This window comes from Kitasatospora sp. CB01950, from assembly GCF_001905465.1.
In the GTDB taxonomy this organism is placed as follows: domain Bacteria; phylum Actinomycetota; class Actinomycetes; order Streptomycetales; family Streptomycetaceae; genus Kitasatospora.
In genome coordinates this window covers 307,667-423,009 of the sequence record NZ_LISX01000004.1, presented here as the reverse complement: position 1 = coordinate 423,009, position 115,343 = coordinate 307,667, and the positions used below count along the sequence as shown (strand labels likewise).

The following is a 115,343-nucleotide window of genomic DNA, read 5'->3' as shown; positions in this document are numbered from 1 at the left end:
GCCGATGGTGTCGACGGCGAAGCCCCAGTCGGCGATGAAGGCGAGGACGTCGTCGATCCAGCCGTCGGCGCCGTAGCGGAAGGCCTGGCGGTAGGTGGACTGGAGCATCCGGCGGATGCCGACGTCGGCGACGACGGTGCGGTCGGGAGCGGTGAGTTCGGGGACGAGGTTGCGGATCAGTTGGGCGGGGTCGCGGCGGATCACCTGGGAGCGGACCTGGAACGGGCCGGCGATCCGGGGTTGGCCCAACTCGGCCTGGCGGTAGGCGCGTTCGTTGGAGGGGGTCATGCCGTCGAACCAGTCGAGGCCCTCCGCGTCGCGGGGGGCCAGGGAGACCTGGGTGGCGGCCCGGACCACCCGGTCCGGGAGGAGCGCGGCGCAGGCGAGCGCGTGCGGGCCGCCGCCGGAGCGGCCGACCACGGCGAAGCGGTCGAGGCCGAGGGCGTCGGCGATGGTGGTGACGTCGTCGGCGGCGTGGCGGACCCGGCGGGCGGGCAGCCGGGTGGAGTCGCCGTAGCCGGGGCGGTCGAACGAGATCAGCCGGACCCGCATCCGGGCCAGGACGGCGCTGCGCGGGGCGGGGCCGACCCGGCTGCCCGGGGTGCCGTGGAGCAGGAACACCGGCCTGCCGGAGGGGTCTCCGGATGTCTCCACCGCGAGGATGCCCCCGTCCGGTGTGTCGATCCTTCGGGTGGCCACGCAGTGCCTCCAGGTCAGCTGGGGATGTCCAGGCTGCGCACCTCGCGGCGCGCCTGCCAGGTGGTGTGTTCCCGGGAAATGGCGTCCTCGGCGTCCCGGGCGAGCCGGGCCCAGTTCTCCTCGGCGTCCGGGGCGGACAGGTCGACGGCCGCCAACTGGGCTTCCACTTTGGAGAGTTCGGCGGCGGCGAGGGTGTAGGCGGCGGCCTGCGGGCGGTACTGGCGGAGCTGGGCCCAGGCCGAGATGGAGGCGGCGACGGCGGAGATCGCGCCGAGCGCGTCGAAGGTGAACGAGCCGAGGGCGCGCAGCACGGCGAGCAGCAGTCCGGCGGCGGGCAGCACGATGGCGAGCCGGCCGACCCGGCGGGTGGCGTTGCGGCACTGGATGGCCTTGGCCTGGTACCACTCGCGCTGGCTGTGCACCCGTTCGCGCAGGTAGGTCTCGCGGCGGACGGGCAGCGGCTGGTCGCGCAGCCGTTCCATGGTCTCGGTGATCTGCGGGTGGCGGGCCGGGGCCCGCCAGGTGCGCAGTTCCTCGGAGACTCCCGGGGTGACCCGATCGGTGTCGAACTCGCCGAGGATGCCGGAGAGTTGGATGTCGTAAAGGCGTTCGGCGTCGGGAAGTTTGCGGGGCGGCGGCTGGTAGGAGTCGGCGCGCACCGCGTACTTCCACACCAGGGTCTTGACGGACTCGGCGACCGCCCGGCCGTCGTACCAGAGCCGCTGCGGGTTCTGCCAGGCGACGGTGACGGCGATGAACAGCGCGCCGAGGTAGGCGACGGCGGCGAGCCAGGCGTACAGCGCGCCGTCGGCGGAGCCGGCGAAGGCCGCGCCGACCAGCAGCAGCAGCTCCCACCGGGAGAGTGCCACCGCCCGGGCCTGACCCTGCAGGGACGCGCCGTCGGCGGCCCAGAACAGCTGCGGCAGCAGGTCCTGCTCCCGTACGAAGCCGATCGGTCGCCCCGCTCCAGTCGCCATGTCCGCCCCCGCAGCGCCGTCTCACCGGTCTCGGGAGTCCTTCCCAGTGTCGGTGGAACTTACGCGACCGGCACGGGAGTTGGCCGAATGGGCGGGGTTGCGCCGGGGGGCGCGGGGCGGTCGGCGGGCGGTTACCAGGCGTAGAAGATGCGCTCCGCGTTGTCGGCGATCACCTTGTTGTTCCACTCGGTGCCGCCGTCCACGTTCCCGGAGCGGAACAGCGGCGGGGTGATGCCGCGGTCGGCGAGCTTGGCGGTCGCGGAGGCCATCACCGACTGCATCAGCGCGCTGGTGACGATGGTGGAGACCGAGCCGAACGGGGCGCCCGCGCCGGGGTGGTCGAGTTCGCCGTCGCCGGGGGCGATCTTGCTGTCCAGCACCAGGTCGCAGTTGTCCTTGAGGTAGGTGCCGGACGGATGGTTGGAGCTCACCGCGGCGGGATACGCCAGCGAGGTCACGCCGATCACCTTCATGCCGCGGTCCCGGGCGTGCCGGGCGAGCTCGACCGGCATCACCTGGCGGCCGGACAGCGAGATCAGGAACAGCAGGTCGCCGCTGCGGGCGGGCGTCAGGTCGAGGGTGGTGGTGGCCAGCCCGGAGACCCGCTCCAGTGCGCTGCCCAGGTGTGCGGGCATCACGTTCACGCCGGTCATCCCGGGCACGTTGAGCAGGTTCATCACCACCAGGCCGCCCGCCCGGTAGACCACGTCCTGGGCGGCCAGCGAGGAGTGCCCGGCGCCGAAGGTGAAGATCCGCCGGCCGTGCTCGACCGCCTCGGCCAGCAGCTCGGCCGCGGCGTCGATGTTCTCGCCCTCCTCGGCGCGGATCCGTTCCAGGTGGGCCACGGCGGCGTCCAGGTACCGGCCGACCAGTTCGGTCATCTCGTGCTCCGTCCGAGCGCTGGCGGTCCGGAGGGCCCGGGCCGCGGTGGGGGGAGAAGGCTACGGCGTGCACGGTGGCCCCTGGCGCGCCCGGCTGTCAACCGTCGCGCGGGGCGTCCGAAGGCCTTCGCGGGCCGGGGCACAACGGCGGACCGCACCTGGTTGTCATCTCCGTACGTCAGAATTGGCGGTGAGGACACCGAAGAACGGAGCCAGGGGCGATGTCAGGGCTTATCGACACCACCGAGATGTACCTCCGCACCATCCTGGAGCTGGAGGAGGAAGGCATCACCCCGATGCGCGCCCGGATCGCCGAGCGGCTGGAGCAGTCCGGCCCGACGGTGAGCCAGACGGTGGGCCGGATGGAACGCGACGGCCTGCTCCAGGTCGCCGAGGACCGGCACCTCGAACTCACCGAGGACGGCCGCCGGCTCGCGGTGCGGGTGATGCGCAAGCACCGCATCGCCGAATGCCTGCTGGTGGACGTCATCGGCCTGGAGTGGGAGCAGGTCCACGAGGAGGCCTGCCGCTGGGAGCACGTGATGAGCGAGACGGTCGAGCGCAAGGTGCTCGCCATGCTCGGCCACCCCACGCAGTCCCCGTACGGCAACCCGATCCCGGGCCTGGACGAGCTCGGCGACACCAAGGCCGAGGGCGAGGGCTACGACGCCGGGCTGGTGACGCTGGAGTCGGTGGCCGGCAAGGACGGCGCGGACGTGGTGGTGCGCCGGATCGGCGAGCCGATCCAGACCGACGGGGAACTGATGCGCACCCTGCGCCGCGCGGGCGTGCGCCCCGGCGCGACGGTGCGGGTCGCGCAGGCGGCCGGCGGCGTGCTGGTCGGCTCCGGCGACGGCGCTGCCGAGCTCGGCAAGGACATCGCGGCGCACGTGTTCGTCGCCCAGCCGTAGCCGCTCGGCACTGCTCCCGGGATTCGCCCCGGGAGTCGTGGAACGCGCATCGGGGCCCGGTGTCCCCGCACCGGGCCCCGCATGCTCCCCCTTCGTTCCCTCCCTGATCCCCCGTGCCGCCGCACTCGGCTTCCCCGACCGAACGCCCTCCCGGCAGCCCCCCACGTCTCTCTCGACCCTTTCGGCCCGACCGCTCCTTCCGCTCCACCGACCCCGTGCCGACGCTGAGGATGATCCCCTCGGCAACCGCCGCCAATCCTTGAGCGCTGTCACCCGATAGGTTGGCTTGCCTTGCTGACCTGCGGGTATGACGACTCATTTCCGGAAGATCACGCTCCGTACGCGGGTGGCGGGCGCTCAGCGCACGGCGGCGGCCTCCCGCTGCACGGTGCGCGGGGCCGACGGGTCGCGCAGACAGGCGTACGCCAGCGGGCCGACCAGGTCCACCGCGTCCGGGAGCCAACGATTCAGCAGGGTGGGCGGCCGGGCCCACAGCGCCGTGGCGTGCCCGCCGAAGCGGGACGGCGGCGCCGCCACCCAGTCGCCCTCGCCGCGTGCCACCAGGTCCAGCGTGCCCGGGGGACAGCCGATCTGGCGCAGCAGGTCGGGCAGCTTGGCGGCCGCGCCGGGCAGCACCAGGAAGTGCAGCCGCCGCCCGCGGCGCCCGCCGGCGGCCGGCGCGGCCAGCACCGGGCCGAGCTGCAGCCCCATCCGCTCCATCCGGGCCAGCGCCAGGCAGCCCGCCACCTCCGGCACGTCCAGCACGTCGAACGCCCGCCCGGTGGGCAGCAGGATCGACGCGTCCGGGCGCTCCGTCCACCACCCGCGCACCACCGACGCCCCCACGGTGGCCAGCAGCCCCCAGTCCTCCCCGACGGGGTGAGCGCCGGGGAGCGCGCAGCCCGGATCGCCGCAGGAGCAGCAGACGGCCGCGCCGTCGCCGTCGAGCAGCCACGTCCCGGGGACCACCTCCCAGTGGCGCTCCTCGGCACAGCGGACGGCTTCGGCCAGCAGCGACAGCGGGTCGGGTTCGGGGTCTCGGGAGGCGTTGTCCACGTGGAGCACAACTACCGCCCGTGAGTGGGGGTTACGGGCCCGACCCGAACGATTCGAACGGGTCGCGCGTTGTCACCCGGGACGGTGATCCTGGTCGGAACCCCCCGTCGCACGAGGGGCGGTAACGGGCGCAGTGGGGGCGCACAGGGGCATTCATCAGGGCGCGTGGGGAGTGGGTACGTCACCGTGGGTATTCCGCATGGTGTTGCACAGTCGTCGCCCTCCGGTCGGGTCCGGACGGCGTTGGGGAGGCGGAAAAATCCCATGGCCGCGAGACCACTCGTCGCACGAGAGCCGAACGAGCGTCTGCAGCAGCTGATCCAGGAGGCGGGCTGCTCCAATGCGGGCCTGGCCCGCCGGGTCAACCTCTGCGGAGCCGAACACGGGCTCGACCTGCGATACGACAAGACGTCCGTCGCCCGCTGGCTGCGCGGGCAACAACCACGCGGGCAGGCGCCCGCCGTCATCGCCGAGGCCCTCGGCCGCAAGCTCGGCCGCGGTGTCACCGTGGACGAGATCGGCATGGCCGACGGCAAGAGCCTCAGCTCCGCCGTCGGGCTCCAGTTCGCGCCCAGCCTGGCCGCCGCGCTGGAGCAGATCTGCGAACTGTGGCGCAGCGACGTCGGCAAACGCGACTTCCTGGCCGGCGCCACCGTCGCCGCCTCCGCCCTGGTCGAACCCAGCCGGGACTGGCTGATCACCCCGCCCGACCCGATCGTCGCCCGCACCGGCGGCACCCGGGTCGGCCTCGCCGACGTGGCGGCGATCCGCGCCACCACCCAGATGCTGGTCGACCTCGACCACCGGTTCGGCAGCGGCCACGTCCGCCCCGTCGTGGTGCACTACCTGAACAGCGTGGTCTCCGGTTTCCTCGGCGGCTCCTACCGGGACGAGACGGGCCGTCAACTCTTCGGCGCCGTCGCCCGGCTGACCGAACTCGCCGGCTACATGGCGGTCGACACCGGCCAACCCGGCCTCGCCCAGCGGTACTACATCCAGGCCCTGCGCCTCGCCCAGGCCGCCGACGACCGCGGCTACGGCGGCTACGTGCTGGCCGCCTCGATGAGCCACCTCGCCGCGACCCTCGGCAACCCCCGGGAGATCGCCCAACTCGCCCGCGCCGCCCAGGAAGGCGCCCGCACGGTCGCCACCCCCACCGCGATGGCGATGTTCTACGCCGCCGAGGCCCGCGGCCACGCCCTGCTCGGCGACGCCTACTCCTGCGAGACGGTCGCCGCGAAGGCGCTCGCCGCGATGGAGCGCCGCAACCCCGCCGACGACCCCGACTGGATCGTGCACTTCGACGAGGCCTACCTGGCCGACGAGTTGGCGCACTGCCACCGGGACCTCCAGCAGGGCGAACGGGCCGAGCACTACGCCCGCACCGCGCTCGAACTGCACCCCGCCCACCGGGTCCGCCGGCGCGCCGTCGACCTGGTACTGCTCGCCACCGCCCAACTCCAGCAGCGCGACCTCGAACGCGCCTGCGAGACGGGCACCGAGGCGGTCCGCCTGCTCAGCGGGCTGCGCTCCAACCGCGGCGTGGAGTACCTGGACGACTTCCGCAGCCGCCTGGAGCCGTACCGGGGCCACCGGGCGGTACGCGAGTTCCACGCCCGGATGGACGGGGAGGCCGCGTAGCGGGTCGGCGCGGTCCGGGCCGTGAGGCGGTCCGGGCCGTGGGACGGCCGGGGTCGGGGGCGGGGTCGGGCGCGGCGGGGTTGCGGGGCGATCTGTGCTGGTGGAGCGCGTGAACGGCGTGAAGCAATAGCACAGAACAACGGCCCACGTAGTCACCTGTGCCGGTGAACCGGTAGCGTGGCCTCGCAGTTGTGGTCCGCCGTCAGCAACGTGGCGGGGCAACCGAAAGGCCCGGGATCCCGGTGCCGTGCACAGGTGAGGTAATCGCGTTGAGCCAGCGCCGCTCGTATCCGAACTCCGGCGACTTCAATCTGGACGACCTGTTCCGGCCGGAGCCCCCCGCCACAGACGGCCAGGGCATGCCGGCGCAGGCCGCCGCGCAGCCCCCGTACGCCCAGCCGCAACACCCCGTCCCGCAGCAGCAGTCCGCCCCGCCGCTCGGGCAGAGCGGCAGCCCCGAGTACTGGGGCACCGCGCCGCAGGCCGCTGCCGCGGTCCCGGCCGCGCAGGAGGACGCCGGGGCCACCCAGTACCTGCCGCCCTACCCGGCCGGCGACCCGGGCGCGCCGACCCAGGTCGGCTACCCGCAACCCGGCTACGCCGGCGGGACGTTCGGCGGGCAGCAGCAGTACGCCGCGCCGGCTGCGCCGCCCGCGTCCGGGCAGCAGCCGAGCTACGGGGGTGCGTACGGCGCGGTTCCGCCGCAGCAGGCGCAGCAGCAGCCGCAGGCGGGCTACCAGGAGACGGGTGGCGGCAACCGGCGGAAGAAGCCGAACACCAAGGTGCTGATCGGCGCCGGGGTGGCGGGCGTCGCGGTGATCGGCGTGCTGATCGGCGTGCTCGCCGGCGGCGGCGACGAGGGCGGCAAGGGCCAGGCCAAGGACAAGGCTTCGACCAGCCAGTCGGCGTCCGCGCCGGCCGGGGGCGGCGGCGCCGCCGCGGGCGGGAACGGGGCGGTGAGCCCCGAGGCGAAGGCGCAGGCGCAGGCGATGTCCGACCTGCTCGGCACCGCGAGTGCGAGCCGCACGTCGGTCGTCAACTCCGTCTCGGCCGTCGGCAAGTGCCAGAGCCTGCCGGACTCGCAGGCCGCGCTGACGGCTGCCGCCGCGCAGCGGCAGGACCTGCTGAAGAAGCTCGGCGACCTGAAGGTGGATCAGCTCACCGACGGCGCCAAGCTGGTGGAGCAGCTGCAGAAGGCGTGGCAGGCCTCCTCCACCGCCGACTCCGAGTACGCCCTGTGGGCCGGGGACATGGTCGCGGGCTGCGACGGGGGCAAGGCGAAGGACAACGACCACTACCGCAACGGCAACACCGCGAGTGGCTCCGCGACGACGGCGAAGGAGCAGGCGGCGGGGCTCTGGGGGGCGATCGCGTCGAAGTCGGGGCTTCCCAACAAGGGCGCGAGCGAGCTGTAGGCGCGGGGCGGGGGCGAGGAGGGGGAGCGTACGTCCGCTGGGGCGCGGTCACGTGCAGGTCATTGTCCTGCGTCGCGATCCAGCGGGTGGGTGCCTTCCGATTCGCGCAGTTCCCCGCGCCCCTGGTTGTGCTCTCCCTGCTTTCGCGCCCCTCAGCCCGCCAGGATGGTGCGGACGTCGGTGAAGCCCTGGTGCTGTTCGACGAGGCGGCCGTTGCGGACCTGTTGGAAGGTGACGGAGGTGTTCACCAGGCGGGGGGAGTCGGCGGTGGGGAGCATGTTGGTGACGCCCCAGCCGAGGGGCGGGGTGGTGCCGCCGGTGTCGATGGGGTCGCCGCTGTCGAGGACGGTCTGCAGGGCCTTCGCGGTGAGCGGCTTGGACGGGTCGATGCGGCCGGCGGCCTGGCGCAGCACGGTGTAGGCGACCCAAGTGGTCTGGACGCCGGGGTCGGTGACGTCGATGGTGGTGCCGTTGCCGTAGGCGCGGACGGTGGAGCGGAGGTTGTCCCAGACGGGAGAACTCTCGGCGGGGAACCACCCGGTGGCGTACGCCCCGCGCAGCGGGCCGTTGTCGCCGCCGGTGGAGTCGACCACGGACTGCTGGAAGGAGCCGATCACCGAGGCGAGTTGGGTGTTCTTCGGGTTGGCGCGGCGGTACGGGTCGAGCAGGTTGGCGGTGGGCTCGGCGCCGAGGGCGGAGAGCACGCAGTTGCCGGCGCGGTCGTCGCCGATGGCGCGCTTGGCGTACGAGGAGTAGTCGTTGGACTTCTCGGGGGCCTTGATGTCGACGATCCGGATGCCGGTCTGCTTGACGGCGGTGCCGAGGTAGCTGACCAGGGCGTCGCCGGAGCGGCTGTCGGGGCGGATCAGGGCGATCTGCTTGCAGCCGGCGTCGATCAGTTGGCGTCCGCTGCCGGCGACCAGGGCGGGGGTGCCGCCGTTGACGGGGTAGGACAGCGGGCTGCTGAACTCGGGGGTGGAGAGGCCGTAGCCGCCGATGAAGGGGATGCCGGCGGCTTCCAGGACGGGGATGAAGTTGCTGCCGTACTGGCTGGCGGAGCCGACCACGGCGACGGCGTGGGCGCCGACGGCCTGGTCGGCGCAGGCGGTGGCGCCGTCGGTGGTGTCGTGCTCGTTGCAGGTGAGCACGCGGACCTTGTGGCCGTTCAGGCCGCCGTGCGCGTTCAGGTCGCGGCCGATGGCCTCGGCGAGGGCGGTCATGCCGGGTCGGTCGGCGGCGCCGGTGCCGGACGGGGCGAAGGTCATCACGGTGACGTCCTTGCCGGTGGCGTCGGCGGCGGCCGGGCCGCCGCAGGCGGTGGCGGAGAGCAGGGCGGGCAGGGCGAGGCCGGCGGCGAGCGCGGCGCCGGTACGGTGGCGGCGGCCGCTGACGGCGGGTGACGGGTGGGGGGTTCCGGTCCGCGTCATGGTGCGCTGTTCCTCCCTGGACGTGGTGCGGGGCTGACCCGTGCTCCGTTGCGCAGGCTCGGCGGGTCAAGGGTGGTGCGGGCCGCACACGGTGAGAGGGACGTGATGTGAACGGACCGGCAACGGGGGAGGAACACCGGGAGCGGGGATGTGATGACGCGTGTGGAGAAGGGTCGGCCCGGGAACGTACGATCGACTCCCGTGTCCGACAGCGTGGATTCTCCGTACCGTTCTGCCCGAAACTCTTCTCGAACGGGCGGCCGCTCCAGCACGATTGGCGTCATGCCCCTGACTGACCTGCCCTGGTGGCGCTGGCGCGCCCGAATGCGTTCGGCGTTGCACATGCTTTCCGACCCCGGCTTCCAGCAGGAGGCGTGGCTGGTCGGCCGGGACGGCTACGGGGACGTCGTGGACGCGGTGTACCGGCTGGTCGAGGACAGCTGGCTGGACCGGTGGTCGGCGGAGAAGTACGTCGGCTCGGTGTTCCGGGACTCCGCGGAGGCGGTCGCGGTGGACGCCGCGGTGCTGCGGGTGCTGCGGATCGTGCACCAGGTCGGCGAGGAGGCCCCGGCGGCCGCGTACCTGGGGCACCCGGACTGGCCGGAGGCGGTGCTGGCGGCCCGCGAGGCGCACCACCGGCTGGCCGTCAACGACGGCACGGATCCGGACCTCCCGCCGTCCACGCTGGCCGAGTTGCGGCAACTGACCGCGCGCGGCTGAACCGCGGCCCGGGCCGGGCAGTCTCGGGTGGCGGGCGGTCGCCGCGCGGCGGGGTGATTTGTGCGAGGCTGGGCGGTCCGTCCGCATCCAGAGCCGAGAAACGGGACCCCGCGACATGGAAGAGACTGCCCACTCCCAGTACGTTCTGACGCTGTCCTGTCCGGACAAGCAGGGCATCGTGCACGCGGTTTCCAGCTATCTGTTCATGACGGGCTGCAACATCGTCGACAGCCAGCAGTTCGGCGACGCCGGCACCGGGCTGTTCTTCATGCGGGTGCACTTCACGGCCGAGCAGCCGGTGACGGCGGAGAAGCTGCGGGCGTCGTTCGCGGCGGTCGGCGCGTCGTTCCGGATGGACTGGCAGATCCACGAGTCCGTCGAGCGGATGCGGGTGCTGCTGATGGTCTCCAAGTTCGGGCACTGCCTGAACGACCTGCTGTTCCGCACCCGGATCGGGGCGCTGCCGGTGGAGATCGTCGGGGTGGTGTCCAACCACACCGACTTCCGTGAGCTGACCGAGTCCTACGGCGTCCCGTTCCACCACCTGCCGGTCACCAAGGACACCAGGGAGCAGGCGGAGCAGCAGCTGCTCGACCTGGTCGAGCGGGAGCGGGTGGAGCTGGTGGTGCTGGCCCGCTACATGCAGGTGCTCTCCGACACGCTGTGCAAGGAGCTGTCCGGCCGGGTGATCAACATCCACCACTCGTTCCTGCCGAGCTTCAAGGGCGCCCGCCCGTACCACCAGGCGCACGCCCGGGGCGTGAAGCTGATCGGTGCCACCGCGCACTACGTCACCGCCGACCTGGACGAGGGCCCGATCATCGAGCAGGAGGTCGCCCGGGTCACCCACGACGTGACGCCGGAGCAGCTGGTGGCGCTCGGTCGGGACGTCGAGTGCCAGGCGCTGGCCCGCGCGGTGAAGTGGCACAGCGAGCGGCGGGTGCTGCTGAACGGCACCCGGACCGTGGTGTTCGCCTGACCGGTGCTCCGGCGGCGGCGTTCGAGGGCCGCTGGACATTTGTAGGAAGGGTGGTTCGCTCGTGGCGGCCCGGTGCTGACGGGGCGTGGGGAGTACGGTCGGGGGTACCCGCGGCGGCGGTGCCGCCGACCGGTCGTGCGAACCCCGGCAGGGTGAGCGGGACAGTATGCACCGAGACATCCCCCGAACGCTGGAATATGCCCGAAGCTCTTGCTGCGACCCGGTCCCGGAATCATTCTGGGGCGTATTCGTGTCGATGCCATGGGCAGTGCGGATCGGCGCCCTCCACGAGGCGTGCCGACCGGACCGGCGGGATCAAGCGGGCCGAATACCGAGTGCGGGTGGTGGAACGGTGCAGGTACTTCAGGTACAGCTGGCGGTCCAGGCGGACCCGGCCGAGGTCTCACGGGCCCGGCGCTGGGTGCGGGCCCGGTTGCGGGCCGGCGGTCTCGACCCGGACTCGTCGGCCGCCGAGACGCTGGTGCTGGTGGTCTCCGAGCTGGTCACCAACGCGGTGGTGCACACCGGTTGTCCGGCGGTGCTGCGACTGCTGATGCCGGCCGGGCCGGACGCCCCGCCTGGGGTCCGGGTGGAGGTCGCGGACGCCAGCTGCGCCGCCCCCGCCCCGCGGCACGCCGGGGCCGACGCGGAGGCCACCAACGGGCGCGGCCTGGAGCTGGTGGAGCTGCTGTGCGAGCGCTGGGGCTGGTACCCGGACGGCTCCGGCAAGCGGGTGTGGTGCGAGATCGGCCCGGTCGCGCCGTTGTGCGAGCGGGCGGCGCAGCCGGTGGCCTCGGCGCGCTGAACCCCCGTCGGCGGGTCGTGGCATGTCACGTGTGCGCTGTCCGCGCTCCGGATGATCCATCTGAATTTCGGACAACCCATTGACGTGACGTATCCGACTGATCACTCTTGGGTGCGGTGTTCCGTTGCGAGGGGACGCCGAGGGAGCCCGGGCGGTGCCGACATTCAGGGGATCGTTGGCCGCATCCGCCCGGAACCTCGGCGAGATCGGAACGCCGGGCGTGACGGCTTCAGGGCCCGGACGCCGACCTGGACGGCGTCCCGCCGTGCCGTGCTCGGGGCGCGCGCGGCGGGACGCCGTCCGGTCAGTTGCCGGTCGGACGCCGCATCGTGACCCAAAATCACTGGAAACCAGTGGTGGTCTGGACCAAAACTGTGGGACGTGACCGCCCCAGAACTCCACACTGCCCCCATCTCGCGCGTCCGCACCCCCGCCGAACCCGCCATCTGGTCGGGCAACTTCCGGCTCTACTTCACCGCCCGCTCGGCCGGCCTGCTGAGCGACGCGATGCTCCCCGTGGCCGTCACCACCGGCCTGCTCACCTCCGGCCACTCCGCCTCCACCGTCGGCTACGCGATGGCCTTCCTGCTCGCCCCGTTCGCCGGCCTGGTGCTGGTCGGCGGCGTCCTCGCGGACCGGTTCACCGCCCGGCGGCTGATGATCTTCGCCGACCTGCTCAACCTCACCACCCGGGTGCTGCTCGCGGTGCTGTTCTTCCGCGGCTTCGACCAGCTCTGGCAGCTGTACGTGCTGCTCGCGCTGGCCGGCACCGCCGCCGCCATGTTCCAGCCCGGCGCCGCCTCCACCGTCCCGCTGGTGGCCCGCGACGTGCAGGGCGCCAACGGCATCCTGCGGATCTCCGAGGCGCTCACCACGCTCGCCGGGCCGCCGCTGGCCGGCCTGCTGGCCGCCGCCTCCACCGGCTGGGTGATGGTCATCGCCGGCGTGATGTACGCGATCAGCGCCAGCTCGCTGCTCGCCCTGCGGCTCGGCCCGGTCCCCGCCCCGCCGCCCGGCGACAGCCTGTGGCGCAACCTGGTCGTCGGCTGGCACGAGTTCCGCTCCCGCAGCTGGATGTGGGGCGTCATCCTGATCTGGATGCTCTTCACGGTGCTCTCCTGGGGCCCGCTCACCCCGCTGCTCGGCTCGCTGGTGGTGCCCGCGCACGGCGCCACCGTGTACGGCGTCCTGAACGGCATGTTCGGCGCGGGCACCGTGATCGGCGGCCTGATCGCGATCCGGATCAAGCCCGTCCGCCCGCTCGCCGCCGGGGCGTTCGCCCTGCTCGCCTTTCCCGTCCAGCAGTTCGCGCTCGCCTTCGACCTGCCCTGGCCGGTGATCGGCACCGCCCAGCTGATCTCCGGCATCGGCATCAGCTTCTGGGGCGTCATGTGGGCCACCAGCGTGCAGACCCAGGTGCCCGGCGAGGTGCTCAACCGCATCCACGCGTACGAAGTGGCCGGCTCCGTCTGCATGTTCCCGCTCGGCTCCGCCCTGGCCGGGCCGGCGATGGAGGCGTTCGGCGCGCAGCAGGTCCTGGTGGTCGGCGGCATCGTCACCGTCGGGACGGCCGCCGCCCTGCTGCTCAGCCCGCCCATCCGCGGGCTGCGGCGGGTGCCCGAGGCCGGGCCGGTCGCCGGGGGCCACTGACGTCCGGATCTCGATGGGAGATGGCAGCAAAACCCGTCGTGCGGACGGGGCGCGGAACCGCAGACTTCGGCGGGTGAAGGAACTCCTCGAAACGTCAGTCGCCGAGCCGGCCCCGGCCCGGCCCGCGCCCCGCCTGCACTACGCCTGGATCGTCGCCGCCGTCGCCCTGGTCGTCCTGGTCGGCTCCGCCGGATTCCGCTCCGCGCCCGGCCTGATGATGGACGCCCTGCACAACGAGTTCGGCTGGTCGTACGCCACCATCTCCAGCGCCGTCTCCGTCAACCTCACGCTGTACGGCCTCACCGCCCCGTTCGCCGCCGCCCTGATGGACCGGTTCGGGGTGCGCCTGGTGGTGGTCTGCGCGCTGCTCACCATCGCCACCGGCTCCGGCCTCACCATCCTGATGACCGAGGCCTGGCAGCTGATCCTCTGCTGGGGCGTGCTGGTCGGGCTCGGCAGCGGCTCGATGGCCGGCGCGTTCGCCACCACCATCTCCGGACGGTGGTTCCAGGCCCGGCAGGGGCTGGTGACCGGCGTGCTGACCGCGGCCGGCGCCGCGGGCAATCTGATCTTCATGCCGGTGCTGGCCGCGCTGGTCGAGGGCGCGGGCTGGCGGACCGCGGTGGTGGTCGTCTCGCTCGCCGCGACCGCCGTCGCCGTGCCCGTGCTGGTGCTGATGCGGGAGCGGCCCGCCGATCTCGGGCTGCTGCCCTACGGCGCGACGGAGGCGCCCGCGCGGCCAGTGGTGGAGGGCTCGGCGATCGCCCGCTCGCTGCGGGTGCTGCGCGACGCCGCCCGCAGCCGGGTGTTCTGGCTGCTCGCCGCGTCCTTCGCGATCTGCGGCGCGACCACGGCGGGCCTGGTCGGCACCCACTTCATCCCGGCCGCCCACGACCACGGCATGCCCGTCACCACCGCGGCCTCGCTGCTCGCGCTGGTCGGCGTCTTCGACGTGATCGGCACGATCGCCTCCGGCTGGTTCACCGACCGTTTCGACTCGACCCGGCTGCTGATCATCTACTACGCGCTGCGCGGGGTCTCGCTGCTGTTGCTGCCCTCGCTGTTCGGACACAGCCTGCGGCCGCCGATCCTGGCCTTCGTGGTCTTCTACGGGCTGGACTGGGTCGCCACCGTGCCGCCCACGGTGGCGCTCTGCCGACGGCACTTCGGGGCGGACGCGCCGATCGTCTTCGGGTGGGTGCTGGCCGCGCACCAGATCGGCGCGGCCGTGGTCGCCGGGCTGGCAGGCCTGGCCCGGGACCGCTTCGGCGACTACGACGCGACCTGGTACGCGGCGGGGGCGCTGTGCGCGGTGGCGGTGGGGTGCTGCCTGTTCCTTCAGGGGGGTCGTCGGGGCCGCGGCTAGGCTGGCGATCATGACACTTCGCTTCGTTCTCGACCCCGACCTCACCCCCGAACTGCGGGAGGAGATCGTCGTGCTGTGGACGGCCGTCTCGAACGCCGGGGGTGCGGTCGGGTTCGTGCCGCCGGTGCAGGTGGCCGAGGTGCGGGCGGTCGCGGAGCGGCACTTCGCCGACCTGGGGACGGACCGGCTGCTGGCGGGCTACCAGCCCGACGGGCGGCTCGCGGCGGTGCTGTTCGTCGAGGACATGCGGTTCGGGCTGATGGACCACTGGCGGATGCTGAAGCGCGTCATGGTGCACCCCGACTTCCAGGGCCGCGGCTACGGCGCGCAGCTGCTCGCCGAGGCCGAGCGGGTCGCCCGCGGCTGGGGGCTGGACGGTCTGCGGCTGACGCTGCGCGGCGGGCACGGGCTGGAGACGTTCTACGGCCGCAGCGGCTACGTCGAGGTCGGCCGGGTGCCCGGGGCGATCCGGGTGGCGCCCGGCGACGACCGGGACGACGTGACGATGTGGCTCGACCTGCGCGCCTGAACGATGTGAGGTCGTGCTTCACTGGGATGGCCATTACCCCCTCGCGTCCTGTGGCGCGACCCGGCAGTGAAGGACGTTCCCCGGTGAGCAGCAAGATCAGCGCCACGCTCCGCTACACCTCGCTGCGGGCGAGCATCTTTCTGGCCTGCCTGCTCGTCGCCCTGCTGCTGGCGCACTTCGGGGTGATCCCGGTGGTGGGCGACCTGGGCCTGATCCTGGTGTTCGTGCTGGCCATGGTGGCGTCCTCGGCGATCAGCTACGTGGTGCTGAACAAGCAGCGCGACGAGATGTCGGCGCAGATCGTGGAGAAGGTGGAGTCCCGCAAGGCCCGTGCGGCGGTTCGGGACGCCGCCGAGGACGAGGCGGACGACGCGGCCCGGGCCGCTGCCCGGCAGGCGCAGGCCGGCTGACGGCATGTCGGACGGCTCGTCCGGCGAGGGGGCGCGGCGGCGGCCGACCGGCCGGGACGTGGCCCGGCTGGCGGGAGTGTCGCAGGCGACGGTCTCGCTGGTGTTCTCCGGCAGCGCCGGGCACCGGGTCTCGGACGCGACCCGGCAGCGGATCCACGACGCGGCACGGGAGTTGGGCTACCGCCCGCAGGCGGCCGGCCGGCAGCTGCGGCTGGGCCGGAGCGGCATGGTGCTGCTGGCGGTGCCGAACCTGCTCAGCCCGTTCTTCGGCCGGCTGCTGACCGGCGTGCACGAGGAGGCGGCCCGGCACGGCCTGTCGGTGGTGGTCTCCAGCGGCTGGGACGCGGCGACGCTCGCCGAGGCGGCCGCCGCAGGCCGTTTCGACGGGCTGCTGATCTGCTCCCCGGACGACAAGCAGCTCGGCGGGCTGCCCGCCGACACCCCGGCGGTGTTCCTGGACGCCGACCCGGCGGCCAACCCCGGCCGTCCCACCGTCGAACTGGACCTGGCGGCGGGCATGAAGGCCGCCGTCGACCACCTGGCGGCGCTCGGGCACCGGCGGATCGGCTACCTGCGGTCGGTGCACTCGGCGTACACCTTCCGGGTCCGGCAGGCGGCGTTCGCGGCGGCGGCGGCCGAGTTGGCCGTGCAGGAGCGGGCGGTGAGCCTGAACGAGGGCAGCCGGGAGGCGGCGCGGGCGGCCCGGGAGATGCTGGCCGGACCGGACCGGCCGCGCGCCGTGGTCTGCGACGACGACGTAGTGGCGTCCGGGCTGTACCAGGCGGCCGACGAGCTGGGGCTGCGGATCCCCGGCGACCTGTCGGTGGTCGGCATGGACAACATCCCGGTCGCGGAGCTGCTCAGCCCGCCGCTGACCACCGTCAACCTGCCCGGAGAGCAGCTCGGCCGCGCCGGACTGGCCACCCTGGCGGCCCTGCTGGCCGGTGAACTGCCGCCGCCCGCCGAGCCGTTGGCGACCACGCTGGTGGTGCGGCGGTCCACCGCGCCGGCCTGAACGGGCGCTACTGCTCGCCGAGGATCATCCACTTCTCCGGCAGCGCGAGCGGGTTGAACCCGACCTTGGCGTACACCTCGTGGGCGTCCCGGGTGGCCAGCATCAGGCGGCGCAGGCCGAGCGCGGCGAGCCCGTCGCGGACGGCGGCGGTCAGCGCGGTGCCCAGGCCGCGGCCGCGGGCCGCCGGGGCGATGTACACGTCGCACAGCCAGGCGAAGGTGGCACGGTCGGTGACCACCCGGGCGTAGCCCACCTGGGTGCCGGAAGTCTCCTCGTACAGGCCGAAGTTGAGGGAGTGGTCGATCGCCAGGTCCTGCTTCTCGCGGGCCCGGCCGAGGGCCCAGTAGGCGTCCTCGGAGAGCCAGCGGTGCACCGACTCGCGGTCGAGCAGGGTCGGATCGGTGGAGACCGTGTAGCCCGTGGGCAGGTGGATGCTCGTCATGCGGCGCATCCAAGCAGGCCGCGGGCGGTGCGGGCGAGCGGTTTGCTCAGGCCGCCAGGGCGACCGGGACCGGGCGGAGCCGGGCGCGGGTGGCGAACAGCAGCAGGGCGCCGACGGCGATGCCGGCGACCGAGCAGAGCGCGACCGCCGGCAGCGAGGTCTCGACCAGCAGGCCGGAGGTCGCGGAACCGGCCGCGTTGCCGGTGGCGAACAGCGTGACCAGCCAGGCGAAGGCCTCGGTGACGGTGCCGACGGGGGCGAGCTCGGCGACCAGCACGAACGCGGCGGCCAGCAGCGGGGCCAGACCCAGGCCGGAGACGAACGCCAGCACGGCCATCGCCGGCGGGCCGGGCAGCAGCAGGAGCGGCAGGGTGCCGGCCGCCATGACGAGGGCCAGCACCCAGGTGCGGGTGGCGGTGTCGGCCTTCCAGGGCGCCGCGCCGTAGGCGAGCGCGCCCAGCAGGCCGGCCAGCGCGGCCAGCGCCAGCAGCAGACCGCCGCCGCCGGGCAGGCCGCCCGGGTGCCGCTCGGCGTACGCGATGAACAGCACGGCCTGCGCGCCGACCGACCAGCCCGCGCCGCTCAGGCCGACCAGCAGCACGACCAGCCCGGGGGAGCGCAGCGGGCCGAGCGGCCCGGCGGACTCCGCGCGCGGCGGGGCCTGCCACCGGCGGGCCGGGGCGGCGGTGGCGACCACCAGCGAGCCGATCAGGCCGAGCACGGCGGCTGTCCACAGGGCTGTGGACGGCGAGAACGCGGCGGCGATCCCGGCGACGGCGAGCGGCCCGGCGACGTACAGCACCTGCTGGGAGGCGGAGTCGAAGGCGTACGCGGTGTCGAGCTGCTCCTCCTCGACGACGTCGGGCCAGAGCGAGCGCAGGCAGGGTTCCAGCGGCGGCATGCACAGGCCGGCGATCGCCGCGCCGAGCGGGGCGGCGACGGGGGAGCCGGGGGCGAGCGCGAGCAGTGCGTAGCCGCCGCCGGCCAGGGTGGCGGAGGCGAGCAGGACGCGGGGCTGGCCGGTGAGGTCGACGATCCGGCCGAGGACGGGGCCGCCGACCGCGGCGGCGATCGCGTACGCGGCGGTGGCCAGGCCGATCCGGCTGTAGGGGGTGCCGGCCTCGCGCAGGGCGAGAGCGATGACCAGCGCGGTCATGCCGGCGGGCAGGCGCCCGACCAGGGTGCCGACCAGCAGCCGGGTGACGTGCGGGGCGCGGAGCAGTGCGGCGTAGCCCATGGGCGTCCTTCCGGCGAGGCCTCTGTCGAGCCTCAAGTTATACGTATAACCGGATGGGCGTCAAAGCTGCTGGATGTAGGCCGTTCGAGCTGATGATCCGTCAGTAGCGGGTCGTTCGGGGACGACCTCAAACAAGTACTTTGAACATCTCAAAGGTTTATTGCTAATCTACCGACCATGACCACCGCAGACGCCGCGCGCCGTACCGGGACGAGCACCCCGCTCATGTCCCGCTGCCCGCGTCTGCCCGGTGCTGTGGACGGCCCGTGTCGCTGTCGCTCCGGCGGCTGTATGCGGGCGGCACGCCGCTCCTGACGCGCCCGGCAGCTCCGCTGTCCGGCAGTCGCCGGGTCTCACCACCCGGCCCCGCGTCCGGCGTGTCGCCGCCTCCTCCCCCTCCCCACCACCCCCCGCACTCACCGGAGTCGCACACCCATGTCCACCGCGCCCGCGCCCACCCTGCTGGGACGTATCCGACGCACCCCGTTCTGGGTCCAGATCGTCGGCGGCCTGGTCCTCGGCCTGCTGCTCGGCTGGATCGCCCGGTCCGGCGACGTGTCCTGGCTGAAGACCACCCTCGACACTGTCGGCAAGACCTTCGTCCAGCTGCTCAAGCTGGCCGTCCCGCCGCTGGTCTTCACCGCGATCATCGTCTCGGTCGCCAACCTGCGGAACGTCACCAACGCCGCCCGGCTGGCCGCCCGCACGCTGTTCTGGTTCCTCGCCACCTCGCTGATCGCGGTCGCCGTCGGCCTCGGCCTCGGCCTGCTCACCGACCCCGGCAAGGGCGCCAATATCTCCACCGCCGGCGTCAAGGGCGTGGAGAAGGGCGGCAGCTGGATCGACTTCCTGACCGGCATCATCCCGACCAACATCGCCGACGCCTTCCTGAAGGTGAACGTCCTTCAGATCGTCTTCCTCGGCGTGGTCGTCGGCGCGGCCATCCTCAAGCTCGGCGACAAGGCCGCCCCGGTCCGCCGGCTCTCCGAGAGCGTGCTCGAACTCGTCCAGACCGCCCTGTGGTGGGTCATCCGGCTCGCCCCGCTCGGCACCATCGGCCTGATCGGCAAGGCCGTCGCGCTCTACGGCTGGGACCTGCTCAAGCCCTTCACCACCCTGACCATCGACGTCTACGTCGGCTGCGCGATCGTCATGTTCGGCGTCTACTCGCTGCTGCTGCGCTTCGTCGCCGGCCTCAACCCGCTGAACTTCTTCAAGGGCGCCTGGCCCGCGATCCAGCTGGCCTTCGTCTCCCGCTCCTCGGTCGGCACCCTGCCGGTCACCCGCCGGGTCACCGAGCGCCTGGGCGTTCCGTCCGAATATGCGAGCTTTGCGGCCCCGTTCGGCGCCACCACCAAGATGGACGGCTGCGCCGCGATCTACCCGTCGCTCGCCGCGATCTTCGTGGCCCAGGTGTACGGCATCGACCTCGGCATCAAGGACTACCTGCTGATCGCCTTCGTCTCGGTGATCGGCTCCGCGGCCACCGCCGGCCTCACCGGCGCGATCGTGATGCTCACCCTGACCCTCTCCACCCTGGGCCTCCCGCTTGAGGGCGTCGGCCTGCTGCTGGCCATCGACCCGATCCTCGACATGATGCGCACCGCCACCAACGTGGCCGGTCAGGTCGTCGTCCCGATCCTGGTCTCGGCCCGCGAGAAGACCCTCGACCTCGCCGCGTACAACCGCCCCACCGGCGACCTCCTCGCCGAGGACCGTCCGGCCGCCGTCCCGGCTGCCGCCTGACGCTCCCGCTCCACCCGACGGCCCGCACCCCTTCCCGGGGTGCGGGCCGTCGCTCGTTGGAGTGAGAGACCTATGGCGCGAGGGGGTCGATGGATAGCGTGGGGCCGACGAAGGAGGGCTCGATGAGTGCTCTGCCCGGCGAACTGCCGTACAGCTCCGTCGATCCGGAAGAGGCGCTGAAGTACGCGATCCAGCACCACGCCCGTGAGCGCGTCCAGATCATCGAAGGGGTCATCGAGCCGATGACGCTGGGGTGGGACCACGAGGCCACCGCCAGTCACCTGCGGTGCCGGCTGAACGACAAGGTCCGCGCGCTCGGCTGTGTGATGGGCTCGGGCGACCTCGATCTTCCGGGGTCCAGCAACTGGTTCGTCCCGGACGTGGCAGTGGTCCCGTGCGCACTGGCCAAGGGCGGCGGCGCGCTGCTCCCCGGCCAGACGCTGCTGGTGGTCGAAGTGACGTCCGAGGACAGCGGCGACACCGACCGTGTGGTGAAGCCGCGACGCTACGCCGAGTACGGGGCTCCGCTCTACCTGCTGATCGACCGCCGGGACTGCGCCTGCACGCTGTTCTCGGAGCCGGGCCGGCTCGGGTACACCCGGGCGGTGGGGCCGCTTCCGTTCGGGCAGCCGATCGACCTGCCGGAACCGTTCGGCTTGAGCTTGGACACCTCCGAGTTCTGACCGCGCAGCGGCCCGCACCCTTTCCGGGCCGACGTGCGAGGGCGGACGGCTGTCCTGCAGGGCCGGCGGTCGGTGGCGCGGAGAGGCGGACGTGCTTGTCGGGTGCGGGGGTTCAGCAGCCCGACGGGCCGGGGGCCGGGGTCGGCGGCAGGTAGCGCCGGTGCAGCACGGGGGAGGCGCGGTGGCTGCGGGCGAGCAGGTCGTGGGCGACCGCGAGGGGCGGCTGGTCGGCGGTGTCGGCGTCGGGCCGGGGGCCGAGCAGGTAGACCAGCAGGTCGACGCGGTCCGCCTCGCTGCGGGCGGTCAGGTGCTGGAGGCGCTCCTCGGGGCGGGCGTGCGCCCACAGGATGCCGACCACCTCGCTGGTCTCACCCGGCGGTGCCGGGTCGGCGGTGCTTCTGCGGCGCAGGCTGGTGTAGACGATCTCCACCAGGGATCAGCCGCCCCAGCCGAGGCTGCCGCCGGCGGGGGTGGCGGTGCCGGTCGGGGTGGCGGTGGCCGTGGGGGTGGGGGTGGGGTCGGCGGAGGGCGCGCCGCCCCAGCCGAGGCTGTCGCCGGCGAGGGTGGTGGTGGCGGCCGGGGTGTGGGCGGCGGCGGCCAGGGCGACGGGGGCGGCGATCAGGGCGCCCAGGGCGAGCAGGACCGCGGCGGCCTTGGGGGAGCGGGTGCGCTTCATGGCGTATCTTCCTCAACTGACGTATTCGGCAGGGGGATTGATCGACCCGGTGCGACGTCCCGCGGTTGACGTCTGCTCCGGTCCGCCGCCCGGTGGTGTTCCTCCCTGGCGGCACGCACTATTTTCGTCGCCCGGCGGAGCGGGTGGAAGGAGTTCCGAATGGCGCCAACCGGCCTGTCCGATGTCGGACACGGTGTCATGTCCACATCATTAAGCAGTTCGAAAAACTGGGCGTAGGTGTTCGAACGGTGATGCGGCGCACACGCAGGACCCTTCCGGCATCCGGTGCGATAGCTCAGCAAAGCCGCAAATTCGATCTTGTGGACGATTGGCCGCCCTGGGAGGATTCGTGACGCTCCGTGCGGGGGGATTCACGGGGTCTCCACAGCGATGCCCGAGGGGGGCGAGCCACCATGTTGGAAGCGCTCGGACTGTCGGCCCGGTCCGGCCGGGTCTATCAGGCCATGCTGGACCACCCGACCGACTCCGTCGACGACCTGGCGGGACGTTGCGACCTGACGCCCGGCCACATTCACGACTGCCTCGACGAACTGGGCGGACTGATGCTGGTCCGTGCCTCCGCCGAGCACCCGGGCCGGATGCGCGCGGTCGACCCGGAGGTGGGGTTGGCCGACATGCTGGCCCGGCAGGAGGCCGAACTCGCCTCCCGGCAGGCCGCGTTGGCCGCGTCGAGGGCCGCGGTGACCCGGATGGTCGCCGACCGCGCCGAGCAGCACGCCGCGCACGGCGAGCGGCTCACCGGCCTGGACGCCATCCACCGGAGGCTGGAGCAGATGGGCCGCACCGCCGCCGTCGAGGTGCTGAGCAGCCAGCCGGGCCGGCAGCATGCGGAGGACCTCGACGCGTCCCGGCCCGGCGACGCCGCGGTGCTCGGCCGGGGGGTGGCCGTCCGCACGCTGTACCAGGACTCCACCCGCAACCAGCCGCACGTGTCCGGGTACGCGCACTGGCTGCTCAGCCAGGGCGGCGAGGTCCGCACCGCGCCCACCGTCCCGCAGCGGATCGTGCTGGTGGACCGGCGGGAGGCGCTCGTCCCGATCGACCCGGAGGACAACCGCAAGGGCGCGCTGCACGTCACCGAGCCCGGCATCCTGCGCGCCCTGCTGGACCTCTACGAGCAGTCCTGGAACACCGCCGTCCCGCTCGGCGCCACCACCTCCGACGACCCGGCCACCGGACTCACGCCCACCGAGCGCGAACTGCTGCGGCTGCTCGGCACCGGCCTCACCGACGACGCGGCCGGGCAGCGGCTGGGCTTCTCCTCGCGCACCGTCGGCCGGCACATGGCGTCGATCATGGAGCGGCTGAACGCGGCCAGCCGCTTCGAGGCCGGCATCAAGGCCGCCCAGCGCGGCTGGCTCTGAGCGGGGCCGCCGGTCAGCGGCTGCGGGCGTGCCGGACGCGCAGGCGGCCGAAGCCGGGGGCGCCGGTGATGCGGATCAGCGGGCCGCCGGGGACGGCGTGGCGCGGAGGCCGGTAGCGGACGTCCTGCCAGCCGCCCTGCACGCCGTCCACGTCGACGGTCGCATTGTGCGGGACGGTGATGGTGGCACGGCCGAAGCCGAGACCGAGCTCGATGTCCACCACCTGGTGCTCGATGATCGCGTGCGACAGGTCGAGCCGGACCTTGCCGAACGCGGAGGCGACCTTCAGCGTCCGCGGCACCCGCCAGGCGCCGCGGCGGACGATCCGGCCGCCGGCGGTGGCGATGGTGGCGGTGTCGTCGTCCGACGGGCTCGCAGGCAGGTCGGCGGTGGCCAGGTCGAGTTCGGTGCGGGTGGTGGCGGTGAGCGCCTGCTGCAGGCGCTGCTCCATCTCCTCGTGGGTGATCCGCTCCTCGGCGTAGGCCTGTTGGAGGCGTTCGGCGGCGGCGTCGCGCTCGGCCGCGCCGACCCGGGTCTGCGGGGAGTCCGGCAGTGAAGTCACCTGGGCAGCGTAGCCGTTGACTGTTCGTCAGGTCGATGCCGGGCCCAGCGTTGGGCGAGCACCGTGCAGACCATCAGCTGGATCTGGTGGAACAGCATCAGCGGCAGCACCGCCAGCCCGACCGCGCCGGCCGGGAACAGGACGGTGGCCAGCGGCAGGCCGTTGGCCAGCGACTTCTTGGAGCCGCAGAACTGGATGGTGATCCGGTCCGCCCGGTCGAAGCCCAGCCGGCCGGAGACCACGTGGGTGAAGCCCAGGACGACGGCCAGCAGCACGGACGAGATCGCCGCCAGCGCCAGCAACTGGCCCGTGGTGACCCGGCTCCAGATGCCCTCGCGGACGCCCTCGCCGAACGCGCTGTAGACGATCAGCAGGATCGAGCCCCGGTCCACCAGCTGCGTCACCAGCCGGTGCCGGGCGATCCACGGTCCGATCCAGCGGCGCAACAGCTGGCCGGCGGCGAACGGGACCAGCAGTTGCAGCACCACGTCCAGCACCTGGCCGCCGTCCACCGAGACGCCCGACGCGCCGGAGAGCAGCCAGGCGGCGAGCAGCGGGGTCAGCGCGACGCCCAGCAGGCTGGAGAAGGTCGCGGCGCAGATCGCGGCGGCCACGTTGCCGCCGGCGATAGAGGTGAACGCGATCGAGGACTGCACGGTGGACGGCAGCAGGGTCAGGAACAGTACGCCGGTGAACAGCTCCGGCGGCAGCACCGCGTCGGGCAGCAGCCGGGTGGCCTCGCCGAGCAGCGGGAACAGCACGAAGGTGCAGCCCAGGATCAGCAGGTGCAGCCGCCAGTGCCGGGCGCCGGCCAGCGCCTCCTGCGGGGACAGCCGGGCCCCGTACAGGAAGAACAGCAGGCCGACGGCCAGGTGCACGCCGACGCCGACGGCGCTCGCGGCGACACCCCGGGCGGGCAGCACGGTGGCCAGCAGGACGGTGCCGAGCAGCAGCAGGAGGTAGGTGTCGATGCCGATCCGGCGCAGCGTCCGATCGAGGGTGCGGTGGGCGGACCGGAGGCGGTGCATGCCTCGATGATCCCCCCGCCGGGGTGCACCTCGGGAAGCGGGGTGGGGGCGGGGCCGGGAGCGATTCACCGGAATTGTGTCCGGAATACGGACGAGTAACTCGGGCGGTAATTGCGCGTGGGGAAAAGGCAGGGGGCCCGCCGTCCGGCGGGCCCCCTTGGGAACTGCTACTCATACGGACCCGAGGGGCCGTGAGCGATCAGAAGTGAGAGATGTCAGATAGCGACGACGTTTTCGGCCTGCGGGCCCTTCGGACCCTGGGTGACGTCGAAGCTGACCGCCTGGTTCTCCTCCAGCGAGCGGAAGCCGCTCGCGTTGATGGCGGAGTAGTGGACGAAGACGTCGGGGCCGCCGCCCTCCTGGGCGATGAAGCCGAAGCCCTTCTCGGCGTTGAACCACTTGACGGTTCCGGTCGCCATACCGTTCTCCTTGCAAGGGACGTAGTGGACACCACACCTTGTGGCGCCCGGGTCCGCTGCGCTGATCGCCCTGCCTCCGGACGAGCCCGGAGTTTTTCGCACCAGTCTCAATCAATGCTCAATTGATGCCTGATACTGCTGAAAAATTACAAAAAGCCTGCGGTTACATGCTCCGCAGGCTCCAAGTACTGCAAGGGGAATCAAACTGCAACTGACGTGAACGGTAGCACGCGGTGGCGGCCCCGACCAGGGGCCAACGACGGTGTCGGAGAGCGTGTCGGAGAGCGCGTCGGAGGGCATGTCGGAGGGCATGTCGGAGGGCCCCCGAACGGTGTGTCGGGCACCGGGTGCGGGCCCTCGGGAGCAGCGGGCATACCCTGCCGGGAGAGCACCAACGGCAAGGGAGTACACGGTGAGCAGTCGGGAAGCCGAACGGCCGGCGGCCGCGGTCAGGCCGCGGGTCGGACACATTCAGTTCCTCAACTGTCTCCCCCTCTACTGGGGGCTGGCGCGCACGGGGACCCTCCTCGACCTCGACCTCACCAAGGACACCCCGGAGAAGCTGAGCGACCGGCTGGTGGCCGGCGAGCTCGACCTCGGCCCGATCACCTGCGTGGAGTACCTGCGCAACGCGGACCGGCTGGTGGTCCTCCCCGACATCGCGGTCGGCAGCGACGGGCCGGTGATGTCCTGCGTGATCGTCAGCAAGCTCCCGCTCGACCGGCTGGACGGCCGCCGGGTCGCGCTCGGCTCGACCAGCCGCACCTCCGTCCGACTGGCCCGGCTGCTGCTGGAGGAGCGCGAGGGCGTCCGCCCCGAGTACTTCAGCTGCCCGCCCGACCTGGACGCGATGCTCGCCGAGGCCGACGCCGCCGTCCTGATCGGCGACCCCGCGCTGCGCGCCTCGCTGGAGCAGGCCCCCCGGCAGGGGCTGGCCGTGCACGACCTCGGCGCGATGTGGAAGGAGTGGACGGGGCTGCCGTTCGTCTTCGCGGTCTGGGCCGCCCGCCGCGAGTACGTCGAACAGCACCCGGAGCTGACCGCCGCCGTGCACCGGGCGTTCCTGGAGTCCCGCGACCTGTCGCTGACCGAGGTCGGCCAGGTGGCCGAACAGGCCGCCCGCTGGGAGGCGTTCGACGCGCCGCTGCTGGAGCGGTACTTCAGCGAGGCACTCGACTTCTCGCTGGGCGAGCGCCAGTTGGCGGGCCTGGCCGAGTTCGCCCGCCGGGTCGCCCACGACAGCGGCTTCGCGCCGGACGTGGCGATCCGGCTGCTGGAGCCGGCCGCCGGCGCCGAGAAGGCGGCGGAACAGGCCGTGGCCGTCTGAGAATCGCGGCACGCCGTCCGAGCATCTTGGGACGATCGGGCGGGTGCCGGCGGGGTCCGTCCGCAGCGCCGGGAGCCGCGGGCGGTGGCGGGAGCGGGGCGGGAGCGGGGCTGAGCAGGGGCGGAAATACGCTGGCGTAGGCTGGGCGGGACGCCCCTCCGACGATGAAAGCAGGCCCGCCAGGTGTCCGAGCAGAACCTTTCCGCCGCCCAGCTGCAGGCCGTTCTGGACCGTGCGGCCGAGGGGGGCCGGATCACCGCCGAAGAGGCGCTGGAGCTGTACCGTTCGGCCCCGCTGCACGCGCTCGGCTCGGCCGCCGACGCGGTGCGCCGGCGGCGGTACGCGGGCGTCGAGCACATCGCCACGTACATCATCGAACGGAACATCAACTACACCAACGTCTGCGTGACGGCGTGCAAGTTCTGCGCGTTCTACGTCCCGCCGAAGAGCGACAAGGGCTGGTCGCGGGAGCTCGACGAGGTGCTGCGCCGCTGCGCGGAGACCGTCGAACTGGGCGGCACCCAGATCATGTTCCAGGGCGGGCACCACCCCGAGTACGGCGTCGAGTACTACGAGAAGAACTTCTCCGCGATCAAGGAGCGCTTCCCCGAGCTGGTGATCCACTCGCTGGGCGCCTCCGAGGTCGAGCACATGGCGAAGATCTCCGGCGTCTCCATCGAGGAGGCCATCACCCGGATCCACGCCGCCGGCCTGGACTCGTTCGCGGGCGCCGGCGCCGAGCTGCTGCCGGAGCGGCCGCGCAAGGCGATCGCCCCGCTGAAGGAGTCCGGCGAACGCTGGCTGGAGATCATGGAGACCGCGCACCGGCTGGGTGTCGAGTCCACCTCCACCATGCTGATGGGCACCGGCGAGACCAACGCCGAGCGGATCGAGCACCTGCGGATGATCCGCGACGTGCAGGACCGCACCGGCGGCTTCCGCGCCTTCATCCCCTACACCTACCAGCCGCAGAACAACCACCTGAAGGGCTCGACCCAGGCCACGGTGTTCGAGTACCTGCGGATGATCGCCATCGCCCGCCTCTTCCTCGACAACGTCGCGCACATCCAGGGCTCCTGGCTGACCACCGGCAAGGAGGCCGGCCAGCTGTCGCTGCACTACGGCGCGGACGACCTCGGATCGGTCATGCTGGAGGAGAACGTGGTCTCCGCGGCCGGCGCGAAGCACCGCTCCAACCTGCACGAGCTGATCCACCTGATCCGCACCGCGGGCCGGGTGCCCGCGCAGCGCTCCACCACGTACGAGCACCTGCGGGTCCTCGACGACCCGGCCAACGACCCGGTGGACCCGCGGGTCGCCTCGCACATCGCCTCCACGGCGATCGAGGGCGGCACGGCGCACCCCGAACTGACCATTCTGGCGACGAACTGAGTGCCTGATCCGTGCTGACGCTCCATCGCGCCCGGCTCGTGCTGGCCGACCCCGCCGCCCCGTCGATCGTCGACGGGGCGGTGCTGGTCGACGGGGCCGTGGTGGCCGCGATCGGGTCCTTCGAGGAGTTGGCCGGGGGGCCGGCCCGGGTCCGTGAATGGGACGGCGTGCTGGTGCCCGGGCTGGTCAACCGCTGCGGGCGGTGGCTGCTGGAGACGGCCTACCACCCGGACCCGCGCGAGGAGTTGGGGGACCGGCCGCTGCTGCCGGCCGGCGACCTGGGCGAGGAGCGGTGGGGCGGCAGCGCGAGGCGCGGGCTGCAGCGGATGCTCGGCTTCGGCACGACGGCGGTGACGGGGCCGTTCGACCGCGCCCCGGTACGGACGGCGGTGGCCCGGTCGGGGCTGCACGTGCTGGCGGGGGACGGGACGCCGGGGGCGCTCTCGCCGCTGGAGAATCAGCCGTTCGGGGCGGCGGTGCATCGGCCGTTGACGGTCGGCGGGGCGGCGGACTTCGCGGTGTTCGACGAGTGGGGGGCGGACGCGAGCTGTCTGGCGACGGTCCTGGGCGGACGGCTGCTCTTCCGGAGGCGGTAGGGGCATTCGGGGCCCGCGGGGTGCCCACCGGTTCCCCTGTTCGCGTCAGGTGGCCTGACTGCCCGTGACCTGATGGCCCACCAGCGGCTACGATCCCGGTTCAGGACTTCGCCGAGCCAGGAACAGGACGCATGGGAACCGCCACCTCCGATCGTCTGCGGACCAGGCCCGGCCGGGGGTGGTACGTGGGGGCCGTGTTGAGCGCGGTGGTGGCCGTCACGATGTGTCTGCTGGGATGGCGGCAGGCCGACCAGGCGGACCGGATCAGTGCGCATCCGGTGCGGGTCGAGGGCTCGGTGACCCAACTGCCGGGCGGCAGTGGGACGTACAGCCAGGTGTCGTACGTCGCGGAGGGGCGGAGGCTGACCGCCGCGGATCTGTGGCTGCCGGCGGATGCGAAGCTCGGCGATCCGATCTGTCTGGAGCACGCGGCGGACGACGCGGGCGCGGTGCGGGTGTGCGGGAAGCGGTATCCGCAGCCGGTGGGCGTCGGGTTGGCGCAGACGAGCGTGCCGTTGGCGGCGTTGCTGTGCCTGGTGTGCGTGTACCGGATCCGGCGGCTGAAGCGGGCGTACCCGGCGGACGGGCAGGTCGGGGCGGGGATCACGGTGGCGTTCGCGGCCGAGGGGATGCCCGCGCTGACGCAGGGCAAGCGGTCGCGCCGGCGCCGCAAGGGGGGCCGCCGCGCGTTGCGGTGAGCCCTGGTGACGGCCACAGGTGGGGCTGGGTTAAGAATGGGGGCGTGACCCGAGCCCATCTGGACAAGCAGCCGCAGGACGTCGCCGCGATGTTCGACGACGTCGCGGCCAAGTACGACCGCACCAACGACGTGCTCTCGCTGGGCCAGGCCCGGCTGTGGCGCCGCGCGGTGGCCGACGCGGTGGACGCCGTCGCGGGCCAGCGCATCCTGGACCTCGGTGCGGGCACCGGCACGTCCTCGCTGCCGTTCCTGGAGGCCGGCGCGGAGGTGGTGCCGTGCGACTTCTCGATCGGGATGCTGAGCGAGGGCAAGAGCCGTCACCCCGAGCTGGCGCTGACCGCGGGCGACGCGACCCGGCTGCCGTTCGCGGACGAGTCGTTCGACGCGGTGACGATCTCCTTCGCACTGCGCAACGTGCAGGACCACCAGGTCGCGATGCGGGAGATGCTGCGGGTGACCAAGCCCGGCGGCAAGGTGGTGATCTGCGAGTTCTCGACGCCGACCTGGACGCCGTTCCGGACGGTGTACACCGAGTACCTGATGCGGGCGCTGCCGCCGGTGGCGACCAGGGTGTCCTCGAACCCGGAGGCGTACGTCTACCTCGCGGAGTCGATCCGGTCGTGGCCCGACCAGCCGTCGCTGGCCGCCGAGTTGCAGCAGGCCGGGTGGACGAAGGTGGCGTGGCGCAACCTGACCGGCGGGATCGTGGCCCTCCACCGCGGCTTCAAGGCCCCGTAGACTGCGAGGGTTCGGCGCTCCGCACCGCTTCGGTGACGGAGGGTCCGGACCCGACCACCCGTGACCCGACGCGCTCAGGAGAGAGCCGAATGACCGAGACCGCCGTGGAGTCCACCGCCGACGTCATCGTGGTCGGCGCCGGTCCGGCCGGCTCCACCACCGCGTACTGGCTGGCCCAGGCGGGCCTGGACGTGCTGCTGCTGGAGAAGACCGAGTTCCCGCGCGAGAAGGTGTGCGGCGACGGTCTGACCCCGCGTGCCGTCAAGCAGCTGGTGGACATGGGCATCGACGTGTCCGGCGAGAACGGCTGGCTGCCGAACAAGGGTCTGCGGATCATCGGCGGCGGCGTCCGGCTGGAGCTGGACTGGCCGGAGCTGGCGTCGTTCCCCGACTACGGCCTGGTCCGCAAGCGTGCCGACTTCGACGAACTGCTGGCCCGGCAGGCGCAGAAGGCCGGCGCCCGGCTGTACGAGAACTGCAACGTGAGCGGCCCGATCCAGGACCGCACCGGCCGGATCACCGGCGTCACCGCCAAGGTGGGCCCGGAGAAGCGCGAAGTCGCCTTCCACGCGCCGCTGGTGGTCGCCGCCGACGGCAACTCGACCCGGCTGTCGCTGGCCATGGGCCTGCACCGGATCGAGTCCCGGCCGATGGGCGTCGCGTACCGGACGTACTTCACCTCGCCCCGGCACGACGACGACTACCTGGAGTCGTGGCTGGAGCTGTGGGACACCCGAGGCGGGCAGAAGAAGCTGCTGCCCGGCTACGGCTGGATCTTCGGCATGGGCGACGGCACCTCCAACGTCGGCCTGGGCATCCTCAACTCCTCGCCGGCGTTCGGCGACCTGAACTGGCGCGAGGTGCTGAAGAGCTGGTGCGCCGGCATGCCCGAGGAGTGGGGCTACACGCCGGAGAACATGACCGAGCCGATCCGCGGCGCCGCGCTGCCGATGGCGTTCAACCGGCAGCCGCACTACACCCGGGGTCTGCTGCTGGTCGGCGACGCCGGCGGCATGGTCAACCCGTTCAACGGCGAGGGCATCGCCTATGCGATGGAATCCGGCCAGATCGCGGCCGGTGTCATCGTGCAGGCGATGGCCCGGATCACGCCCGAGGGCCGGGAGCGGGCGCTGGCGCGCTACCCGCAGATCCTGAAGGACACCTACGGCGGCTACTACACGCTCGGCCGGGCGTTCGTGAAGATGATCGGCAACGACCGGGTGATGCGGATCGCCGCCGAGCGCGGCCTGACCCACCCCGTGCTGATGAAGTTCGTCCTCAAGCTGCTGGCCAACCTCACCGACCCGACCGGCGGCGACGCCGCGGACCGGATCATCAACGGCCTCGCGAAGGTCGCGCCCCGGGCCTGACCCGGCGGTCGAAGGCGGCGGGCGGAGGCGGCGGGCGGGCGCGAAAAGCGCTTGCCCGCCGCCTTTCGCGTGCGGGACAGTGTGCGGCGATCTTCCTCGGCCTGTTCGACGGCGCACGGGCTTCCACGGCGTTCCCGGGAGTCCCGTCATGGCCGTCGCGTCCGTTGCTGCTCGTCCTCGACCGCTGCGTGATCTGCCGCTGCTGGCGGTGGCCGTGGTGTGGGGTTCGAGCTTCCTGGTGGTGAAGCGGGTCGCGGAGCCGGACACCGTGGTGGCGGTGCTGGCGCTGCGGTTCGGGCTGGTGCTGCCGGTGCTGGGCCTGGCGGCGTGGGGGCGGCTGCGCGGGCTGACGGCGCGTCAGTGGGGCGGCGGGGCGCTGCTCGGGCTGGTGCTCGGGGCGGTGTTCCTGCTGGAGACGTACGGGGCGGTGCACACCTCGGCGACCAACGCGGGGCTGGTGATCAGCCTGACCATGGTGTTCACGCCGCTCGCCGAGGCGGCGCTGCGGCGCAGCGCGCCGTCGGGGGCGTTCCTGGCGGCGGCGGGCCTGTCGGTGCTGGGGGTGCTGCTGCTGACCGGCGACGGCGGGCTGCGGGCGCCCTCGGCGGGCGACCTGCTGGTGCTGGGCGCGGCGGGCGCGCGGACGGTGAACGTGCTGGCGACGGCCCGGCTGCGGGCGGTGCGCGGGGTGGATCCGCTGGCCCTGACCTGGGTCCAACTGGCCTTCGCCACACTGGTGTTCGCGGTGGCGTCGCCGTGGGCCGGGCCGTCGCCGTGGGCGGTGGCGGCGTCCTTCGACGGGCCGAGCTGGGGGCTGCTGCTGTACCTGTCGCTGCTGTGCACGCTGTTCGCGTTCTTCGTGCAGCTGTGGGCAGTGCGGGCGACGTCGCCGTCGCGGGTGAGCCTGCTGCTGGGCACCGAGCCGCTGTGGGCGGCGGTGTTCGGGATCGCGCTGGCGGGCGACCGGCCCGGGGTGTTGGCGGTGTTCGGCGCGGTGGCGGTGCTGGCCGGCACCGAGTGGGGGCGGCGGCGCGCGTCCGTTCCTGAGCGCTTGTGAACGAAGGGTCAAGCGACTGCCCGGCGGGGTCCATCGCGCGGGTGAGGTTCTTTATCACGTAAACCGGATCACTCCGAAATTTGCTTGTTCCGCAGCAGAATTGATATGGGCCGTGGTCGAACAGCAGCCGTTTCGCGGTGTGTTGCGACTGTATGTGGCCATTCGCCCGCTCTGGGTCGAACAGTGGTGCCCGATCCCGCTCTGCGTGGTTCGTCGGGTGGCGAAGATCACAAAGATCGTCGGGAACTGCGTGTCGCAGATCACAAGCGGACAGGCATAGGATGCGCTCCAACCTGGCTTTGTGAACTGCCTCACATGGAGCCGGATCTCACGAAGTGGATCATCGGTTCACCCCTGGTGACCTGGTGGTTCCGATCTGCAGTCAAGGACGACTGGACGGAGGGAGCGGGGGCTATGAATGCCTACGCGCCGATCCTCGTACTCGGTGCCATTGCCGCGGCGTTCGCGGTCGGTTCCGTCGTGATGGCCTCGCTCACCGGCCCGAAGCGCTACAACCGGGCCAAGTTGGAGGCGTACGAGTGCGGCATCGAGCCGACCCCGCAGCCCGTGGGCGGCGGTCGGTTCCCGATCAAGTACTACCTGACGGCGATGCTGTTCATCGTCTTCGACATCGAGATCGTCTTCCTCTACCCGTGGGCGGTCAGCTTCGACGCCCTGGGGATCTTCGGGCTGGTCGAGATGCTCCTGTTCATCGCCACCGTGTTCGTCGCCTACGCCTACGTCTGGCGCCGCGGCGGCCTGGAGTGGGACTGACCCAGCCGCGCCGTTTGTGAACGCGCGGACGAAGCCACCGGACTCGAAGGCATTGAGAGGGAACTGATGGGTATCGAGGAGAAGCTGCCGAGCGGCTTTCTGCTCACCAGCGTGGAGGCCGCCGCGGGTTGGGTGCGGAAGGCGTCGCTCTTCCCGGCCACCTTCGGACTCGCCTGCTGTGCGATCGAGATGATGACCACCGGTGCGGGCCGCTACGACCTGGCCCGGTTCGGCATGGAGGTGTTCCGCGGCTCGCCGCGGCAGGCCGACCTGATGATCGTGGCCGGGCGGGTCAGCCAGAAGATGGCCCCGGTGCTGCGTCAGGTGTACGACCAGATGCCGAACCCCAAGTGGGTCATCTCGATGGGCGTGTGCGCCTCCTCCGGCGGCATGTTCAACAACTACGCGATCGTCCAGGGCGTCGACCACATCGTCCCGGTCGACATCTACCTGCCGGGCTGCCCGCCCCGCCCGGAGATGCTGCTGGACGCGATCCTCAAGCTGCACGACAAGATCCAGCACGAGAAGCTCGGCGTGAACCGCCGCCGGGCCGAGGAGGAGGCCGAGCAGCTCGCGCTGCACGCCACTCCGACCAGTGAGATGCGGGGGCTGCTGCGATGAGCGAGCAGGACAAGGAGACGCCCGAAGTCCCCGCCACCAGGCGGGAGATCCCGGTCGAGGTGGTCGGCACCCGGAAGGGCATGTTCGGCGCCCACGGCACCGGCGACACCTCCGGCTTCGGCGGGCTGAACGCCCCGATCGTGCTGCCCGGCCCGAGCGAACGCCCCTACGGCGGTTGGTTCGACGAGGTGGCCGACGAGTTCGAGGGCGCGCTGGAGGAGCAGGGCCTCGACGTGACCGAGGTGATCGGGAAGACCGTCGTCGACCGCGACGAGCTGACCTTCCACATCGAGCGCGAGCACCTGCTGAAGGCGGTTCGGATCCTGCGCGACGACCCGGCGCTGCGGTTCGAACTCTGCCTGGGCGTCAGCGGCGTGCACTACCCGGCCGAGACCGGACGGGAACTGCACGCGGTCTACCACCTGCGCTCGATCACCCACGGCCGGCTGATCCGGCTGGAGGTCACCGCGCCCGACGCGGACCCGCGGATCCCGTCCGTGGTGAGCGTCTACCCGACCAACGACTGGCACGAGCGGGAGACCTACGACTTCTTCGGCCTGGTCTTCGAGGGCCACCCGGCGCTCACCCGGATCATGATGCCGGACGACTGGCTGGGCCACCCGCAGCGCAAGGACTACCCGCTCGGAGGCATTCCCGTCGAGTACAAGGGCGCGCAGATCCCGGCGCCCGACCAGCGGAGGTCGTACACCTGATGAGCAGCACATATGACGAGGCGGGCTCCAGGGACACCACCGAAGGACGGGTGTTCACCGTCACCGGTGGCGACTGGGGCGAGGTCGCCGAGGCGGTGGCCGGCGCCGACGACGAGCGGATCATCGTCAACATGGGCCCGCAGCACCCGTCCACCCACGGCGTGCTGCGGCTGATCCTGGAGATCGACGGCGAGACGGTCACCGAGGCCCGGTGCGGCATCGGCTACCTGCACACCGGCATCGAGAAGAACATGGAGTTCCGCAACTGGGTGCAGGGCACCACGTTCGTGACGCGGATGGACTACCTCACTCCGCTGTACAACGAGACCGCCTACTGCCTGGCCGTGGAGAAGCTCCTCGGGATCACCGCCGACATCCCCGAACGGGCGTCCGTGATCCGGGTGTTGATGATGGAGCTGAATCGGATCTCCTCGCACCTGGTGGCCCTCGCCACCGGCGGCATGGAGATCGGCTCCACCACCCTGATGATCTACGGCTTCCGCGACCGCGAGGTCGTCCTGGACATCTTCGAGCTGGTCACCGGCCTGCGGATGAACCACGCGTACGTCCGCCCCGGCGGACTGGCCCAGGACCTGCCGCCCGGCGCCGTCGACAAGATCCGCGAGGGCGTCAAGCTGCTCCGCTCCCGGATGCACGAGTACGACAAACTCGCCACCGACAACCCGGTGTTCAAGGCCCGCCTGGTCGACGTCGGCTTCCTCGACCTGCCCGGCTGCCTGGCCCTCGGCGCCACCGGCCCGATCCTGCGCGCCACCGGGCTGCCGCACGACCTGCGCAAGTCCGACCCGTACTGCGGGTACGAGAACTACGACTTCGAGGTCGCGGTCGCCGACAGCTGCGACTCCTACGGGCGGTTCGTGATCCGCCTGAAGGAGATGAAGCAGTCGCTGCGGATCGTCGAACAGTGCCTGGAGCGGCTGCGGCCCGGCGCGGTGATGGTCGCCGACAAGAAGATCGCCTGGCCCGCCCAACTCGCAGTCGGCGCCGACGGCATGGGCAACTCGCTGGACCACATCCGGAAGATCATGGGCAGCTCGATGGAGGCCCTGATCCACCACTTCAAGCTGGTCACCGAGGGCTTCAAGGTGCCGGTCGGCCAGGCGTACACAGCCGTCGAGTCACCCAAGGGCGAACTCGGCGTGCACGTGGTCAGCGACGGCGGCACCCGGCCCTACCGGGTGCACTTCCGCGACCCGTCGTTCACCAACCTGCAGACGATGGCGGCGATGTGCGAGGGCGGCCAGGTCGCCGACGTGATCGTCGCGGTGGCCGGGATCGACCCGGTGATGGGAGGCGTGGACCGGTGAGCAGCACAGAACTCGGCCTGCCGGCGCTGCCGGCCAAGCCCTACCCGCCGGACGTCGAACGGCGACTCGCCGCCGACGCCGCCGAACTGATCGCCCGCTACCCGCACTCCCGCTCCGCGCTGCTGCCGCTGCTGCACCTGGTGCAGGCCGAGGAGGGCTTCGTCTCGGCGACCGGAATCCGGTTCTGCGCCGAGCAGTTGGACCTCACCACCGCCGAGGTCACCGCGGTCGCCACCTTCTACACCATGTACCGCCGGCGTCCGGCCGGCGAGTACCACGTCGGGGTGTGCACCAACACGCTGTGCGCGGTGCTCGGCGGCGACCAGATCTTCGACGAGCTCAAGCAGCACCTGGAGATCGAGAACAACCGCACCACCGAGGACGGCGCCGTCTCGATCGAGCGGATCGAGTGCAACGCGGCCTGCGACTACGCGCCCGTGGTGATGGTCAACTGGGAGTTCTTCGACAACCAGACCCCGGAGTCCGCACGGGAGTTGGTCGACCGGCTGCGCGCGGGCGAAGAGGTACGGCCGACCCGCGGCGCGAAGCTCTGCTCGTTCAAGGAGACCTCCCGGATCCTGGCCGGCTTCGCCGACGAACGCGAGGGCGCGGTCGACGAGTCCGGGGCCGGCGGCGCACCCTCGCTGGCCGGCCTGCGGCTGGCCAAGGGCGAGGCCCTGCCCGGCACCCCGGGCGCCAAGGTGGTCTCCCCCCGGCAAGAAGGGACGGAAGCGTGATGACCTCCGCCGAGCCGGCCGAGAAGCTCCTCTCCCCGGTCCTCTCCGCGTCCTGGGACGACCGCCGCCCCTGGACCCTCGACACCTACCGCCGGCACGGCGGCTACGACGGCCTGCGCACCGCCCTCACCATGGCCCCGGACGACGTGATCGCCCTGGTCAAGGAGTCCGGCCTGCGCGGCCGCGGCGGCGCCGGCTTCCCCACCGGCCTGAAGTGGCAGTTCATCCCGCAGAACGACGGCAAGCCGCACTACCTGGTGGTCAACGCCGACGAGTCCGAGCCGGGCACCTGCAAGGACATCCCGCTGCTGTTCGCCAACCCGCACTCGCTGATCGAGGGCATGGCGATCGCCTCCTGGGCGATCCGCTGCAACCACGCCTTCATCTACCTGCGCGGCGAGGTCGTCCCGGTGCTCCGCCGCCTCCAGGCCGCGGTCGCCGAGGCGTACGCGGCCGGATTCCTCGGCAAGGACGCCCTCGGCGAGGGCAACGACCTCGACATCACCGTCCACGCCGGCGCCGGCGCGTACATCTGCGGCGAGGAGACCGCGCTGCTGGACTCGCTGGAGGGCCGCCGCGGCCAGCCCCGGCTGCGCCCGCCGTTCCCGGCGGTGGCCGGCCTGTACGCCTGCCCGACGGTGGTCAACAACGTCGAGTCGATCGCCTCGGTGCCGCCGATCCTGGCCCGCGGCAAGGACTGGTTCAAGTCGCTGGGCACCGAGAAGTCGCCCGGCTTCACCCTGTACTCGCTGTCCGGGCACGTCACCAACCCCGGCCAGTACGAGGCCCCGCTCGGCATCACGCTCCGCCAGCTGCTCGACATCACCGGCGGCATCCGGGCCGGGCACCGCCTCAAGTTCTGGACGCCGGGCGGCTCGTCCACCCCGATGTTCACCGACGAGCACCTCGACGTCCCGCTCGACTACGAGGGCGTCGGCGCGGCCGGCTCGATGCTCGGCACCAAGGCGCTCCAGGTGTTCGACGAGACCACCTGCGTGGTGCGGGCCGTCACCCGGTGGACCGAGTTCTACGCCCACGAGTCCTGCGGCAAGTGCACCCCCTGCCGCGAAGGCACGTACTGGCTGGTGCAGTTGCTGAAGCGGATCGAGGCCGGCCAGGGCGTCCCCGGCGACCTGGAGAAGCTGCTGGACATCGCCGACAACATCAACGGCAAGTCCTTCTGCGCGCTCGGCGACGGCGCCGCCAGCCCGATCGTCTCCTCGCTCCAGCACTTCCGCGCCGAGTACGAGCAGCACATCAACGAGCACCGCTGCCCGTTCGACCCGGCGGCCTCCACCGTCTGGGCCGACCGGGCCTCCGTCCACGAGTCCGCCACCGAGAGGGAGGTGCACGCGTGACGGTCACCGAGCCTTCCACCCAGACCGAGCTGGTCACGCTCACCATCGACGGCGTCGAAGTCAGCGTCCCCAAGGGCACGTTGGTGATCCGCGCCGCCGAGCAGATCGGCACCCAGATCCCGCGCTTCTGCGACCACCCGCTGCTCGACCCCGCCGGGGCGTGCCGCCAGTGCATCGTGGAGATCGAGGGGCAGCGCAAGCCGGTCGCCTCCTGCACCGTCCCGGTCGCCGAGGGCATGGTGGTGCGCACCCAGCTGACCTCGCCGGTCGCCGAGAAGGCGCAGCACGGCGTGATGGAACTGCTGCTGATCAACCACCCGCTGGACTGCCCGGTCTGCGACAAGGGCGGCGAATGCCCGCTGCAGAACCAGGCGATGACCAACGGCGCGGCGGAGTCCCGGTTCGAGGGCGTCAAGCGGACGTACGAGAAGCCGATCCCGCTCTCCACCCAGGTGCTGCTGGACCGCGAACGCTGCGTGCTGTGCGCGCGCTGCACCCGGTTCTCGCAGCAGATCGCCGGCGACCCGTTCATCGACCTGGTCGAGCGCGGCGCGCTCCAGCAGGTCGGCACCGGCGTCGACCAGCCGCTGGACTCGTACTTCTCCGGCAACACCATCCAGATCTGCCCGGTCGGCGCGCTCACCTCCGCCGCCTACCGGTTCCGCTCCCGCCCGTTCGACCTGGTCTCCTCGCCGTCCGTGTGCGAGCACTGCTCGGCGGGCTGCGGGCAGCGCACCGACCACCGGCGCGGCAAGGTGATGCGCCGCCTGGCCGGCAACGAGCCGGAGGTCAACGAGGAGTGGAACTGCGACAAGGGCCGGTTCGCGTTCCGCTACGCCCAGCAGCGTGACCGCTTCGCCTCGCCGATGGTCCGGCGGGACGGCGAACTCGTCGCCGTGTCCTGGCCGGAGGCGCTCGCCGCGGTCGCCGAGGGGCTGCGCGGCAGGCGGGCCGCGGCGCTGGCCGGCGGCCGGGTCACCGTCGAGGACGCCTACGGCTGGGCCAAGTTCGCCCGGATCGCGCTCGGCACCAACGACGTCGACTTCCGGGCCCGCCCGCACAGCGGCGAGGAGGCCGAGTTCCTGGCCGCCGTCGTCGCCGGGCAGGGCGTCGACCTCGACGGCGGCGGGGTGAGCTACCGCCAACTCGAAGACGCACCGGCCGTGCTGCTCGCCGGACTGGAGGCCGAGGAGGAGGCGCCGATCGTCTTCCTGCGCCTGCGCAAGGCCAACCGGGCGCACGGACTGCGGGTGTTCTCGATCGCCTCGCACGCCACCCGGGGCCTGACCAAACTGCACGGCGCGCTGCTGCCCGCCGCCCCCGGCACCGAGGCCGAGTGGCTCGGCGCGCTCGCCGGCGAGGAGGTGCTCACCGACGACGCGGGCCGCTGCGCCGACGCGCTGCGCTCTCCCGGCGCGGTGATCCTGGTCGGCGAACGACTCGCCCAGACCGCCGGCGGCCCGACCGCCGCGCTGCGCCTGGCGCACGCCACCGGGGCGAAGCTCGCCTGGGTGCCGCGCCGGGCCGGTGAGCGCGGCGCCGTCGAGGCGGGCGCGCTGCCCGGGCTGCTGCCCGGCGGCCGCGCCGTCGGCGTGCCCGCCGCGCGCGCCGAGGCCGCCGCGCACTGGGGCGTCGCCGAACTCCCCGCCGCGGAGGGCCGCGACACCGACCGGATCCTGGCGGCCGCCGCCGCGGGCGACCTGGACGCGCTGGTGGTCGGCGGCGTCGGCCTGGACGACCTGCCGGACCCGGTGCTCGCCGAACAGGCCCTGGAACGCGCCTTCGTGGTCTCGCTGGAGCTGCGCCCGTCCGCCGCGACCGCGCTGGCCGACGTGGTGCTGCCGGTCGCGGCCGTCGCCGAGAAGGCCGGCACCTTCCTGGACTGGGAGGGTCGGGTCCGGATGTTCGAACCGGCCATCAAGCCCGACCAGTTGATGGGCCGCCACCTGCACTCGGACGTCCGGGTGCTGTCCATGGTCGCGGACGCGCTGGAGAAGCCGATCGGCCTGCCCGACGTCCGCGCGGCCCGGCTGGAGCTGGACCGTTTCGCCCCGTGGGAGGGCGACCGTCCGGCCGCGCCCGGCGCGCTCCCCGGCACGCTGCCCCGCCCGGTGACCGGGCAGGCCGTGCTGGCCGGGCACCGGATGCTGCTCGACAACGGCACGCTCCAGGACGGCGACGAGCACCTGGCCGGCACCCGGCACCCCGTCGTCGCCCGGCTGTCCGCCGCCACCGCCGCCGAGATCGGCGCCACCGGCCCGCTGCTGCGGATCACCGGCCCCGCCGGGTCGCTGACCCTGCCGCTGGAGGTCACCGAGGCGATGCCGGACCGCACGGTCTGGCTGCCGCTCAACTCGACGCCCGGCGGCGGTGCGCACCGCACGCTCGGCACCACCCTGGGCCACCTGGTCACCATCGCCCCGGCGGAGGAACAGTGATGCACCTCGCTGCTGCGTACGACACCCTGGCCTTCTTCGGGCGCGACCCGTGGTGGCTGGTGCTGCTGAAGGCGGTGTTCTGCTTCGCCTTCCTGGTGCTGACGGTGCTGATCGCGATCGTCTGGGAGCGCAAGGTCGTCGCCTGGATGCAGCTGCGGATCGGCCCCAACCGGCACGGACCGTGGGGCCTGCTGCAGTCACTGGCCGACGGTGTGAAGCTGGCGCTGAAGGAAGACCTGGTGGTGAAGGGCGCCGACAAGGCGGTCTACATCCTGGCGCCGATCGTCGCGGCGATCCCCGCGTTCATGTCGTTCGCGGTGATCCCGTTCGGCCCGGCCGGCAACGAGGTGTCGATCTTCGGCACCCGCACCCCGCTGCAGCTCACCGACCTGCCGATCGCGCTGCTGTACATCCTGGCCACCGCCTCGGTGGGCATCTACGGCATCGTGCTGGCCGGCTGGTCGTCCGGCTCGACGTACCCGCTGCTCGGCGGCATCCGCTCGTCCGCCCAGATGATCAGCTACGAGATCGCGATGGGCCTGTCGTTCGCGGCGGTGTTCATCTACTCGGGCTCGATGTCGACCTCGGAGATCGTCGCCTCGCAGCAGCCGACCTGGTTCGCGGTGCTGCTGCCGGTGTCGTTCATCGTCTACATCGTCGCGATGGTCGGCGAGACCAACCGCGCGCCGTTCGACCTCCCGGAGGCCGAGGGCGAGCTGGTCGGCGGCTTCAACACCGAGTACTCCTCGCTGAAGTTCGCGATGTTCATGCTGGCCGAGTACGTCAACATGGTCACCGTCTCGGCGGTCGCCTCGACGCTGTTCCTCGGCGGCTGGCGGGCCCCGTGGCCGATCTCCACCTTCTGGGAGGGGGCCAACCACGGCTGGTGGCCGATGCTGTGGATCGTGCTGAAGATCCAGCTGCTGCTGTTCTTCTTCATCTGGCTGCGCGGCACCCTGCCGCGACTGCGCTACGACCAGTTCATGAAGCTCGGCTGGAAGGTGCTCATCCCGGTCTCCCTGGTGTGGCTGGTGATGGTCTCCGCGGTGCGGGCGCTGCGCAACGAGGGCTACGACTTCACCAAGGTGCTGCTGTACGTGGGCGCGCCGCTCGCGGCGGTCCTGCTGGTCGCGCTGATCGCGGACGTGGTCCGCAAGAAGCCCGAGGAGCCGCCCGCCGCCGCCCCGCCCGCGGCCTTCGACCCGATGGCCGGCGGCTACCCGGTGCCGCCGCTGCCCGGTCAGGAACTGCCGCCCGTCCCGCGTCGCCGCCGCCGGACCCCGCAACTCCAGGACGCCCTCAACGGGGCCGACCATTCCGAAGGGAGCTGAGCCGCGATGTCCGACGAATCCTCGGAGAAGTCGATCCTCGGTCCGGCCGCCGGCTTCGGCGTGACCTTCAAGGCCATGTTCAAGAAGCGGCTCACCGAGCAGTACCCGGAGTACAAGAAGCCCACGGCTCCGCGCTTCCACGGCCGCCACCAGCTGAACCGGCACCCGGACGGGCTGGAGAAGTGCATCGGCTGCGAGCTGTGCGCCTGGGCCTGCCCGGCCGACGCGATCTACGTCGAGGGCGCCGACAACCGGGACGACGAGCGCTACTCGCCCGGTGAGCGCTACGGCGCGGTCTACCAGATCAACTACGCCCGCTGCATCCTGTGCGGGCTGTGCATCGAGGCCTGCCCGACCCGGGCGCTCACCATGACCAACGAGTACGAACTCGCCGACTCCAGCCGGCAGGACCTGATCTTCACCAAGGAACAGCTGCTGGTCGGGCTGACCGAGGGCATGGTCGACTCGCCGCACGCGATCTTCCCCGACGCCGACGAGGGCGCCTACTACCGGGGCGAGATCAAGGGCGCCGCGCCGGGCACCGTGCAGCAGGAGAAGCACGCGCACGACAAGGAGGCGCAGTCATGACCTCCACCGGCGAGGCCGTGCAGTTCTGGGTGCTGGCCGTGATCGCGGTCGGCGGCGCGCTCGGCATGCTGCTGATGAAGAAGGCGGTGCACTCGGCGCTCTGCCTGGCCGCCACCATGCTCTCGCTGGCGATCTGCTACCTGGCGCAGGGCGCGGTGTTCCTCGGCGTGGTGCAGATCGTCGTCTACACCGGCGCGATCATGATGCTGTTCCTGTTCGTGGTGATGCTGGTCGGCGTCACCTCGGAGGACTCGCTGAAGGAACAGCTGAAGGGCCAGCGGATCGGCGCCGTGCTCTGCGGCCTGGGCTTCGGCGTGCTGCTGATCGCCGGCCTGGCGAACGCCCGGCTGTCGCACTTCACCGGCCTGTCCGAGGCGAACGCCGAGGGCAACGTGCAGGGCCTGGCCCGGCTGATCTTCACCAAGTACGTCTGGGCGTTCGAAGTGACCGGCGCGCTGCTGATCACCGCGGCGATCGGCGCCATGGTGCTGACCCACCGCGAGAAGATCCGCGAGCCGCTGACGCAGCGTCAACTCGCCGACCGGCGCGTCAGGGACAACATCCAGTTGCCGCCGCTGCCCGCGCCCGGCGTGTACGCCCGGCACAACGCGGTGGACATCCCCGCGCTGCTGCCCGACGGCACCGTCGCCGAGGACTCCGTGATGGGCACCCTGCGCGAGCGCGGCCAGATCCGCGACGTCAGCCAGGAGATGCTGCAGCGGATGGCCGAACTGGAGGAGAGCACCGCCGACTGGCTCGGCCGCCCGTCCTCCGCCCGCCCGCAGGTGGCCGGGCCCCGCCAGGCGCTGGAGACCGTGCCGACCCCGACCAAGGAGGAGGCGGAGTGAACCCGGTCAACTACCTGTACCTCGCCGCGCTGCTGTTCACCATCGGCGCCTCGGGCGTGGTGATCCGCCGCAACGCGATCGTGCTGTTCATGTGCGTGGAGCTGATGCTGAACGCCTCGAACCTGGCGCTGGTCACGTTCTCCCGGCTGCACGGCAACCTGGACGGCCAGATCCTCGCGTTCTTCACCATGGTGGTCGCGGCGGCCGAGGTCGTGGTCGGCCTCGCCATCATCGTCTCCATCTTCCGGACCAGGCACTCCGCTTCGGTCGACGACAGCAACCTGATGAAGCTGTAGGCGGAGGGCCCTTCAGTGAACTCTCTCATTCCGCTGCTGATCGCGGCGCCGCTGGCCGGCGCTGCCCTGCTGCTGCTCGGCGGACGGGCCCTGGACCGGTTCGGGCACTGGATCGCGACCGCACTCGCGGCGCTGTCCTGCGCCTTCGGTCTCGTCCTGTTCTTCGACATGCTGGGCCGCGACACCGAGCACCGCGCCGTCACCACACGGCTGTTCAGCTGGATCCCGGTGAACGGCTTCCAGGCCGACGTCTCCTTCCAGCTCGACCAACTGTCCATCGTCTTCGTCCTGTTGATCACCGGCGTCGGCACCCTGATCCACCTCTACTCGGTGGGCTACATGGCGCACGACGAGCGCCGCCGCCGGTTCTTCGCCTACCTGAACCTGTTCCTGGCCGCCATGCTGATCCTGGTGCTGGCGGACAACTACCTGCTGCTGTACGTCGGTTGGGAAGGCGTGGGCCTCGCGTCCTACCTGCTGATCGGCTTCTGGCAGCACAAGCCGAGCGCTGCGACGGCCGCCAAGAAGGCGTTCATCGTCAACCGGGTCGGCGACCTGGGCCTGTCGATCGCGATCATGCTGATGTTCGCCGAGTTCGGTTCCTTCGCCTTCCACCCGGTGTTCTCCGCCGCGGGCGACGCCACCGAGGGCAAGCTCACCGCGATCGGCCTGATGCTGCTGCTCGCCGCCTGCGGCAAGTCCGCGCAGGTCCCGCTGCAGTCCTGGCTGGGCGACGCGATGGAGGGCCCGACCCCGGTCTCCGCGCTGATCCATGCCGCCACCATGGTCACCGCGGGCGTCTACCTGATCACCCGCTCCTCGGCGATCTTCGACCTGGCCCCCGACGCGCAGACCGCCGTCGTGGTGGTCGGCGCGGTGACGCTGCTGTTCGGCGCCATCGTCGGTTGCGCCAAGGACGACATCAAGAAGGCGCTGGCTGGCTCGACCATGTCGCAGATCGGCTACATGATCATGGCGGCGGGCCTCGGCCCGGTCGGCTACGCCTTCGCCATCATGCACCTGGTCACCCACGGCTTCTTCAAGGCCGGACTGTTCCTCGGCGCCGGGTCGGTCATGCACGGCATGAACGACGAGGTGAACATGCGCCACTACGGCGGCCTGCGGAAGTACATGCCGTGGACCTTCTGGACGTTCATGGCCGGCTACGCGGCGATCATCGGCTTCCCGTTCCTGTCCGGCTTCTTCTCCAAGGACAAGATCATCGAAGCGGCGCTCGCCAAGGGCGGCACCGAGGGCTGGATCCTCGGCGGCTGCGCGCTGCTCGGCGCCGCCGTCACCGCGTTCTACATGACCCGGGTGGTGCTGCTGACCTTCTTCGGCGAGAAGCGCTGGCAGCCCGACGCCGAGGGCAACGAGCCGCACCCGCACGAGTCGCCGAAGACCATGGTGATCCCGATGGTCGTGCTGACCTTCGGCTCGCTGTTCGCCGGCGGACTCTTCAGCCTCGGCGACTCCTTCCTGAACTTCCTGGAGCCGGTCACCGGCTTCGAGGAGGGCCACTCGCCGCTGAACGCCCTCACCGTCAGCGCCATCGCCACCGTCTGCATGGCGGCCGGCGTCGGCCTGGCCTGGCTGATGTACGGCCGCAGCCCCGTCCCGGTGAAGCCGCCGGTCGGCTCGCTGCTCACCCGGGCAGCCCGCCGCGACCTGCTGCAGGACGACTTCAACCACGCCGTCCTGGTCCGGCCCGGCTCGGCGCTCGCCGCCACCCTGGTCTGGTTCGACAGCAAGGGCCTGGACGGCTTCGTCAACGGCCTCGCCGCCGCCATCGGCGGCCTGTCCGGACGGCTGCGCCGGATCCAGACCGGCTACGTCCGGACGTACGCGCTCTCCATGTTCGGCGGCACGCTGGTGCTGGTCGCCTCCACTCTCCTGATGAGGTCGGTCTGATGAGCTACCTCCTCTCCGCCACCTGCGCCGTCCCGGCCGTCGGAGCGGTGGTCACCGCCGCTCTGCCGGCCGGCACCGGCGAGGCCCGGCGGCGCACCACCAAGGCCGTCGCGCTCGGCTTCTCGGTGGCCACCCTGGGCCTGGCCGCCGCGATCGCCGCGTCCTTCCAACCCGGCGGCGCCCGCTACCAGTTGACCGAGTCCTACAGCTGGATCCGCTCCTTCGGGATCGACTTCTCGCTCGGCGCGGACGGCATCGGCACCGTGCTGGCGCTGCTCACCGCCGTGCTGGTGCCGCTGGTGATGCTGGCCGGCTGGCACGACGCCGACCCTTCGGCCCCCGAGGGCACGTTCGAGTCCAAGCGCCGCACCCAGGGCTTCTTCGCCCTGATCCTCGCCGTCGAGGCGATGGTGCTGGTGTCCTTCCTGGCCACCGACGTGTTCGTGTTCTACGTGTTCTTCGAAGCCATGCTGATCCCGATGTACTTCCTGATCGGCGGCTTCGGCGACCGGGCCGGCGGACCGGACTCGGCCCGCCAACGCTCCTACGCCGCCGTCAAGTTCCTGCTGTACAACCTGCTCGGCGGACTGGTCATGCTGGCCGCCGTGATCGGCCTGTACGTGGTGGCGAGCGACCAGGGCCTGGCGACGTTCAGCCTGCCCGCGCTGACCGACGCGATCTCCTCCGGCAAGCTGGTGATCGACCCGACCGCGCAGCGCGCGCTGTTCCTCGGCTTCTTCTTCGCCTTCGCGGTGAAGGCCCCGCTGTGGCCGCTGCACACCTGGCTGCCCAAGGCGATGGGCGAGTCCACCGCCGGAACGGCCGTGCTGATCACCGCGGTCGTCGACAAGGTCGGCACCTTCGCGATGCTCCGGTTCTGCCTCGGCCTGTTCCCGGACGCCTCGAAGACCTTCGCCCCGGCAATCCTGGTGCTGTCGCTGATCGGCATCGTCTACGGCGCGCTGGTCGCCATCGGCCAGAAGGACATCAAGCGGCTGGTCGCCTACGCGTCCATCTCGCACTTCGGGTTCATCATCATGGGCATCTTCGCGATGACCAGCCAGGGCCAGTCCGGCGCCACCCTCTACATGGTCAACCACGGCATCTCCACCGCCGCGTGGATGCTGGTCGCCGGCTTCCTGATCTCCCGCCGCGGCTCCCGCCTGATCGCCGACTACGGCGGCGTCCAGAAGGTCGCGCCGGTACTGGCCGGCACCTTCCTGATCGGCGGCCTGGCCACCCTGTCGCTGCCCGGCCTGGCCCCGTTCGTCAGCGAATTCCTGGTCCTGGTCGGCACGTTCACCCGCTACCCGGTGATCGGCATCATCGCCACCTTCGGCATCGTGCTGGCCGCGCTGTACTCGCTGATGCTGTACCAGCGCACCATGACCGGGCCGGTGAAGGCCTCCGTCACGGGCATGCCCGACCTGAAGGCCCGTGAACTCGCCGTCGTCGCGCCGCTGGTGGCCCTCACCGTGCTGCTCGGCGTCTACCCGCAGCCGCTCACCCGGATGGTGGACCCGGCCGTGAACGACACCCTCAGTCAGATCCACCGGACCGACCCCGCGCCCGCCCACCCGGTGGCCGCCACCACCGGAGGTGAGCAGAAGTGATCGCCACCCACGCGCTGGCCGCCGCCGGCGGCAACAGCCCCAGCATCCCCGCCCCGCACATCGAGTACGGCCAACTCTCGCCGATGCTGGTGGTGTTCGGCGCCGCCCTGGTCGGCATCCTGGCCGAGGCGTTCCTGCCGCGCAGGCTGCGCGCCGCCACCCAGCTGGGCATCTCGCTGGCCGGCCTGGTCGGCGGCTTCGTCGCCGTCGTGGTGCTCGCCGCCCAGGGCCACGCCTCCACCCGGGCAGGCCTGTTGGCGATGGGCTCGGTCGCCATCGACGGGCCCGCGCTGTTCCTCCAGGGCGTCATCCTGTTGACCGCCGTCCTCGCCGTCCTCACCTACGCCGAGGGCCGCCTGGAGCCGCGCATCAACGGCCACCGGATCGACGCGTTCGCCGCCCAGGCCGCCGCCGTCCCCGGCGGCGAACAGGAACGCGAAGCCACCCGCGAGGGCCTGCGGACCACCGAGATCTACCCGCTCACCCTGTTCGCGGTCGGCGGCATGCTGCTCTTCCCCGCCTCCAACGACCTGCTCACCATGTTCGTGGCGCTCGAAGTGCTGTCCCTGCCGCTGTACTTGATGTGCGCGATCGCCCGGCGCCGCCGCCTGCTCTCGCAGGAGGCCGCCGTCAAGTACTTCCTGCTCGGCGCGTTCGCCTCCGCGTTCTTCCTGTTCGGCACCGCCCTGCTGTACGGCTACGCGGGCAGCCTCCGGCTCGGCGAGATCGCCGACGTCGTCTCCGGCGTCGCCCCCGTCACCCCCGCGCTCGCCGTCACCACCCAGAACGACGCGCTGCTGCTGATCGGCCTCGCCATGGTCAGCGTCGGCCTGCTCTTCAAGGTCGGCGCGGTGCCGTTCCACTCCTGGACGCCGGACGTCTACCAGGGCGCGCCGACCCCCGTCACCGGGTTCATGGCCGCCGCCACCAAGACCGCCGCGTTCGGCGCGCTGCTGCGGCTGTTCTACGTCGCCTTCCCCGGCATCCGCTGGGACTGGCGGCCCGTCATGTGGGGCGTCGCGATCCTCACCATGGTGGTCGGCTCGATCCTCGCCGTCACCCAGCAGGACGTGAAGCGACTGCTCGCCTACTCCTCGATCGCGCACGCCGGGTTCATCCTCACCGGCCTGATCGCCACCGACCGGCGCGGCGTCGCGGCCGTCCTCTTCTACCTGCTCGCCTACTCCTTCGTCACCCTCGGCGCGTTCGCCGTGGTCACCCTGGTGCGCGACTCCAAGGGCGAGGCCACCCACCTGTCCAGCTGGGCCGGACTCGGCCGGCGCTCACCGCTGCTCGCCGCGGTGTTCGCGCTGTTCCTGCTGGCCTTCGCCGGCATCCCGCTCACCTCCGGCTTCACCGGCAAGTTCGCCGTCTTCCAGGCCGCGGCCGGCGGCGGCGCCGCCCCGCTCGTCATCGTCGGTGTGCTGTCCTCCGCGATCGCCGCCTTCTTCTACATCCGCGTCATCGTCCTGATGTTCTTCTCCGACCCCCAGCCCTCCGGCCCCGCCGTCGCCGTCCCCAGCGCCCTCACCGCGACCACCATCGCCTTCGGCGTCCTGGTCACCCTCGGTCTCGGCCTGCTCCCGCAGTACTTCCTCGACCTGGCCACCAAGGCCTCGATCTTCATTCGCTGATCGTTCCCGGGGCGGGAGGACGGTCCGTACCGGGCCCACCTCCCGCCACCAGGGGAGGAAGGCCCATGCCCGTGCAGTGATCCACTCGGGACCGGATACGCTGCCTTGTATGTGCATCGGCGGCGCTGAGGGACCGGCCCGCTGGATCGACCAGGGACAGGAGTGGTCAGCGTGACCGTCGTGGGGCCCTTCGGGCTGAGCGTGCAGGACCGCGATCTGACCCGCGACGTCCAGGCCGGGATGGAGGCCGTGGAGGCCGCGCTGATCGAGGCCGTCAAGTGCGACGTGCCCTTCATCACGGTGACCGCCAGCCACCTCATCGAGGCCGGGGGGAAGCGGTTCAGGCCGCTGCTCGTGATGCTCGCCGCCCAGTTCGGCGACGCGGCCGCCGCCGGCGTCGTGACGTCCGCGGTGGTGGTCGAACTCACCCACCTCGCGACGCTGTACCACGACGACGTCATGGACGAGGCCCCCGTACGGCGCGGCGCGCCCAGCGCCAACAGCCGCTGGGACAACTCGGTCGCCATCCTCACCGGCGACTTCCTGTTCTCCCGCGCCTCCCAGGTGCTCGCCGACCTCGGCCCCGAAGCCGTCAAGGTCCAGGCCGACGCGTTCGAACGACTGGTCACCGGCCAGATCCTGGAGACCGTCGGGCCCCGCCCCGAGGACGACCCGCTCCAGCACTACCTGGACGTCCTCTCCGGCAAGACCGGCTCGCTGATCGCCGTCTCCTGCCGCTTCGGCGCGATGATGGCCGGCGCCGAACCGTGGATCGTCGACCTGCTCACCCAGTACGGCGAGCGCATCGGCACCGCGTTCCAGCTCGCCGACGACGTCCTCGACATCGCCAGCGACGGCCACGAATCCGGCAAGACCCCCGGCACCGACCTGCGCGAAGGCGTCCCCACGCTGCCCGTGCTGCTGCTGCGCCAGATGCCCGTCGACCCGGCGGACGCGGAGGACGTGCGGGTGCGGGAACTCCTCGACAGCGACCTGGCGTCCGACGACGCCGCCCACGCGGAAGCGCTGCGCCTGCTGCGTCGGCACCCCGCGCTGGAGCGGGCGCGCCGCGAGACGCTGCGCTACGCGGAGGAGGCGCGGGCGCTGCTGGACCCGCTGCCGGAGTGCTCGGCGAAGGCGGCGCTGCAGGAGCTCTGCGACACGGTGGCGATTCGCACCATGTGAGACGGGTGCGGGTGCGGGACGCAGGCGGGCGCGGTTTCGCGCTCTCGCGCCCGCTAGGGTTCGGTGCATGTTGCGTGTGGTGATCGCCGAGGATTCCGTGTTGCTCCGGGAGGGGTTGACGCGGTTGCTGACGGACCGGGGGATGGAGGTCGTGGCGGGGGTCGGGGACGGGGACGCTCTGCTGCGGGTGGTGGACGGGCTGCAGGAGGAGGGCTCGTTGCCGGACGTGGTGGTGGCGGACGTGCGGATGCCGCCGACGCACACCGACGAGGGGGTGCGGGCGTGCGTGGAGTTGCGCAAGCGGTATCCGCAGCTGGGTGTGCTGGTGCTGTCGCAGCACGTGGAGGAGCAGTACGCGGGCGAGCTGCTGGCGGGTTCGACCCGCGGGGTCGGGTACCTGTTGAAGGACCGGGTCGCCGACGTGCGGGAGTTCGTCGACGCGGTGACCCGGGTCGCGCAGGGCGGGACGGCGCTGGACCCGGAGGTGGTGCAGCAGCTGCTGAGCCGCAGCCGGCAGGTCGACACGCTGGCGAATCTGACGCCCCGTGAGCGCGAGGTGCTGGGGCTGATGGCGGAGGGCCGGACCAACGCCGCGATAGCCAAGCAACTGGTGGTGTCCGACGGTGCGGTCGAGAAGCATGTGTCGAACATCTTCCAGAAACTGGGTTTGGGCCAGAGCCAGCAGGATCACCGGCGGGTTCTCGCGGTGCTCGCGTATTTGGAGTCGTGACCGGCGGGGGGACCCGCCGTGGCGGTCTTCGCGAGTTCCCTTCCCGTCGTGCTTTACCTGTTTAGGATTCCTTTTGGTGCGCCAGGCGGACGGGGCACACGGCTCACGCCCGCTGCTGGCTCCCTTTCGAGGAGGTCCGCGGCAGTGACCAGTCAGGTCGATCAGTCAGAGGCAGTGGACGGCCCGGACGGCGAGCGCCGGACGGGCCCGGCCTCGCCCCGTTCGGGCCCGCAGGACGGGTGCGGGCGGGCGGCCAAGCCGATCCGACGGCTGGACCGGGTGATCATCCGGTTCGCCGGCGACTCGGGCGACGGGATGCAGCTCACCGGCGACCGTTTCACCTCGGAGACGGCGGCGTTCGGCAACGACCTGTCCACGCTGCCGAACTTCCCGGCGGAGATCCGCGCCCCCGCAGGCACCCTGCCGGGCGTGTCGAGCTTCCAGCTGCACTTCGCCGACCACGACATCCTGACGCCCGGCGACGCCCCCGACGTGCTGGTGGCGATGAACCCGGCGGCGCTGAAGGCGAACCTGCCGGACCTGCCGGCGGGCGCCGAGATCATCGTCAACACGGACGAGTTCACCAAGCGAGCGCTGGCGAAGGTCGGCTACGACAGGGACCCGCTGACGGACGGCTCGCTGGAGGCGTTCCGGCTGCACCCCGTCCCGCTGACCTCGCTGACGCTGGAGGCGCTGAAGGACAGCGGGCTGGCCCGCAAGGACGCCGAGCGGGCGAAGAACATGTTCGCGCTCGGCCTGCTGTCGTGGATGTACCACCGGCCCACCCACGGCACCGAGTTGTTCCTGCGGCAGAAGTTCGCGAAGAAGCCGCAGATCGCCGAGGCCAACGTGTCGGCGTTCCGGGCGGGTTGGAACTTCGGCGAGACCACCGAGGACTTCGCGGTCTCCTACGAGATCCTGCCGGCCAAGCTGCCCGCCGGCACGTACCGCAACATCTCCGGGAACCTGGCGCTGTCGTACGGCCTGGTCGCGGCGGGGGAGCGGTCCGGGCTGCCGGTGTTCCTCGGCTCGTACCCGATCACCCCCGCCTCGGACATCCTGCACGAACTGTCGAAGCACAAGAACTTCGGCGTCCGGACGTTCCAGGCCGAGGACGAGATCGCCGGCATCGGCGCGGCGCTCGGCGCGGCGTTCGGCGGCGCGCTGGGCGTGACCACCACCTCCGGCCCCGGCGTGGCGCTGAAGTCGGAGACCATCGGCCTCGCCGTGTCGCTGGAACTGCCGCTGCTGGTGGTCGACATCCAGCGCGGCGGCCCGTCCACCGGCCTGCCGACCAAGACCGAGCAGGCCGACCTGCTGCAGGCGATGTTCGGCCGCAACGGCGAGGCCCCGGTGCCGATCGTCGCCCCCGCGACGCCCGCCGAGTGCTTCGACGCCGTGCTCGACGCCGCCCGGATCGCGCTCACCTACCGCACCCCGGTGTTCCTGCTCTCCGACGGCTACCTGGCCAACGGCTCCGAGCCGTGGAAGATCCCGGACATCGACGAACTCCCGGACCTGCGCGTCGAGTTCGCCACCGAGCCGAACGGCCCCGACGGCACCTTCCGCCCCTACCAGCGGGACCCGCACACCCTCGCCCGCCCGTGGGCCGTCCCCGGCACCCCCGGCCTCGAACACCGGATCGGCGGCATCGAGAAGCAGGACGGCACCGGCAACATCTCCTACGACCCCGCCAACCACGACTTCATGGTCCGCACCCGGCAGGCCAAGATCGACGGCATCGAGGTCCCCGACGTCGAGGTCGACGACCCGAGCGGCGAGGCCCGCGTCCTGGTGCTCGGCTGGGGCTCCACCTACGGCCCGATCGCCGCCGCCGTGCGCCGGGTGCGGGCCGACGGCGGCCAGGTCGCCCAGGCCCACCTGCGGAACCTCAACCCCTTCCCGGCCAACCTCGGCACGGTGCTGCGCCGGTACGAGCGGGTGATCGTCCCCGAGATGAACCTCGGACAGCTCGCCCTGCTGCTGCGCGCCAAGTACCTCGTCGACGCGCAGTCCTACAACCAGGTGCGCGGCCTGCCGTTCAAGGCCGCCCAACTCGCCGACGTGCTGCACGCGGCGATCGGCACGCTCGACGCGGAGGCGACCCGATGACCGACTTCCCCGCTCTGCGGCTCGTCCCCAAGGCCGACGGACCGCAGACCGCGAAGGACTTCAAGACCGACCAGGAAGTGCGCTGGTGCCCCGGCTGCGGCGACTACGCGATCCTCGCGGCCGTGCAGTCCTTCATGCCGGAGCTCGGCATCCGCCGGGAGAACACCGTCTTCGTCTCCGGCATCGGCTGCTCCTCGCGGTTCCCGTACTACATGAATACGTACGGCATGCACTCGATCCACGGGCGTGCCCCGGCGATCGCCACCGGCCTGGCCGCGTCCCGTCCCGACCTGTCGGTGTGGGTGGTGACGGGTGACGGGGACGCACTGTCGATCGGCGGCAATCACCTGATCCATGCGCTGCGGCGGAACGTCAATCTGAAGATCCTGCTGTTCAACAACCGGATCTACGGGCTGACGAAGGGGCAGTACTCGCCGACCAGCGAGGTCGGGAAGATCACCAAGTCGACGCCGATGGGGTCGCTGGACGCGCCGTTCAATCCGCTGTCGCTGGCGATCGGGGCCGAGGCGAGCTTCGTGGCGCGGACGATCGACTCGGACCGGCAGCACCTTCAGTCGGTGCTGCGGGCGGCCGCGCAGCACGAGGGCACGGCGCTGGTGGAGATCTACCAGAACTGCAACATCTTCAACGACGGGGCGTTCGAGATCCTGAAGGAGCCGGGCACCCGGGACGAGGCGATCGTCCGGCTGGAGCACGGGCAGCCGGTCCTGGTCGGCGCGGACCGGCACGTGGTGCGCGGGCCGGACGGGGAGCTGCGGATCGCCCCGCTCGGGGAGGGGACGGCCCTGGTGCACGACGCGCACGCGAGCAGCCCGGCCACGGCGTTCGCGCTGACCCGGCTGGCGGATGCGGACACCCTGCACCACACGCCGATCGGTGTCCTTCGGGACGTCCGCCGGGACGTCTACGACGTGCAGATGGCAGACCAGTTGGCGTTGGCGGAGGAGCAGAAGGGGCGGGGCGAACTGGCCGGTCTGCTGACGGGGTCGAGCACCTGGACGGTGGCCGAGTAGCGGACCGGAGACGTCGGGACGGGCCCGCTCCCGGCGGGTCGCTATTACTTGTCAGTAGTCATTTTCCATTTTGGAGATGACACCTTCACCCGCGTGCCGCTACCTTTCGGAGGACGTTTCGTGCGCGGGTGAAGGGCAGGGCCATGGCGGAGGGTTCGCAGGAGGCCAGGGTCGGGTTGTGGAACGGCTTTGCGGCGTACGGGATGTGGGGGTTGTTCCCGCTGTTCTGGCCGCTGCTGGAGCCGGCCGGGGCGGCCGACATCCTGGCGAACCGGATGGTGTGGTCGCTGCTCGCGGTGGTGCTGATGCTGCTGGTGCGGCGGAAGTGGGGGTGGATACGCCCGCTGCTGCGCCAGCCGAGGAGGCTGGCGATGCTGGCGCTCGCGGCGGTCACCGTCTCGGTGAACTGGGGCGTGTACATCTGGGCCGTGAACGCCGGGCACGTGGTGGAGACGAGCCTCGGGTACTTCATCAATCCGCTGGTGACGATCGCGTTCGGCGTGCTGGTCCTGCGCGAGCGGCTGCGGACGGCGCAGTGGGCGGCGGTCGGGGTCGGAGTGGCCGCGGTCGCGGTGCTGACGGTGGCGTACGGCCGACTGCCGTGGATCGCGTTGACGCTGGCGTTCTCGTTCGCGACGTACGGGCTGCTGAAGAAGAAGGTGGCGCTGGGCGGGGCGGAGAGCCTGGCGGTGGAGAGCGCGGTGATGTTCCCGTTCGCGCTGGGGTTCCTGGTGTACCTGGGGGTGCGCGGCGAGGGCAGCCTCGGGCACTACGGGTGGGGGCACACCGCGCTGCTGGTGGCGAGCGGGGTGATCACGGCGGTGCCGCTGATGTGCTTCGGCGCGGCGGCGCTGCGGGTGCCGCTGACGACGCTGGGGCTGTTGCAGTACCTGGCGCCGATGTTCCAGTTCCTGATCGGCGTGACGGTCTTCCACGAGTCGATGTCGCCGGCCCGCTGGGCGGGTTTCGGGCTGGTGTGGGTGGCGCTGGTGGTGCTGAGCGTGGACGCGTTGCGGCGGGTGCGGTCAGGCGGCGGCCAGGTCGCGCGCCAGGCGGGTGCTGTCGCGGTGGGTGGTGAAGGCCGTGGCGGCGGCCAGCACGGCGGCGCGGCGGTGGCCGCCGAGCAGACCGCCGTGGGTGAGTGAGTCGAGGGAGCGGCGCTGCCGCCACTCGTCCAGCGACCAGCGGGCGTACGGGCCGAACATGGCCAGCGTCGGTTCGGGCAGGTCGGTGCGGGCCGGGACGGCGGTGCGGGCGCCGTTGAGCGCGACCTGGCCGTCGAGGCCGGCGCAGACGTCCAGCCAGGCGAGGGCGGCGGTGCGGTGGTGGGCGCCGCGGGGGAGGGTGAAGACGTCGGCGCGGGACTGGAACAGGCCGGCGGTGCCCGGTGCGGCGGCCCAGCGGTAGTCGGCGTCGGCGCGCAGGCCGAGGTCGGTGCGCAGCCAGGCGTCCGCCCAGTCGCCGGTGAGCAGGTAGCCGGCTTGGCCGGTGCCGAGGAGGCGGGCGGCGTCGGTCCAGTCGGCGTCCGGGGTGATCGGGGCGGCGTGCGCGAGCAGGGCGTCCAGGACGCGCTGGGCGGTGGTGGTGGCGGGGGAGTTCCACGGGCCGCCGGGCCGCCAGAGGGCGCCGAACGCGTCGGGGCCGTGGGCGGCCAGCAGCGCGGTCTCGGCGAGGTGGAGGACCTCGGCGGGGCCGCCGACGGCGAGGGCGGTGCGGCCGGTGGCGGTGACGCGTTGCAGCTGGGCGATCAGCAGGCCCGGGTCGGCGGGCGCGGGGTCGGCGGCGGCGTCGGCCAGCACCTGGCGGTTGGACCAGAGCAGGTTGGTGCGGCGGACGCCCGCCGGGACGCCGTACAGGGTGTGTCCGACGCGCAGTCGGGGTTGGAGCCCGGCGGGCAGGCCGGAGGTCCACCGGCGGCTCCGGGCGAGACTGTCGAGGGGCTCCAAGTGCGGTGCCAGCTCGGCGAGTTCGGTGCCGCCGGAACAGTGGAGGCTGTCCGGCGGGCGGCCGTCGGCGAGGCGGGCGACCGGGTCGGTCGCGGTGGAGCCGTCACCGGAGACGAAGGTGACGTCCGGGGCCCGGCCCTTCAGGACGGCGAGCAGGGCCTGCATCCCGGTGCGGTCGGGGTCGGTGGTCCAGCCGGAGGTCACCTCCAGCAGCCCGGCGGGGTGGTTCCCGGCGTCCGCGGCGGCGGGTCCGCAGCGGGCCAGGGCCGCGGCGCAGGCGATCGCGAGCCCGCCGAACAGGGCTGAGCGGCGGCGGATCGGCACGGTGCTCCCAGCGGCGGGTGAACGGGTGGGCGAACGGCGGACGAACGGTCCGCGGCGGCCTACCATCCCACCGGTTCGCCCGAGCCGCGTCAAGGGTCGCGCAAGGGTCGGAACGACGAGGCGGGGCCCCGGGGTCGGTCGACCCCGGGGCCCCGCACGGTGGTCACTTGCCGGAGGCGGCGACCTGCTCCAGGGTCTCCGGGGTGACGGCGCCCACGTACACCTTGCCGTCGTTGGTGATCAGGGCGTTGACGACCCGGCTGGACACCAGGGTGCCGCCCTTGACCGGACGGCCGGCGAACTTGGCGAGGCCCTTCGCGGCGTCCGCGCCCACCTCGGCGTGCGCGACGGCCGTCCAGCCCTCGCCGAGGACGCCGCCCTTGGCGCCGTCGCCGGTCGGCAGCGAGGGCAGGCCCGGGACGGACGGCATCGGGTTGTCGGACAGCTTGCCGTCCGAGCGCTCGATCACCTTCGCGCCCTTGGGGGCGCTGAACTGGAAGGTCTTGGCGTCCGGCTTGGCGTACGACAGGGTGCCGAAGCGCACGTCGAACGCGGTCGCGCCGTCCACCGTGCGCAGCTGCACGGCCAACGGCATGCCCTTCTCGGCGTCGATCGAGACGCGGATCTCGGCGACCGTGGAGCCGGCCTGCTTGGGCTTGATGCTGAGCTTGTACGCGGCGTGCCCGGCGACCCGCTCGGTGCCGTCGACCGTCACCGAGGTGGTGTCGGCGGAGTGTTCGAGCAGCTGCTTGGCGATCTCCTGCGGGGTGACCGAACCGATGCCCTCCTTGCCGTCCGGGTGGCGCCCGTCGGCGCCCGCGCCGGTCAGGTGCAGGGCCTGCTGGGAGTTGCGGTCGTACGCCCACACCTGGTCGCCGTTGTGGACCAGCTCGTAGCCGGACTTCTGGCTGGCCAGGGTGAGCTTCTGGCGGTCCGGTCCGTCCGCGGCGACCGTCAGGGTGTGCGAGCCGCCGAGCAGTTCGACGGCCTTCGTCTGCGGGTCGGCGGAGCCGGTCTTCGCACCGGCGCCGCGGGCGAGCTCGCCGATCGGGCCGGAGCCGGTGGCGACGTCGGTCAGCGCGGTGGGCAGGCCCAGGTCGGCGTTGATCCGGACGGTGCCGGTGAAGGTGTCGGTGTTCGCCGAGAGGGCCTTGGCGACCAGGTCCTGGGCGCTGATCGCGGGCAGGTTCGGCGATTCGTCGCTGGCCAGCGCGGGCACCAGGCCGATGCCGACGGCGACGACGGTGGCGATCGCCGCGGGCACGCCGATCCGCACGGCGGTGCGCCGACGACCGGGACGGGTCGGCGTCAAGTCCTGTACTGCGGTGGATTCCTGCTCCACTGCGGCCCCCTTCAGAGTCCGTCTGCTGTCACTGTCCATTGAAGCCCCGCACGCCCGTTCGGCGCGTCGCCCGGCGGCAGCAGATCGCGGTACGTCTCGCGTTGTATCCGGCGCATTGCGACCCTGAGACACCCTCAGGGTTCTGTCGTCCCGCAGGTGTACGCCTCGCGTAGGGTCCAATCCATGAGCCAGCAGCCTCCGCAGTCCGACTACCCCACCCCGAACGCGATGCGGCGCGCGCTGCGCCGGGCCCGGGACGGGGTGGCGCTGGACGTCGCGGAGGCCGCGGTGCTGCTCCGGGCGCGGGGCGAGGACCTGGAGCAGCTGTGCCGGGTGGCCGCGCGGCTGCGCGACGCCGGGCTGGAGCAGGCCGGCCGCCCCGGGGTCATCACGTACTCGCGCAAGGTGTTCATTCCGCTGACCCGGCTGTGCCGGGACCGCTGCCACTACTGCACCTTCGTCACCGTGCCGGGCAAGCTCCGCAAGGACGGCCACGGGCTGTACCTGTCCCCGGACGAGGTGCTGGACATCGCCCGCCGGGGCGCCGAACTCGGCTGCAAGGAGGCCCTGTTCACGCTCGGCGACCGCCCCGAGGACCGCTGGCCGGAGGCCCGCGAGTGGCTGGACGCGCACGGCTACGACGACACCCTGGCGTACGTGCGGGCGATGGCCGTGCGGGTGCTGGAGGAGACCGGGCTGCTGCCGCACCTGAACCCCGGCGTGCTGTCCTGGACGGACTTCCAGCGCCTCAAGCCGGTCGCCCCGTCGATGGGCATGATGCTGGAGACCACCGCCACCCGCCTCTGGTCGGAGCCCGGCGGCCCGCACCACGGCTCCCCCGACAAGGAGCCGGCCGTCCGGCTGCGGGTGCTGGAGGACGCCGGACGCAGCGCCGTCCCGTTCACCACCGGCGTGCTGATCGGCATCGGCGAGACCTACGAGGAACGCGCCGAATCGCTGCTGGCGATCCGCAAGGTGGCCCGCGCCTACCAGGGCGTGCAGGAAGTGATCGTGCAGAACTTCCGGGCCAAGCCGGACACCGCGATGCGGGCCATGCCGGACGCCGAACTGTCCGAGCTGGCCGCCGCGGTGGCGGTCGCCCGGCTGGTGCTCGGCCCCGCCGCCCGGATCCAGGCCCCGCCGAACCTGGTGGACGCCGAGTTCGCGCTGCTGATCGGCGCCGGACTCGACGACTGGGGCGGCATCTCCCCGCTGACACCCGACCACGTCAACCCGGAACGCCCCTGGCCGCACATCGAAGAGTTGGCCGAGCGGACCGCCGAATCCGGGTACACGCTGCGCGAGCGGTTGACGATCTACCCCGAGTACCTGAAGCGCGGCGAGCCCTGGCTCGACCCCCGCCTGCTGCCGCACGTCCGCGCCCTCGCCGACCCCGCCACCGGCCTCGCCGTCGAGGGCCGCCGCCCCGCCGGCCTGCCCTGGCAGGAACCCGACGAGCCGATGACCGGCGGCGGCCGCACCGACCTGTTCCGCACCGTCGACACCGAAGGCCGCACCGGCGACCGCCGCTCCGACTTCGACGACGTCTACGGCGACTGGGACACCCTGCGCGAACAGGCCGCCGCCCCCGTCCCGCGCCGACTCGACACCGACGTGCGCGCCGCGCTGTCCACCGCCGCCGACGACCCGACCAGGCTGACGGACGACCAGGCCCTGGCGCTGTTCCACGCGGACGGCGACGCGCTGGACGCGCTGACCCGGATCGCCGACCAGCTGCGCCGCGACACCGTCGGCGAGGAGGTGACGTACTGCGTCACCCGGAACATCAACTTCACCAACGTCTGCTACACCGGCTGCCGGTTCTGCGCGTTCGCCCAGCGCCGCACCGACGCCGACGCGTACACCCTCTCGCTGGACCAGGTCGCCGAACGGGCCGAGCAGGCCTGGGAGGTCGGCGCGACCGAGGTGTGCATGCAGGGCGGCATCCACCCCGACCTGCCCGGCACCGCGTACTTCGACATCGCCCGGGCCGTGAAGCAGCGCGTCCCCGGCATCCACGTGCACGCGTTCTCGCCGATGGAGGTCGTCAACGGCGCCACCCGCACCGGCCTGTCGATCCGCGACTGGCTGGCCGCCGCGAAGGAGGCCGGGCTTGACTCCATCCCCGGCACCGCCGCGGAGATCCTCGACGACGAGGTGCGCTGGATCCTCACCAAGGGCAAGCTGCCCGCCGCGACCTGGGTCGAAGTCGTCACCGCCGCCCACGAGTTGGGCCTGCGCTCGTCGTCCACCATGATGTACGGGCACGTCGACACCCCGAAGCACTGGCTCGGCCACCTGCGGCTGCTCGCCGAACTCCAGCAGCGCACCGGCGGGTTCACCGAGTTCGTCACCCTGCCGTTCGTGCACACCAACGCGCCCGTGTACCTGGCGGGCATCGCCCGGCCCGGCCCGACCGCGCGCGACAACCGGGCGGTCACCGCGATGGCCCGGCTGCTGCTGCACCCGCACATCCCCAACATCCAGACCAGCTGGGTGAAGCTCGGCGCGGAGGGCGCCGCCGAGATGCTCCGCAGCGGCGCCAACGACCTCGGCGGCACGCTGATGGAGGAGACCATCTCCCGGATGGCGGGCTCCTCCTGGGGCTCCTACAAGTCGGTCCGCGACCTGGAGGCGATCGCCGCCCTGGCCGGCCGTCCCGCCCGGCAGCGCACCACCGACTACGGGCAGGTGCCGGCCGAACGGCGGGCCGCCGCCCTCGCCTCCGACGGGCACCTGCCCCGGCTGCTGCCCGTGCTCGACTGAGGCCCTGGGGAGGCCTCCCGACCACGGGCGGATGGATGTTCGGTGGAGCCCGGCGGTTTCGACCGGACCTTCGAATACAGTGCGTCTGCTGTCCGACGCCGCCGACCGAAAGGCCCCCACCCGTGATGCCCCTGTGGTCACGCGCCCAGCAGCAGGACTTCCGCAGCCGGGTGCGGGGCTGTCTGCTCGGCGGTGCGATCGGCGACGCCCTCGGCGCCGGCATCGAGTTCGAACAGCTGGAGCAGATCCGCGCCACCCACGGCGAGGCGGGCGTCACCGGCTACGTCCCCGCCTACGGGCGGCGCGGCGCCGTCACCGACGACACCCAGATGAGCATGTTCACCGTCGACGGCCTGATCCGCTCCCACATCGGCCGCGACAGCGGCCTCTGGCACCCGCCGTCCGACCTGCACCGCGCCTACCTGCGCTGGTACGCCACCCAGCAGGACTGGGGGCCCGACGAGCGCCGCAAGGACCTCGGCTGGCTCGGCCGCGAGGAGTGGCTGTACGAACGCCGCGCCCCCGGCAATGCCTGCCTGTCCGGCCTGGCCGGCACCGAGGACGGGCCGCTGCCCACCGTCGAGGAGCCGCGCAACCCCGACTCGAAGGGCTGCGGCACCGTGATGCGCGCCGCCCCGTTCGGACTGCTCACCGCCTGGGACCCGGCCCTGGTCTTCCAACTCGCCGTCGAATGCTCGGTACTGACCCACGGCCACCCCACCGGCTACCTGTCCGCCGGGGCCTTCGCCGTGATCGTCCACGCCGTCGCCGGCGGCGGCACCCTGGAGGAGGGCGTCCACCTCGCCCTGGCGCTGCTGTCCGAACGCCCCGGCCACGACGAGACCACCGCCGCCCTGCGCGCCGCCCTGGACGCCGTCCGGGCCGGCGTGCCGTCCGCCGAACGCGTCGAGGAACTCGGCGAGGGCTGGACCGCCGAGGAGTCGCTCGCCATCGGCCTGTACTGCGCCCTGGTCGCCGAGGACGTCCGCAGCGGCCTGCTGCTGGCCGTCAACCACTCCGGCGACAGCGACTCCACCGGATCCATCTGCGGCAACCTGCTGGGCGCCCTGCACGGCGAGACCGCACTCCCGCCCGAGCTGCTCGCCGAACTCGAAGGCCGCGGCGCGATCCTGGAACTCGCCGACGACCTGGTGCTGGAACTCCTGCACGGCCCCGCCCTGCACGGCACCGAAGGCTGGAACACCCGCTACCCGGCCTGCAGTTGAGCCCTGCTGAGCGACGGTGCCCGCCGCGGAGAGGCGGCGGGCACCGAGGACGCACAGGGAGCCGCGGATCAGACCTCGCCGAACGCGCCCGTACCGGCCGCAGCCGCGAACGCCGCCCAGCTGGCGCTGGAGAAGCGCAGCTGCGGGCCCTGCGGGTCCTTGGAGTCCCGGACCGCGATCGAGGCAGCACCCGGCACAGCGATCTCCACACACGCGCCGTTGCCGCCGCTGTAGCTGCTCTTGCGCCAGGTCAGGGTCTCGATGGCCTTGCTCATTTCATGAACTCCTCTGCCAATTCGGTGATCATCGACCGGCTTTCCGTGACGCTCAGCGCCGCGGCTCGCAGGTGGTCGTAGAGATTGGTATAGCGGCGTACGTCGGCTTCCTTCTCGAGGTAGAGATCGCTCGTCACTCCTTCGAAGTAGACGACCGTGGAATCCGCTGATTCGGGGAACTCCATCAGGGAAAATGTGCCGGTCATACCGGGGTGCGCACCGTGCTTGAACGGTATGACCTGCAGGTTGATGTTGGGCCGCTCACCGAGCTCGACCAGCTGGAACAGCTGCTCGGCCATCACCTGCGGGCCGCCGACCTGGCGCCGCAGCACCGCCTCGTCGACCACCACCCACAGGCTGCCGAGCTGGTCCTCGCCGTGTATCCGGTGCTGGCGCTTGAGCCGCACCTCCACCCGGCGGCGGATCGCCGTGGGATCGGTGTCCGGCTGGGTGCCGGTGACCACCGCCTCCGCGTACTCCGGGGTCTGCAACAGGCCCGGCACGAACGAGGACTCGTAGGCCCGGATCGACGAGGCCTCCGCCTCCAGCCCGATGTACACGCTGTACGGGATGTCCCCGAACTCGTGCCACCAGCCGCGCTGGCGCGACTCCTTGGCCATCTCCATCAGGCCGTTGCGGACCCGCTCGTCCTCGACCTGGTAGACGTCGCACAGGTCCCGGACGTCACGCTGGCTGATCGAGCGGCGGCCGTTCTCCAGTCGGCTGATCTTCGACTGGGAGACCATCAGACGGCCGGCCACCTCCTCGGCCGTCATCCCGCGGAACTCGCGCAGCCGCCGGAGCTCGGCACCGAGCCTGCGACGGCGAACCGTCGGATTCACGCTGGCGGACACATCGACCTCCGGCCCTACTTCTGGCAACAGTGCGGTAATTGGTACCAACCCCCTGACGCTGAGCAGCATGCCACTTCAACTGCGGTCCACGCCCGGGATTCACGGCAGCGCGGTAGAACAGATCATCGGAAAATAGCTCAATCGAGGCAGTGCCTCTTGCGCACCATGCGCCCCGCGCGCTAATGGGCATCCCGTGCGCCCCTCCGCTTCCGGCGGTCCGTCAGAAAATAGTGGACGCAGCAGGGTTGACCGGCACCGGCCCGACGGGCCAACGGTGAAGGGCGGCCGCCCGGTGCATCGCACCGGGCCGACCGCCCTGTCACCACTGCTCGAACACCCAGGGTCCGCACAGGCCCTGTCCGCACAGGCCCTAGCGGCGCGCGTCGCTCACCGCGCGCCCACCCGGCTGGCCACACTCCGCCCCGAGGCGGCGGGCCGACCGGCCGGACCCCGTGAACCCGCGGGCGCCGGCCTGCTCTGCTGGGCCGGCAGGCCGTTCTGCACATCCATCACCGCATGGGCCACCATCCCGCCCAGCGGGTCGTACCTGATCAGATCCCGCAACCGGGAGCGCGAGGACCGTCCCTCGTTGCCCGGATACAGGTGCTTGCCCAGACCCACCGCGTGCGCCAGCGCCGCCAACGCCGCCGTCCGCGGGTCCGGCGGCACGCCGGTGCGGATCGCGGTGTCCAGCCGCTGCTTGATCGCCGCGTTGGTGCAGTCGTCCGACGCCTGATAGCGGGTCGTCGGCAGCACGCCGCACACCTGACCCGACACCGCCGTCACCATGCCGCACCGCTCCAGGTGCGCCAAGTACGTCTGCCTCAGGCCAAGACGCGGCCCGCCGATCCAGTGCGCGGCGCGCACCGGACTGCCACGCCTGCGCAACAGCTCCAGCGCGTGGTCCAGCGTCGGGTCACCGGTCGGCCGTGGCACCACCACGGCGATCCGGTCCCCGTCCGGGACTATCCTTCCGGCCAGGGACAGCTCGACGAGCTGCGCCCCGGCAAGTCCGAGGTCGAGGGTCTGCGGCTGCGCGGTGGTACCCGTGGCCGGGTCCAGTGCGAGCAGCAACAGCTCCTCGGGAATAGTTCTGCGGCTCCTGCCCATCCAAGCCTCCCCGCGTGGATGAATGACAGGGTGACGCCTCTCACACAGGCTTGTCGAGTACGCCTCCGAATCGTGACCTTGGCCCGGCAGGCTGGAACCGCCGTCCGACGCCCCCGCGTCTGACCCGGCAACGACCCCTGCAGCCACGAAAAACGGCCGGTGGGGCGGGGTGCGGCGGGCCATCACGGCCACGGTGCCGGAGACTGTACAGGTACTCGGGCGGGTCGAGAGCCCACCCGAAAAAAACCAGCTTGTGTGATCGGACTGATCGGACCGGCAACCGCCGGGGCGGACGAGGAGGAGTGGGTTACGTGGGCAAGTCCCCGCAGAGCGAGCCGCGCGACGGCAAGACACGGCCGACCGAGGCCGAGGCCGAGGAGCGAGCTCCTCGCGAGGGCGGCTCCACGGTGAACCTCCGCGTGCGCGACGAGGAGGAGCCCACGTCCGGGTCCACGTCCGGGTCCGGGTCCGCGTCCGACCTCGACCTGCCGGAGGCCGCCGCCGCGATCGCCGACGAGAAGCCGGCGCTGCGGCTGGGGCGGGTTTCGGCGGGGAAGCCGAAGGAAGAGGAGAAGGAAGAGGGGGACGCCGAGGAGGCCGAGGCTGCTCCCGTCGCGGCCGAGTCGGCGGCGACGCTGCGCGTCGGCAAGGTCGAGGAGGCTGGGGAGGCCGCCGAGGCGGAGGAAGCTCCGGTCGCGGCCGAGCCGGCTGCGGAGCCGGCGGGCGAGGAGGGGGCCGTTCCCGTCGCGGCGGAGCCGACGATGACGCTGCGCGTCGGCAAGGTCGAGGAGGCTGGGGCGGGCGCTGCTCCGGTCGCGGCCGAGGTGGCGGCGAAGGTCGAGGAGTCGGACGACGCGGAGGAGTCGGAGGCTGGGGAGGCCACCGAGGGGGAGAACGCTCCGGTCGCGGCCGAGCCGGTGCCGACGCTGCGTGCGGCGAAGGTCGAGGCACCGAAGGACAAGGCCGGTCCGGTCGCGCCCGATCCGACGATGACGCTGCGCGTCGGCAAGGTCGAGGAGGACGCCGAGGAGGGGGCTGCTCCAGCCGTGCCTGAGGTGGCGGCGAAGGCGGCGAAGGCGGCGAAGGCGGCGAAGGCTGCGGAGTCGGAGGCCGAGGAGTCGGAGGACGCGGAGGCTCCCAAGGGGAAGGCCGCTCCCGTCGTGGCCGAGCCGACGATGACGCTGCGCGTCGGCAAGGTCGAGGAGCCGGAGGCGACGCCGCGCGTCGAGACGGCGGAGAAGGCCGAAGAGGCGGAGGACGCGGAGGACGCGGAGGAGTCGGAGGCCGAGGAAGCCCCCGAGGGGAAGGCTGCTCCCGTCGTGGCCGAGCCGACGATGACGCTGCGCGTCGGCAAGGTCGAAGAGCCGGAGGCCGAGGAGGCCGCCGAGGGGAAGGCCGTTCCGGTCGCGGCCGAGCCGACGATGACGTTGCGCATCGGGAAGGCGGAGGAGGACGCGCCGGCCAAGCCCGAGCAGACCGTCATGCTGCGGCTGCCCAAGGACGAGGCCCCGGCCAAGCCGACCCCGCCGCCCGCTCCGGCACCGGTCGCGAAGCCCGGTTCCGCGCCGAAGGCCGCGCCTGCGCCTGCGCCCGCTCCCGTCGCTGCGCCGCAGGCCGTCGCGTCGCAGGCGGATGCCGGGCCGGAGAGCACCGTCGAGGCGCTGGAGGTGCTGAAGGCGCTGAGTGCCCGGCCGATGACCCCGTTCCGGCGGGCGATGAAGCGGGTGGTGATCTGGGGCGTCTTCCTGGCGGTGGTGCTCGGGGTGCTGGCGGCCGCGCAGTTGCTGCGTCCGCTGCCCACGCCGAAGGCGAAGCTGGGGCTGGCGGACTCGTTCACGTTCCAGGGCGAGCAGTTGAACATCCCGTGGCCGGCCAAGGGGCAGGCTGCGGCCGAGGTGATCGGGGTGGGTGATCTCGGCGCGTCCGGCCAGGAGACGCCGGTGCCGATCGCGTCCGTCACCAAGGTGATGAACGCGTACCTGATCCTGCAGGCGCACCCGTTGAAGAAGGGCCAGGCCGGCCCGATGCTCACGGTCGACAAGCAGGCCGCCGAGGAGTCGTCGAACGCCGACGAGTCGAAGGTGACCCTGATCGAGGGTCAGCAGCTCAGCCAGTACGAGGCGTTGGAGATGCTGATGCTGCCGTCCGCGAACAACGTGGCCCGGCTGCTTGCGCGTTGGGACTCCGGCAGCGAGGAGGCGTTCGTCAAGAAGATGAACGACACCGCCAAGCAGTTCGGCATGACCAACACCACCTACGCCGACCCGGCCGGCTACAACAACGACACCAAGTCGACCGCCAAGGACCAGCTGAAGCTGGCCCAGGTGGTGATCAAGGACGAGATCTTCCGGCAGGTCATCGCCGAGCCCGACACCAACTTCAAGGGCCAGCGGATCTACAACACCAACAAGGTGCTCGGCAAGAACGGCATGATCGGCGGCAAGACCGGTTCGTCGACGCCCGCGCAGTCCTGCTTCATGTGGGCGGCGGTCAAGGAGATCGGCGGCGTCAAGCGGACCCTGGTCGGTGTCACCCTCGGCCAGCCGGCCACCAAGGAGGAGCCGAGCCTGGTGAACGCGGCCCAGCCGTTCAGCCAGAAGATCAACGTGGCGGCGCAGTCCGTGCTGACCGGGCAGACCCTGGCCAAGCAGGGCGACGTGGTCGGCTACGTCGGCGACGGCGTCGGCGGCAAGGTGCCGGTGGTGGCGGCCAAGGACCTGACGGTGGCGGGCTGGTCCGGCATCACCGCGCACCTGACCCTCACCCCGGTCGGCAAGATCGCCCACACGCTGTCGGCCGGTACCCAGGTCGGCACGCTGTCGGCGGGCGACGGCGAGGACCGGATCGAGGTCCCGGTCACCCTCCAGTCGGACCTGGCGCCGCCGTCGATCGGCGCCCGCCTGTTCCGTCTCGGCTGAGCTCGTGGGGCCTGTCCGGGCCCCGCACCCGCCTCCGCGGGCCGGCGACACCCGCTGTCGCCGGCCCGCGGAGGCTTTTCCGTGCCGGGTCTGTCAGCGCTTGCCGGTGAGCCGGGCGACCCGGTCGGCGACGCCCCAGGCGGTGACCCGCCAGAGGGCCTCCGCGACGATGCTGCGGCTCATCTTCGATGCGCCGTGCTCGCGTTCCACGAAGGTGATCGGCACCTCGGCCACCTTGAACCCGGCCTTGACGGCCCGCCAGGCCAGGTCGACCTGGAAGCAGTAGCCCTGCGAGGCGACCTGGTCCATCCCCAGGCCGAGCAGCGTCTCCTTGCGGAACGCCCGGTAGCCGCCGGTGACATCGCGGATCGGCACGTTCAGCATCAGCCGCGAGTACGTCGAGCCGCCCTTCGACAGCAGCAGCCGCGACTTCGGCCAGTTCACCACCGCACCGCCCGGCACCCAGCGCGAACCCAGCACCAGGTCCGCGCTGTGCAGCGCGGTCAGCAGCCGCGGCAGCTCCTCCGGCTGGTGCGAGCCGTCGGCGTCCATCTCGACCAGGACGTCGTAGCCGTTCTCGATGCCCCACCGGAACCCGGCCAGGTACGCCGCGCCGAGACCCTCCTTGCCCTTCCGGTGCAGCACCTTCACCTGCTCGTCGGCGTCCGCCAGCCCGTCCGCCAACTTGCCCGTCCCGTCAGGGCTGTTGTCGTCCGCCACCAGCACGTGGGCCTCCGGGACGGCGGCCCGGACCCGGGAGACGATCCGTTCGACGTTCTCCGCCTCGTTGTAGGTCGGAATGATCACCAGAATCCTGCCGAGCCCACCGAACGGGGTCTGAGGAGAGGAAGTCACGGGCCGGGGCCTTTCGGAGAGGTCGGATCTGCCACAAGAACGAACAAATCCACCGTAAGGCCACGCACCGTCCCCATCCCTCCGTCGCAGAACGCGCCCGACCGGGCGCGGCCGTCCCGGGGCGGGGGAAACGGCGAACCACCGTGCGGGCCCGATCCGCTAGGCTGTGACCGGTCGGCGGGGTGTTTCGCCGGCCCCGCCTCAGTAGCTCAGGGGATAGAGCACGGCTCTCCTAAAGCCGGTGTCGCAGGTTCGAATCCTGCCTGGGGCACAACAGAACCGCAGGTCGCAGGCCCTCCGCCCATCCGGGTCGGAGGGCCTGTGGCGTTTCGGCGCACCTTCGGCGCACCTTCGGCGCACCTTCGGCGCACCTTCGGCGCGGGGCGGGCGGCTGATCGGGCCGGCCTGGGACGGGCGCAGGGCCCTCCTGCCGGTGCGGCGGGGAGGGCCCTGCGGGTTTGTGTTGCGTTACTGGGCGATGCGCTGGGCGAGGGCGGTGATCTCGTTGGCGATGTGGAACTGGAGGGAGCCGCCGTAGGTGACCCGGGAGGCGCCGAGGGTGTGGAGGTGGGCGGGGGTGGACTGGCCGAGGATGCAGACGGCGTTCACCGGGCGGGGGATGCCGGAGGTGAGCTCGGGGAGCGCGGACTCGGGGGCGAAGATCGGGTAGATGACGTCGGCGCCCGCGTCGATGTAGAGGGCGGCGCGCTTGACGGCGTCCTCGACCGAGCGGTCGCCGACCAGGAAGGTGTCGACCCGGGCGTTCAGGACCAGGCGGTCGCCCGCGGCGGCGCGCACCTGGGAGAGCCAGTCGGCGTGCTCGTCCGGGTCCTTGAGCTGCCGGTCGACGGAGTCCTCCAGGTTGCAGCCGACCAGGCCGGCGTCCAGCAGGCGTTCGACGATCTCGGCGGGGGCCAGGCCGTAGCCGGCCTCGATGTCGGCCGTGACGGGGACGTCGACCGCACGGGTGATCCGCTTGAGCGCGCCGAACATCTCGTCGGCGGGGGTGTCCCCGCCGTCCCGGTAGCCGAGGACGGCGGCGACGGCCACGCTGGAGGTCGAGAGTGCGGCGAAGCCCGCGTCGGCGAGGGCGCGGGCACTGACCGCGTCCCAGGCGTTCGGGAGGACCAGGGGGTCCGGGTGTTCGGTGCGATCGTGCAGGGCCAGGAACTCTCCGGCGCTCATGGTGGTGGCCATCAGGGCTCTCCTCTTCCTCGTCGATACGGGTGCCGATGCGGAATGCGGTGGGTCAGCTGAAGTCGAGCGATCCGGTGCGGGTGCGCTTCAGCTCGAAGAAGTCCGGGAAGTTGGCGAGCGCCCGGGCGCCGTCGAAGATGGCGGCGGCCTGCTCGCCCCGGGGGATCGAGTTCAGCACCGGGCCGAAGAACGCCACTCCGTCGATGTGGATGGTCGGGGTGCCGACGTCCTCGCCGACCGGGTCCATGCCCTCGTGGTGGCTCTTGCGCAGCGCCTCGTCCCACTTGTCGGTGTCCGCCGAGGCGAGCAGCTCTGCGGGCAGGCCGGCCTCGGCGAGGGCCTCGGCGGCGACGGCCGGGAAGTCCTTGTTGCCGCCGTTGTGGATGCGGGTGCCCATGGCGGTGTAGAGGGCGGGGAGCACCTCCTCGCCGTGCTGGGCCGCGGCGGCGGCGCAGATCCGGGTCAGGATCAGCGAGCTGTCCACCAACTCGCGGTACCAGTCGGGGAGTTCGCGCCCTTCGTTCAGCACGTACAGGCTCATCACCCGAAACCTGAGGTCGAGCTCCCGGAGCTGCTGCACTTCGAGGATCCACCGCGAGGTGATCCAGGCGAACGGGCAGGTCGGGTCGAAGTAGAAGTCGACCTTCGCGGTCGGGGCGGTGCTGGTCGGGGCAGTGCTGGTCGGGGTGGTGCTGGAGGTCACGCGGCGTCTCCGGTCTCGACAGCGGCGAAGGCGGGCCCTGCGCCGTTCGGAATTGATCGCACAACGAAGCCTATGCCGCGTGGAGTTGACGTTCCATTATGTCCAACCGGCAGCTTCGGGCCGGGAAATTCGTCGGGTTTCACCCGTCCGGCCTGTCCGGCGGCCGACCGGTGGGACGCCGACGGCCCGCCGCGCCCGGAAGTCCCGTGCGGGGGCAAGGACTTCGGGGAGGGGCGGGCCGGTCGGAGAGGGCGTCAGCCGCGGCGCGGCTCCCAGCGCAGCAGGCGGCGGGAGAGGACGAACGCGGCGGCCAGCCAGGCGGCCACCAGCAGCAGCGACGGGGCGGCGGACGTCCAGCCGTGCAGCAGGTCGAGTTCGCGCAGCGGGCCGCCGGCCCAGCTCTCCGCGCCGAACTCGCGGCCGAACCAGGCGGTGCGCAGCCCGCGGATCACCGGCGACAGCGGCAGCGCGCCCGCCGGGCCGTGCAGCCAGTCCGGCAGCGCGGAGACCGGGGTGAACACGCCCGCGCCGAACATGCACAGCACCAGCACGGGCGTGGCCACCAGCGGCGCGGTCTCGGTGGTCGGGGTCAGCCCCGACAGTGCCACCGCCAGCACCGAGAACAGCAGGTAGCCGCCGAGCAGGGTGAGTAGCAGCAGCACGGGATCGGCGGGCAGCGGCGCGCCGAACCAGCCCACCGCGACGCCGCCCAGCACCAGCGCCTGGAGCAGCACCACCACCCCGCCCGCGCCCAACTGTCCGGCGAAGACCGCGCTCGGCGGGCACTCGGTGCCGCGCAGCCGCTTCAGCACCAGCTCCTCGCGGCGCGCCACCACACTGCCCAGCAGGTTGACGAACGAGGTCACCAGCGCCAGCCCGAGCAGTCCGACCGCCACGTAGCCGGCGGCGTTCACCCCGCCGATCTGCTTGTCGCGCAGCGGCGCGGCGACCACCAGGTTGAGCAGCACCGGCAGCAGGAACCCGATGAAGGTGGACCGGCGGTTGCGCCAGAACACCTTCCAGGACAGGCCGAACTGGCCCTTGGCGTACATGAACCAGCTCATCGGGACGCTCCCTCGGGGACGGCGCGGCGGTGGACGGCGGCAGGTGCGGATGCGGTGGGCCCGGTGGCGGCGGGTGCGGCGGCGGTGGGTCCGGTGACGGCGGGCGCGGTGGCCTGGCGGTGGGCGGCGGGCCGGCGGTGGGCGGCGGCGAGGTCCAGGAAGACGTCCTCCAGGGAGCTGGAGCGGACCTCCAGGCCGTCGAGCTCGACGCCCTGCGCGGCCGACCAGGCGTGCAGCGCGGCCAGCGCGGGCGCCGAGCGCGGCACCCGGTACACCGCCCGGCCGTCCGCCAACGACGGTGCGGCGCCGAGCAGTTCCGGGAGGGCGTCGAGCGGGCGGCCGGCCGGCAGCGGCAGCGTGATCAGGTCGCCGCGGCCGGACAGCACCTCGTCGACGGTGCCCTCGGCGGCGATCACGCCGCCGTCCATGATGGCCACCCGATCGGCCAACTGCTGGGCCTCCTCCAGGTAGTGGGTGGTCAGCACCACCGTGGTGCCGCCCGCCCGCAGCTCCTCGACCAGCCGCCAGGTGGTGCGGCGGGCCTCCGGGTCCATGCCGGTGGTCGGCTCGTCCAGGAACAGCAGCTCCGGGTCGTTGAGCACCGCCAGCGCCAGGTCCAGTCGGCGGCGCTCGCCGCCGGACAGCTGGCCGACCCGGGTGCCGGCCTTCGGCTCCAGCGCCACCCGGGCCAGCACCTCGGCGGTGGGCCGGGCCCCGCTGGTGAAGGTCCGCCAGCAGTCGACCGTCTCCTTGACCGTCAACTCCTTGAAGAACCCGCCCTCCTGGAGCATCGTGCCGGTCCGCCGGCGTACCCGCGCGCCCGCCGTGAACGGGTCCAGGCCGAACACCCGGACGGAGCCGGAGGTCGGCGGGTGGTAGCCCTCCAGCACCTCCAGCGTGGTGGTCTTGCCCGCGCCGTTGGTGCCGAGCAGGGCGAAGAGTTCGCCTCGGGCGATGGAGAAGGAGATGCCGCGCACCGCCTCGTAGCCGCCGTAACTGCGCCGCAGATCCACTACCTCCACGGCCGGGGAATTCTCGGAAAGAGGTGTCATGAATGCAGCGTGACGGGTGCGTGCGAGTATGTGCAAGTAGCGCATCGTCGCAGGTCAGAGTACGTGCAAAATGTCATATCGGGCAGTGACATTTCCCCTCCCGCGAATCTGACATCTCCTACTGCACAGGCTTTCGGGAGTCGGTCATAGTTGAGACATCGCCGAGAGCGGAACCGGAGAAAAGCAAAACCGGGAAAGCGATCGGCGAGGCAGTGAAAGCGAGGCGACCGACCCGAGAAGCGGGCCGGCGTCGCGAAACAGAGGGAGATTCCCATGGCGCAGAACGAGATCAACAAGGACGAGCAGTTCGACATCGAGGTCGAGGAGCTGGACACCGTCAACGGCGGCGTCTCCGTCTCCTCGCTGCTCTCCGCCGCCTGCCCGGTGTCGAGCTTCAGCTCCATCTCGAACGCCGCCGCCGAGTAATTCGGGACTGTGCGGGGGTGGTCCGCTCCGGCGGCCCACCCCCGCACCCCCACCCGGCCCCAACGCCGTTGCCCCACTGTCGGATTGAAGGAGAGCCGGGCATGGACAGCCTCCGGCACGAGTTGACGCGGTTCATCCAGCAGCCCACCGCGCAGCAGGACCCACCCGCGCTCTACCGCAGGCTGCTGGCCGAGGCGCCCGTCCTGGACCTCGGCCCGCTGTACGTGGTCTCCGGACATCAGGAGATCCTCGCCGTCCTGATGAACCCCGGCACGCACGTCGACCCGACCACCGTCGGACTGCCCCGGGCCGGCAACACCGCCCTGCTCAAGGTCGTCAACCGGATGCTGCCGATGCGCGACGGCGCCGACCACACCCGGCTCAAGCGGCTCGCCACCGCCGCGTTCAGCCACCGCCGGCTGGAGCAGATGCGCGAGCGGATCGAGACCACCGCCGCCCGCCTGCTCGCCCCGCTGATCGCCTCCGGCTCCTTCGACCTGGTCGCCGACCTCGCCGTACCGCTGCCGGTCGCCGTCTCCTGCGCCGTCCTGGACGTCCCCGACTCCGAGCACGACCGGATCACCGGCTGGGCCTCGCTCGTCGCCCGCTCCCTCCTCGACCCCTTCGGGGACGGCCCCGAGGCCGCCGCGCTCGACGCCGAATTTGCCGAATTCCAGGCCTACGTCGAGGAGTTGTGCGCCGCCCGGGCCGCCGCGCCCGGCGACGACCTGATCTCCCGGCTGACCGCCGCCCGCGACGACGGCCGGCTCGACACCGAGGAACTGCTCGCCTTCGTGGTGATGCTCCTCGCCAACGGCCTGGAGACGCTCACCTCCGGACTCGCCGTCGCCGCCTGGGAGTTGATCCGCACCCCCGGCCTGGCCGCCCGCATCCGCACCGAACCCGCGCTCGCCGCCGACGTCTTCGACGAGGCCCAGCGCCTCGGCAGCCCCGTCCGGGCCAGCGCGCGGGCACTCACCCGCGAAATCACCCTCGGCGGGACCGTGATCCCCGCCGGCAGCGTCGCCATGCTGCTGTACGCCGCCGCCAACCGCGACCCGCGACGCTACGCCGACCCCGACCGCTTCGACCCCGACCGCCCCGAACGCCAGCACCTCGCCTTCGGCCACGGCCCGCACCACTGCCTCGGCGCCCCGCTCTCGCTGATCGCCGGCGCCGCCGTCCTGCGCGGCCTCGCCGAGGCGGACGCCGTACGGCAGTTGAGCACCACGCTGACCGACGCGACCGCCCGCCGCCACGAACAGTTCGCGTTCGGGGGCATCCGCGAGCTGCCTGTCGTCTGCCCGCTGCGGGACCACCTGGTGGGGGTGGCCGCATGACCACCGTGACCGAACGTCCGGACTCGGACACCGCCCCGCAGACCGCCGCCGTCGCCGCTGTCGCCGCCGCGCGGGCCGCCGCCGTGCTGGAGCCCGGCCTCGACCAGCCGGTGCGGCTGATCGGCGCACGCCTCTGGCTGGCCGGCGTCGCCCTGCTGCTGGCCGTCGGCGCGGGCACCGGCTGGGCGGTGTGGGGCACCCTGCCGAACACCCTGACGGTGCCCGCCGTCGCCGCGCACGGCACCGCGCCCGTCCGGGTCGCCGCCACGCACACCGGCAGCCTGCTCGCGTTCTCCGTCCGCCCCGGGCAGCCCGTCACCGCCGGCCAGCTGCTGGCGCAGGTGACCGGGCCCGACGGGACGACCACCGAACTGACCGCCCCCGCCACTGGCACCGTCAGCGCGCTGCTCGCCGCCCCCGGCGCTCAACTCGCCCCCGGCACGCCGGTGCTGGCCCTCGACCCGGTCGACGCGCCGGCCACCGTCCGGCTGCTGCTCACCGACCCGAAGGACGCCGCGAAGCTCGCCCCCGGCCAGCAGGTGCTGGTGCCCGTGCCCGGCGGGGGAGCCCTGCGCGCCGTCATCGACCGCATCGACCCGATGCCCGTCCGCGCCGACACCCTCGACGGCACCCTCCCCGTCGCCGTCCCCGGCCTGCCCACCGGCCCCGCCCCCGTCTGGCTCGCCTACGCCCACCTGCCCCAGGACACCCGCCTCACCGGCCCCCTGGCCCTCGACGTCCGCGTCGACCTCGGCAGCCGCCACCCGTACCAGGCCGTCCTCGGCAAGGAGCCCAAGCGATGAAGCCCACCCGCCTCAAAGCCGCAGAGCCACCACCGACCACGACCGACCGCGACACGACGCCACGCGGCGGCCGACAGAGCAAGCGCTCAACCGACGTGCGCGGCAAGGCCGCTGGACGCCGGGAACGGGTGTCGGGGGGCGTTGCCTCTCCCGGCTCCGCGAAGTCTGCGCCGCGTGCGGGACGCGGCGGTCGGCCGGAGGCTGCCGAGGCCTCCGAGCGCGCTGCGGTCCCCGGCCCCGCCGAGGCTGCGCCGCGCAGCGGCCGGGCTGGGCAGGCCGACACCTCCGCCCACGACGCCGGTGCGGCGCGCGGCAGGAAGGGTGCTGCGTCGTCCGGCTCCGCCGGACTTGCTTCGCGCGGCGGCCGGACCGAGGGCCCCGCCCCGCGGGCGGGTCGCGAAGGCCGGGCGGCTGAGCGCTCAAGTGCGCTGCCCAGCAAGTCCGTCGGTCGGGCGGAGGCGCCCGGACGCGCTGCGGTCTCTGGTGCTGTCGAGTCTGCCCCGCGCAGCGGTGAGGCTGGGCAGGCCGACGCCTCCGCCCACCACGCCGGTGCGGCGCGTGGCGGGGCGGCTGCTGCGTCGCCCGGCTCCGCCGAGGCTGCGCCGCGCAGCGGTCGGGCTGGGCAGGCCGACGCCTCCGCCCCGCGTGCTCGTGCGGCGTGCGGTGGGGAGGGTGCCGGGTCTTCCGGCTCCGCTTCGCGCGGCGGCCGGGCAGGAGGCAGCGCGTCCGGCGGCAGTGACTCAGGGCCGGCATCGGCCAAGTCCGCCAAGTCCGCCAAGGCGGCCGGGCGCAAGCGCCGTTCGTACCTCCGGACGCCTGTCGTTCCGCAGATGGAGGAGCAGGACTGCGGGGCCGCGTGCCTTGCCGTGGTGTTGGGGGCGTTCGGGCGGCGGGTGACGTTGCACGAGGCGTCGCGGGCGTGTGGGGTGTCGCGGGACGGGGTGAGTGCGGCGGCGGTCGCGCGGGCTGCCGGGCGGTACGGGCTGGTGGCCCGGGGGCGTCGGGTGGTGCGTGGCGAGGACCGGCTGCAGGGGCTCGGCGAGGTGCCGGTGCCGTCGATGGTGCTGGTGACCGGCCCGCACTTCGCGGTGTTCGAGGGCGTCAAGCGGGGCCGGGTGTATGTCAACGACCCGTCGCTGGGCTCGTACTCGGCGACGCCGGCGGAGTTCTGGGAGTCCTTCGCGGGCATCGCCGTCGGCTTCGAGCCGGGCCCGGACTTCGAGCGTGGCGGCGTCCGCTTTCCGCTGCTGCGGGCGCTGGCCGCCCGGATGAGGCCGTACGCGTGGCCGCTGCTGGTCGCGGTGCTGGTCGGCATGCTGATGACGGTGCCGGGCGTGGCGGGCGCGTTCCTGCTGCGTACGTACCTGGCGGCCGTGGTGAACGGCGGCCAGGCCGGCTGGGCGGTGCCGCTGACGGTGGCGGGCCTGTCCGTGGCCGGGCTGGTGCTGGCCGGGAACTGGCTGCGCTCCGCGATGGTCAACCGGGTGCTGGAGGCGATGGCCGCCCGTTCCTCGGCGGCGTTCCTGTGGCGGATGCTGCGGCTGCCGGGCGCGTTCTTCCACCGTCGGCAGCTGGGCGGACTGGTCACCCGGGTGCAGCTCAACGACGGCCTGGCGAACCTGCTGTCCTATCGGGTCGCCGGCGCCGCGTCCTCGCTGGCCGCCGCCGCCGTGCACCTGGTCGCGCTGCTCTGGCTGGCCCCGAAGCTCGCCGCGATCCCGATCGCGGTCGCGGTGCTCGACACCCTCGCGCTGCGCTCCGCCGACCGGCGGCGCGGCGGCCTGATGCACCGGCTGCACGCGGAGGGCCACAAGCGCGACGGGGTGGCGTTCGCCGGGGTGTCGGCGATCGAGACGGTGAAGGCGGAGGGGGCGGAGGACGCGCTGTTCCGTTCCTGGGCGGGCTGGCAGGCCCGTGCCGCGCACACCGGTCAGCGGGTCGCCGAAGCCGTCCTGGTGCCGCTCTCGCTGCCCGGCGCGCTCAACTCGGCCGCCGCCGCCGTCGCGGTGGTCGCCGGAACGGTGCTGCTGCTGGCCGGCTCGCTCTCCTTCGGCACCCTGCTGGCGTTCCTGCTGCTGCTCAACGGGTTCCTCCTGCCGATCTCCCAACTGGTCGGCACCGGCTCCGAGTTCACCGTCGCCCGGGCGCAGAACGCGCTGCTGGAGGACGTCGCGAGCAGCGAGGTCGACCCGTACCTCGCACCGGTGCTCGACAGCCCCGCCGAGCCCGTCCGGCTGCGCGGCGAACTGGAGCTGCGCGACCTGGAGTTCGGCTACGACCCGAACCGGCCGCCCGCGCTGTCCGGCATCTCGCTGCGGATCGCCCCCGGCGAGTGGGTCGCCGTGGTCGGCGGCTCCGGCAGCGGCAAGTCGACGCTGGCCCGGCTGGCGGCGGGCGTGCTGCGCCCCTGGAAGGGCGAGGTGCTGCTCGACGGGCGCCCCCGCGACGCCTGGCACCGGGGCGTCGTCACCGGCCAGGTCGCCTACGTGGAACAGCAGTTGAGGCTCTTCGAGGGCACCGTCCGGGACAACCTGACGCTCTGGGACCCGACCACCGCCGAGGACGCCCTGCAGCGTGCCCTCGCCGACGCCGAGGCCGCCGAACTGGTGCGCCGACGCGGCGGGTTGGACGCGCAGATCGACGAGGACGCCCGCAACTGGTCCGGCGGCGAACGCCAACGCCTGGAACTGGCCCGGGCGTTGGCCCTCGACCCGGCGCTGATCGTGCTCGACGAGGCGACCAGCGCACTGGACGCGCACACCGAGGCCGCCGTCAACGAGCACCTCCGGCGGCGCGGCGTCAGCTGCCTGGTGCTGGCCCACCGGCTGAGCACCATCCAGGCCGCGGACCGGGTCGTGGTGATCGCCGCGGGCCGCATCGTCCAGCAGGGCCCGCCCGCCGAACTCGCCGAACAGGACGGCCCGTACCGGGAGTTGCTGCGCGAAGCCGCACGCGGGACCGAGACCGCCGAGACCGCCGAGACCGCCGAGACCGCCGAGACCGCCGAGACCTCCCGGACCGACACGACCACCGAGAACCGACCCGCCCGAACGGAGGTGCAGGCATGAGCACGATGACCGCCGCCCGCCATGGCGGGACAGAGACTGCCGCGGCGGACGAGGAGCGCGACCCGGCGACCCGGGCCGACGCCACCGCGGCTGCCAACCGGACCGCACTCGCGGACGCGTTGGCCGAACTGGGAACCGCCGCCACCACCCGTCCGCACGCCTTCCCGCGCCGCGGCGAGACCTCGCCGTTCGCGCCGCGCCACCGCGCGGACCAGGCGCGGGAGGTGCTGCGGGCGCTGGGAGTGGCCGTTCCCGAGGAGATCCCCGCCGCAGTGCGGGACGCCGCCGATCCGGTCACGGCGCTGCTGCGCCGGGCCGGGGTCCGCTGGCGTCCCGTCACCCTCGCCGACGGGGACGAGACCGGCACGGCCGGCCCGATGGTGGCGTTCGCCGCCGAGGACGGCCGACCGATCGCCCTGATTCCCCGGGCCGGACGGCACCGCCGTCACGACCCGGCCTCCGAACGGGGGGCATCCCGTTCGGCTTTGAGCCGCCAGGCGCTGCTGCTGTACCCGCCGTTGCCACCGGGGCGCCCGACCCCGGCAGTCCTGCTGCGTTTCGCCCTCGCCGTTCCCGGTGCCCGCCGGGACCTCGCGGTGCTGAGCGTGGCGGGGCTGGTCTCGGCGCTGCTCGGTCTGCTCGTCCCGCTGTCCACCGGAGTGCTGCTGCCCGGCCTGCTGCTGGCCGACAAGCACCCGGTGCGCTGGCTGGCCGTGCTGCTGGGCTCCGCGGTGGTGGCGTCCTGGCTGCTCACGCTGGTCCGCAACGCCGCGGCCGTCCGGCTCACCAGCCGGGTGCAGCACGCGCTCGAACCCGCTGTCTGGGACCGGCTGCTGGCCCAGGACGCGCGGTTCTTCCGCGACTTCACCACGGGTGATCTGGTGCACCGGGCGAACGCGGTGGCGCAGGCCCGACAGGCCCTTTCGGAGGTGCTGGTGGGCGCCGTGCTGGGCGCGGTGTTCGCCGTCACCGGTCTGACGGTGCTGCTGCTGGTGGACTGGCGGCTCGGCGGGCTGCTGCTGCTCGCCGTGCTGGCGGTGACGGCCGTGCTGCTGCTGCTCGGCCGTCGCCGCCAGGAGTTCGAGTCACAGGTGTTCGAGGCGCACGGACAGCTCCAGGGGGTGCTGTACGGGCTGCTGCTGGGCATCGACAAGATCCAGACTGCCGGCCGGGAGATCCAGGCCTTCGCCCGCTGGGTGACCCCGTTCGCCGGGCAGAAGCGCGCCGACGCCGCCGCGATGCGCTCCGACGCGGTCGCCGGGGCGCTGACCACCGCGCTCCAGCCGCTGCTGCTGGCCGTGCTGCTGGCGGGGGCGACGTTCGGCCCGGCCGCCGCGGCCGGGCACCTGATGGCGGCGGGCGTCGCGGCCGGCCAGGTCGCGCTGGCGCTCGGCCAGGTCACCCACGCGGCGGCGAGCGCGTACGGCGTCGCCCCGGTGCTGGAGCGGCTGCGGCCGATCCTCGCCGAACCGACCCCGGGCGCCGGCGGCGGGGCCGACCGTTCCGGGCAGCTCGCCGACCCGGGCCGGCTGAAGGGCCGACTCGCCCTGGACGGCGTCACGTTCCGCTACCCGGGCAGCGCCCTGCCCGCGCTGGACGCGGTGTCGCTGCGCGCCGAACCCGGCGAGTTCGTCGCCGTGGTCGGCCCGTCCGGGGCGGGAAAGTCCACCCTGATCCGGCTGCTGCTCGGCTTCGAGCGGCCCGAGTCCGGGGCGGTCCGCTACGACGGCCGCGAACTCGCCACGCTGGACGCCAGGTTGGTGCGGCAACAGGTCGGCTCGGTGCTCCAGCACGGCCGGATGCTGCGCGGCTCGCTGCTGGAGAACCTGGCCGGCGCCGACCCCGACGTCGACCAGGACCGGATCTGGCACGCCGCCGAACTCGCCGGAATCGCCGACGAGTTGCGCGCCCTGCCGATGGGTCTGGGAACCCGTGTGGGTGAGGACGCGCAGGGCTTCTCCGGCGGCCAGGTGCAGCGCCTGCTGCTGGCCCGCGCCCTGGTCCGCGACCCCGCCGTGCTGCTGCTCGACGAAGCCACCTCCGCACTCGACAACGCCACCCAGCAGCGGGTCGCCGAGGCCGTCGCCGGCCTCGACCGCACCCGCCTGGTGATCGCCCACCGACTGAGCACCATCCGCACCGCCGACCGGATCTGCGTGCTGGACGGGGGCCGGGTGTCCGCCGAGGGCACCTACCGCGAACTGCTCGGCACCGACCCGCTGTTCACCCGCCTCGCCCGTTTCCAGGAGATGTGAGATGTCGCTCGAAATGCAGACCTGGCTCCGCACCGCCGGAAGTCCGGGCCCCGACGCCCCGCCCGCCACGCTGCTGCCCGAAGTCCCCGGCGCCGACGAGCGCCTGCGGGCGGTCGTCGCCGCCGCCGCGAGCTTCGAGGAACGCGCCGCCGCCCGCGACGACGGGCAGGCGCTGTTCACCCCCGACCCGGCCGAGGACCGGCGCAGCCGCGCCGCCGCCGTCGAGACCTGGCTGAGCCGCGCCGCCGGCGACCAGCGCTCCGCCGGCGTGCTGCTCGAACACCTCGCCGAGACCGGCCGCCCGCTCGGCGAGGGCCTGCGCCGGGTCCGCCTCGCCGACCCGGGCAAGCTGCCCTCCTGGGCGCACGCCCTGGCCGCCTTCCTCCGCGCCCAGCAGACCGAACCCGCCACCGCGCCGGGCGCGTTGACCGCAGGGTTCGCGGCCGCCGCCGACGCCCTGCTGCCCACCGGGCCCGGCGGGATCCTCGGCGTCCCGGTCGCCGACGCCGCCCGCGCCGACCTGGCGAAGACCCTGACCGGCCGGCTCACCGAGGCCTGCAACCTGACCTTCTGCCACGAGTTCCAGCTCGTCACCGGCCGCCCGCGCGCCACCGAGTGGAACGCCGAAGGCGGCCCGGACGCCTCCGTCGCCGGCTGGCTGGCCCGCCTGGAGCGGCTGCCCGCCCTCGCCTACCTGGTCGGCACCGTCTGCCGGCAGTGGCAGGAGATGTACACCGAGATGTTCGCCCGGCTCGCCGCCGACCGCACGGAACTCGTCCGGCGGATGTGGCACGGCGTCGACCCGGGCGCCCTCGCCGCCGTGCGCGGCGACGCAGGCGACCGGCACGCCCAGGGCCGCTCGGTGGCACTGCTGCACTTCGAACACGGCGCGGGCGTGGTCTACAAGCCCAAGGACATGCGGCACGCCACCGCCTTCCTCGGCCTGGTCGAACGCCTCAACTCCGAACTGACGCTGGACCTTCCGCTGCGCACCGTGGTGGTCCGCTCCGACCGCGGCGACGACGGCCACGCCGCCTCGCTGAGCGCCGACTGCTCCGGCGACTACGGCTGGGAGGAGCTCGTCCCGTCCCGCCCCTGCGCCGACCCGGCCGGCTTCGCCCGGTTCTACCGCCGCCTCGGCATGACGATCCGCCTGGTCCAGCTGCTGGAGGGCCGCGACCTGTGGGCGGACAACCTGCTCGCCGACGGCGAGCACCCGGTGCTGATCGACCTGGAGTGCCTGCTGTACCCGCGGGTGCAGGCCCCGCCGGTGCTGACCGCCGCCCAGCACGGGCTGCTGGACGAGCTGGAGACCACCGTGGTGCGCACCGCGATGGCCTTCCAGGCCTGGACGCCCGCCGGCCGCACCGACGCCCTCGACATCGGCTGCCTGTCCCGGGTCGGCAGCCTGGAGACCGCCCCGGGCGTGCCCGCCCTGCCGCTGCCCCCGTACCGCCCGGTGCACGACGGGCAGCCCGCCGACCCCTGGCAGTACACCGAGGAGGTGGTCGACGGCTACCGCGAGATGCACGCCGCCCTGCACCGCCTGCGCGGCGAACTCGCCGACCCCGAAGGGCCGTTGAGCGGCTTCCGGGGCGTCTGGGTGCGCTACATCTGGCGGCACACCTGGGACGGCTACAAGATCCTGCGGGCCTCCACCAGCCCGCTCGCGCTGGACGACGGCGCCACCCGCGAGACGGTCATCGCCGGCGCGCTGCGCGGTGCCGTCGTCGCCCGCGCCGGGGACGCCGCCCGCAGCGACCTGCTGGAGGTGGTGCTCGCCGAACTCGACTCGTTCCGCACCTTCGACATCCCGTTCTTCCGCTCGCTGACCACCTCCTCCTCGGTGTTCACCGCCGACGGTCGGGAGATCCCCGGACACTTCCAGTCCACCGGCTGGAAGCGCCTCCAGCAGCGGGTCGCCGAACTCGACGGCTTCGACCTGGACGCGCACGTCGCCGTGCTGTCCGGCTGCGTCGACGCCGCCCGGGCCGGCACCGAGCAGGCCCCCGGACAGCCTGTCCCGGACCCGGCCGTCCGCCCGCCGGTGCCGCGTCAGGCACACGCCGCCGAACCGCCCACCCCCGGCGAGCTGTTGACGGCCGCCACCGCGCTCGGCGACCGGATCCTCGCCGACCGGCGGCCCACCGGCTGGCTCGGCCAGAGCTGGTACCCCGGCACCGGACTGCGGCAGGTCGAGGCGCTCGGCCCCGACCTGGTGTCCGGCACCCTCGGCATCGCCGTGCTGCTCGCCGAACTCTGGTCCGCCACCGGCGAGCCCCGCTTCCACCGGGCCGCGCACGGCCTGCTGTCCGAGGCCGCCGCGCTGATCGACCCGAACGAGCCGCGGGCGTTCTCCTTCGCCGGCGACTCCCGGCTGGCCTCCGGCGCACCCGTCCCCGGCGGCTTCGCCGGCCCCGGCGCGATCATCCACGGCCTGGCCCGCGGCGGACTGCTGCTCGGCGAACCCGACTTCCTGGCCGCCGCCCGGGCCCTGGTCCCCGGCGCGCTCTCGGTCGCCGAATCCGCCTCCGACCGGCCCGGCCGCCGCGCGAAGGTCCCGCACGGCGACGTGCCGCTCGGCACCGCGGGCCTGCTGCTCAACCTGCTCCGGCTGCGCCGCGCCGCCGGCGCCGGCCACGCCGACACCGACCGGGCGATCCGCACCCTGGCCGCCGGCGCGCTCGCCCGGCTCGGCGAGGAACACGCCCCGTTCGACTTCCGGCAGCTCGTCCTCGGCGGCGCCGACTCGATCGCCGCCGCCCTCGCCCGCACCGTCGCCGAGGCCCCCGCGCTGCTCGCCGACCCCGAGGCCGTCCGGGACCGGCTGCGCGCCCACCGCTTCGCCACCGCCACCCGGGCGGGCCGCCTCGCCTGCCTGGACACCGCCGTCTCGCTCGGCGCGGACGCCGTCGACGGCGCCGACCTGGGCGCACTCGCCCCGCCCGTCACCGGCCCCGAACTGGCCGCGCTCACCGGCCGGGCCCTGCTGTCCGCCGCCACCGAGGCGCTCACCGCCGCCGAGGCCGGACTCGTCCACACCCTGCCGGAGGCCCCCGAGAACACCGAGGCCCTGCTGCCCGGCCCGTTCTACGACGGACGCGAGGCCGCCGCGCTGATGGTCCGCGAACTGCTCACCCGGCACCGCCTGCACGGCACCTGGTTCCCCGACCGGGCCGCGCACGACGCCGTCAACCTCGGCGCGCTGGACGGCACCGTCGCCGTCGGCCTGCTGCTGCTGCGCCTGCACGACACGTCCGCCGCCCCGCTCGCCACCCTGCGCTGACCCCGCGCCGCTTCGAGGAGTACCCCGCCATGTCCGAACTCATCGGCTTCAAACGCCACTTCACCCCGTACGTGGTCGACGGCGAGGCCGTCTACCTGGTCTCCGAGCGCGGCGTCTCGGTGGTCGACGGCCGGCTCGCCCAGGCCCTCGCCCCGCTGTTGGACGGCACCCGTACGGCTGAACAGATCGGCGCCGCCCTCGACGGCGTCGTCCCCGCCGACAAGGTCGACGCGGGCGTCGACAAGCTGCGGGCCGGCGGCTGGGTCACCGCCGCCGACCCGGCCACCGACCGGCCCGGTGCGGCCTTCTTCGAGATGGCCGGACAGGACGGCGACGCCGCGATGACCGCGCTGCGCGGCGCGCGAGTCCGCATCGAGGTCTACGGCGAACTGGACACCGCCCCGTTCCTGGCCGCGCTCACCGCCGCCGGCGTGACCGTCGACCAGGACGCCGCGTTCACCGTCGCCCTCACCGAGGACTACCTGCACCCCGGCCTCGCCGACCGCAACCGGCAGGCCCTCGCCGACGGCCGCCCCTGGCTGCTGGCCCGCCCGGTCGGCTCCATCGTCTGGGTCGGCCCGGTGTTCACCCCCGACGTCCCCGGCGTGGACGGCACCGGCTGCTGGGAGTGCCTGGCGCACCGGCTGTCCGCCAACCGGCAGTCGCTCAGCTACCTGCAGCACCGCCTCGGCCAGGACGAGCCGATTTCCACCGCCGGCGCCCACCTGCCCGCCACCCTCGCCCTCGGCACCCAGCTCGCCGCCCTGGAGACCGCCAAGTGGCTGGCCGGCGCCCGCCCGTCGCAGCCCGCCGTCACCACCTTGGACACCGTGCTGCTGGAGAGCGAGAAGCACGTCCTGGTCCGCCGCCCGCAGTGCGCCTCCTGCGGCGACGACGCGATGATGACCCGCCGCCAGCTGGAACCCGTCCGCTTCGAGCCCCGCCCCAAGGCGTTCACCGCCGACGGCGGCCACCGCTCCGCCTCGCCCGAGGACATGCTGGAGAAGTACCGCCCCCAGCTCAGCCCGGTCACCGGCGTCGTCACCACCCTCGTCCCCGCCGCCCGCACCCCCACCGGCCTGCGGGTCTACGTCTCCGGGCAGAACCTGTCCCGGCAGAGCGGCGACCTCAAGCAGCTGCGCACCGGCCTGCGCTCGGTCAGCTGCGGCAAGGGCCGCACCGACGTCCAGGCCCGGGCCTCCGCGCTCGGCGAGGCCATGGAACGCTTCTCCGGCGTCTTCCAGGGCGACGAGGCCCGCCGCCTCGCCACCTTCGCCGAACTCGGCGACGCCGCCGTCCACCCCGAACGCACCCTGCTGTACTCCGCCAAGCAGTATGCCGAACGCGACCGCTGGAACGTCAAGCAGTCGATGTTCAACGTCGTCCCCGTGCCGTTCCGCACCGACGACCCGATCGAGTGGTCCCCGGCCTGGTCGCTGACCGAACAGCGCCACCGCTGGCTGCCCACCCAGGCCATGTACTACGGCTACCGGCACCGCGGCCGGTTCTACGCCGCCGGCGACTCCAACGGCTGCGCCGCCGGCACCTCCTTCGAGGACGCCGTCCTGCAGGGCTTCCTCGAACTCGTCGAACGCGACGCCGTCGCGCTCTGGTGGTACAACCGCGTGCAGCGCCCCGGCATCGACCTCGACGCCTTCGGCGACCCGTACATCGACCAGCTGCGCGAGGTCTACCGCGGCCTGCGCCGGGAGATCTGGGCGCTCGACCTGACCGCCGACTTCGGCATCCCGGTGGTCGGCGCGTTCTCCCGCCGGCTCGACGCGAAGCCCGGCTCCGGCACCAACGAGGACGTGCTGATCGCGTTCGGCGCGCACCTCGACCCGCACATCGCGCTCACCCGGGCGCTCACCGAGATGAACCAGTTCCTCGGCCCCGTCGCCGGCGACGAGCACGGGCGGGTCACCTACGCGGGCGCCGACCCCGAGCAGAAGGCCTGGTGGACCACCGCCACCGTCGCCAACCAGCCCTACCTGCTGCCCGACCCGAACGCCCCGCGCTCCACCCCCGCCTCCTGGCTGCCGCTGGCCGGCGCCGACCTCGCCGACGACCTGGCACTCGTCCAGCGGATCGTCGAGGACCACGGCATGGAGTTCCTGGTGGCCGACCAGACCCGCCCCGACGTCGGCCTGCCCGTCGCCCGGGTGATCGTCCCCGGCATGCGGCACTTCTGGGCCCGCTTCGCGCCGGGCCGGCTCTACGACGTCCCCGTCCGGCTCGGCTGGCTGGACACCCCGACCCCGGAGAGCGCGCTCAACCCGATCCCGATCTTCATCTGACCGACGTGCGGGGCAGCCGGGCCCGGCTGCCCCGCCCACCCGGGGAGGTACCCATGACCGTCATCGACCACCTGCCACCCGTCGCCACCACCGGAGGCCACCGACCGCTCCGCCGGCTGCTCCGCCTGCGCCCCGAGGTCGACGTCACCGCCCAGGGCGCCGACGTCGAACTCGCCCACCCGTGGGGCCGCCAGCGCGTCCACGCCCTCGGCGAGCGCACCGTCGCCGCACTCGCCGAACTCACCCGCACCGACGCCGACCTGGACGAACTCGCCCTCGACCAGGTCCGGCTGCTCAAGCTCCTCGAACGCTTCCCGTACCTGGTCACCACCACCGTCACCGGCCCGCTCGGCGACCCGCTGGCCACCGCCGTGCCGATCGCCCGCGCCGCCGCCCTGCCCGGATTCGCCCGCCCCACCGGCCAGTTGGTGCTCTCCCGGTTCGCCTACCTGCGCCGGCTCCCGGACGGCCACGGCGAGTCCTGCGTCCTCGAATCCCCGATGGCGCCGTTCCGGCTGGTCCTCCACCGGGCCGCCGCCGGGGCCTTCGTCGCCGCCCTCAGCGCCTCCCGCACCGCCGAGGACGCCGCCCTGCTGGCCGGCATGTCCGCCGCCGAGGGCGAGGCGCTGGCCGGACTGCTCGCCGGCGGCGGCTTCCTGGACGCCGGCCAGGGCGCCGAAGCCCCGCTGTGGGACTTCCACGACCTGCTGTTCCACTCCCGCAGCCGCCCCGGCCGGCACGACTACCCGACCGGCGGCGTCTTCGCCCACCAGGACGTCCCGCAACTGCCCGCCGTCTCCGGCCCCGGCGCCCGCGAGGAGTCCGAAGGCATCGACCTGCCCGTCCCCGACTGGGACACCGTGGTCGCCCGCGACCCCGCCCTCAGCGAAGTCCTGGAAGGCCGCCGCTCGGTCCGCTCCTACGCCGAGACCCCCGTCACCCTCGACCAACTCGCCGAACTGCTCTACCGGGTGGCCCGGGTCCGCCGCGTCATCCCCGGCGACCCCGCCGACCCGCACGGCTACGACGGCGTCGAACGCCCCTACCCGGCCGGCGGCGCCACCGGCGAACTGGAGATCTACCTCTCGGTGGTCAAGTGCGTCGGCCTCGAACCCGGCGTCTACCGGTACGACGCCGCGGCCCACCGGCTGCGCCCCCGGCCGTTCCAACACCCCGGCGAGGAGACGGCGTTCAGCGAACTCGTCACCGCGGCCTGGCGGGCCACCGCCTGCACCGTCGACCCGCAGGTGCTGCTCACCGTCACCAGCCGGTTCGGCCGACTCTCCTGGAAGTACAGCCAGATCGCCTACGCGCTGACCCTCAAGCACGTCGGCGTGCTCTACCAGACCCTCTACCTGGTGGCCACCGCCATGGGCCTGGCCCCCTGCGGACTCGGCTCCGGCGACACCGACGCCGCCGCCCGCGCCCTCGGCCTCGACTGGACCGCCGAATCCTCCGTCGGCGAGTTCCTGATCGGCAGCCGCCCCGCCGACGTGCCCCGCACCGCGCACGGCTTCGCCGACGTGGTCGACGCCGCCCGCGCCGGGGAGGGACTCGGCGAGACCTTCTGAAGCGAGCCTTTCCGAGGCCCCGTCCGTCCGTAAGCGCGCATGCCTGCGACCCGTCAGCGGGAATCTGACGGGTCGTCGGCGGGTCTGCGTGTTCTCTTCTCGGCGGCGCCTACAGCCAGCCGCACTCGCGGGCGATCCGGATCGCGTCGCACCGGTTGCGCGCACCGGTCTTGGCGATCGCCGCCGACACGTAGTTGCGCACCGTCCCCGGCGACAGCGACAGCGCCGCCGCGGCCTCCTGCACCGTGCTGCCCTCGGCGATCTCGCCCAGCACCGCGAGCTCCCGGCGGCTGAGCGGTCCCGACTGGCCCCCGCGCACCACCTCCAGCACCAGCCGCGGGTCGTACACCCGGCCGCCGCGGGCCAGTTCGCGCACCGCCGCGATCAACGCCGGCGCCTGCACGTCCTTCAACAGCACCCCGGCCGCGCCCTCCACCAGCGCCCGCCGGTCCTGCGCCGTCCGCGGCAGCGCCGGCACCAGCAGCAGCACCGCGGCGCCCGGTACGGCGTGCTGCAGCCGCCGCGCCGCCGCCGTCGGGTCCGGCTGCTCCGGATCGACGCCCAGCACCGCGACCGCCGGGCGCACCCCGGGAGCCGCCGCCGCGGCCTCCTCGCCGCCGACCGCCTCGGCGACCACCGCGAGGTCCTCCTCCCGGTCCAGCAACGCCCCCAGCCCCGAACGGAACAGGTGGTGCCGGTCGGCCAGCAGCACCCGGGTCGGGCTCGCCGCCGCCGCTGTCGCGGCGAGCGGGAACTGCGGGGACAGGGCCCGCTGCACCAGCGGGCGTTCCAGTGCGGTGGTCATCCGGACACCTCCCCGGCTCTGTCGCCCGGCCCGGTCAGCCCCAGCCCCAGGTGTCCGAGTGCGGCGGCTCGGTCGAGGTCGGGCTGCCCGACGGCGACGGGGTGGGCGCCGGGGTCGGCCCGACCACGATCGCCTGCGCGCCGGCGTCCGCCGGCGACTGCGGCCCGCCCACGACGGCGCCGTCCGCCGTGACCACCGCGCCCGGCCGGGTCGGGCCCGTCAACTCGGCGGCGGTGGCGATGCCGCCCACCAGCATCGCGCCCAGAGCGGCAATCGTGACAAAACGGATGTTCAGCGTCATGGGAGTGCCCGATCCTCTCGCATTCAACCGATCCCCGGGCTGCCGCCGGGGCCTGTGGTGTGAACGGCAGTCAGGTACTGGTGCGATTCGCGGCCCCCGCCGGGGGCTGCTCCCGCGGTCTCGCACCGCCGTCCTGCCGACATCACCAAGAGTGGCCCGCCGGGCACCCCCGCGTCAGCACCCGGAGCTGGCACCAGAGTGCCGTGACACCGAACGGCCACCACCCCCAGGGCCTGTCCGGGCGGCCGTCAACTCCTCGCGCGGGCCAGCCCCATGCCGAGCGCGATCCACGGATCGGCCTCGCAGCGCACCACCGACCAGCCCGCCAACGGCCCGCCCGGCTCCGCCAGCGCACCCACGCCCGAACGCAGCGCCCGTTCCGCCGCCAGCAGCGAAGAGGCCGTCAGGAAACACACCGCCGCCAGCCCGTCCGGCCCGGCCAGCACCCGGGCGTGACAGACCCTGGCCCCGTCCAGCGGCAGCCGGGTCAGGGCCAGCCGGACCGGACCGGCACCGGCCTCCAACGCCGGCCCGCCCTGGACGGGCCGCGGCGGGATCAGCTCCAGACGGATCGCATACACCTCCCCAGCGTGACAAACCCGGGCCCCCGCCGGACCGTGTCACGGGTGACAGATATCCGCATGGCACGAAAATGACAGTTGCCCGGCACCCTTCACTGTTCGGCCACCTGTCCGACAGAATCTCCGCAAGTCAGTTCTATAACTGACCAGGGCGGCGCTAACCTGACGCCCGATCAGGAACGCCAACCCGGGGGCAGCGCGCCGAGAACGGCGCTTTGGAGGCCGAAATGAACAGAGCGATCCGCACCGCCACCGGACAGGACACCCGGAAGACCGCCCGTTGACCGCCGGCGGCCCGATCGGACTCGACGCCTTCGGCGAAGCCGTCTACCGGGCGATGCTGCTGCACCCCGACCTCGACACCGGCGGCCTCGCCGGCCACCTCGACTGCACCGAGACCGACGTCTGCGACGCCCTCGACCGCCTCGCCGACCTCGCCCTCACCCGCCCCACCAGCTGCGGCACCCGCTGGCGCGCCGTCAACCCCGAACGCGGACTCGCCGCCCTGCTCGCCCACCAGGAGGCCGAGGCCGCCCGCCGCCAGCGCGAGATGGAACGCAGCCGCTCCGCCATGGCCGGCCTGATCGCCGAGTACGCCAGCCTGCACGCGCCCGGCGAACAACGCGGCATCGAAATGCTCGTCAGCCTCGACCAGGTCCGCGACCGGCTGATCCAGCTCGCCTCCGACGCCACCGCCGAAGTGCTCTCCTTCGCCCCCGGCGGCCCGCAGCCCGCCCAGGTCATGGAGGCCAGCCGCACCCTCGACCAGGAGACCCTGGAACGCGGCGTCCGAATGCGCACCGTCTACCAGGACAGCGTCCGCAACGACCCCGCCACCGTCCAGTACGCCCGCTGGCTGCACGGCCTCGGCGGCGCCGTCCGCACCGCGCCCACGCTGCCGCTGCGCATGATCGTCGTCGACAACTCCACCGCCATCGTCCCGATCGACCCCGAGGACCCCCGCAAGGGCGCCGTCCTGCTGCAGAGCCCCGGCGTGGTCGCCGCCCTGCGTGCCCTGTTCGACCAGGTCTGGGACCACGCCCGCCCGCTCGGCGAACCCGACCGGCGCGACCCGCACGGCCTCACCGGCCAGGAACGCGAACTGCTGCGCCTGCTCGCCGAAGGACTCACCGACGAGCGCGCCGGCCAACGCCTCGGCGTCTCGCTGCGCACCGTCCGCCGGATGATGGCCGACCTGATGGTCCGGATGGACGCCCGCAGCCGCTTCCAGGCCGGCATCCAGGTCGCCGCCCTCGGCTGGCTGGCCGCCGCCGAGGACGCCCCCGCCTGACGTTCCGACGGCGGGCTGGCGACGGGTTAGCGGCGGGCTAGCGGCGGTGCTTGCCCCCGGCGGCCGGGGCCGGGGTCGGGTACGGGATCCGCAGCTTGCGGGCGAACGGGGCCACCGACGCCCCCACGCCCAGCGGACGGGCCAGCACGAACAGCGACAGCAGCACCGCCAGCGAACCCGCCGCCAGCCCTGCCAGGCTGCCGAACAGCCCCTCGCCGAACTGCCCCGCCAGCCAGTGCGCGGCCAGCGCGCCCGGCAGGCACGCCAGGATCAGGCCCAGGTGCAGGGTCACCAGCCGGAAGCCCTCCAGCCCGCTGCCGCGCCGCGCGCCACGCCGCGTCCCCAGGTCCACGGTGGCGTTGGCACCCGGCGCGAAGGCATCGGTGCGCAGCACCATCGTCGAGTCCACCGCCCCCGCCTCGGCCTTCGGGGCCGGGGGAGCGCCCTTCGCCAGGCGGCGGCCCAGCGCGACGCCGGTCACCACCACCGACAAGGTGGCGGCCACGGTGTGCGCCACCGCCATGCCGATCACCTTGTCCTGCAGCGGCAGCACCTGGTACGCCACCCAGCACAGCGCGGCGTTGGTGCCCGTGCTGATGAGGGTCAGCCAGAACGGCGTCCGGGCGTCGCCCATCGCGTAGAAGCCGCGGGCCAGGCCGTACTGGGCGCAGAACGCGGGCATGCCGATGGCGAAGGCCATCAGCAGCGAGGCGATCACCATCGCGTCGTCGTGCACGCCGGCCCGCGCACCGTAGCCGTACGCGGCCATCGCGATCTGCGGGGCCAGCGCGAAGAACAGCACGGCGGCGGTGACCACCATCGCCGCCGAGGAGCGCAGTACTCCCGACAGGTCCTCGCCGATCTTCCGGTAGTCGCCCGCCGTCGCGGCCCGCGCCATGCCCGGCAGCAGCGCCGTCACCAGCGACACCGTGATCACGCCCTGCGGGACTACGAAGAGCGCGTAGGCGTTGTTGTAGGCGGAGAAGCCGCGGCCGCCCGGGATGCCCGCGTGGTCCGCCGCGGTGCCCGCGCCGGAGCTCAGGCTGGTGATCACCGCGAAGGACAGTTGGGTGGCCACCACCAGGGCCAGCGCCCAACCGGCCGCGCGCAGTGGCCGGGTGAGGCCCGCGCCACGCCAGTCGAAGCGCGGACGGTAGGTGAAACCGGCCTTGCGCAGCGAGGGCAGCAGCGCGGCGGCCTGCACCACGATGCCCAGCGTCGAGCCGATGCCCAGAAGCATCGCGTCGCCGCTGCTCACTTCTTCGGCCCTGTAAGCGTGGTGTCCCATTGCCAGATAGCCGCCGAACACGCCGATCGCCACCACGTTGTTGAGGACCGGCGTCCACATCATCGCGCCGAACCGGTCACGGGCGTTCAGCACCTGCCCGAGCAGGGTGAACACGCCGTAGAAGAGGATCTGCGGCAGGCAGTACCGGGCGAAGGTGATCGCCAGCTCGCGCTGCACGCCGCTGAACTTGGGCGCGTAGAAGTCGACGATCTGCGGGGCGAGCAGCCACGCACCGACTGTCAGCACCACCAGGATCACGCCGCACAGGGTCAGCAGCCGGTCGGTGTACGCCTGGCCGCCGTCCTTGTGCGTCTGCATGGCGTGCACCAGCTCCGGCACGAACACCGAGGCCAGCACACCGCCGAGCAGCATCATGTAGACGATGTTCGGCAGCGAGTTCGCCACGTTGAACGCGTCACCGGCCGTGCCGGTGGCCAGCGCCGCCACGATCACCGCGCTGCGCACGAAGCCCAGCGCCCGGGACGCCAGCGAGCCCAGCGCCATGATCAGGCCGTTGCGGCCGGTGGACGCGGCGGGCTTGGCGTCCGGCTTCGCCGCCCCCTGCTCCTGTTTCTGCTCCTCGCTCGCCCGCGGCGACGGCACCGGGGCCTGCGGCGGGGGCGGCGGGTAGCCGACCTGGTCGTACTGGCCGAACTGGTCGGAGATCCGGCTGAACTGCATGGTCGGCGGATCCTGCGGAGGGTACGGCCCGCGCTGCTGGGGGTGCTGGCCACCTTGCTGAGGGTGTTGCGGGCCGCCCTGCTGCGCGTACTGACCACCCTGCTGCTGGGCGTACTGACCGCCCTGCTGCGGGTACTGGCCACCCTGCGGAGCGTACGGACCGCCCTGCTGCGGGTACTGGCTGTTCTGCTGGGCGTACGGGTCGTACGGGTCGGTCGGGCCGTCCGCGGTGTGCGTGGTCATCGGACCCCCCGTCGATCGGTGCCCGTGCGGCGTTGCGTGGGAATGTGCGGGAGCTCCGGTCCGGCCGGGCTCCACCTGCCGGTTGCAGGGTGCATCCAGCCGCAGAAGTCTGCCGTAACTCGGCACCCTATGGGGAGTCGGGTGTCGGACAGGGGCCGGTCCGGCCCGTCGCGGCAGGTGGCGGCGGCGGTGGCGGATCGGCCGCCCAGCCCCGTTTCCGCCCGGAATCACGCGGAATGTCGCCCACGTCCGTTCCCTCCCCCGAACGTGGCGGATGCGGAGTGTGACGTTGCTCACGAACCGTCAGGAACGGCGTCAGGAACGGCGTCAGGAACGGCCCGGTTCATGGTCCGGCTCCAGCGGCAGCGGCGGGGCCAGCACCCGCTGCACCCGGGAGCGCAGCCGCCAGTGCAGCCGTCGGACGTCCCGGCCGAACCGGCCCGGCAGCCAGAGTTCCACGGCCAGCGTCACCCCGGCCAGTACTGCGGCGGCGGCCGCCCAGCCGGCCAGCACGTCGCTCGGGTAGTGCACGCCCAGCGCGAGCCTGGTCCAGCCGACGCCGAGGACGGTGAGCGCCGCGCCGGTGCCCGCGACCGCGCGCACCGCCCGGTCCGCGCGCGGCCAGAGCAGCACCAGCAGTGCCCCGCAGGTCACCGCAGAGGCGATCGCGTGCCCGGACGGGAAGCCCGCGCCGGAGCCGATCGCGACCGGGTCGGCGAAGTGCGGCCGGGGCCGCCCGATCAGCGCCCGGCCGCCGCCGCTGGCCGCCCAGCCGAGCAGGCCCACCGAGACCGCCCAGCCCGCCAGCACCCGGGCGCGCACGCACCACAGCCACAGCGCGGCGGCGCCGAGCAGGGCGCGCATCGTCCACGGCGCGCCCAGGTCGGCCATGGTCTGCATGGCCGCCGTCCACACCGAGTGCCGCACCGCGTACCGGTGCAGTGCCGCCACCCAGCCGTGGTCGAGCCGGGCCAGCGGCGACCAGTCGGCTTTCACCAGGACCAGCAGCGCCGTGAACAGCAGCAGGCTCGCCAGGCCGATCCCGGCACAACGGAGCAGTGTCCGGCGTTGAACCGGAGAGCGGAGGTCGCCGCGGTCGCCGCCCGGGGGTCGTTCGGGCGCCGGAGAGCCATCAGTGGGCTGGTGCATGACAGTCACCTTCCCCGCGGCAGGGCCCGACCGGTGGTCCGGCGATAGCGATTCGGCATCGGTTGTGCGGATGTGTCGCGAAGGCTCCGCACCGGTTCGGTGGCGGCGGGTGGGCGCACGGTGTGCGAGCCGCATCACGCTGCGTGTATCGGTCGGATGAAAATCGGCAGGATACTGCATGCCTCCCGAAAAACTGAGCCACTTGGGAATGTTGTCCGATTTCTGTGCGTTGGATCGTTACGTGTGAGCCGGGAACAGGCCCACACGGTTGTGCCAGGCGGCGGAACGGAGCGCCCCCGGCCTCGTCAGTGAGGAGCAAGCATGGCCACCCGTGCCGTCGTACGCGACAGGGCCGATCGGACGCGCGCCGCCCGACCGACCAACCTCGAAGCCGACCGCGACCTGGTCGGCATGTACCTCGACGAGATCGCCAGGACGCCCCTGCTCGACGCCGCCGAGGAGGTCGAGCTGTCCCTGCGCATCGAGGCCGGGGTCTTCGCCCAGCACCTGCTGGAGGAAGGGGAGCAGCTCGAGGGCGTCAGCACGGAGGAGCTCCGGGCGATAGCCGACGACGCCGAGCGCGCCAAGGACGTCTTCATCCGCTCCAACCTGCGCCTGGTCGTCGCCGTCGCCCGCCGCTACCCGCGCAGCGGCCTCCCGCTGCTCGACCTCATCCAGGAGGGCAACGCCGGCCTGGTCCGCGCGGTGGAGAAGTTCGACTACTCCAAGGGCTTCAAGTTCTCCACCTATGCGACGTGGTGGATCCGGCAGGCGATCACCCGCTCGATCGCCGACCAGTCCCGCACCATCCGGCTGCCCGTCCACCTGGTCGAGGAGCTCGGCCGGATCCGCCGGGTGCAGCGCGAGAAGTCCAAGGAGCTGGGCCGCGAGGCCGAGCCCTCCGAGATCGCCGCCGAGCTGGACACCACCGAGCAGCGGATCAAGGACGTCCTGGACTGGGCCCGCGACCCGGTCAGCCTCAACATGGCGGTCGACGACGAGGGCGAGACCCAGTTCGGCGACCTGGTGGAGGACACCGGCGCGGTCTCCCCGGAGGACGCCGTGCTGGTCATGCTCCGCCGCGAGGAGCTGGACGGCCTGATCGGCCGCCTCGACGACCGCACCGCGTCCATCATCCGCAGCCGCTACGGCATAGAGGACGGCCGCGAGCGGACGCTGACCGAGGTCGGCAAGCAGCACGGCCTGACGCGCGAGCGGATCCGGCAGATCGAGAAGCACGCGCTCGCCGAACTGAAGAAGATCGCCGACCACGCGGGCTTCGAAGCCGCCTGAGACCGGCCCCCGGCTGCCGGGCACCCCCGCGGGGGTGCCCGGCAGTCCTACAGTGGACGGATGACCGAGCAGGACAAGACTGAGCAGGACAAGAGCAGGCCCGCGCCGCGACTGGTCTTCAAGGACCCGTTCGAGCAGCAGACCGGCGACGACACCGACCGCGGCTGGGGAGAGGCGTCGGGCAGGCGAGGGCTGGACTGGTACCTCGACCAGCGGCCCCCGCACCACGGCGAGAAGTAGCGGCGCAGCCCTCAGCGGCTGACCAGCGCGTCCCGGATCTCGGTGAGCAGCTGGACCTCCTTCACCTCGACTTCCAGTGCCTCTTCCTCGACCGTCTTGCGCTTCGCCAGGAAGTGGTTCATCGGCAGGACGATCAGGAAGTACACGACAGCCGCGATGATGATGAAGCTGATCACGGCGCTGATCACCGAGCCCCAGAGGATGAAGATGCCGGAGGTCACGTTGCCGCTCGCGTCCATCGAGCACGGCCCCCGGAGACAGGACGCGTAGCTGTTCAGGTCCTTGGTGCCGATCAGCCCGAGCAGCGGGTTGATGACGCCTTTGACGAACGCATTGACGACGTTGGTGATCGCCGCGCCGATGACGACGGCGACGGCCAGGTCCACGACGTTGCCGCGGAGCAGAAATTCCTTGAAGCCTTTCATGCCGCGTCGAACGGCGGCAGTACGCAAAGGTCACGGGTGAACCCCCAGCCCTTCGGTTGACGCCCGGGGGCACCCGGCAGGCCCCGGACCGGGCGGCGGGGCGGGCCCCAGTGGGCCCGAGGTGAACGCGGCAGCCACCGCCAGGCAGACCGCCGCCAGCAGGCCCGGACGCCGGCGCACGGCCTGCCGCAAGCGGTGGCGGCCCCGCGCGGTGCCCCGGATCGGCGGAAAATCGGGCACTTCGCGGCGCGGCGGCACCAGTGCGGCGGGCAGCGGGGGAAGCACGAAGGCGGTCACGAGGGCAGTCCCTTCCTCGGGAACGGCGGCCCCGGCCGGGGTCGCCGCAGTCATCCTGCGACCGCCCGCCGACCCCCGCCCGCGGATATCCGCACCCTGTGGAAAACCCCGCCCTGTGGAAAACCGCCGTCACCCGCAGGGCTGAACCGCTGCGCCGTCCGGAGCAATCCGTGCAACGGCCCCCGCCACCGCCCCCGCGACCGCCCCCGACACGCGAACAGGCCCCGCCCGGTCGGACCGGGCGGGGCCTGCTGCGCGAAGTCGAACGATCAGCTCGCGGCCGGGGCCGAACTGCTGCTCGTCGAGGACGAGGACGAGGGCGTCGAGGACGAGGACCCGGAGGTCGACGAGCCGGAGGCCGACGAGCCGGAGGACGAGCTCAGCGAGCTGCTGGAGCTGGAGCGGCTGTCGGTGCGGTAGAAACCGGAGCCCTTGAAGACCACGCCCACGGCCGAGAAGACCTTACGGAGCTTCCCCTGGCAGTCGGGGCACGTGGTCAGCGCGTCGTCGCTGAACTTCTGCACCGCCTCGAGGCCGTTGCCGCACTCGGTGCACTGGTACTGGTACGTGGGCACTTTCCGCTTCCTCCTGCACTCCCCCTGGCACTCTCACGCTATGAGTGCTAACGACGGTCCATGATGCGGCATTCCGCTGGTGGAGTCCAGCGGCTCAGCCGTGGAGACCCGCTCCGGCCGGCTCCTGCCGGACGGCGGCGGCGCCCCCGGCCACGGTACGGCCGCGGGGTGCCGGGGCGAGCAGCAGACCCCGCATCGTGACGAGCGCCACCAGGCCGAGGCCGGAGCCGATCAGCGGGACGGTGAAGCCCAGGGTGGGCCCGGAGTGGTCGATCAGCTGCCCGGCGGCGGTCGAGCCGATCGCCAGGCCGAGGCCGATCGCGCCGGTCAGCCAGGTGAACGCCTCGGTCTTGGCGCCGTCCGCGACCAGGGTCTCCACCAGCGTGTAGCCGGTGATCAGGGTGGGGGCGATGGCCAGGCCGCAGAACAGGCCGGCGACGGCCAGCGCGACCAGGTTCGGCATCGCCCACAGCGTGGAGCAGCCGAGGACCAGCAGCGCGTAGCAGCCGAGCATCCGCTGCCGGGCCGAGCTGCGCCAGGGGATCAGGCCGTAGAGCACGCCGGCGACCATCGACCCGGCCGCGAACAGGCCGTAGACCGCGCCGCTGAGGCCGGGGGTGCCGGCGTCCTCGGCGAAGGCGGTGATGGAGACCTGGAGCGCGCCGAAGACGGTGCCGAGGCCGAGGAACCCGCCGGCCAGCAGTCGCACGCCGGGGGAGGCCAGCGCCGAGGCCTGGCGGTGGCCGGGCTCGGCGGGGCCGCTGGGGGAGGGGGCGGTGGAGCGGCGGGCGGCGAAGGCCAGGCCGCCGAGCACGGTGAGGGTGGCCTCGACGATCAGGCCGGTGGCCGGGTTGACGGCGGTGGCGGCGCCGGTGGCCAGCACCGGGCCGATGACGAAGGTGAACTCGTCGGTGACGGACTCGAAGGCGAAGGCGGTGTTGAGCAGCGCGGGCTGCTCGTTCAGCCGGTGCACCCAGCGGGCCCGGACCATCGCGCCGACCTGCGGCACGGACGCGCCGGCCGGGGCGGCGGCGAGGAACAGCGTCCACTCGGGGGCGCCGCCGTGGGCGAGCGCGATCAGCACACCCACCGCGGCGGCGTGCACCAGGACGGCGGGGACCAGTACCGCGGCCTGTCCGTGCCGGTCGGCGAGCCGGCCGGTCTGCGGGCCGACCAGGGCCTGCGCGACGGCGGCGGTGGCGGCGACCGCGCCGGCCAGGCCGTAGGAGCCGGTGGCGTCCCGCACCAGCAGCACGATGCCGAGGCCGAGCATGGCGTACGGCAGTCGGGCGACCAGGGCGGGAAGCAGGAACGTCCAGGCGCGGGGGGTGCGCAGCAGGGCCCCGTAGCCGGTGGGGGCGGTGGTGTCGTCGACCGGTCGGCGAGCCGCCACGGTCGGTCCTCTCTGCTGCCTGGTAGCGCGGGACCGGGCGTGCAGATGTGGACCGGGACCGGCGCCGAGAGTCGTCCTCTCGCGCGTCGACCGGGGTTGTTACCGGGCCCGGGCGGTGCGCCTCGGGGCCCGGCCGCCGAGCGGTCGCGCCGACTCTGCATCAGGCAGATGCGGGGGAATCGGGGTTTCTGCCTTCAGCTTAGCGGCTCAGACCGCTTTCTTTCTGGGAACGGAAGGTGAAGCTTCCGCATTGTGCAGCCAGCCGGCCAGCTTGCCGCCCTGGTCGACGGCGCGCAGCCGGTGTTCGGCGGCCTCCGAGACCTCGTCGGTGGTGACGACCAGCAGTTCGTCGCCCTCGCGCAGCACCGTCATCCGGTCCGGCACGAAGCTGGAGCCCTCGCGGACCACCAGGGTGACGGCGGCGCCCTTGGGCAGGCGCAGTTCGGAGACCTCGACGCCGGACATCCGGGAGCCGGTGGCCAGCTGCACGGACAGCAGGTGGCCGTGCAGCTTCTCCAGCGGGGCGGACTCGATGCCCAGGTCCTGGCCCATGTCGCCCTCGCCGATCTTCAGCCAGCGGGCGACCATCGGCAGGGTCGGGCCCTGGAGCAGGGTGAAGACCACGACCAGGATGAACACCACGTTGAACAGCTGCTGGGCGTCGGCCGCGCCGGCCACCAGCGGGATGGTGGCGAGCACGATGGGCACCGCGCCGCGCAGGCCGGCCCAGGACAGCAGGGCCTGTTCCTGCCACGGGACCCGGAACGGCGTCATGCTGACCAGCACCGACAGTGGCCGGGCGACGAACACCAGGACGGCGCCGGCCACCAGGCCGGGGATGATCGCGGAGCCCATGGTCGCGGGGGTGACCAACAGGCCGAGCAGCACGAACATGCCGATCTGGCCGATCCAGGCGAGTCCGTCGGCGAAGCCGCGCACCGCGGGGCCGTGCGGCAGCTTGGAGTTCCCGAGGATCACCGAGGCGAGGTACGCGGCCAGGAAGCCGGAGGCGTGCAGCAGCGCGCCGCCCGCGTAGGCGAGCACGATCAGACCCAGCACCGCGATCGGGTACAGGCCGGAGGAGGGCAGCGCGATCCGGCGCATCGCGTACGCGCCGAGCTTGCCGACCGCGAGGCCGACGGCCGCGCCGATCGCCAGCTCCATGGCGATGGTGCCGAGCAGCACGTACCAGGAGTCGAGTTCGCCGGTCGTGGCGAAGGCCACCACCAGGATCACGACGGGCGCGTCGTTGAAGCCGGACTCGGCTTCCAGCAGACCGGTCAGGCGCTTGGGCAGCGGGACCGTCCGCAGCACCGAGAACACCGCGGCGGCGTCGGTGGAGGAGACGATCGCGCCGAGCAGCAGCGCGGTGCGCCACTCCAGGCCGACCAGCCAGTGCGCGCCCGCCGCGGTGACGAACACCGAGACGGCGACGCCCACGGTGGCGAGCACGGCCGCCGCCGGCACGACCGGTTTGATCGCCTTCCAACTGGTTTTGAGCCCGCCCTCGGCGAGGATGACCACCAGGGCCGCGTAGCCGAGGACCTGGGTGAGTTCGGCGTTGTTGAAACTTATGCCGATGCCGTTCTGACCCAGCAGAACGCCGATGCCCAGGTACAGCAGCAGGGACGGCAGTCCTGTGCGGGTGGAGAGCCTGACCGCGCCGACGGCGACGAGCAGGATGACGGCGGACTCGAGAAGCAGTTCGTTCAGGTGGTCAACGGTCACGCAGGGGCACCTCTGGCAGGGAAGGGGCGGCTGACGGATCGTTACTCAGTCTAACATTTTACTTGATCTTTACGCTAGTCCCCGCTTTTCTCCCGGCCCGGTAGGGTCCGAACCACGCCGCCGCAGGCCTGCCGGTGTCCCCCGTGCACGACCGCCGCTGCCGTCGCCCTAATGTGGTGACCTGTCACCGCCGCACGCTCCCTCATACAAGGACTCGGATGCCCCGCTCGAAGAAGTTCCGGCGCGCACGTCTGATCGTGATCCTGCTGGCCGTGCTGCTGGTGGCGGGTCTGGCAGGCGGCGGCTGGTGGGCGGTCGACACCGTTCGATCGTCGTACCCACAGCTCAGCGGCACCGTCAAGGTGCCCGGCATGTCCGCCCCGGTGGACGTGGTGCGCGACGACAAGGGCATCCCGCAGCTGTACGCCGACACCGACGCCGACCTGTTCCGCGCCCAGGGCTACGTCCAGGCCCAGGACCGGTTCTGGGAGATGGACGTCCGGCGGCACATCACCTCCGGGCGACTCGCCGAGATGTTCGGCTCCAGCGCGGTGGAGAACGACAGCTTCCTGCGCACCATGGGCTGGCGCCAGGTGGCCCAGAAGGAGTGGGACACCGTCCTGTCCGAGGACACCAAGCGCAACCTCACCGCCTACACCGAGGGCGTCAACGCCTGGCTGGCCGAGCACCCCGGCGGGGCCGGCGCCTCGGTCGAGTACGCGTTGCTCGGGGCGGTCAACTCCGGCTACACGCCCGAGAAGTGGGACCCGGTCGACTCGGTGGCCTGGCTGAAGGCGATGGCCTGGAGCCTGTCCGGCAACCTGCAGGAGGAGATCGACCGCTCGCTGCTGACCCAGAACTTCAGCACCGAGCAGATCGCCCAGCTCTACCCGGACTACCCGGTCGACCGCAACGGCACGATCGTCAAGACCGGCAAGGTCAACGCCGACGGCACCTACGTCCCCGGCGAGGGCGGGATACTGCCCACCCAGCCCGGCGGCGCCGCCCCGGTGAACACCGCCCAGGCCCGGGCCGTCACCCAGGAGCTGCTCGGCGACCTGTCCGGCAAGACCGGCGCGCTGCCGCAGCTGCTCGGCCCCAACGGGCAGGGCATCGGCTCCAACTCCTGGGTGGTCTCCGGCGCCAACACCACCACCGGCAAGCCGATGCTGGCCAACGACCCGCACCTCGGCCCCGGCCTGCCGTCGATCTGGTACCAGATGGGCCTGCACTGCCGCGCCGCCTCCGCCACCTGCGGCTACGACGTGGCCGGCTACACCTTCGCCGGCATGCCCGGCGTCGTCATCGGCCACAACAAGGACATCGCCTGGGGCTTCACCAACCTCGGCGCCGACGTCACCGACCTGTACCTGGAGAAGGTCACCGGCCCCGACACCTACCTGCTCGACGGCAAGGACGTGAAGTTCAACGTCCGCAAGGAGACCATCAAGGTCGCCGGCGGCTCCGACCGCACCATCACCGTCCGCACCACGCAGGACGGCATGCCGCTGATCTCCGACCAGTCCTCCGAGCAGCAGAAGGTCGGCAGCAACGCGCCCGCCGGCAGCAACGCCGCCCCCGACCGGGCGGCCGGCTACGGCATCGCGATGCGCTGGACCGCGCTCGTCCCCGGCAAGACCATGGACGCCGTCTTCAAGCTCGACCGCGCCACCGACTTCACCTCCTTCCGGTCCGCCGCGCAGGACTTCGCCGTCCCCGCGCAGAACCTGATCTACGCCGACACCAAGGGCAACATCGGCTACCAGGCCCCCGGCATGATCCCCGTCCGCGGCAAGGGCGACGGCCGCTACCCCGCCCCCGGCTGGGACTCCGCCTACGCCTGGAACGCGAACTACCTGCCGTTCAAGTCGCTGCCCTACGCGTACAACCCGCCCGAGGGCTACATCGTCACGGCCAACCAGGCCGTCGTCGACGACAGCGTCTACAAGCCGATGCTCACCAAGGACTGGGAGTACGGCACCCGCGCCAAGGAGATCACCGACCAGATCCAGGCCAAGCTGAAGAACGGCGGCAAGATCTCCCTCAACGACATGCAGTCCATGCAGCTGGACAACACCAGCGTGCTCGCCAAGGACCTCGTCCCGCTGCTGCTCAAGGTCAAGATCGACGACCCGTACGTGCGCGAGGCCCAGGACCTGCTCAAGGACTGGAACTACCACCAGGACGCCGACTCCGCCGCCGCCGCGTACTACAACGGCGTCTGGCGGGCCCTGCTCACGCTCTCCTTCGGCCAGAAGTTCCCCGCCGACCTGCGCGTCGAGGGCGACTGCCTGCTGGTCCGCCAGAAGCGCGACAACACGCTCCCCGACGACGCGCTCGGCGGCGCCGCGCAGGCCGTCACCGAGTGCGGCACCCGCAAGCCCTCGCTGGCCCAGCCCGACGGCGGCGACCGCTGGATGGAGGTCGTCCGCCAGCAGCTCGCCAACCCGAAGTCGACCTGGTGGGACTACATCGACTCCAACCACCAGCAGCAGCACGGCCTCGGCAACCTGCTCGCCGAAGCGCTCAAGGACGCCCGCCAGGACCTCACCTCGCGCCTCGGCAAGGACATCTCCACCTGGAGCTGGGGCCGCCTCCACCAGCTGACCCTGCAGGAGCAGACCCTCGGCTCCGACGACTCGTCGATCGCCTCCCCGGCCATCCGCAAGCTGCTCAACCGGGGCCCCTACAAGCTCTCCGGCGGCAGCGCCGCGGTCGACGCCACCGGCTGGAACGCCGCGGCCGGCTACGACGTCGACTGGATTCCCTCCATGCGCATGGTCGTCGACCTCAGCAACTTCGACGCCTCCCAGTGGATCAACGTCGGCGGCGCCTCCGGCCACGCCTTCCACCCCAACTACAACGACCAGACCGACCTCTGGGCCAAGGGCGAACTCCTCCCCTGGGCCTACACCAAGGACGCCGTCACCAAGTCCGGCCAGAACACCCTGACCCTCAGCGCCGGCTGACGACCCCTGCCCCGAACCACGCCGGAGGCGGACCCCCACAACGGGAGTCCGCCTCCGGCGCTTTCCGGAGCACGAGGCTCGGAAGAAGCCGAGAACGCCGACCGCACGCCGACCGTCGCGGGGCCCCTGGGATGCGCGGAAGCATGCCGCCTGCGGCGGGCGCGACGCCGGAGGCGGGTCCACCGCAGGAGGTGGACCCGGCCTGTCCGGCGGATCGGCGGGCGGCTTCCGGGCCGAAGGCCGCTCGCCTGCGGCGTCCCGGGGCCGCCTCCCGAGCTTCGCCGGCGTCGTCGAGGTCCCGCCCGGGTGGCTTGCCGTCAGGGAGCGAAGCGGGTGATGCCGGCGGGGGTGACGGCGGCGTGGACGGGGAGGTCGTGGGGTTCGGTGGGGACGGCGGGGAGGAGTTCGTGGGAGTAGAGGAGGGTGGCGAGCAGGGGGCGGGCGCCGGCGCGGGTGAGGCGGGCGAGGACGCGGTCGTAGGAGCCGCCGCCGCGGCCCAGACGGGTGCCGCGGAGGTCGACGGCCAGGCCGGGGAGGAGGACGACGTCGGCGGTGCAGACGGCGTCGGGGCCGAGCGGCGCGGCGAGGGGTTCGAGCAGGCCGCGGCCGGCGGGTGCGAGCCGGGCCTCGCTCTCGTAGGGGGCCCAGTCGAGGTCGTTGTCCGGGAGCAGCACGGGCAGCAGGACGCGGGTGCCGGCGGCGGCGAGCGCGGCGAGGAGCGGGCGGGTGCCGGGTTCGCCGCCGACCGAGACGTACGCGGCGACGGTGCTGCCCGGCGGGACGAGGCCCGTCGCGTGGGCGGCGATCGCCCGGGCCGCAGAGGCCCGTTGTTCGAGAGTGAGGGCCCGTCGTTCGGCAAGCAGCCGTGACCTCAGTGCCGCCTTGTCGTTGGACAACCCATCCGCAGACACCATTCGCATCCCTTCAGCTCCGTCATTCGCAGTGACACGAGCCTGACACGTCGAGGCCGCCGCATGTCCACCCCGCTCCTGCTCCAGGCCCTGGCCGTGCTCGGCGCGGCCGCCCCGGTCGCCGTCGGCGCCACCGTGCTGCGCCGCCGCACGGCCGGGGGCGCGGGAGGCGGCAAGGAGGCGGAACTTCTGGCGAAGATCGCGGAACTCATGGCGGAACGGGACGAGCTGCGGCGCACCGCGTCCTGCGACCCGCTCACCGGGGTGTGGAACTACCGGCACCTCCAGCTCACCCTGGACCAGGAGATCGAACGGGCCCGCCGGGCCGAGGCGGCCGCCGTCGAGCCGCGTCCGCTGGGAGTACTGATGGTGGAGCTGGTCGGCTTCGACGCGGTGGTCGCCGAGCACGGCCGCCCCCGCGCCAACGGCATGCTGCGCGACCTCGCCCAGCGGCTGTCCGTGGAGATCCGCAGCTGCGACACGCTGGGCCGATACGGCGGCGAGGAGTTCCTGGTGCTGCTGCCCGACACCGCGCCCGAGGGCGCCGAGCAGGTCGCCGAGCGGCTGTGCTGGTCGGTGCGCCGCCACCGACTGACGGACCGTCACCCCGGCGAGCAGGCCGACCCGGAGGCGCGCAGCGGACTGACCGCCGCGATCGGCCTGGCGGTGCTGCCCCGGGACGGCGCACACGCCGCAGTCCTGCTGCGGGCCGCCGACCGGGCACTCGCCGTCGCCAGGGCCGCCGGCGGTGACTGCTGGCGTCCCGCACCGCCCGCTTCGCCCTCGTCGATCGGTCCGGACGCTTCACCGCTGCCCGGTAGGGTGTCTCCCGGCCCCGGCGAGGACCCCCTCACCCCGCACGCGACCACCGTCGGCCCCCGCGCGACCGGTGACAGGCCTTGAGAACCGATTCACCTGCCTCTCATCAGGCTGGAATCCCCGCCTTAGTAAGGTCGACGCATGACGAACAAGCACGCCCGCACGCCGGTCACCAAGGCAGTCGTCCCCGCTGCTGGTCTCGGCACCAGGTTCCTCCCCGCCACCAAGGCCACGCCGAAGGAGATGCTCCCGGTCGTCGACAAGCCGGCCATCCAGTACGTCGTGGAGGAGGCCTCCTCGGCCGGCCTCTCCGACATACTGATGGTGACCGGTCGCAACAAGCGTGCTCTGGAAGACCACTTCGACCGCGCCTACGAGCTGGAGGAGCTGCTCACCCGCAAGGGCGACCACGACCGGCTGCGGCGCGTCCAGGAGTCCGTGCAGCTGGCGAACATGCACTACGTCCGCCAGGGCGACCCGAAGGGCCTCGGCCACGCCGTCTCGGTCGCCGAACAGCACGTTGCCGGCCAGCCGTTCGCCGTCCTGCTCGGTGACGACCTGATCGACCCCCGGGACCCGCTGCTGGCCCGCATGATCGAGGTGCAGCAGGAACTCGGCGGCTCCGTGGTCGCGCTGATGGAGGTCGACCCCGCGCAGATCCACCTCTACGGCTGCGCCGCCGTCAAGTCCAACGGCTTCGGCGAGGACGTCTTCCAGGTGACCGACCTGGTCGAGAAGCCCGACACCGCCGACGCCCCGTCCAACTACGCGGTCATCGGCCGCTACGTGCTCGACCCGGCCGTGTTCGACGTGCTGCGCGAGACCCCGCCCGGCCGCGGCGGCGAGATCCAGCTGACCGACGCGCTGCGCGAGCTCGCCACCCGCGACGAGAACGCCGGCGGCCCGGTCTACGGTGTGCTGTTCAAGGGCCGCCGCTACGACACCGGCGACCGCGCCGACTACCTGCGGGCGATCGTCCGCCTGGCCGCCGAGCGCGACGACCTCGGCCCCGAATTCCGTACCTGGCTGCGGCAGTTCGTCGCCGTCGAGATGCAGGGCTGACCCACCACGAAGGCGAGTGAGGCGATGACCGGGAAGCACGACCCCTGCGGAGAGGGTGCCGGCTCCCCGGCCTCGCCGCGCCTGTGGAGCGTCGACGAGCACCTCGCCGACGTGCTGTTCGCCGCGACGCCGCTGCCGCCCATCGAGCTCCAACTGCTCGACGCCCAGGGCTGCCGGCTCGCCGAGGACGTCCGGGCCGGCGCCGACCTGCCGCCGTTCGACAACAGCTCGATGGACGGCTACGCGCTGCGCACCGCCGACACCGTGCGGGCCACCGAGCAGTACCCGTCGGTGCTCGGAGTGGTCGGCGACATCGCCGCCGGCGCCGGCGACCTGCCCAAGGTCGGCCCCGGCCAGGCCGCCCGGATCATGACCGGAGCCCCCGTCCCGCCCGGCGCCGAGGCCGTCGCCCCGGTCGAGTGGACCGACGGCGGCACCGGCACCGGACAGGCCGCCGACGCGATGGGCGGCGGCGACCAGGGCGACTTCGGCGACGAGGTGCGGGTCCTGCGACCGGTCGCCGAGGGCGCGTTCATCCGCCGCCGGGGCAGCGACGTCACTGCCGGGGACACCGTGCTGGACGCGGGCACGGTGCTCGGCCCCACCCAGATCGGCCTGCTGGCCGCGATCGGCCGGGCCACCGTCCGGGTCCGCCCCCGGCCCCGGGTGGTGGTGCTCTCCACCGGCAGCGAACTCGTCCAGCCCGGCGAACAGGTCGGCCCCGGCCGGATCCACGACTCCAACTCCTTCACCCTGACCGCCGCCGCGATCGCCGCCGGCGCCGTCGCCTACCGGGTCGGCGGCGTTCCCGACGAGGCGTCAACTCTCCGTGCCGTCCTGGAGGATCAACTCGGCCGGGCCGACCTGATCGTCACCAGCGGCGGCGTCTCGGTCGGCGCGTACGACGTGGTCAAGGAAGTGTTCGCGGACTACGCCGGCGTGGACTTCCGCCGCCTGAAGATGCAGCCCGGCAAGCCGCAGGGCTACGGCCGGATCGGCGGCGACCGGGGCGTGCCGCTGCTCGCGCTGCCCGGCAACCCGGTGAGCGCGTACATCTCCTTCGAATTGTTCGTCCGCCCCGTCATCCGCACCATGCTCGGCGCCCCCGACGTGCACCGACCCGTGGTGCGCGCCGCCACCACCGCCTCGCTGCGCTCCCCGGCCGGACGACGGCAGTACCTGCGCGGGCGGTACCGTCCGGCGGACGGCACCGTGAGCCCGGTCGGCGGCGAAGGATCGCACCTGGTCGGGGCGTTGGCGCAGGCCGACTGCCTGATCGCGGTGCCCGAGCACACCACCGCGCTGCCCGCCGGCAGCACGGTCGATGTGGTCCTTCTCACGGACTGACCCGGACGGGGCGGTACCGTAGCGCGAGATTCGCACCGTGTTACTGGAGCCCATTCGTGACCGACACACCCCCCGGCGACCGCCTCACGCACGTCGACCACACCGGCGCCGCCCGGATGGTCGACGTCTCCGAGAAGGCCGCCACCACCCGGGTCGCGGTGGCGGCCGGCCGTGTCCGGGTCGCCCCCCGGGTGGTGGAACTGCTGCGCGGCGAGGGCGTCCCCAAGGGCGACGCGCTGGCCGTCGCCCGGATCGCCGGCATCATGGGCGCCAAGCGGACGCCCGACCTGATCCCGCTCTGCCACCCCATCGCGCTCACCGGCACCAAGGTCGACCTGACGGTCACCGACACCGCCGTCGAGATCACCGCCACCGTCCGCACCGCCGACCGCACCGGCGTCGAGATGGAGGCGCTCACCGCCGTCGCCACCGCCGCGCTCACCGTCATCGACATGGTCAAGGCGGTCGACAAGGCCGCCGCCATCGAGGACGTCCGGGTGCTCAGCAAGACCGGCGGCAAGAGCGGCGACTGGGTGCGGGAGGGCGAGCAGTGAAGGCGCTCGCCGTCACCGTCTCCAACCGGGCCGCGGCCGGCGTGTACGAGGACAAGGGCGGGCCGCTGCTGGTCGCCGGGCTGCGGGAGCTGGGCTTCGCGGTGGACGGCCCCACCGTCGTCCCCGACGGCGACCCCGTCGAGGCCGTGCTGCGCGAAGCCGTCGCCGCCGGATACGACGTGGTGCTCACCACCGGCGGCACCGGCATCTCCCCGCAGGACCTCACCCCCGAGATGACCGCCCGGGTCGTCGACCGGCAGATCCCCGGCATCCCCGAGGCGATCCGCGCGTACGGCCGCGAGAAGGTGCCCACCTCGGCGCTCTCCCGCGGCCTGGCGGGCTGCGCCGGACGCACCCTGATCGTCAACCTGCCCGGCTCCACCGGAGGCGTCCGCGACGGCCTCGCCGTGCTCGCCCCGCTGCTGCCGCACGCCGTCGACCAACTGGCCGGCGGCGACCACCCGCGACCCGCAGGCGGTGCGCACTGAACGCGGGGCGGCCGGCCGAACTGGCCGAGGGGGACGTCGTGCTGCGGCCCATCCGCCGCCGCGACCAGGCCGAATGGCAGGAGGTCAGCCGGCGCAACCGGGACTGGCTGCGCCGCTGGGAGGCCACCGTCCCGCCCGGCCCGCCCGGCCGCGCGCCGCTGCCCCGGCCCACCTTCCGGCAGATGGTCCGCTACCTGCGCGGGGAGGCCGCCGCCGGCCGGATGCTGCCCTTCGTGGTCCTCCACCAGGGCCGCCTGGTCGGCCAGTTGACCGTCGGCGGGATCACCTGGGGCTCGATGTGCTCCGCCAATGTCGGCTACTGGGTGGACGAGGCGGTGGCCGGCCGCGGCATCATGCCCACCGCCGTCGCGCTCGCCGTCGACCACTGCTTCCGCGACCTCGGGCTGCACCGGGTCGAGGTGTGCATCCGCCCCGAGAACCGGCCCAGCCGCCGGGTGGTGGAGAAACTCGGCTTCCGCTCGGAGGGAATGCGCCCCCGCTATCTGCACATCGACGGCGACTGGCGCGATCACCTGGTGTACGCGCTCACCGCCGACGAGGCCGCCGACGGGCTGTTGCGTCGCTGGCGCTCGCTCAGGAGTGGGCCGACACAGGGAAATTGAATATGTGTTCGATAAATAGATATCAATATGGCATCGGCGGGTCGCCGAGGCCGGGGCGAGCCGTCACAAATACCGGCAAAATAGTCTGAGAATCAGCTTGATCGGACGACACGCCGTCCCAAATTGCTGCAGCGCCTTACCCCGCGCCCGTACCGTGTGAAACGTGAGCAGCAGCGGCCTTATCTACGCGGTCATCGTAGGGGCCTGGGCCGCCTATCTGGTGCCGATGTGGCTCCGCAGGCAGGACGAGCTCAACGAGTCGCGTCCGACGGAACGCTTCAGTACCGCGATCCGCCTGCTGGCCGGCCGATCGGCCATGGAACGGCGCGCGGCCCGAGCCCTCGGCGAACAGACCGCCGAGCAGCAACACCCCGCCGGGGAGCCGGACGGGGGCCCTGGCGATCCCGCGGACGCTTCCGGGGCGGTGCCGGTGGCGGTGGTGCCCGAGCGTTCGACCGAGCCTGAGCCTGAGCCCGAGCGTTCGCCTGAGCCCGGGCCTGTTCCGGTGGTCGAAGCGGCGGCGGAGACGGACCGGGGCGGGAAGCGCGACCGGGGTTGGGGCGAGCAGGACGAGCGGCGCTCCGCCGAGCGGCGGGCCCGACTGCTCGCACGGCGGCGGCGGATGGTGACGCTGCTCTTCCTGGCCTTCGCGCTCGGCGCAGTCGTCGCCGCGGTGGCCGGGTTCGCGTTCCTCTGGGTGCCGACCGTGCCCGGCGTCCTGCTCACCCTGTACATCGGGCACCTGCGGCGGCTCGAACGGCAGCGCTACGAGGTCAAGTTCGACCGGGTCCGGGCCGCGCAGGCCGCCGAGCGGCTGCGCGAACGCGAGCGGGCCCGGGCGGCCGAGCCCGCGACCGCCCCCCACGCCACCGACGTGCCGACCGAACCCGCGGCCCGGGCCAGCGCACTCGCCGACGCCACCGAGCACGAGGAGTGGGTCGACGGCGTCCGCGCCCGCGCGGCGGCCGGGCCGGACTCCTGGGAGCCCGTCCCCGTCCCGCTGCCCACCTACGTCACCGCGCCGGTGGCCCCCCGGACCACCCGCGGCCTCGACCTCTCCGCCCCCGGGACCTGGGACTCCGGGCGGCCTGCGACGCCGCTCTTCGACCAGTACGGCGAGGCGGGGCAGCAGGCGGCGCAGGAGTACCGGCCGCCCAGGGCTGCGAACGAGTAGGCCGCACCGCCGGACGTCCCTCCGCCTTCCTGCCCACCCACCCACCCGTGCACCCCGCCGCCGTCAGGAACACCTCCGGACGGCGGCGGGGTGCGTTGCGTGCGGGGTGCCGACGTTCCCTGCCCACCAGCCCCCGCACCCGCCTGCGGTGGTGCGGGGGTGGGGTGTTCGGAGTGCGGGGGCGTCACCGCTCCCTGCCCGCCTGCCCCACTCGGGCACCTGCCTGCGGCGGTGCGCGGGGAGGTTGGTTCTGTACGGTCGCCAGCCGGTGCGGCTGCCTGTGGCGGTGCCCGGGGTGTCGGCGTCTTCTATGTGGGCGCCGGCCGGTGTGCCTGCCTGCGGCCGGTGTGGCAGTGGGGTGGTCGGGGTGTGGGGTGGTGGCGGTTGCTGGTTGCCCGTCTTTGGTTGTTTCGCAGGTGGGGGTTCGGACGGGGTGTCATTGGGGTGGTGCGGGGGTGGTCATGAGTATCCCTTCAGGGGTGATAGAGTTCTTCTTGTTGGGGCTGTGGCGCAGTCCGGTAGCGCACCTCGTTCGCATCGAGGGGGTCAGGGGTTCGAATCCCCTCAGCTCCACCAACAGAAGTCCTGCCCGGGTATCCGGGCGGGACTTCTTGCGTTGTAGGGGCGATTCGGGAGGCCGGCATGGCGGGCGGGGTCGAACGGGCGGCGGCCGTGGTCGAGTTCTGGCGGGCGGTGGAGCTGTTCGGGGCTCAGGCGGTGCCGGGGGTGGACGAGCAGCAGCGGGTGTTCGAGGTGGACGGGGGCGGGCTGCTTCCGTGGGAGGACGGGCACCGGTTGCGGCGGGGCGAGCCGGCGCCGGGGTTCGTGTGGCAGCACGTGGTGTACGGCGGGTTGTTCCCGTTGGCGAAGGTGCGCGGGGTGCTGATGGAGGTGTTCGGCCGGGACCCTGAGAGTCATGACGGGCGGCTGGACAGCCGGGCCGCGCTGTTCGCGTTGACGGTGGACGACCGCGGGTCGGTGCTGGCGGATTCGCCGGTGGTGTCGACGTGCGGCTGGGCGGTGGGCCGGGCGCTGGGGCGGGACGTGAACCGGCCGGGGTGGTTGGACGGGTTCGCGGCGGACGAGGCGGAGTGGGTGGGCCGGGCCGCCCGGCTGGGGCACCGGGTGGCGGACGACCGTTCGGTGGTGGACGCGGCGGACCTGCTGGCGTTCGTCGGGGAGCTCGCCCGGGCGTGGGGGGTGGAGAACGGTCTCGGGCCGGCCGGTCTGCGGGTGCGGAGCGTGCAGGTGCGCAAGGACCGGGCGCAGGACGCGGATCAGCAGGACTTCCTGAACAGCTTCGTCGCGGCGGACCTGGAGCGGGTCGCGAAGGCGCTCGCGGGCAGGCCGCCGGGCCGGGCGCTGGCCGAGTACCTGACGCCGGGGGCGTCGCGGGACCGGGCCGCCCGGATCGATCTGCGGGAGCACCCGGGCGTCGCGCTCGGGAGGGTCGAGCCGGGGCTGTCGCCGGCGGGGCGGTGGCCGGCGGCGGCGAAGTATCCGCTGGCGCTCAGCCAGCAGTTCGCGGTGAACACGATCCGGGCCGAACTGACGTCCGCGGGCGGGGTGTTCGCGGTGAACGGCCCGCCCGGCACCGGCAAGACCACGATGCTGCGGGACGCGATCGCGGACCGGGTGGTGGAACGGGCGCGGGCGCTGGCCGCGTTGCGGCTGCCGTCGGACGGGTTCGTGGGCGCCCCACTGGTGTGGAAGAGCGGCGACTACACCCGCAAGGTGGTGCCGCTGCGGCCGGAGCTGACCGGGTTCGAGATGGTGGTCGCCTCGGCCAACAACGGCGCGGTGGAGAACATCTCGAAGGAGATCCCGGCCCGGGACGCGCTGGCCGCGCAGTGGCGCGAGGGCGCCGACTACTTCGCCGAGCAGGGCACCCGGCTGCTCCAGGGGACGCCGGCCTGGGGCACGATCGCCGCGCATTTGGGCAACAAGGCCAACCGGGTCGCGTTCGTCAACCGGCTCTGGCACGGCAAGTACCTGCCGAGCGACCCGACGCTGCCGCAGTCCCCGGACCTGCCGCCGGTCAGGGGATCGGGTTGGCAGGACACCGGGCAGGGCCTGTCGCACGTGCTGTCGGCGTACAAGGGCGAGTCGCAGAAGGGTGTTTGGAAGGACGCCAAGGACCGGTTCCTGCGGGCACTGGCCGAGGTGGACCGGATGGTCGCGGAGCGGGCCGCCTGTGCCGAGGCGCTCCGGGAGGGCCCGGCCGCGCTCGCTCGGGTCGCGCGGGCCGAGCAGGAGGAGGCCGCGGCCGCCGGGCTGCGGGACCGCTGTCGGCGGGAGGCGGGCGAGGCCGATGGCGCGGCCCGCGAGGCGCAGGCGCACCTGGACCGGGTGTCGGAGCTGCGGCAGGCCCACCATGCGCGCCGTCCGGGCCTGATGGACACCCTCGTCACCGTGGGCCGGGCCGCGCGGGACTGGAACGCCCTGGACCAGCAGCACGCCGAGCGCGAGGGCCTGGCGCTCGGCGGGGCGGACGCCGCGCACGCCCGGCAGCGGGAGGCCGCCGCCGGGGCGGCGCGGGCCGAGGACGCGTACGAGCGGCTGACGGCCGGTCTGGCGGCGGCCCGGGCGGACGCGGAGGCGGCGCAGCAGGCGGCCGAGCGGGGGCGCGGGCGCTGGGGTGCGCACGTGCCCGACCCGGCCGCGGTGCACGACGAGGAGGCCCGCGAACTGTCCTCGCCGTGGGCCGACGAGGAGATCTCCGCGGCCCGCACCGAGGTCTTCCTCGCCGCGCTGGAACTGCACAAGGCGTTCCTGAAGTGCACGGCCCGGACGATGGTGGAGAACCTGCGGGCCGCGATGGACGTGGTGCGCGGCGCCGCCCCCGGCTCGGTGCCGGAGGACGCGCGGCTGGCGGCCTGGCAGAGCCTGTTCCTGGTGGTGCCGGTGCTGTCCACCACCTTCGCCTCGCTGGACCGGGTGTTCACCGGCCTCGGCGCGGAGGCACTGGGCTGGCTGTTCATCGACGAGGCGGGCCAGGCGAGTCCGCAGCTGGCCGTCGGCGGCCTGTGGCGGGCCCGCCGGGCCGTGGTGGTCGGCGACCCGCTGCAGCTGGAGCCGGTGGTGACCGTCCCGTTCACCGCGCAGCAGGCGCTGCGCCGGCAGTACGGCGTGGCCGAGGAGTGGCTGCCCGGCTGGACGTCCGTCCAGCAGGTCGCCGACCGGGCCACCCGGTACGGCACCACGCTGCCCGCCGAACTGCCCGACGGCTCCACGGAGGTGTGGGTCGGCGCGCCGCTGCGGGTGCACCGGCGGTGCGAGAACCCGATGTTCACGGTCAGCAACGTGATCGCCTACGACGGGCTGATGGTCAACGGCACCCACTACCCCGAGCCGTACGCGTACGGCCCCGGCAGTTCCTGGGTGCACGTCGGCTCCGCGCAGAACGAGGGGCACTGGGTTCCGGACGAGGGCCTGGCGCTGCGTCAGATCCTGGAGCGGCTGCGGCGGGACGGGATCGACCTGGACCGCGAGGTGTACGTCATCAGCCCGTTCCGGGCGGTGGTCACCGGGGCCCGGCGGGCGAGTCGGGGGCTGCTGACGGGGGACCGGGTCGGCACCGTCCACACCACCCAGGGCAAGGAGGCCGACGTGGTCGTGCTGATGCTCGGCACCGACCCGCGTTCGCCCGGCGCGCGGGAGTGGGCGGCGCAGCGGCCGAACCTGCTGAACGTGGCCGTCAGCCGCGCCAAGCGGCGGCTGTTCGTCGTCGGCAACCACGAACTCTGGACCCCGCAACGGTTCTTCACCGACCTCGGCACCCGGCTGCCCCGGCACGACTGGCCCGGTCCCGCGGCCGTTCCCCGGGAGCCCGCGGGCTGACGCGGCGTGTGCTGACGGAGGGTGGTGTGCAGGCTACCGTTGGGCGCGTCAGGTGGTGTGCGCGGAAGGCTCGGGCACGGTTCTGAGGGGTGGGCATGATCGATCCGCTGTCGGTCTCGGCGGTCGCGGGGGTGCTGGGCGCGGTCGGGTCGGCGATGGCCGGGGAGGCCGGGAAGTGGGCGTGGGAGTCGATCGGCAACCTCGCCCAGCGGGTGACCGGGCGTCAACTCGCCCTGCCCGACGGTCCGGAGGAGCGCGAGGAGCTCGCCCGGCTGCTGGTCGAGGGCGCCCACCGCGACCCGGCGCAGGCCCGGGCGCTGGCCGCCTGGCTGAACGGCCTGGCGGAGGGGGAAGCGAAGGCCCCGGACGAGGCGCCGCGGCTGCTGCCCGCCTCGACCCGGTACTTCACCGACCGCAAGGGGCCGCTGGCGGCGCTCGACAAGGAAGCCGGGCGGAAGGCCGACGGGCGGCCCCGGCAGGTGCTGCTGCACGGTCCGGACGGCATCGGCACCAGCGCCGTCGCGATCCACTGGGGCGGCCGGGAGGCCCACCGCTTCCCCGACGGGCAGCTGTACGCCGACCTGCGCGCCGCCGGGCCGCAGGGCGCCGCCGACCCGGCCACCGTGCTGCGCCGCTTCCTGCAGAAGCTCGGCGTGCCCGCCGACCGGATGCCCGCCACCGTCGAGGACCGCGCCGAACGCTACGCCCAACTGCTCGCCGGGCGGCGGCTGTTGGTCGTCCTCGACCACGCCCACTCGGCGGCCCAGGTGCGGCCGCTGCTCACTGCCGCGCCCGGCGTGGTCACGGTGGTCACCGCGCGCCGTCCGCTGGCCGGGCTGGACGCGCTGAACGTCCCCGTCGGGCCGCTCGCCGACAAGGACGCCCGGCGGCTGCTCACCGACCTGGCCGGCAAGCACGCCGTCGGCGCCGCCAAGGCCGCGCTGCCCGGGGTGCTGGAGCGCTGCGCCGGCTCGCCGTTCGCGCTGCGGGCCGCCGCACCCGTGCTCGGCGACAGTGCGCCGAGGGCGGTCGCCGGGCCGTTCCCGGCCGATCCGGTGCAGGCCGCCAACGCCGACCGGTACGCCAGGTTGGCCGTCAACGCGGCGCTGGTGTACCGGAGTTGTGCGCTGCGGCGGTGGCCCGCGATCGGGTCGGCCGCGGCGGCGGCCGCCAGCGGGCTGACCGAGGCGGAGGCCGTCGAGGCGTTGGCCGAACTCGCCGACGCCGGGCTGCTGGAGACCGCCCTCGACGGCCGCCACCGCTACCGGCCGGCCGTCCGGCGGCATGCCGAGGCGCTGGCGGTCCAGGAGGACGGGCTGGCGGCCTGCGCGGCGGCCGTGCGGCGCACCGTCGAGCACTACCTGCGGCTGGCCGTCGGCGCCGATCACGCGGCGCTGCCGCAGCGCTGGCACCTCGGACCGCTGTATGCGGAGATCGGGCCGGACCGCTACCCCGGAGAGGCCGAGGCGCTGGCCGTGCTGGGGGCGGAACTGCCCAACCTGGTCGAGGCGGTGGCCGCCGCCGAGGAGTTCGCCGCGCCCGAGCTGGTGTGCCAGCTGGTCGAGGCGCTGTGGGCGGTGCAGCTGAAGGCCGGGCGGCACGACGAGCTGCTGCCCGCCCTGCGGGCCGGTGCGCGGGCCGCCGCCGACGCCCGGACGGCGGCCCGGATGCACGTCCAACTCGCGCTGGCGCTCACCGAGTTGCAGGAGTATGCGGCGGCCGAGCAGCAGCTCGAACTGGCCGCCGACGCCGAGCGGACGGTCGGCCACCTGCGCGGGCAGGCCACCGCCGTGGAGACCCTCGGGCTGCTGCGGCTGCGGCAGTGGCGCTACACCGAGGCACTGGCGTGCTTCGAGCAGGCCGCCGGACTGCTGGACGGGATCGGGGCCGACGGCGTCGGGCAGGCCGACCTGCCGCGGGCCCGGGCGCTGCTCGACCGGCACCGCGGGCGGGCGCTGCGCGGGGCGGGCCGGTTCGAGGAGGCCCGGGCGGCGATCGAGCGCGCGGTCGCGTACTTCCGCGGCACCGGCGAGGCGTACAACACCGCCCGGGCGCTGACCGACCTGGCGCAGACCCTCGTCGACCAGGGCCACGGGCCGCAGGCGCTGCCACTGCTGGACGAGGCCGGGGTGCTGCTGGAGCGCGGCGGCGCGGTGTTCCACCTGATGCCGATCGCGGTGCTGCGCTCGCTGTGCGTCAACGAGGACGAGTGACCGCCACCCGGTGAACCGCCCCGCCGGTGCGGACCGTCAGCACCCCAGGGACGGGTCCGGCCGCCAGCAGCGCGGAGGCCGCCGCGAGCGGGTCGACGCCCTCGAACTCGGCGGACAACTCCAGCTCGACGCCCGAGCGGTGACGGGCCGTGGCGGTGGTCGGGCCGGTGACCTGGACGGCCAGCGCACAGCCCGGGTGCCGGGCCAGGGCGCGCTTCGCCCAGGCGAGCGGCGGGCCGAGCCGGGGGTCGGCCGTGCCGCCGTGCCGGACGATCGCGTCGGCGAGGGCCAGGGCGGACGGGTCCAGGGTGTCCTCGTGCACGACCAGCTGCCCGGCGCCGGGGCCCTCCGGCTCGTACCGGGCCCCGGCGAACCGCCGCACGTCGACCGTGCCGTCCGCGCGGACGTCGGCCAGCACCCGGACCGGCGCCGTCACCTCGGACGGCTGGTGGTCGGGCAGCGGCAGCGGGTCCAGCAGGGCGGGCGCGGGCGGCTCGGGCAGGCCCAGCGAACGGTAGAACAGGGCGCGGAGCAGCCCGGCCGACTCGCCCGGGCAGGACGTGGTCGACCCGGCCGGGCCGCTGGGCACCTGACCCCGGCCGAGCAGCTCCGCCAGCTGCGGGGCGAGCGCCGCGTACGGGTCCAGCCTCGGGGCCTCCCGGACGAACTCGGCGACCTGCGAGCCGTCGGCGAGCACCGAGGACCCGGCCGCCGCCAGCACCACCGGGGTGCCGAGCGCCGCCGCGTAGTAGCTCACCGAACCGAAGTCGCCGATCACGGCGTCCGCGGCGATCAGCGCCTGCCGCCAGTCCGCGACCGGATCCACCAGGGTCACCCCCGCCCGGCGCGCCCCGTCCAGCCACAGCCGGACCTGGCCCGGGCCGTGGCCGTGCCACACGTTGGGGTGCAGCACCACGGCTACCCGGTACTCGTCCAACGGCAGCTCCGGCAGGCGGGACAGCAGCAGCGGCAGGACGTCGTCCGGGCCGCCGTCGCCGAACAGCGAGGTCGGGTTCCAGGTCGAGTTCAGCACCACCAGCCGTTGGCCCGAGCGCACCCCGAACGCGCGGCGGAACGCGTCCCGGCGCGGGCGGGCCGCGAGGATCCGGTCGAAGCACGGGTCACCTGCGAGCACCGCCGTGCCGAGCGCCTCCGGGCAGGCCGCGGCGAGACGGTCGAGCTGGCCGGGGTGGGACAGCACCAGGGCATCGGCGACCGGGACACCGTCGTGCAGCAGCCACTCGCGGGACATCCCGAACACCGGCGGGTCTGCGGGTCTGCGGGT

Annotated in this window: 97 protein-coding genes and 2 tRNA genes (1 of these 99 cut by a window edge); 66 read left to right on the top strand and 33 right to left on the bottom strand. The window is 72.9% G+C overall.

What is annotated here, in order from left to right; all coding sequences use genetic code 11:
* The 3 genes from AMK19_RS13845 to AMK19_RS13835 form a co-directional block, all read right to left on the bottom strand.
* Positions 1-699, bottom strand: partial view of an alpha/beta fold hydrolase gene (locus AMK19_RS13845; RefSeq protein WP_083646760.1) — the 5' portion only. 171 nt of this gene lie to the left of the window's left edge; only the first 699 of its 870 coding nucleotides appear in the window; it begins with the start codon at positions 697-699; the stop codon falls past the left edge of the window.
* A 14-nt stretch (positions 700-713) separates the two neighbouring features.
* A complete protein-coding gene (locus tag AMK19_RS13840) occupies positions 714-1,676 on the bottom strand; it encodes a DUF4231 domain-containing protein (RefSeq protein WP_073811484.1) in 963 nt (320 codons plus the stop codon).
* Between the two features lie 131 nt (positions 1,677-1,807).
* On the bottom strand, positions 1,808-2,557 hold the full coding sequence (locus tag AMK19_RS13835) for a sugar isomerase domain-containing protein (RefSeq protein ID WP_073811482.1): 750 nt from the start codon (positions 2,555-2,557) through the stop codon (positions 1,808-1,810).
* Positions 2,558-2,778: 221 nt separating this feature from the next.
* Between AMK19_RS13835 and AMK19_RS13830 the strand changes: the two genes are divergently transcribed.
* On the top strand, positions 2,779-3,468 hold the full coding sequence (locus AMK19_RS13830; RefSeq protein ID WP_073811480.1) for a metal-dependent transcriptional regulator: 690 nt from the start codon (positions 2,779-2,781) through the stop codon (positions 3,466-3,468).
* Positions 3,469-3,825: 357 nt separating this feature from the next.
* Here the strand turns inward: AMK19_RS13830 and AMK19_RS13825 are convergent, their stop codons facing one another.
* The gene (locus tag AMK19_RS13825) at positions 3,826-4,533 is read right to left on the bottom strand and encodes a bifunctional DNA primase/polymerase (RefSeq protein WP_073811478.1); all 708 of its coding nucleotides are present in this window, start codon (positions 4,531-4,533) and stop codon (positions 3,826-3,828) included.
* A gap of 255 nt (positions 4,534-4,788) precedes the next feature.
* On the opposite strand from AMK19_RS13825, the gene AMK19_RS13820 reads away from it, so the two are divergent.
* Positions 4,789-6,165, top strand: coding sequence for a transcriptional regulator (locus AMK19_RS13820; RefSeq protein ID WP_073811477.1), 1,377 nt, complete (start codon positions 4,789-4,791; stop codon positions 6,163-6,165).
* A 269-nt stretch (positions 6,166-6,434) separates the two neighbouring features.
* Positions 6,435-7,580, top strand: coding sequence for a hypothetical protein (locus AMK19_RS13815; RefSeq protein WP_073811475.1), 1,146 nt, complete (start codon positions 6,435-6,437; stop codon positions 7,578-7,580).
* A 152-nt stretch (positions 7,581-7,732) separates the two neighbouring features.
* On the opposite strand, the gene AMK19_RS13810 is transcribed toward AMK19_RS13815, so the two are convergent.
* The gene (locus tag AMK19_RS13810) at positions 7,733-9,007 is read right to left on the bottom strand and encodes an ABC transporter substrate-binding protein (RefSeq protein WP_073811474.1); all 1,275 of its coding nucleotides are present in this window, start codon (positions 9,005-9,007) and stop codon (positions 7,733-7,735) included.
* Positions 9,008-9,289: 282 nt separating this feature from the next.
* Here AMK19_RS13810 and AMK19_RS13805 point away from each other — a divergent pair, with 282 nt between their 5' ends.
* The 8 genes from AMK19_RS13805 to AMK19_RS13770 all read left to right on the top strand — a co-directional run bounded on the left by AMK19_RS13805 (position 9,290) and on the right by AMK19_RS13770 (position 16,481).
* Positions 9,290-9,727 (top strand): SCO4402 family protein, encoded by a 438-nt coding sequence (locus AMK19_RS13805; protein WP_241844393.1) that lies wholly within the window; start codon positions 9,290-9,292, stop codon positions 9,725-9,727.
* A gap of 115 nt (positions 9,728-9,842) precedes the next feature.
* Positions 9,843-10,706 (top strand): formyltetrahydrofolate deformylase, encoded by an 864-nt coding sequence (gene purU / locus AMK19_RS13800; RefSeq protein ID WP_073811472.1) that lies wholly within the window; start codon positions 9,843-9,845, stop codon positions 10,704-10,706.
* 352 nt (positions 10,707-11,058) lie between these two features.
* The gene (locus AMK19_RS13795; protein WP_073811470.1) at positions 11,059-11,511 is read left to right on the top strand and encodes an ATP-binding protein; all 453 of its coding nucleotides are present in this window, start codon (positions 11,059-11,061) and stop codon (positions 11,509-11,511) included.
* Positions 11,512-11,892: 381 nt separating this feature from the next.
* On the top strand, positions 11,893-13,161 hold the full coding sequence (locus tag AMK19_RS13790; RefSeq protein ID WP_073811468.1) for an MFS transporter: 1,269 nt from the start codon (positions 11,893-11,895) through the stop codon (positions 13,159-13,161).
* 73 nt (positions 13,162-13,234) lie between these two features.
* A complete protein-coding gene (locus AMK19_RS13785; protein ID WP_073811466.1) occupies positions 13,235-14,527 on the top strand; it encodes an MFS transporter in 1,293 nt (430 codons plus the stop codon).
* 10 nt (positions 14,528-14,537) lie between these two features.
* The gene (locus tag AMK19_RS13780) at positions 14,538-15,056 is read left to right on the top strand and encodes a GNAT family N-acetyltransferase (RefSeq protein ID WP_073811465.1); all 519 of its coding nucleotides are present in this window, start codon (positions 14,538-14,540) and stop codon (positions 15,054-15,056) included.
* Between the two features lie 83 nt (positions 15,057-15,139).
* Positions 15,140-15,466, top strand: a complete 327-nt coding sequence (locus tag AMK19_RS13775; RefSeq protein WP_073811463.1) for a DUF4229 domain-containing protein — start codon at positions 15,140-15,142, stop codon at positions 15,464-15,466.
* A 4-nt stretch (positions 15,467-15,470) separates the two neighbouring features.
* Positions 15,471-16,481, top strand: a complete 1,011-nt coding sequence (locus tag AMK19_RS13770; RefSeq protein WP_073811461.1) for a LacI family DNA-binding transcriptional regulator — start codon at positions 15,471-15,473, stop codon at positions 16,479-16,481.
* Positions 16,482-16,488: 7 nt separating this feature from the next.
* On the opposite strand, the gene AMK19_RS13765 is transcribed toward AMK19_RS13770, so the two are convergent.
* Complete coding sequence (locus AMK19_RS13765; RefSeq protein WP_073811460.1) at positions 16,489-16,923, bottom strand: GNAT family N-acetyltransferase; 435 nt, start codon at positions 16,921-16,923, stop codon at positions 16,489-16,491.
* 46 nt (positions 16,924-16,969) lie between these two features.
* Entirely contained in the window at positions 16,970-18,160 is a 1,191-nt protein-coding gene (locus AMK19_RS13760; RefSeq protein ID WP_073811458.1) for an MFS transporter, read from the bottom strand.
* Positions 18,161-18,595: 435 nt separating this feature from the next.
* Here AMK19_RS13760 and AMK19_RS13755 point away from each other — a divergent pair, with 435 nt between their 5' ends.
* Both AMK19_RS13755 and AMK19_RS13750 read left to right on the top strand, forming a co-directional pair.
* Positions 18,596-19,906, top strand: a complete 1,311-nt coding sequence (locus AMK19_RS13755) for a dicarboxylate/amino acid:cation symporter (protein ID WP_073811457.1) — start codon at positions 18,596-18,598, stop codon at positions 19,904-19,906.
* Between the two features lie 122 nt (positions 19,907-20,028).
* Positions 20,029-20,589, top strand: coding sequence for a Uma2 family endonuclease (locus AMK19_RS13750; protein WP_073811455.1), 561 nt, complete (start codon positions 20,029-20,031; stop codon positions 20,587-20,589).
* A gap of 112 nt (positions 20,590-20,701) precedes the next feature.
* Here AMK19_RS13750 and AMK19_RS13745 read toward each other — a convergent pair whose 3' ends face one another.
* Complete coding sequence (locus tag AMK19_RS13745) at positions 20,702-21,019, bottom strand: hypothetical protein (protein ID WP_073811453.1); 318 nt, start codon at positions 21,017-21,019, stop codon at positions 20,702-20,704.
* Positions 21,020-21,025: 6 nt separating this feature from the next.
* Positions 21,026-21,265, bottom strand: coding sequence for a hypothetical protein (locus AMK19_RS13740; protein ID WP_073811452.1), 240 nt, complete (start codon positions 21,263-21,265; stop codon positions 21,026-21,028).
* A gap of 413 nt (positions 21,266-21,678) precedes the next feature.
* On the opposite strand from AMK19_RS13740, the gene AMK19_RS13735 reads away from it, so the two are divergent.
* Positions 21,679-22,650, top strand: a complete 972-nt coding sequence (locus AMK19_RS13735; RefSeq protein WP_073811450.1) for a LuxR C-terminal-related transcriptional regulator — start codon at positions 21,679-21,681, stop codon at positions 22,648-22,650.
* 13 nt (positions 22,651-22,663) lie between these two features.
* On the opposite strand, the gene AMK19_RS13730 is transcribed toward AMK19_RS13735, so the two are convergent.
* The 3 genes from AMK19_RS13730 to AMK19_RS13720 all read right to left on the bottom strand — a co-directional run bounded on the left by AMK19_RS13730 (position 22,664) and on the right by AMK19_RS13720 (position 24,659).
* Positions 22,664-23,212, bottom strand: a complete 549-nt coding sequence (locus tag AMK19_RS13730; protein ID WP_073811448.1) for a DUF1707 SHOCT-like domain-containing protein — start codon at positions 23,210-23,212, stop codon at positions 22,664-22,666.
* The gene (locus AMK19_RS13725) at positions 23,209-24,240 is read right to left on the bottom strand and encodes a bile acid:sodium symporter family protein (protein WP_083646756.1); all 1,032 of its coding nucleotides are present in this window, start codon (positions 24,238-24,240) and stop codon (positions 23,209-23,211) included. Before AMK19_RS13725 ends, AMK19_RS13730 begins: the two co-directional genes overlap by 4 nt.
* Before the next feature lie 215 nt (positions 24,241-24,455).
* On the bottom strand, positions 24,456-24,659 hold the full coding sequence (locus AMK19_RS13720) for a cold-shock protein (RefSeq protein WP_031063656.1): 204 nt from the start codon (positions 24,657-24,659) through the stop codon (positions 24,456-24,458).
* Between the two features lie 412 nt (positions 24,660-25,071).
* On the opposite strand from AMK19_RS13720, the gene AMK19_RS13715 reads away from it, so the two are divergent.
* The 26 genes from AMK19_RS13715 (at position 25,072) to rarD (ending at position 54,235) form a co-directional block, all read left to right on the top strand.
* The gene (locus AMK19_RS13715; RefSeq protein ID WP_073811447.1) at positions 25,072-25,986 is read left to right on the top strand and encodes a menaquinone biosynthetic enzyme MqnA/MqnD family protein; all 915 of its coding nucleotides are present in this window, start codon (positions 25,072-25,074) and stop codon (positions 25,984-25,986) included.
* 183 nt (positions 25,987-26,169) lie between these two features.
* A complete protein-coding gene (gene mqnC / locus AMK19_RS13710; RefSeq protein WP_073811445.1) occupies positions 26,170-27,378 on the top strand; it encodes a cyclic dehypoxanthinyl futalosine synthase in 1,209 nt (402 codons plus the stop codon).
* An 11-nt stretch (positions 27,379-27,389) separates the two neighbouring features.
* Positions 27,390-27,974, top strand: coding sequence for a hypothetical protein (locus AMK19_RS13705; protein WP_073811444.1), 585 nt, complete (start codon positions 27,390-27,392; stop codon positions 27,972-27,974).
* A gap of 131 nt (positions 27,975-28,105) precedes the next feature.
* Positions 28,106-28,672, top strand: coding sequence for a hypothetical protein (locus AMK19_RS13700; protein WP_073811442.1), 567 nt, complete (start codon positions 28,106-28,108; stop codon positions 28,670-28,672).
* A 44-nt stretch (positions 28,673-28,716) separates the two neighbouring features.
* On the top strand, positions 28,717-29,412 hold the full coding sequence (locus AMK19_RS13695) for a demethylmenaquinone methyltransferase (protein WP_073811440.1): 696 nt from the start codon (positions 28,717-28,719) through the stop codon (positions 29,410-29,412).
* An 89-nt stretch (positions 29,413-29,501) separates the two neighbouring features.
* A complete protein-coding gene (locus tag AMK19_RS13690; protein ID WP_073811438.1) occupies positions 29,502-30,782 on the top strand; it encodes a geranylgeranyl reductase family protein in 1,281 nt (426 codons plus the stop codon).
* Between the two features lie 148 nt (positions 30,783-30,930).
* The gene (locus AMK19_RS13685) at positions 30,931-31,839 is read left to right on the top strand and encodes a DMT family transporter (RefSeq protein WP_073811437.1); all 909 of its coding nucleotides are present in this window, start codon (positions 30,931-30,933) and stop codon (positions 31,837-31,839) included.
* Between the two features lie 414 nt (positions 31,840-32,253).
* Positions 32,254-32,613 (top strand): NADH-quinone oxidoreductase subunit A, encoded by a 360-nt coding sequence (locus tag AMK19_RS13680; RefSeq protein WP_014137597.1) that lies wholly within the window; start codon positions 32,254-32,256, stop codon positions 32,611-32,613.
* Positions 32,614-32,679: 66 nt separating this feature from the next.
* Positions 32,680-33,234, top strand: a complete 555-nt coding sequence (locus AMK19_RS13675; RefSeq protein WP_073811435.1) for a NuoB/complex I 20 kDa subunit family protein — start codon at positions 32,680-32,682, stop codon at positions 33,232-33,234.
* Positions 33,231-33,947, top strand: a complete 717-nt coding sequence (locus AMK19_RS13670; protein ID WP_073811433.1) for an NADH-quinone oxidoreductase subunit C — start codon at positions 33,231-33,233, stop codon at positions 33,945-33,947. The genes AMK19_RS13675 and AMK19_RS13670 overlap by 4 nt, the downstream gene beginning before the upstream one ends.
* A complete protein-coding gene (locus AMK19_RS13665; protein ID WP_073811431.1) occupies positions 33,947-35,275 on the top strand; it encodes an NADH-quinone oxidoreductase subunit D in 1,329 nt (442 codons plus the stop codon). Before AMK19_RS13670 ends, AMK19_RS13665 begins: the two co-directional genes overlap by 1 nt.
* A gap of 17 nt (positions 35,276-35,292) precedes the next feature.
* Positions 35,293-36,012 carry an NADH-quinone oxidoreductase subunit NuoE gene (gene nuoE, locus AMK19_RS13660; RefSeq protein WP_073811719.1) on the top strand — a complete coding sequence of 240 codons (720 nt, stop codon included), beginning with the start codon at positions 35,293-35,295 and terminating at the stop codon, positions 36,010-36,012.
* Positions 36,012-37,370, top strand: coding sequence for an NADH-quinone oxidoreductase subunit NuoF (gene nuoF / locus AMK19_RS13655; protein WP_073811429.1), 1,359 nt, complete (start codon positions 36,012-36,014; stop codon positions 37,368-37,370). The genes nuoE and nuoF overlap by 1 nt, the downstream gene beginning before the upstream one ends.
* Positions 37,367-39,808 (top strand): NADH-quinone oxidoreductase subunit G, encoded by a 2,442-nt coding sequence (locus AMK19_RS13650; protein WP_073811427.1) that lies wholly within the window; start codon positions 37,367-37,369, stop codon positions 39,806-39,808. Before nuoF ends, AMK19_RS13650 begins: the two co-directional genes overlap by 4 nt.
* Positions 39,808-41,139: an NADH-quinone oxidoreductase subunit NuoH gene (nuoH, locus tag AMK19_RS13645; RefSeq protein WP_073811425.1), complete on the top strand. Its 1,332-nt coding sequence runs from the start codon at positions 39,808-39,810 to the stop codon at positions 41,137-41,139. The genes AMK19_RS13650 and nuoH overlap by 1 nt, the downstream gene beginning before the upstream one ends.
* A gap of 6 nt (positions 41,140-41,145) precedes the next feature.
* On the top strand, positions 41,146-41,727 hold the full coding sequence (gene nuoI, locus AMK19_RS13640) for an NADH-quinone oxidoreductase subunit NuoI (protein ID WP_073811423.1): 582 nt from the start codon (positions 41,146-41,148) through the stop codon (positions 41,725-41,727).
* A complete protein-coding gene (locus AMK19_RS13635; protein ID WP_073811421.1) occupies positions 41,724-42,575 on the top strand; it encodes an NADH-quinone oxidoreductase subunit J in 852 nt (283 codons plus the stop codon). Before nuoI ends, AMK19_RS13635 begins: the two co-directional genes overlap by 4 nt.
* The gene (nuoK, locus tag AMK19_RS13630) at positions 42,572-42,871 is read left to right on the top strand and encodes an NADH-quinone oxidoreductase subunit NuoK (RefSeq protein ID WP_073811419.1); all 300 of its coding nucleotides are present in this window, start codon (positions 42,572-42,574) and stop codon (positions 42,869-42,871) included. Before AMK19_RS13635 ends, nuoK begins: the two co-directional genes overlap by 4 nt.
* Before the next feature lie 15 nt (positions 42,872-42,886).
* Positions 42,887-44,782 (top strand): NADH-quinone oxidoreductase subunit L, encoded by a 1,896-nt coding sequence (gene nuoL / locus AMK19_RS13625; protein ID WP_073811417.1) that lies wholly within the window; start codon positions 42,887-42,889, stop codon positions 44,780-44,782.
* A complete protein-coding gene (locus AMK19_RS13620; protein ID WP_073811415.1) occupies positions 44,782-46,395 on the top strand; it encodes an NADH-quinone oxidoreductase subunit M in 1,614 nt (537 codons plus the stop codon). The genes nuoL and AMK19_RS13620 overlap by 1 nt, the downstream gene beginning before the upstream one ends.
* Positions 46,392-48,029, top strand: coding sequence for an NADH-quinone oxidoreductase subunit NuoN (nuoN, locus tag AMK19_RS13615; RefSeq protein WP_073811413.1), 1,638 nt, complete (start codon positions 46,392-46,394; stop codon positions 48,027-48,029). Before AMK19_RS13620 ends, nuoN begins: the two co-directional genes overlap by 4 nt.
* 171 nt (positions 48,030-48,200) lie before the next feature.
* Entirely contained in the window at positions 48,201-49,214 is a 1,014-nt protein-coding gene (locus tag AMK19_RS13610) for a polyprenyl synthetase family protein (RefSeq protein WP_073811410.1), read from the top strand.
* Between the two features lie 70 nt (positions 49,215-49,284).
* Positions 49,285-49,944 carry a response regulator transcription factor gene (locus tag AMK19_RS13605; RefSeq protein WP_073811716.1) on the top strand — a complete coding sequence of 220 codons (660 nt, stop codon included), beginning with the start codon at positions 49,285-49,287 and terminating at the stop codon, positions 49,942-49,944.
* A 144-nt stretch (positions 49,945-50,088) separates the two neighbouring features.
* The gene (locus AMK19_RS13600; protein WP_073811408.1) at positions 50,089-52,056 is read left to right on the top strand and encodes a 2-oxoacid:acceptor oxidoreductase subunit alpha; all 1,968 of its coding nucleotides are present in this window, start codon (positions 50,089-50,091) and stop codon (positions 52,054-52,056) included.
* Positions 52,053-53,090, top strand: a complete 1,038-nt coding sequence (locus AMK19_RS13595) for a 2-oxoacid:ferredoxin oxidoreductase subunit beta (RefSeq protein WP_073811406.1) — start codon at positions 52,053-52,055, stop codon at positions 53,088-53,090. Before AMK19_RS13600 ends, AMK19_RS13595 begins: the two co-directional genes overlap by 4 nt.
* Positions 53,091-53,233: 143 nt before the next feature.
* Positions 53,234-54,235: an EamA family transporter RarD gene (gene rarD, locus AMK19_RS13590; protein WP_083646754.1), complete on the top strand. Its 1,002-nt coding sequence runs from the start codon at positions 53,234-53,236 to the stop codon at positions 54,233-54,235.
* On the opposite strand, the gene AMK19_RS13585 is transcribed toward rarD, so the two are convergent.
* Entirely contained in the window at positions 54,116-55,360 is a 1,245-nt protein-coding gene (locus AMK19_RS13585; protein ID WP_073811404.1) for an extracellular solute-binding protein, read from the bottom strand. The genes rarD and AMK19_RS13585 overlap by 120 nt on opposite strands.
* A gap of 163 nt (positions 55,361-55,523) precedes the next feature.
* Positions 55,524-56,702: a LolA family protein gene (locus tag AMK19_RS13580; RefSeq protein WP_073811402.1), complete on the bottom strand. Its 1,179-nt coding sequence runs from the start codon at positions 56,700-56,702 to the stop codon at positions 55,524-55,526.
* 183 nt (positions 56,703-56,885) lie between these two features.
* Here AMK19_RS13580 and AMK19_RS13575 point away from each other — a divergent pair, with 183 nt between their 5' ends.
* A complete protein-coding gene (locus AMK19_RS13575; protein ID WP_073811399.1) occupies positions 56,886-59,468 on the top strand; it encodes a bifunctional FO biosynthesis protein CofGH in 2,583 nt (860 codons plus the stop codon).
* A 125-nt stretch (positions 59,469-59,593) separates the two neighbouring features.
* The gene (locus tag AMK19_RS13570) at positions 59,594-60,694 is read left to right on the top strand and encodes an ADP-ribosylglycohydrolase family protein (RefSeq protein ID WP_073811397.1); all 1,101 of its coding nucleotides are present in this window, start codon (positions 59,594-59,596) and stop codon (positions 60,692-60,694) included.
* 68 nt (positions 60,695-60,762) lie between these two features.
* Here AMK19_RS13570 and AMK19_RS13565 read toward each other — a convergent pair whose 3' ends face one another.
* The 3 genes from AMK19_RS13565 to AMK19_RS13555 all read right to left on the bottom strand — a co-directional run bounded on the left by AMK19_RS13565 (position 60,763) and on the right by AMK19_RS13555 (position 62,933).
* Positions 60,763-60,969 (bottom strand): DUF397 domain-containing protein, encoded by a 207-nt coding sequence (locus tag AMK19_RS13565; protein WP_073811395.1) that lies wholly within the window; start codon positions 60,967-60,969, stop codon positions 60,763-60,765.
* Entirely contained in the window at positions 60,966-61,823 is an 858-nt protein-coding gene (locus AMK19_RS13560) for a helix-turn-helix domain-containing protein (protein WP_073811393.1), read from the bottom strand. Before AMK19_RS13560 ends, AMK19_RS13565 begins: the two co-directional genes overlap by 4 nt.
* A gap of 387 nt (positions 61,824-62,210) precedes the next feature.
* Positions 62,211-62,933, bottom strand: a complete 723-nt coding sequence (locus tag AMK19_RS13555; RefSeq protein WP_073811391.1) for a GOLPH3/VPS74 family protein — start codon at positions 62,931-62,933, stop codon at positions 62,211-62,213.
* 311 nt (positions 62,934-63,244) lie between these two features.
* Here AMK19_RS13555 and AMK19_RS38060 point away from each other — a divergent pair, with 311 nt between their 5' ends.
* Entirely contained in the window at positions 63,245-65,851 is a 2,607-nt protein-coding gene (locus AMK19_RS38060; protein ID WP_073811389.1) for a D-alanyl-D-alanine carboxypeptidase family protein, read from the top strand.
* Between the two features lie 93 nt (positions 65,852-65,944).
* Here the strand turns inward: AMK19_RS38060 and AMK19_RS13545 are convergent, their stop codons facing one another.
* Positions 65,945-66,661 (bottom strand): polyprenol monophosphomannose synthase, encoded by a 717-nt coding sequence (locus AMK19_RS13545; RefSeq protein ID WP_443135011.1) that lies wholly within the window; start codon positions 66,659-66,661, stop codon positions 65,945-65,947.
* Between the two features lie 243 nt (positions 66,662-66,904).
* Here AMK19_RS13545 and AMK19_RS13540 point away from each other — a divergent pair.
* Positions 66,905-66,977 (top strand) — tRNA-Arg (locus tag AMK19_RS13540).
* A gap of 197 nt (positions 66,978-67,174) precedes the next feature.
* Here the strand turns inward: AMK19_RS13540 and AMK19_RS13535 are convergent.
* From AMK19_RS13535 to AMK19_RS13520, 4 genes are all read right to left on the bottom strand, one after another.
* Positions 67,175-67,903 (bottom strand): isocitrate lyase/PEP mutase family protein, encoded by a 729-nt coding sequence (locus AMK19_RS13535; RefSeq protein WP_443135007.1) that lies wholly within the window; start codon positions 67,901-67,903, stop codon positions 67,175-67,177.
* 52 nt (positions 67,904-67,955) lie between these two features.
* Positions 67,956-68,606 carry a DsbA family protein gene (locus AMK19_RS13530; RefSeq protein WP_073811385.1) on the bottom strand — a complete coding sequence of 217 codons (651 nt, stop codon included), beginning with the start codon at positions 68,604-68,606 and terminating at the stop codon, positions 67,956-67,958.
* A gap of 254 nt (positions 68,607-68,860) precedes the next feature.
* The gene (locus tag AMK19_RS13525; RefSeq protein WP_073811383.1) at positions 68,861-69,670 is read right to left on the bottom strand and encodes an ABC transporter permease; all 810 of its coding nucleotides are present in this window, start codon (positions 69,668-69,670) and stop codon (positions 68,861-68,863) included.
* Complete coding sequence (locus AMK19_RS13520) at positions 69,667-70,722, bottom strand: ABC transporter ATP-binding protein (RefSeq protein WP_083646751.1); 1,056 nt, start codon at positions 70,720-70,722, stop codon at positions 69,667-69,669. Before AMK19_RS13520 ends, AMK19_RS13525 begins: the two co-directional genes overlap by 4 nt.
* Positions 70,723-70,995: 273 nt before the next feature.
* Between AMK19_RS13520 and AMK19_RS35965 the strand changes: the two genes are divergently transcribed.
* From AMK19_RS35965 to AMK19_RS13485, 8 genes are all read left to right on the top strand, one after another.
* Complete coding sequence (locus AMK19_RS35965) at positions 70,996-71,148, top strand: hypothetical protein (protein WP_158071904.1); 153 nt, start codon at positions 70,996-70,998, stop codon at positions 71,146-71,148.
* A gap of 101 nt (positions 71,149-71,249) precedes the next feature.
* Positions 71,250-72,488 (top strand): cytochrome P450, encoded by a 1,239-nt coding sequence (locus AMK19_RS13515; RefSeq protein WP_073811381.1) that lies wholly within the window; start codon positions 71,250-71,252, stop codon positions 72,486-72,488.
* Positions 72,485-73,291 (top strand): HlyD family efflux transporter periplasmic adaptor subunit, encoded by an 807-nt coding sequence (locus AMK19_RS13510; RefSeq protein ID WP_073811380.1) that lies wholly within the window; start codon positions 72,485-72,487, stop codon positions 73,289-73,291. The genes AMK19_RS13515 and AMK19_RS13510 overlap by 4 nt, the downstream gene beginning before the upstream one ends.
* Complete coding sequence (locus AMK19_RS13505; RefSeq protein ID WP_143200196.1) at positions 73,288-76,359, top strand: ATP-binding cassette domain-containing protein; 3,072 nt, start codon at positions 73,288-73,290, stop codon at positions 76,357-76,359. Before AMK19_RS13510 ends, AMK19_RS13505 begins: the two co-directional genes overlap by 4 nt.
* Complete coding sequence (locus tag AMK19_RS13500; RefSeq protein WP_073811376.1) at positions 76,356-78,614, top strand: ATP-binding cassette domain-containing protein; 2,259 nt, start codon at positions 76,356-76,358, stop codon at positions 78,612-78,614. Before AMK19_RS13505 ends, AMK19_RS13500 begins: the two co-directional genes overlap by 4 nt.
* A 1-nt stretch (position 78,615) precedes the next feature.
* Positions 78,616-81,900, top strand: a complete 3,285-nt coding sequence (locus AMK19_RS13495) for a type 2 lanthipeptide synthetase LanM (protein WP_073811374.1) — start codon at positions 78,616-78,618, stop codon at positions 81,898-81,900.
* Positions 81,901-81,929: 29 nt separating this feature from the next.
* A complete protein-coding gene (locus tag AMK19_RS13490; RefSeq protein WP_073811373.1) occupies positions 81,930-84,197 on the top strand; it encodes a TOMM precursor leader peptide-binding protein in 2,268 nt (755 codons plus the stop codon).
* Between the two features lie 53 nt (positions 84,198-84,250).
* Positions 84,251-85,768: a SagB/ThcOx family dehydrogenase gene (locus AMK19_RS13485; RefSeq protein WP_073811371.1), complete on the top strand. Its 1,518-nt coding sequence runs from the start codon at positions 84,251-84,253 to the stop codon at positions 85,766-85,768.
* Positions 85,769-85,877: 109 nt separating this feature from the next.
* Here AMK19_RS13485 and AMK19_RS13480 read toward each other — a convergent pair whose 3' ends face one another.
* From AMK19_RS13480 to AMK19_RS13470, 3 genes are all read right to left on the bottom strand, one after another.
* Entirely contained in the window at positions 85,878-86,573 is a 696-nt protein-coding gene (locus AMK19_RS13480; RefSeq protein ID WP_083646749.1) for a response regulator transcription factor, read from the bottom strand.
* A 34-nt stretch (positions 86,574-86,607) separates the two neighbouring features.
* The gene (locus AMK19_RS13475) at positions 86,608-86,874 is read right to left on the bottom strand and encodes a hypothetical protein (protein WP_073811369.1); all 267 of its coding nucleotides are present in this window, start codon (positions 86,872-86,874) and stop codon (positions 86,608-86,610) included.
* A 248-nt stretch (positions 86,875-87,122) separates the two neighbouring features.
* The gene (locus AMK19_RS13470) at positions 87,123-87,455 is read right to left on the bottom strand and encodes a hypothetical protein (RefSeq protein WP_073811368.1); all 333 of its coding nucleotides are present in this window, start codon (positions 87,453-87,455) and stop codon (positions 87,123-87,125) included.
* A 280-nt stretch (positions 87,456-87,735) separates the two neighbouring features.
* On the opposite strand from AMK19_RS13470, the gene AMK19_RS13465 reads away from it, so the two are divergent.
* Positions 87,736-88,746, top strand: a complete 1,011-nt coding sequence (locus AMK19_RS13465; RefSeq protein ID WP_241844390.1) for a LuxR C-terminal-related transcriptional regulator — start codon at positions 87,736-87,738, stop codon at positions 88,744-88,746.
* A gap of 37 nt (positions 88,747-88,783) precedes the next feature.
* Here the strand turns inward: AMK19_RS13465 and murJ are convergent, their stop codons facing one another.
* Both murJ and AMK19_RS13455 read right to left on the bottom strand, forming a co-directional pair.
* Positions 88,784-90,958: a murein biosynthesis integral membrane protein MurJ gene (murJ, locus tag AMK19_RS13460; protein ID WP_143200195.1), complete on the bottom strand. Its 2,175-nt coding sequence runs from the start codon at positions 90,956-90,958 to the stop codon at positions 88,784-88,786.
* 327 nt (positions 90,959-91,285) lie between these two features.
* Positions 91,286-92,107, bottom strand: a complete 822-nt coding sequence (locus AMK19_RS13455; protein ID WP_073811366.1) for a phosphatase PAP2 family protein — start codon at positions 92,105-92,107, stop codon at positions 91,286-91,288.
* 321 nt (positions 92,108-92,428) lie between these two features.
* Between AMK19_RS13455 and AMK19_RS13450 the strand changes: the two genes are divergently transcribed.
* Entirely contained in the window at positions 92,429-93,400 is a 972-nt protein-coding gene (locus AMK19_RS13450) for a sigma-70 family RNA polymerase sigma factor (protein WP_073811365.1), read from the top strand.
* Positions 93,401-93,460: 60 nt separating this feature from the next.
* Positions 93,461-93,640 carry a hypothetical protein gene (locus tag AMK19_RS13445; RefSeq protein ID WP_073811363.1) on the top strand — a complete coding sequence of 60 codons (180 nt, stop codon included), beginning with the start codon at positions 93,461-93,463 and terminating at the stop codon, positions 93,638-93,640.
* 11 nt (positions 93,641-93,651) lie between these two features.
* On the opposite strand, the gene mscL is transcribed toward AMK19_RS13445, so the two are convergent.
* The 4 genes from mscL to AMK19_RS13425 all read right to left on the bottom strand — a co-directional run bounded on the left by mscL (position 93,652) and on the right by AMK19_RS13425 (position 98,058).
* Positions 93,652-94,065 (bottom strand): large conductance mechanosensitive channel protein MscL, encoded by a 414-nt coding sequence (gene mscL / locus AMK19_RS13440; protein ID WP_073811362.1) that lies wholly within the window; start codon positions 94,063-94,065, stop codon positions 93,652-93,654.
* A 566-nt stretch (positions 94,066-94,631) separates the two neighbouring features.
* The gene (locus AMK19_RS13435; RefSeq protein ID WP_073811360.1) at positions 94,632-94,937 is read right to left on the bottom strand and encodes an FmdB family zinc ribbon protein; all 306 of its coding nucleotides are present in this window, start codon (positions 94,935-94,937) and stop codon (positions 94,632-94,634) included.
* Positions 94,938-95,031: 94 nt separating this feature from the next.
* Positions 95,032-96,330, bottom strand: a complete 1,299-nt coding sequence (locus tag AMK19_RS13430; RefSeq protein WP_073811359.1) for an MFS transporter — start codon at positions 96,328-96,330, stop codon at positions 95,032-95,034.
* Between the two features lie 207 nt (positions 96,331-96,537).
* Positions 96,538-98,058, bottom strand: a complete 1,521-nt coding sequence (locus AMK19_RS13425) for a potassium/proton antiporter (protein WP_083646747.1) — start codon at positions 98,056-98,058, stop codon at positions 96,538-96,540.
* 218 nt (positions 98,059-98,276) lie between these two features.
* On the opposite strand from AMK19_RS13425, the gene AMK19_RS13420 reads away from it, so the two are divergent.
* Positions 98,277-101,027 (top strand): penicillin acylase family protein, encoded by a 2,751-nt coding sequence (locus AMK19_RS13420; protein ID WP_073811355.1) that lies wholly within the window; start codon positions 98,277-98,279, stop codon positions 101,025-101,027.
* A gap of 317 nt (positions 101,028-101,344) precedes the next feature.
* On the opposite strand, the gene AMK19_RS13415 is transcribed toward AMK19_RS13420, so the two are convergent.
* A complete protein-coding gene (locus AMK19_RS13415; protein WP_143200193.1) occupies positions 101,345-101,941 on the bottom strand; it encodes a 5-formyltetrahydrofolate cyclo-ligase in 597 nt (198 codons plus the stop codon).
* A 60-nt stretch (positions 101,942-102,001) separates the two neighbouring features.
* On the opposite strand from AMK19_RS13415, the gene AMK19_RS13410 reads away from it, so the two are divergent.
* The 10 genes from AMK19_RS13410 to AMK19_RS13365 all read left to right on the top strand — a co-directional run bounded on the left by AMK19_RS13410 (position 102,002) and on the right by AMK19_RS13365 (position 114,058).
* Positions 102,002-102,841: a GGDEF domain-containing protein gene (locus tag AMK19_RS13410; protein ID WP_073811352.1), complete on the top strand. Its 840-nt coding sequence runs from the start codon at positions 102,002-102,004 to the stop codon at positions 102,839-102,841.
* Between the two features lie 57 nt (positions 102,842-102,898).
* On the top strand, positions 102,899-103,819 hold the full coding sequence (gene galU / locus AMK19_RS13405; protein WP_073811351.1) for a UTP--glucose-1-phosphate uridylyltransferase GalU: 921 nt from the start codon (positions 102,899-102,901) through the stop codon (positions 103,817-103,819).
* Between the two features lie 24 nt (positions 103,820-103,843).
* Positions 103,844-105,166: a molybdotransferase-like divisome protein Glp gene (gene glp, locus AMK19_RS13400; protein WP_073811349.1), complete on the top strand. Its 1,323-nt coding sequence runs from the start codon at positions 103,844-103,846 to the stop codon at positions 105,164-105,166.
* 116 nt (positions 105,167-105,282) lie between these two features.
* On the top strand, positions 105,283-105,720 hold the full coding sequence (gene moaC, locus AMK19_RS13395) for a cyclic pyranopterin monophosphate synthase MoaC (protein WP_241844409.1): 438 nt from the start codon (positions 105,283-105,285) through the stop codon (positions 105,718-105,720).
* A complete protein-coding gene (locus AMK19_RS13390; protein ID WP_073811345.1) occupies positions 105,717-106,208 on the top strand; it encodes a MogA/MoaB family molybdenum cofactor biosynthesis protein in 492 nt (163 codons plus the stop codon). The genes moaC and AMK19_RS13390 overlap by 4 nt, the downstream gene beginning before the upstream one ends.
* On the top strand, positions 106,205-106,831 hold the full coding sequence (locus AMK19_RS13385) for a GNAT family N-acetyltransferase (RefSeq protein WP_073811343.1): 627 nt from the start codon (positions 106,205-106,207) through the stop codon (positions 106,829-106,831). The genes AMK19_RS13390 and AMK19_RS13385 overlap by 4 nt, the downstream gene beginning before the upstream one ends.
* A gap of 163 nt (positions 106,832-106,994) precedes the next feature.
* The gene (gene sepX, locus AMK19_RS38055) at positions 106,995-108,005 is read left to right on the top strand and encodes a divisome protein SepX/GlpR (RefSeq protein WP_073811341.1); all 1,011 of its coding nucleotides are present in this window, start codon (positions 106,995-106,997) and stop codon (positions 108,003-108,005) included.
* Between the two features lie 499 nt (positions 108,006-108,504).
* Positions 108,505-108,581 (top strand) — tRNA-Ala (locus tag AMK19_RS13375).
* A gap of 66 nt (positions 108,582-108,647) precedes the next feature.
* Positions 108,648-111,845 (top strand): DEAD/DEAH box helicase, encoded by a 3,198-nt coding sequence (locus AMK19_RS38050; protein WP_073811339.1) that lies wholly within the window; start codon positions 108,648-108,650, stop codon positions 111,843-111,845.
* Positions 111,846-111,940: 95 nt separating this feature from the next.
* Positions 111,941-114,058, top strand: coding sequence for a tetratricopeptide repeat protein (locus tag AMK19_RS13365; protein ID WP_073811337.1), 2,118 nt, complete (start codon positions 111,941-111,943; stop codon positions 114,056-114,058).
* On the opposite strand, the gene AMK19_RS13360 is transcribed toward AMK19_RS13365, so the two are convergent.
* Positions 114,042-115,343 (bottom strand): hypothetical protein (locus AMK19_RS13360; RefSeq protein WP_241844389.1); only part of this gene is annotated, 1,302 nt, incomplete at its 5' end. The two genes, AMK19_RS13365 and AMK19_RS13360, sit on opposite strands and share 17 nt — an antisense overlap.

Bases quoted from the DNA above. Each gene is read 5' to 3' on its own strand.
- AMK19_RS13760 (WP_073811458.1), bottom strand. From the start codon at position 18,160: ATGGGCTACGCCGCACTGCTCCGCGCCCCGCACGTCACCCGGCTGCTG.
- nuoF (WP_073811429.1), top strand. From the start codon at position 36,012: ATGACCTCCGCCGAGCCGGCCGAGAAGCTCCTCTCCCCGGTCCTCTCC.
- AMK19_RS13475 (WP_073811369.1), bottom strand. From the start codon at position 86,874: ATGACGCTGAACATCCGTTTTGTCACGATTGCCGCTCTGGGCGCGATG.
- AMK19_RS13525 (WP_073811383.1), bottom strand. From the start codon at position 69,670: ATGAGCTGGTTCATGTACGCCAAGGGCCAGTTCGGCCTGTCCTGGAAG.
- AMK19_RS13770 (WP_073811461.1), top strand. From the start codon at position 15,471: ATGTCGGACGGCTCGTCCGGCGAGGGGGCGCGGCGGCGGCCGACCGGC.
- AMK19_RS13740 (WP_073811452.1), bottom strand. From the start codon at position 21,265: ATGAAGCGCACCCGCTCCCCCAAGGCCGCCGCGGTCCTGCTCGCCCTG.
- AMK19_RS35965 (WP_158071904.1), top strand. From the start codon at position 70,996: ATGGCGCAGAACGAGATCAACAAGGACGAGCAGTTCGACATCGAGGTC.
- AMK19_RS13410 (WP_073811352.1), top strand. From the start codon at position 102,002: ATGTCCACCCCGCTCCTGCTCCAGGCCCTGGCCGTGCTCGGCGCGGCC.
- nuoI (WP_073811423.1), top strand. From the start codon at position 41,146: ATGTCCGACGAATCCTCGGAGAAGTCGATCCTCGGTCCGGCCGCCGGC.
- AMK19_RS13750 (WP_073811455.1), top strand. From the start codon at position 20,029: ATGAGTGCTCTGCCCGGCGAACTGCCGTACAGCTCCGTCGATCCGGAA.
- AMK19_RS13505 (WP_143200196.1), top strand. From the start codon at position 73,288: ATGAAGCCCACCCGCCTCAAAGCCGCAGAGCCACCACCGACCACGACC.
- AMK19_RS13555 (WP_073811391.1), bottom strand. From the start codon at position 62,933: ATGGGCAGGAGCCGCAGAACTATTCCCGAGGAGCTGTTGCTGCTCGCA.
- AMK19_RS13570 (WP_073811397.1), top strand. From the start codon at position 59,594: ATGCCCCTGTGGTCACGCGCCCAGCAGCAGGACTTCCGCAGCCGGGTG.
- AMK19_RS13515 (WP_073811381.1), top strand. From the start codon at position 71,250: ATGGACAGCCTCCGGCACGAGTTGACGCGGTTCATCCAGCAGCCCACC.
- AMK19_RS13670 (WP_073811433.1), top strand. From the start codon at position 33,231: ATGAGCGAGCAGGACAAGGAGACGCCCGAAGTCCCCGCCACCAGGCGG.
- AMK19_RS13810 (WP_073811474.1), bottom strand. From the start codon at position 9,007: ATGACGCGGACCGGAACCCCCCACCCGTCACCCGCCGTCAGCGGCCGC.
- AMK19_RS13765 (WP_073811460.1), bottom strand. From the start codon at position 16,923: ATGACGAGCATCCACCTGCCCACGGGCTACACGGTCTCCACCGATCCG.
- AMK19_RS13520 (WP_083646751.1), bottom strand. From the start codon at position 70,722: ATGACACCTCTTTCCGAGAATTCCCCGGCCGTGGAGGTAGTGGATCTG.
- AMK19_RS13575 (WP_073811399.1), top strand. From the start codon at position 56,886: ATGAGCCAGCAGCCTCCGCAGTCCGACTACCCCACCCCGAACGCGATG.
- AMK19_RS13835 (WP_073811482.1), bottom strand. From the start codon at position 2,557: ATGACCGAACTGGTCGGCCGGTACCTGGACGCCGCCGTGGCCCACCTG.
- AMK19_RS13450 (WP_073811365.1), top strand. From the start codon at position 92,429: ATGGCCACCCGTGCCGTCGTACGCGACAGGGCCGATCGGACGCGCGCC.
- AMK19_RS13830 (WP_073811480.1), top strand. From the start codon at position 2,779: ATGTCAGGGCTTATCGACACCACCGAGATGTACCTCCGCACCATCCTG.
- AMK19_RS13620 (WP_073811415.1), top strand. From the start codon at position 44,782: ATGAGCTACCTCCTCTCCGCCACCTGCGCCGTCCCGGCCGTCGGAGCG.
- AMK19_RS13365 (WP_073811337.1), top strand. From the start codon at position 111,941: ATGATCGATCCGCTGTCGGTCTCGGCGGTCGCGGGGGTGCTGGGCGCG.
- AMK19_RS13480 (WP_083646749.1), bottom strand. From the start codon at position 86,573: ATGACCACCGCACTGGAACGCCCGCTGGTGCAGCGGGCCCTGTCCCCG.
- purU (WP_073811472.1), top strand. From the start codon at position 9,843: ATGGAAGAGACTGCCCACTCCCAGTACGTTCTGACGCTGTCCTGTCCG.
- AMK19_RS13455 (WP_073811366.1), bottom strand. From the start codon at position 92,107: ATGCACCAGCCCACTGATGGCTCTCCGGCGCCCGAACGACCCCCGGGC.
- AMK19_RS13445 (WP_073811363.1), top strand. From the start codon at position 93,461: ATGACCGAGCAGGACAAGACTGAGCAGGACAAGAGCAGGCCCGCGCCG.
- AMK19_RS13685 (WP_073811437.1), top strand. From the start codon at position 30,931: ATGGCCGTCGCGTCCGTTGCTGCTCGTCCTCGACCGCTGCGTGATCTG.
- AMK19_RS13485 (WP_073811371.1), top strand. From the start codon at position 84,251: ATGACCGTCATCGACCACCTGCCACCCGTCGCCACCACCGGAGGCCAC.
- AMK19_RS13415 (WP_143200193.1), bottom strand. From the start codon at position 101,941: ATGGTGTCTGCGGATGGGTTGTCCAACGACAAGGCGGCACTGAGGTCA.
- AMK19_RS13820 (WP_073811477.1), top strand. From the start codon at position 4,789: ATGGCCGCGAGACCACTCGTCGCACGAGAGCCGAACGAGCGTCTGCAG.
- AMK19_RS13805 (WP_241844393.1), top strand. From the start codon at position 9,290: ATGCCCCTGACTGACCTGCCCTGGTGGCGCTGGCGCGCCCGAATGCGT.
- AMK19_RS13420 (WP_073811355.1), top strand. From the start codon at position 98,277: ATGCCCCGCTCGAAGAAGTTCCGGCGCGCACGTCTGATCGTGATCCTG.
- moaC (WP_241844409.1), top strand. From the start codon at position 105,283: ATGGTCGACGTCTCCGAGAAGGCCGCCACCACCCGGGTCGCGGTGGCG.
- murJ (WP_143200195.1), bottom strand. From the start codon at position 90,958: ATGACCACGCACACCGCGGACGGCCCGACCGACCCGTACGACCCGTAC.
- galU (WP_073811351.1), top strand. From the start codon at position 102,899: ATGACGAACAAGCACGCCCGCACGCCGGTCACCAAGGCAGTCGTCCCC.
- nuoH (WP_073811425.1), top strand. From the start codon at position 39,808: ATGCACCTCGCTGCTGCGTACGACACCCTGGCCTTCTTCGGGCGCGAC.
- glp (WP_073811349.1), top strand. From the start codon at position 103,844: ATGACCGGGAAGCACGACCCCTGCGGAGAGGGTGCCGGCTCCCCGGCC.
- AMK19_RS13735 (WP_073811450.1), top strand. From the start codon at position 21,679: ATGTTGGAAGCGCTCGGACTGTCGGCCCGGTCCGGCCGGGTCTATCAG.
- AMK19_RS13675 (WP_073811435.1), top strand. From the start codon at position 32,680: ATGGGTATCGAGGAGAAGCTGCCGAGCGGCTTTCTGCTCACCAGCGTG.
- AMK19_RS13725 (WP_083646756.1), bottom strand. From the start codon at position 24,240: ATGCACCGCCTCCGGTCCGCCCACCGCACCCTCGATCGGACGCTGCGC.
- AMK19_RS13510 (WP_073811380.1), top strand. From the start codon at position 72,485: ATGACCACCGTGACCGAACGTCCGGACTCGGACACCGCCCCGCAGACC.
- AMK19_RS13755 (WP_073811457.1), top strand. From the start codon at position 18,596: ATGTCCACCGCGCCCGCGCCCACCCTGCTGGGACGTATCCGACGCACC.
- AMK19_RS13595 (WP_073811406.1), top strand. From the start codon at position 52,053: ATGACCGACTTCCCCGCTCTGCGGCTCGTCCCCAAGGCCGACGGACCG.
- AMK19_RS13495 (WP_073811374.1), top strand. From the start codon at position 78,616: ATGTCGCTCGAAATGCAGACCTGGCTCCGCACCGCCGGAAGTCCGGGC.
- rarD (WP_083646754.1), top strand. From the start codon at position 53,234: ATGGCGGAGGGTTCGCAGGAGGCCAGGGTCGGGTTGTGGAACGGCTTT.
- AMK19_RS13780 (WP_073811465.1), top strand. From the start codon at position 14,538: ATGACACTTCGCTTCGTTCTCGACCCCGACCTCACCCCCGAACTGCGG.
- AMK19_RS13500 (WP_073811376.1), top strand. From the start codon at position 76,356: ATGAGCACGATGACCGCCGCCCGCCATGGCGGGACAGAGACTGCCGCG.
- AMK19_RS13720 (WP_031063656.1), bottom strand. From the start codon at position 24,659: ATGGCGACCGGAACCGTCAAGTGGTTCAACGCCGAGAAGGGCTTCGGC.
- AMK19_RS13635 (WP_073811421.1), top strand. From the start codon at position 41,724: ATGACCTCCACCGGCGAGGCCGTGCAGTTCTGGGTGCTGGCCGTGATC.
- AMK19_RS13565 (WP_073811395.1), bottom strand. From the start codon at position 60,969: ATGAGCAAGGCCATCGAGACCCTGACCTGGCGCAAGAGCAGCTACAGC.
- AMK19_RS38050 (WP_073811339.1), top strand. From the start codon at position 108,648: ATGGCGGGCGGGGTCGAACGGGCGGCGGCCGTGGTCGAGTTCTGGCGG.
- AMK19_RS13700 (WP_073811442.1), top strand. From the start codon at position 28,106: ATGGGAACCGCCACCTCCGATCGTCTGCGGACCAGGCCCGGCCGGGGG.
- AMK19_RS13665 (WP_073811431.1), top strand. From the start codon at position 33,947: ATGAGCAGCACATATGACGAGGCGGGCTCCAGGGACACCACCGAAGGA.
- AMK19_RS13490 (WP_073811373.1), top strand. From the start codon at position 81,930: ATGTCCGAACTCATCGGCTTCAAACGCCACTTCACCCCGTACGTGGTC.
- AMK19_RS13680 (WP_014137597.1), top strand. From the start codon at position 32,254: ATGAATGCCTACGCGCCGATCCTCGTACTCGGTGCCATTGCCGCGGCG.
- AMK19_RS13840 (WP_073811484.1), bottom strand. From the start codon at position 1,676: ATGGCGACTGGAGCGGGGCGACCGATCGGCTTCGTACGGGAGCAGGAC.
- AMK19_RS13690 (WP_073811438.1), top strand. From the start codon at position 29,502: ATGACCGAGACCGCCGTGGAGTCCACCGCCGACGTCATCGTGGTCGGC.
- mscL (WP_073811362.1), bottom strand. From the start codon at position 94,065: ATGAAAGGCTTCAAGGAATTTCTGCTCCGCGGCAACGTCGTGGACCTG.
- AMK19_RS13535 (WP_443135007.1), bottom strand. From the start codon at position 67,903: ATGGCCACCACCATGAGCGCCGGAGAGTTCCTGGCCCTGCACGATCGC.